109 protein-coding genes (2 of these 109 only partly in view) are annotated in these 113,299 nt (G+C 65.4%); 49 read left to right on the top strand and 60 right to left on the bottom strand.

Going from position 1 to position 113,299, the window contains the following annotated elements; translation table 11 throughout:
* The 3 genes from CTB96_RS10460 to CTB96_RS10450 all read left to right on the top strand — a co-directional run.
* Window positions 1-1,288 carry the 3' portion of an L-aspartate oxidase gene (locus tag CTB96_RS10460; protein WP_110126858.1) on the top strand. The gene continues 446 nt to the left of window position 1, outside the view, so the window shows 1,288 of its 1,734 coding nt (coding positions 447-1,734); its start codon lies beyond the left edge, outside the window; its stop codon occupies window positions 1,286-1,288.
* 127 nt (window positions 1,289-1,415) lie between these two features.
* Window positions 1,416-2,885 carry a cardiolipin synthase gene (gene cls / locus CTB96_RS10455; RefSeq protein WP_110126857.1) on the top strand — a complete coding sequence of 490 codons (1,470 nt, stop codon included), beginning with the start codon at window positions 1,416-1,418 and terminating at the stop codon, window positions 2,883-2,885.
* Window positions 2,886-2,929: 44 nt separating this feature from the next.
* A complete protein-coding gene (locus CTB96_RS10450; protein ID WP_110126856.1) occupies window positions 2,930-3,868 on the top strand; it encodes a methyltransferase family protein in 939 nt (312 codons plus the stop codon).
* Here the strand turns inward: CTB96_RS10450 and ctaF are convergent.
* Both ctaF and CTB96_RS10440 read right to left on the bottom strand, forming a co-directional pair.
* Window positions 3,844-4,299: an aa3-type cytochrome oxidase subunit IV gene (gene ctaF, locus CTB96_RS10445; protein ID WP_110126855.1), complete on the bottom strand. Its 456-nt coding sequence runs from the start codon at window positions 4,297-4,299 to the stop codon at window positions 3,844-3,846. The genes CTB96_RS10450 and ctaF overlap by 25 nt on opposite strands.
* 124 nt (window positions 4,300-4,423) lie before the next feature.
* Window positions 4,424-4,825 (bottom strand): VOC family protein, encoded by a 402-nt coding sequence (locus CTB96_RS10440; RefSeq protein ID WP_110126854.1) that lies wholly within the window; start codon window positions 4,823-4,825, stop codon window positions 4,424-4,426.
* Between the two features lie 120 nt (window positions 4,826-4,945).
* Here CTB96_RS10440 and CTB96_RS10435 point away from each other — a divergent pair, with 120 nt between their 5' ends.
* The 3 genes from CTB96_RS10435 to CTB96_RS10425 all read left to right on the top strand — a co-directional run bounded on the left by CTB96_RS10435 (window position 4,946) and on the right by CTB96_RS10425 (window position 7,552).
* Window positions 4,946-6,259, top strand: a complete 1,314-nt coding sequence (locus CTB96_RS10435) for a hypothetical protein (RefSeq protein WP_110126853.1) — start codon at window positions 4,946-4,948, stop codon at window positions 6,257-6,259.
* A gap of 152 nt (window positions 6,260-6,411) precedes the next feature.
* Entirely contained in the window at window positions 6,412-7,305 is an 894-nt protein-coding gene (locus tag CTB96_RS10430) for a DUF808 domain-containing protein (RefSeq protein ID WP_110126852.1), read from the top strand.
* A 22-nt stretch (window positions 7,306-7,327) separates the two neighbouring features.
* Window positions 7,328-7,552 carry a hypervirulence associated TUDOR domain-containing protein gene (locus CTB96_RS10425; RefSeq protein ID WP_110126851.1) on the top strand — a complete coding sequence of 75 codons (225 nt, stop codon included), beginning with the start codon at window positions 7,328-7,330 and terminating at the stop codon, window positions 7,550-7,552.
* 4 nt (window positions 7,553-7,556) lie between these two features.
* Here the strand turns inward: CTB96_RS10425 and CTB96_RS10420 are convergent, their stop codons facing one another.
* From CTB96_RS10420 to CTB96_RS10410, 3 genes are all read right to left on the bottom strand, one after another.
* Window positions 7,557-7,937: a bleomycin resistance protein gene (locus CTB96_RS10420; RefSeq protein ID WP_110126850.1), complete on the bottom strand. Its 381-nt coding sequence runs from the start codon at window positions 7,935-7,937 to the stop codon at window positions 7,557-7,559.
* A 261-nt stretch (window positions 7,938-8,198) separates the two neighbouring features.
* Window positions 8,199-9,023 (bottom strand): MBL fold metallo-hydrolase, encoded by an 825-nt coding sequence (locus tag CTB96_RS10415; protein ID WP_110126849.1) that lies wholly within the window; start codon window positions 9,021-9,023, stop codon window positions 8,199-8,201.
* A 71-nt stretch (window positions 9,024-9,094) separates the two neighbouring features.
* Window positions 9,095-10,312 carry a low temperature requirement protein A gene (locus tag CTB96_RS10410; RefSeq protein WP_110126848.1) on the bottom strand — a complete coding sequence of 406 codons (1,218 nt, stop codon included), beginning with the start codon at window positions 10,310-10,312 and terminating at the stop codon, window positions 9,095-9,097.
* A gap of 198 nt (window positions 10,313-10,510) precedes the next feature.
* Here CTB96_RS10410 and CTB96_RS10405 point away from each other — a divergent pair, with 198 nt between their 5' ends.
* The 6 genes from CTB96_RS10405 (at window position 10,511) to CTB96_RS10380 (ending at window position 21,985) form a co-directional block, all read left to right on the top strand.
* Window positions 10,511-11,926 (top strand): MFS transporter, encoded by a 1,416-nt coding sequence (locus CTB96_RS10405; RefSeq protein ID WP_110126847.1) that lies wholly within the window; start codon window positions 10,511-10,513, stop codon window positions 11,924-11,926.
* Window positions 11,927-12,130: 204 nt separating this feature from the next.
* Entirely contained in the window at window positions 12,131-15,208 is a 3,078-nt protein-coding gene (locus tag CTB96_RS10400; protein ID WP_110126846.1) for a hypothetical protein, read from the top strand.
* A gap of 80 nt (window positions 15,209-15,288) precedes the next feature.
* Window positions 15,289-17,934, top strand: a complete 2,646-nt coding sequence (locus tag CTB96_RS10395; protein ID WP_110126845.1) for an FtsX-like permease family protein — start codon at window positions 15,289-15,291, stop codon at window positions 17,932-17,934.
* Complete coding sequence (locus CTB96_RS10390) at window positions 17,931-18,872, top strand: ABC transporter ATP-binding protein (RefSeq protein WP_110126844.1); 942 nt, start codon at window positions 17,931-17,933, stop codon at window positions 18,870-18,872. Before CTB96_RS10395 ends, CTB96_RS10390 begins: the two co-directional genes overlap by 4 nt.
* Window positions 18,869-19,579, top strand: coding sequence for an ABC transporter ATP-binding protein (locus tag CTB96_RS10385; RefSeq protein ID WP_110126843.1), 711 nt, complete (start codon window positions 18,869-18,871; stop codon window positions 19,577-19,579). The genes CTB96_RS10390 and CTB96_RS10385 overlap by 4 nt, the downstream gene beginning before the upstream one ends.
* A gap of 162 nt (window positions 19,580-19,741) precedes the next feature.
* Window positions 19,742-21,985: a winged helix-turn-helix domain-containing protein gene (locus tag CTB96_RS10380; RefSeq protein ID WP_110126842.1), complete on the top strand. Its 2,244-nt coding sequence runs from the start codon at window positions 19,742-19,744 to the stop codon at window positions 21,983-21,985.
* 67 nt (window positions 21,986-22,052) lie between these two features.
* On the opposite strand, the gene CTB96_RS10375 is transcribed toward CTB96_RS10380, so the two are convergent.
* The 4 genes from CTB96_RS10375 to CTB96_RS10360 all read right to left on the bottom strand — a co-directional run bounded on the left by CTB96_RS10375 (window position 22,053) and on the right by CTB96_RS10360 (window position 26,189).
* Window positions 22,053-22,436 (bottom strand): SHOCT domain-containing protein, encoded by a 384-nt coding sequence (locus tag CTB96_RS10375; protein ID WP_110126841.1) that lies wholly within the window; start codon window positions 22,434-22,436, stop codon window positions 22,053-22,055.
* A gap of 126 nt (window positions 22,437-22,562) precedes the next feature.
* A complete protein-coding gene (locus CTB96_RS10370) occupies window positions 22,563-24,137 on the bottom strand; it encodes a DUF1254 domain-containing protein (RefSeq protein WP_110126840.1) in 1,575 nt (524 codons plus the stop codon).
* A gap of 116 nt (window positions 24,138-24,253) precedes the next feature.
* The gene (locus tag CTB96_RS10365) at window positions 24,254-24,580 is read right to left on the bottom strand and encodes a carboxymuconolactone decarboxylase family protein (protein WP_248283332.1); all 327 of its coding nucleotides are present in this window, start codon (window positions 24,578-24,580) and stop codon (window positions 24,254-24,256) included.
* 46 nt (window positions 24,581-24,626) lie between these two features.
* The gene (locus CTB96_RS10360; RefSeq protein ID WP_110126838.1) at window positions 24,627-26,189 is read right to left on the bottom strand and encodes a DUF1254 domain-containing protein; all 1,563 of its coding nucleotides are present in this window, start codon (window positions 26,187-26,189) and stop codon (window positions 24,627-24,629) included.
* 382 nt (window positions 26,190-26,571) lie between these two features.
* Here CTB96_RS10360 and CTB96_RS10355 point away from each other — a divergent pair, with 382 nt between their 5' ends.
* The 3 genes from CTB96_RS10355 (at window position 26,572) to CTB96_RS10345 (ending at window position 29,501) form a co-directional block, all read left to right on the top strand.
* A complete protein-coding gene (locus CTB96_RS10355) occupies window positions 26,572-27,843 on the top strand; it encodes an AI-2E family transporter (RefSeq protein WP_110126837.1) in 1,272 nt (423 codons plus the stop codon).
* Window positions 27,840-28,409 (top strand): potassium channel family protein, encoded by a 570-nt coding sequence (locus tag CTB96_RS10350; protein ID WP_110126836.1) that lies wholly within the window; start codon window positions 27,840-27,842, stop codon window positions 28,407-28,409. Before CTB96_RS10355 ends, CTB96_RS10350 begins: the two co-directional genes overlap by 4 nt.
* A 303-nt stretch (window positions 28,410-28,712) precedes the next feature.
* Complete coding sequence (locus CTB96_RS10345) at window positions 28,713-29,501, top strand: YhjD/YihY/BrkB family envelope integrity protein (protein ID WP_146215791.1); 789 nt, start codon at window positions 28,713-28,715, stop codon at window positions 29,499-29,501.
* Window positions 29,502-29,531: 30 nt separating this feature from the next.
* Here CTB96_RS10345 and CTB96_RS10340 read toward each other — a convergent pair whose 3' ends face one another.
* The 5 genes from CTB96_RS10340 to CTB96_RS10320 form a co-directional block, all read right to left on the bottom strand.
* Entirely contained in the window at window positions 29,532-30,512 is a 981-nt protein-coding gene (locus CTB96_RS10340) for an SRPBCC family protein (RefSeq protein WP_110126834.1), read from the bottom strand.
* Between the two features lie 14 nt (window positions 30,513-30,526).
* Complete coding sequence (locus tag CTB96_RS10335) at window positions 30,527-30,880, bottom strand: ArsR/SmtB family transcription factor (RefSeq protein ID WP_110126833.1); 354 nt, start codon at window positions 30,878-30,880, stop codon at window positions 30,527-30,529.
* A 64-nt stretch (window positions 30,881-30,944) separates the two neighbouring features.
* The gene (locus CTB96_RS10330) at window positions 30,945-32,159 is read right to left on the bottom strand and encodes a thiolase family protein (protein ID WP_248283331.1); all 1,215 of its coding nucleotides are present in this window, start codon (window positions 32,157-32,159) and stop codon (window positions 30,945-30,947) included.
* A complete protein-coding gene (locus CTB96_RS10325; protein WP_110126831.1) occupies window positions 32,140-33,549 on the bottom strand; it encodes a class I adenylate-forming enzyme family protein in 1,410 nt (469 codons plus the stop codon). Before CTB96_RS10325 ends, CTB96_RS10330 begins: the two co-directional genes overlap by 20 nt.
* A gap of 27 nt (window positions 33,550-33,576) precedes the next feature.
* On the bottom strand, window positions 33,577-34,347 hold the full coding sequence (locus tag CTB96_RS10320) for a MerR family transcriptional regulator (RefSeq protein WP_110126830.1): 771 nt from the start codon (window positions 34,345-34,347) through the stop codon (window positions 33,577-33,579).
* A 161-nt stretch (window positions 34,348-34,508) separates the two neighbouring features.
* Between CTB96_RS10320 and CTB96_RS10315 the strand changes: the two genes are divergently transcribed.
* Window positions 34,509-34,976: a VOC family protein gene (locus CTB96_RS10315; RefSeq protein ID WP_110126829.1), complete on the top strand. Its 468-nt coding sequence runs from the start codon at window positions 34,509-34,511 to the stop codon at window positions 34,974-34,976.
* A gap of 13 nt (window positions 34,977-34,989) precedes the next feature.
* Here the strand turns inward: CTB96_RS10315 and CTB96_RS10310 are convergent, their stop codons facing one another.
* The gene (locus tag CTB96_RS10310; RefSeq protein WP_181397230.1) at window positions 34,990-35,361 is read right to left on the bottom strand and encodes a nuclear transport factor 2 family protein; all 372 of its coding nucleotides are present in this window, start codon (window positions 35,359-35,361) and stop codon (window positions 34,990-34,992) included.
* Window positions 35,362-35,527: 166 nt separating this feature from the next.
* Here CTB96_RS10310 and ligD point away from each other — a divergent pair, with 166 nt between their 5' ends.
* Window positions 35,528-36,751, top strand: coding sequence for a non-homologous end-joining DNA ligase (gene ligD / locus CTB96_RS10305; RefSeq protein ID WP_110126827.1), 1,224 nt, complete (start codon window positions 35,528-35,530; stop codon window positions 36,749-36,751).
* Between the two features lie 176 nt (window positions 36,752-36,927).
* Here the strand turns inward: ligD and CTB96_RS10300 are convergent, their stop codons facing one another.
* The 4 genes from CTB96_RS10300 to CTB96_RS10285 all read right to left on the bottom strand — a co-directional run bounded on the left by CTB96_RS10300 (window position 36,928) and on the right by CTB96_RS10285 (window position 41,994).
* The gene (locus tag CTB96_RS10300) at window positions 36,928-37,932 is read right to left on the bottom strand and encodes a Gfo/Idh/MocA family protein (protein WP_248283330.1); all 1,005 of its coding nucleotides are present in this window, start codon (window positions 37,930-37,932) and stop codon (window positions 36,928-36,930) included.
* Window positions 37,929-38,987 carry a Gfo/Idh/MocA family oxidoreductase gene (locus CTB96_RS10295; protein ID WP_110126826.1) on the bottom strand — a complete coding sequence of 353 codons (1,059 nt, stop codon included), beginning with the start codon at window positions 38,985-38,987 and terminating at the stop codon, window positions 37,929-37,931. Before CTB96_RS10295 ends, CTB96_RS10300 begins: the two co-directional genes overlap by 4 nt.
* Window positions 38,988-39,070: 83 nt before the next feature.
* Window positions 39,071-40,978, bottom strand: coding sequence for a beta-glucoside-specific PTS transporter subunit IIABC (locus tag CTB96_RS10290; protein ID WP_248283329.1), 1,908 nt, complete (start codon window positions 40,976-40,978; stop codon window positions 39,071-39,073).
* 137 nt (window positions 40,979-41,115) lie between these two features.
* Window positions 41,116-41,994, bottom strand: coding sequence for a PRD domain-containing protein (locus CTB96_RS10285; protein ID WP_110126824.1), 879 nt, complete (start codon window positions 41,992-41,994; stop codon window positions 41,116-41,118).
* Window positions 41,995-42,415: 421 nt separating this feature from the next.
* Here CTB96_RS10285 and CTB96_RS10280 point away from each other — a divergent pair, with 421 nt between their 5' ends.
* Entirely contained in the window at window positions 42,416-42,709 is a 294-nt protein-coding gene (locus tag CTB96_RS10280) for a putative antibiotic biosynthesis monooxygenase (RefSeq protein WP_181397229.1), read from the top strand.
* 156 nt (window positions 42,710-42,865) lie between these two features.
* On the opposite strand, the gene CTB96_RS20515 is transcribed toward CTB96_RS10280, so the two are convergent.
* The 3 genes from CTB96_RS20515 to CTB96_RS10270 all read right to left on the bottom strand — a co-directional run bounded on the left by CTB96_RS20515 (window position 42,866) and on the right by CTB96_RS10270 (window position 45,446).
* Window positions 42,866-43,015, bottom strand: a complete 150-nt coding sequence (locus CTB96_RS20515; RefSeq protein WP_181397228.1) for a hypothetical protein — start codon at window positions 43,013-43,015, stop codon at window positions 42,866-42,868.
* A 104-nt stretch (window positions 43,016-43,119) separates the two neighbouring features.
* A complete protein-coding gene (locus tag CTB96_RS10275) occupies window positions 43,120-43,776 on the bottom strand; it encodes a response regulator (RefSeq protein ID WP_110126823.1) in 657 nt (218 codons plus the stop codon).
* Complete coding sequence (locus tag CTB96_RS10270; RefSeq protein WP_345788779.1) at window positions 43,773-45,446, bottom strand: sensor histidine kinase; 1,674 nt, start codon at window positions 45,444-45,446, stop codon at window positions 43,773-43,775. The genes CTB96_RS10275 and CTB96_RS10270 overlap by 4 nt, the downstream gene beginning before the upstream one ends.
* Before the next feature lie 255 nt (window positions 45,447-45,701).
* On the opposite strand from CTB96_RS10270, the gene CTB96_RS10265 reads away from it, so the two are divergent.
* Window positions 45,702-47,177 (top strand): CitMHS family transporter, encoded by a 1,476-nt coding sequence (locus CTB96_RS10265; protein ID WP_248283468.1) that lies wholly within the window; start codon window positions 45,702-45,704, stop codon window positions 47,175-47,177.
* A gap of 231 nt (window positions 47,178-47,408) precedes the next feature.
* Here the strand turns inward: CTB96_RS10265 and CTB96_RS10260 are convergent, their stop codons facing one another.
* Together CTB96_RS10260 and CTB96_RS10255 are read right to left on the bottom strand one after the other, a co-directional pair.
* Window positions 47,409-48,071: a response regulator gene (locus tag CTB96_RS10260; RefSeq protein ID WP_110126821.1), complete on the bottom strand. Its 663-nt coding sequence runs from the start codon at window positions 48,069-48,071 to the stop codon at window positions 47,409-47,411.
* A complete protein-coding gene (locus tag CTB96_RS10255; protein ID WP_248283327.1) occupies window positions 48,062-49,387 on the bottom strand; it encodes a sensor histidine kinase in 1,326 nt (441 codons plus the stop codon). The genes CTB96_RS10260 and CTB96_RS10255 overlap by 10 nt, the downstream gene beginning before the upstream one ends.
* 129 nt (window positions 49,388-49,516) lie before the next feature.
* Between CTB96_RS10255 and CTB96_RS10250 the strand changes: the two genes are divergently transcribed.
* Together CTB96_RS10250 and CTB96_RS10245 are read left to right on the top strand one after the other, a co-directional pair.
* Window positions 49,517-50,413, top strand: a complete 897-nt coding sequence (locus CTB96_RS10250) for an ABC transporter ATP-binding protein (protein ID WP_181397227.1) — start codon at window positions 49,517-49,519, stop codon at window positions 50,411-50,413.
* Window positions 50,410-51,234, top strand: a complete 825-nt coding sequence (locus CTB96_RS10245; RefSeq protein ID WP_110126819.1) for an ABC transporter permease — start codon at window positions 50,410-50,412, stop codon at window positions 51,232-51,234. The genes CTB96_RS10250 and CTB96_RS10245 overlap by 4 nt, the downstream gene beginning before the upstream one ends.
* Window positions 51,235-51,278: 44 nt before the next feature.
* Here the strand turns inward: CTB96_RS10245 and CTB96_RS10240 are convergent, their stop codons facing one another.
* Genes CTB96_RS10240 through CTB96_RS10225 form a run of 4 tightly spaced genes read right to left on the bottom strand, consistent with a single transcriptional unit; the run spans window position 51,279 to window position 54,369 of the window.
* The gene (locus CTB96_RS10240; RefSeq protein WP_110126818.1) at window positions 51,279-51,848 is read right to left on the bottom strand and encodes a hypothetical protein; all 570 of its coding nucleotides are present in this window, start codon (window positions 51,846-51,848) and stop codon (window positions 51,279-51,281) included.
* Window positions 51,849-51,876: 28 nt separating this feature from the next.
* Window positions 51,877-52,635, bottom strand: a complete 759-nt coding sequence (locus CTB96_RS10235) for a hypothetical protein (protein WP_110126817.1) — start codon at window positions 52,633-52,635, stop codon at window positions 51,877-51,879.
* Window positions 52,636-52,661: 26 nt separating this feature from the next.
* On the bottom strand, window positions 52,662-53,396 hold the full coding sequence (locus tag CTB96_RS10230) for an SDR family NAD(P)-dependent oxidoreductase (protein ID WP_110126816.1): 735 nt from the start codon (window positions 53,394-53,396) through the stop codon (window positions 52,662-52,664).
* Window positions 53,397-53,445: 49 nt separating this feature from the next.
* Window positions 53,446-54,369, bottom strand: coding sequence for a ketopantoate reductase family protein (locus CTB96_RS10225; protein ID WP_110128420.1), 924 nt, complete (start codon window positions 54,367-54,369; stop codon window positions 53,446-53,448).
* A gap of 69 nt (window positions 54,370-54,438) precedes the next feature.
* Between CTB96_RS10225 and CTB96_RS10220 the strand changes: the two genes are divergently transcribed.
* Entirely contained in the window at window positions 54,439-55,002 is a 564-nt protein-coding gene (locus tag CTB96_RS10220) for a TetR/AcrR family transcriptional regulator (RefSeq protein WP_248283467.1), read from the top strand.
* Here the strand turns inward: CTB96_RS10220 and CTB96_RS10215 are convergent.
* Together CTB96_RS10215 and CTB96_RS10210 are read right to left on the bottom strand one after the other, a co-directional pair.
* Window positions 54,973-55,326 (bottom strand): hypothetical protein, encoded by a 354-nt coding sequence (locus CTB96_RS10215; protein WP_110126814.1) that lies wholly within the window; start codon window positions 55,324-55,326, stop codon window positions 54,973-54,975. The two genes, CTB96_RS10220 and CTB96_RS10215, sit on opposite strands and share 30 nt — an antisense overlap.
* 21 nt (window positions 55,327-55,347) lie before the next feature.
* Window positions 55,348-56,004 carry a histidine phosphatase family protein gene (locus CTB96_RS10210; RefSeq protein WP_110126813.1) on the bottom strand — a complete coding sequence of 219 codons (657 nt, stop codon included), beginning with the start codon at window positions 56,002-56,004 and terminating at the stop codon, window positions 55,348-55,350.
* Window positions 56,005-56,536: 532 nt separating this feature from the next.
* Here CTB96_RS10210 and CTB96_RS10205 point away from each other — a divergent pair.
* On the top strand, window positions 56,537-57,373 hold the full coding sequence (locus CTB96_RS10205) for an alpha/beta fold hydrolase (protein ID WP_110126812.1): 837 nt from the start codon (window positions 56,537-56,539) through the stop codon (window positions 57,371-57,373).
* 28 nt (window positions 57,374-57,401) lie between these two features.
* Here the strand turns inward: CTB96_RS10205 and CTB96_RS10200 are convergent, their stop codons facing one another.
* Window positions 57,402-58,394: a helix-turn-helix transcriptional regulator gene (locus CTB96_RS10200; protein ID WP_110126811.1), complete on the bottom strand. Its 993-nt coding sequence runs from the start codon at window positions 58,392-58,394 to the stop codon at window positions 57,402-57,404.
* A gap of 101 nt (window positions 58,395-58,495) precedes the next feature.
* On the opposite strand from CTB96_RS10200, the gene CTB96_RS10195 reads away from it, so the two are divergent.
* On the top strand, window positions 58,496-58,963 hold the full coding sequence (locus CTB96_RS10195; RefSeq protein WP_110126810.1) for a VOC family protein: 468 nt from the start codon (window positions 58,496-58,498) through the stop codon (window positions 58,961-58,963).
* A 92-nt stretch (window positions 58,964-59,055) separates the two neighbouring features.
* On the opposite strand, the gene CTB96_RS10190 is transcribed toward CTB96_RS10195, so the two are convergent.
* Window positions 59,056-59,646 carry a TetR/AcrR family transcriptional regulator gene (locus CTB96_RS10190; protein WP_110126809.1) on the bottom strand — a complete coding sequence of 197 codons (591 nt, stop codon included), beginning with the start codon at window positions 59,644-59,646 and terminating at the stop codon, window positions 59,056-59,058.
* Window positions 59,647-59,734: 88 nt separating this feature from the next.
* Here CTB96_RS10190 and CTB96_RS10185 point away from each other — a divergent pair, with 88 nt between their 5' ends.
* Both CTB96_RS10185 and CTB96_RS10180 read left to right on the top strand, forming a co-directional pair.
* Window positions 59,735-60,127 (top strand): MmcQ/YjbR family DNA-binding protein, encoded by a 393-nt coding sequence (locus CTB96_RS10185; protein WP_110126808.1) that lies wholly within the window; start codon window positions 59,735-59,737, stop codon window positions 60,125-60,127.
* Complete coding sequence (locus tag CTB96_RS10180) at window positions 60,124-61,437, top strand: replication-associated recombination protein A (protein ID WP_110126807.1); 1,314 nt, start codon at window positions 60,124-60,126, stop codon at window positions 61,435-61,437. The genes CTB96_RS10185 and CTB96_RS10180 overlap by 4 nt, the downstream gene beginning before the upstream one ends.
* Window positions 61,438-61,450: 13 nt before the next feature.
* Here CTB96_RS10180 and CTB96_RS20510 read toward each other — a convergent pair whose 3' ends face one another.
* From CTB96_RS20510 to CTB96_RS10155, 4 genes are all read right to left on the bottom strand, one after another.
* Window positions 61,451-61,801, bottom strand: a complete 351-nt coding sequence (locus CTB96_RS20510; RefSeq protein ID WP_181397226.1) for a three-helix bundle dimerization domain-containing protein — start codon at window positions 61,799-61,801, stop codon at window positions 61,451-61,453.
* Window positions 61,802-62,316: 515 nt separating this feature from the next.
* Entirely contained in the window at window positions 62,317-63,099 is a 783-nt protein-coding gene (locus CTB96_RS10165) for an SDR family oxidoreductase (RefSeq protein WP_110126805.1), read from the bottom strand.
* Between the two features lies 1 nt (window position 63,100).
* Window positions 63,101-63,634 (bottom strand): MarR family winged helix-turn-helix transcriptional regulator, encoded by a 534-nt coding sequence (locus CTB96_RS10160; protein WP_110126804.1) that lies wholly within the window; start codon window positions 63,632-63,634, stop codon window positions 63,101-63,103.
* A gap of 101 nt (window positions 63,635-63,735) precedes the next feature.
* On the bottom strand, window positions 63,736-64,524 hold the full coding sequence (locus tag CTB96_RS10155) for a GntR family transcriptional regulator (RefSeq protein WP_110126803.1): 789 nt from the start codon (window positions 64,522-64,524) through the stop codon (window positions 63,736-63,738).
* A 37-nt stretch (window positions 64,525-64,561) separates the two neighbouring features.
* Between CTB96_RS10155 and CTB96_RS10150 the strand changes: the two genes are divergently transcribed.
* Entirely contained in the window at window positions 64,562-65,770 is a 1,209-nt protein-coding gene (locus CTB96_RS10150; protein ID WP_181397225.1) for an MFS transporter, read from the top strand.
* Between the two features lie 100 nt (window positions 65,771-65,870).
* Here CTB96_RS10150 and CTB96_RS10145 read toward each other — a convergent pair whose 3' ends face one another.
* Together CTB96_RS10145 and CTB96_RS10140 are read right to left on the bottom strand one after the other, a co-directional pair.
* A complete protein-coding gene (locus CTB96_RS10145; RefSeq protein ID WP_110126801.1) occupies window positions 65,871-67,442 on the bottom strand; it encodes a glucoamylase family protein in 1,572 nt (523 codons plus the stop codon).
* 419 nt (window positions 67,443-67,861) lie between these two features.
* Window positions 67,862-68,995, bottom strand: coding sequence for an MFS transporter (locus CTB96_RS10140; RefSeq protein WP_110128419.1), 1,134 nt, complete (start codon window positions 68,993-68,995; stop codon window positions 67,862-67,864).
* A gap of 81 nt (window positions 68,996-69,076) precedes the next feature.
* Here CTB96_RS10140 and CTB96_RS10135 point away from each other — a divergent pair, with 81 nt between their 5' ends.
* The 4 genes from CTB96_RS10135 to CTB96_RS10120 all read left to right on the top strand — a co-directional run bounded on the left by CTB96_RS10135 (window position 69,077) and on the right by CTB96_RS10120 (window position 73,162).
* Complete coding sequence (locus CTB96_RS10135; protein WP_110126800.1) at window positions 69,077-69,847, top strand: DeoR/GlpR family DNA-binding transcription regulator; 771 nt, start codon at window positions 69,077-69,079, stop codon at window positions 69,845-69,847.
* Window positions 69,848-69,962: 115 nt separating this feature from the next.
* Window positions 69,963-71,864 carry an ABC transporter ATP-binding protein gene (locus tag CTB96_RS10130; protein WP_110126799.1) on the top strand — a complete coding sequence of 634 codons (1,902 nt, stop codon included), beginning with the start codon at window positions 69,963-69,965 and terminating at the stop codon, window positions 71,862-71,864.
* A gap of 75 nt (window positions 71,865-71,939) precedes the next feature.
* Entirely contained in the window at window positions 71,940-72,464 is a 525-nt protein-coding gene (locus CTB96_RS10125; protein WP_110126798.1) for a DEAD/DEAH box helicase family protein, read from the top strand.
* Between the two features lie 128 nt (window positions 72,465-72,592).
* The gene (locus CTB96_RS10120) at window positions 72,593-73,162 is read left to right on the top strand and encodes a GNAT family N-acetyltransferase (protein ID WP_110126797.1); all 570 of its coding nucleotides are present in this window, start codon (window positions 72,593-72,595) and stop codon (window positions 73,160-73,162) included.
* On the opposite strand, the gene CTB96_RS10115 is transcribed toward CTB96_RS10120, so the two are convergent.
* The 3 genes from CTB96_RS10115 to CTB96_RS10105 all read right to left on the bottom strand — a co-directional run bounded on the left by CTB96_RS10115 (window position 73,153) and on the right by CTB96_RS10105 (window position 75,588).
* Window positions 73,153-74,373 (bottom strand): amidohydrolase, encoded by a 1,221-nt coding sequence (locus CTB96_RS10115; RefSeq protein ID WP_110126796.1) that lies wholly within the window; start codon window positions 74,371-74,373, stop codon window positions 73,153-73,155. The genes CTB96_RS10120 and CTB96_RS10115 overlap by 10 nt on opposite strands.
* A gap of 55 nt (window positions 74,374-74,428) precedes the next feature.
* Entirely contained in the window at window positions 74,429-74,794 is a 366-nt protein-coding gene (locus CTB96_RS10110; RefSeq protein ID WP_110126795.1) for an META domain-containing protein, read from the bottom strand.
* A 191-nt stretch (window positions 74,795-74,985) separates the two neighbouring features.
* Window positions 74,986-75,588: a MarR family winged helix-turn-helix transcriptional regulator gene (locus tag CTB96_RS10105; RefSeq protein ID WP_248283325.1), complete on the bottom strand. Its 603-nt coding sequence runs from the start codon at window positions 75,586-75,588 to the stop codon at window positions 74,986-74,988.
* On the opposite strand from CTB96_RS10105, the gene CTB96_RS10100 reads away from it, so the two are divergent.
* The 3 genes from CTB96_RS10100 to CTB96_RS10090 all read left to right on the top strand — a co-directional run bounded on the left by CTB96_RS10100 (window position 75,587) and on the right by CTB96_RS10090 (window position 80,514).
* A complete protein-coding gene (locus tag CTB96_RS10100) occupies window positions 75,587-76,525 on the top strand; it encodes an NADP-dependent oxidoreductase (protein ID WP_181397224.1) in 939 nt (312 codons plus the stop codon). The two genes, CTB96_RS10105 and CTB96_RS10100, sit on opposite strands and share 2 nt — an antisense overlap.
* Window positions 76,526-76,746: 221 nt before the next feature.
* Window positions 76,747-78,501, top strand: coding sequence for a putative bifunctional diguanylate cyclase/phosphodiesterase (locus tag CTB96_RS20915; protein ID WP_110126793.1), 1,755 nt, complete (start codon window positions 76,747-76,749; stop codon window positions 78,499-78,501).
* Window positions 78,502-78,915: 414 nt separating this feature from the next.
* Complete coding sequence (locus CTB96_RS10090) at window positions 78,916-80,514, top strand: MFS transporter (protein ID WP_219993253.1); 1,599 nt, start codon at window positions 78,916-78,918, stop codon at window positions 80,512-80,514.
* A 150-nt stretch (window positions 80,515-80,664) separates the two neighbouring features.
* On the opposite strand, the gene CTB96_RS10085 is transcribed toward CTB96_RS10090, so the two are convergent.
* The gene (locus CTB96_RS10085) at window positions 80,665-81,159 is read right to left on the bottom strand and encodes a DUF1801 domain-containing protein (protein ID WP_110126792.1); all 495 of its coding nucleotides are present in this window, start codon (window positions 81,157-81,159) and stop codon (window positions 80,665-80,667) included.
* A 534-nt stretch (window positions 81,160-81,693) separates the two neighbouring features.
* A complete protein-coding gene (locus CTB96_RS10080; protein WP_181397223.1) occupies window positions 81,694-82,737 on the bottom strand; it encodes a zinc-binding dehydrogenase in 1,044 nt (347 codons plus the stop codon).
* 270 nt (window positions 82,738-83,007) lie between these two features.
* On the opposite strand from CTB96_RS10080, the gene CTB96_RS10075 reads away from it, so the two are divergent.
* Window positions 83,008-83,406 carry an ACT domain-containing protein gene (locus CTB96_RS10075; RefSeq protein ID WP_110126791.1) on the top strand — a complete coding sequence of 133 codons (399 nt, stop codon included), beginning with the start codon at window positions 83,008-83,010 and terminating at the stop codon, window positions 83,404-83,406.
* Between the two features lie 44 nt (window positions 83,407-83,450).
* On the opposite strand, the gene CTB96_RS10070 is transcribed toward CTB96_RS10075, so the two are convergent.
* Window positions 83,451-84,332: a helix-turn-helix transcriptional regulator gene (locus CTB96_RS10070; RefSeq protein ID WP_110128415.1), complete on the bottom strand. Its 882-nt coding sequence runs from the start codon at window positions 84,330-84,332 to the stop codon at window positions 83,451-83,453.
* Between the two features lie 167 nt (window positions 84,333-84,499).
* Between CTB96_RS10070 and CTB96_RS10065 the strand changes: the two genes are divergently transcribed.
* From CTB96_RS10065 to CTB96_RS10055, 3 genes are all read left to right on the top strand, one after another.
* Window positions 84,500-85,447, top strand: coding sequence for an NADP-dependent oxidoreductase (locus CTB96_RS10065; protein WP_181397222.1), 948 nt, complete (start codon window positions 84,500-84,502; stop codon window positions 85,445-85,447).
* Between the two features lie 29 nt (window positions 85,448-85,476).
* Complete coding sequence (locus tag CTB96_RS10060) at window positions 85,477-85,815, top strand: MoaF-related domain-containing protein (protein ID WP_110126789.1); 339 nt, start codon at window positions 85,477-85,479, stop codon at window positions 85,813-85,815.
* Between the two features lie 615 nt (window positions 85,816-86,430).
* Window positions 86,431-86,787, top strand: coding sequence for a YciI family protein (locus CTB96_RS10055; RefSeq protein WP_110126788.1), 357 nt, complete (start codon window positions 86,431-86,433; stop codon window positions 86,785-86,787).
* A gap of 162 nt (window positions 86,788-86,949) precedes the next feature.
* On the opposite strand, the gene CTB96_RS10050 is transcribed toward CTB96_RS10055, so the two are convergent.
* From CTB96_RS10050 to CTB96_RS09990, 13 genes are all read right to left on the bottom strand, one after another.
* Window positions 86,950-88,236 carry an RNA polymerase sigma factor gene (locus CTB96_RS10050; RefSeq protein WP_248283324.1) on the bottom strand — a complete coding sequence of 429 codons (1,287 nt, stop codon included), beginning with the start codon at window positions 88,234-88,236 and terminating at the stop codon, window positions 86,950-86,952.
* Window positions 88,233-88,601: a YciI family protein gene (locus CTB96_RS10045; RefSeq protein ID WP_110128414.1), complete on the bottom strand. Its 369-nt coding sequence runs from the start codon at window positions 88,599-88,601 to the stop codon at window positions 88,233-88,235. Before CTB96_RS10045 ends, CTB96_RS10050 begins: the two co-directional genes overlap by 4 nt.
* Before the next feature lie 245 nt (window positions 88,602-88,846).
* Window positions 88,847-89,713, bottom strand: coding sequence for an NmrA family NAD(P)-binding protein (locus tag CTB96_RS10035; RefSeq protein WP_110126785.1), 867 nt, complete (start codon window positions 89,711-89,713; stop codon window positions 88,847-88,849).
* Window positions 89,710-90,150: a MarR family winged helix-turn-helix transcriptional regulator gene (locus tag CTB96_RS10030; protein ID WP_110126784.1), complete on the bottom strand. Its 441-nt coding sequence runs from the start codon at window positions 90,148-90,150 to the stop codon at window positions 89,710-89,712. The genes CTB96_RS10035 and CTB96_RS10030 overlap by 4 nt, the downstream gene beginning before the upstream one ends.
* The gene (locus tag CTB96_RS10025; RefSeq protein ID WP_110126783.1) at window positions 90,150-90,581 is read right to left on the bottom strand and encodes an NAD(P)-dependent oxidoreductase; all 432 of its coding nucleotides are present in this window, start codon (window positions 90,579-90,581) and stop codon (window positions 90,150-90,152) included. The genes CTB96_RS10030 and CTB96_RS10025 overlap by 1 nt, the downstream gene beginning before the upstream one ends.
* A gap of 290 nt (window positions 90,582-90,871) precedes the next feature.
* Complete coding sequence (locus tag CTB96_RS20785) at window positions 90,872-91,309, bottom strand: hypothetical protein (protein ID WP_248283323.1); 438 nt, start codon at window positions 91,307-91,309, stop codon at window positions 90,872-90,874.
* A gap of 1 nt (window position 91,310) precedes the next feature.
* On the bottom strand, window positions 91,311-92,012 hold the full coding sequence (locus CTB96_RS10015; protein WP_146215790.1) for a DNA-3-methyladenine glycosylase family protein: 702 nt from the start codon (window positions 92,010-92,012) through the stop codon (window positions 91,311-91,313).
* Window positions 92,009-93,652, bottom strand: coding sequence for an FAD-dependent oxidoreductase (locus CTB96_RS10010; protein ID WP_110126781.1), 1,644 nt, complete (start codon window positions 93,650-93,652; stop codon window positions 92,009-92,011). The genes CTB96_RS10015 and CTB96_RS10010 overlap by 4 nt, the downstream gene beginning before the upstream one ends.
* 19 nt (window positions 93,653-93,671) lie before the next feature.
* On the bottom strand, window positions 93,672-94,739 hold the full coding sequence (locus CTB96_RS10005; RefSeq protein WP_219993252.1) for an SLAC1 family transporter: 1,068 nt from the start codon (window positions 94,737-94,739) through the stop codon (window positions 93,672-93,674).
* Entirely contained in the window at window positions 94,736-95,662 is a 927-nt protein-coding gene (locus CTB96_RS10000; protein ID WP_110126780.1) for an alpha/beta fold hydrolase, read from the bottom strand. The genes CTB96_RS10005 and CTB96_RS10000 overlap by 4 nt, the downstream gene beginning before the upstream one ends.
* Window positions 95,659-96,033, bottom strand: a complete 375-nt coding sequence (locus tag CTB96_RS09995; protein ID WP_110126779.1) for a cupin domain-containing protein — start codon at window positions 96,031-96,033, stop codon at window positions 95,659-95,661. The genes CTB96_RS10000 and CTB96_RS09995 overlap by 4 nt, the downstream gene beginning before the upstream one ends.
* Before the next feature lie 59 nt (window positions 96,034-96,092).
* Window positions 96,093-96,215, bottom strand: coding sequence for an alpha/beta fold hydrolase (locus tag CTB96_RS21025; RefSeq protein WP_282433131.1), 123 nt, complete (start codon window positions 96,213-96,215; stop codon window positions 96,093-96,095).
* Window positions 96,212-96,664, bottom strand: a complete 453-nt coding sequence (locus CTB96_RS09990) for an alpha/beta fold hydrolase (RefSeq protein ID WP_219993251.1) — start codon at window positions 96,662-96,664, stop codon at window positions 96,212-96,214. Before CTB96_RS09990 ends, CTB96_RS21025 begins: the two co-directional genes overlap by 4 nt.
* A 175-nt stretch (window positions 96,665-96,839) precedes the next feature.
* Between CTB96_RS09990 and CTB96_RS09985 the strand changes: the two genes are divergently transcribed.
* The 5 genes from CTB96_RS09985 (at window position 96,840) to CTB96_RS09960 (ending at window position 100,442) form a co-directional block, all read left to right on the top strand.
* Window positions 96,840-97,679: an alpha/beta fold hydrolase gene (locus tag CTB96_RS09985; RefSeq protein ID WP_110126778.1), complete on the top strand. Its 840-nt coding sequence runs from the start codon at window positions 96,840-96,842 to the stop codon at window positions 97,677-97,679.
* A gap of 70 nt (window positions 97,680-97,749) precedes the next feature.
* On the top strand, window positions 97,750-98,454 hold the full coding sequence (locus CTB96_RS09980; RefSeq protein WP_219993250.1) for an alpha/beta fold hydrolase: 705 nt from the start codon (window positions 97,750-97,752) through the stop codon (window positions 98,452-98,454).
* A 109-nt stretch (window positions 98,455-98,563) separates the two neighbouring features.
* Window positions 98,564-99,112 (top strand): pyridoxamine 5'-phosphate oxidase family protein, encoded by a 549-nt coding sequence (locus CTB96_RS09975; RefSeq protein ID WP_110126776.1) that lies wholly within the window; start codon window positions 98,564-98,566, stop codon window positions 99,110-99,112.
* Window positions 99,113-99,246: 134 nt separating this feature from the next.
* A complete protein-coding gene (locus CTB96_RS09970; protein ID WP_110126775.1) occupies window positions 99,247-99,435 on the top strand; it encodes a hypothetical protein in 189 nt (62 codons plus the stop codon).
* A gap of 329 nt (window positions 99,436-99,764) precedes the next feature.
* Window positions 99,765-100,442 carry a response regulator transcription factor gene (locus CTB96_RS09960; protein WP_110126773.1) on the top strand — a complete coding sequence of 226 codons (678 nt, stop codon included), beginning with the start codon at window positions 99,765-99,767 and terminating at the stop codon, window positions 100,440-100,442.
* Window positions 100,443-100,459: 17 nt separating this feature from the next.
* Here CTB96_RS09960 and CTB96_RS09955 read toward each other — a convergent pair whose 3' ends face one another.
* From CTB96_RS09955 to CTB96_RS09945, 3 genes are all read right to left on the bottom strand, one after another.
* Window positions 100,460-102,874, bottom strand: coding sequence for a GAF domain-containing protein (locus tag CTB96_RS09955; RefSeq protein WP_146215789.1), 2,415 nt, complete (start codon window positions 102,872-102,874; stop codon window positions 100,460-100,462).
* Window positions 102,875-102,881: 7 nt separating this feature from the next.
* Window positions 102,882-103,250, bottom strand: coding sequence for a response regulator (locus CTB96_RS09950; RefSeq protein ID WP_110126771.1), 369 nt, complete (start codon window positions 103,248-103,250; stop codon window positions 102,882-102,884).
* Window positions 103,251-103,331: 81 nt separating this feature from the next.
* The gene (locus CTB96_RS09945) at window positions 103,332-104,180 is read right to left on the bottom strand and encodes a helix-turn-helix domain-containing protein (RefSeq protein ID WP_110126770.1); all 849 of its coding nucleotides are present in this window, start codon (window positions 104,178-104,180) and stop codon (window positions 103,332-103,334) included.
* 139 nt (window positions 104,181-104,319) lie between these two features.
* Here CTB96_RS09945 and CTB96_RS09940 point away from each other — a divergent pair, with 139 nt between their 5' ends.
* From CTB96_RS09940 to CTB96_RS09915, 6 genes are all read left to right on the top strand, one after another.
* Window positions 104,320-105,252 carry an SDR family NAD(P)-dependent oxidoreductase gene (locus CTB96_RS09940; protein WP_110126769.1) on the top strand — a complete coding sequence of 311 codons (933 nt, stop codon included), beginning with the start codon at window positions 104,320-104,322 and terminating at the stop codon, window positions 105,250-105,252.
* 18 nt (window positions 105,253-105,270) lie between these two features.
* Window positions 105,271-106,128, top strand: a complete 858-nt coding sequence (locus tag CTB96_RS09935) for an NAD(P)-dependent oxidoreductase (RefSeq protein WP_110126768.1) — start codon at window positions 105,271-105,273, stop codon at window positions 106,126-106,128.
* Window positions 106,129-106,616: 488 nt separating this feature from the next.
* Window positions 106,617-107,186: a dihydrofolate reductase family protein gene (locus CTB96_RS09930; protein WP_110126767.1), complete on the top strand. Its 570-nt coding sequence runs from the start codon at window positions 106,617-106,619 to the stop codon at window positions 107,184-107,186.
* A 568-nt stretch (window positions 107,187-107,754) separates the two neighbouring features.
* Window positions 107,755-108,090, top strand: coding sequence for a hypothetical protein (locus CTB96_RS09925; RefSeq protein WP_146215788.1), 336 nt, complete (start codon window positions 107,755-107,757; stop codon window positions 108,088-108,090).
* Window positions 108,091-108,135: 45 nt separating this feature from the next.
* Window positions 108,136-110,808: a DUF7800 domain-containing protein gene (locus CTB96_RS09920; protein ID WP_110126765.1), complete on the top strand. Its 2,673-nt coding sequence runs from the start codon at window positions 108,136-108,138 to the stop codon at window positions 110,806-110,808.
* Window positions 110,801-113,299, top strand: partial view of a DUF6603 domain-containing protein gene (locus tag CTB96_RS09915; RefSeq protein ID WP_110126764.1) — the 5' portion only. It continues 960 nt past the right edge of the window; 2,499 of the gene's 3,459 nt are visible here — the first part of the coding sequence; its start codon is at window positions 110,801-110,803; the stop codon falls past the right edge of the window. The genes CTB96_RS09920 and CTB96_RS09915 overlap by 8 nt, the downstream gene beginning before the upstream one ends.

Here is a 113,299-nt window from a genome sequence, read left to right as displayed (position 1 = left end):
CGCGCAACTCCAGGTGCCCATCCTCGACACGGTCTACGTCACCCGCATTCTGGTCAACGACGACGGAGCGGTCTTCGGCGCCTACGGCTTCGACATCGAAGACGGCACCCGGTACCTCATCCACGCCGACGCGGTGATCCTCGCCGCCGGCGGCCACAATCGCATCTGGCGGCGCACCTCGTCCCGCCGCGACGAGAACACCGGCGACTCGTTCCGGCTGGCCGTCGAGGCCGGAGGCCGGCTGCGCGACCCCGAGCTCGTGCAATTCCACCCGTCGGGCATCATCGAGCCCGAGAACGCGGCCGGCACCCTGATCTCCGAAGCGGCCCGCGGCGAGGGCGGCATCCTCCGCAACGGCCTCGGTGAGCGGTTCATGCACAACTACGACCCTGAGCGGCTGGAGCTCTCGACCCGAGACCGAGTGGCGCTGGCCTGCTACACCGAGATCAAGGAGGGCCGCGGCACCCCGAACGGCGGCGTGTGGCTGGATGTCTCCCACCTGCCCCGGGAGACGATCATGACCCGACTCCCCCGCGTCTACCAGACGATGCTCGAGCTGCAGATGCTCGACATCACCACCGACCCGATCGAGATCGCGCCGACCGCGCACTACTCGATGGGCGGGGTGTGGGTGCGACCGGAGGACCACGGCACCGACGTTCCGGGTCTGTACGCCATCGGGGAGGCCTCGTCGGGGCTGCACGGCGCCAACCGGCTGGGTGGCAACTCGCTGATCGAACTGCTGGTGTTCGGGCGGATCGTGGGCCAGGCGGCGGCCGTGTACTCGGCGGCCCTGCCCGGGCAGCTGCGATCGGCCGCAGCCGTGAACGTCGCGCGCGACGAGATCAGTGCGCTGCTCGCGGCGGACGGTGCCGAGAATGTGCGCACCCTGCAGCGCGCCATCCGCAACACCATGACCGAGCACGCCGGCGTGGTGCGCGACGAGCCCGGTCTCCGCGCCGGTCTGGCCGAGCTCGACGCGATCGAGGCCCGCATGGGCGACATCGGCGTGCACCCCGACATCGCCGGCTACCAGGACCTCGCGCACGCCTTCGACCTGAAGTCAGCCGCCCTTGCGGCGCGGGCCACTCTCGAGGCGGCGTTGGAACGGCGGGAGACCCGCGGCTGCCACAACCGCTCCGACTACCCGGAGCTCGATCCGGCCTTGCAGGTGAATCTGGTCTGGTCGCCGCAGGGCGGGGTGGTGCGCGAGTCGATCCCACCCATTCCGGCCGAGATCGAGACTCTCATGCGGGAGGTGTCGGTGGCCGGCAAGCTCGTCGAGTAGAGCGGAGCAGCATCACCCGATTCGAATGATGCGGAAGTGCGGGATCCTGGCCTCAATTGGGCGAGAGCCAGCGCGCTGACCGGCGGATGCCCGTCGCTCGACAGCGCACGACGAAGGGATCCCCTGTATGAGCGCAGAAATAGCCACCCTGACCGGCCTCATCCTGCTGCTCATCGACCTGGCCATCCGGATCACCGCGCTCATCATCGTGCCCCGGAACCGTAAACCGACGGCCGCCATGGCGTGGCTGTTGGCGATCTTCCTGATCCCGTTCGTCGGCATCATCCTGTTCCTGCTGATCGGCAATTCCCGGCTGCCGAAGTCCCGGCGGAACAAGCAGCGGGACCTGGACCGCATGATCACCGAACGGGCACAGACGCTGGCTCCGCCGCCCGAAGCGGTCGACTGGCCCGACTGGTTCGCCTCCCTGGTGCGGCAGAACCAGACCCTGGGCGCCTTGCCCGCGCTCGGCGGCAACTCGGCCGACCTCATCGCTGACTACCAGGCCTCCATCGATGCGATGACGCGAGAGATCGAGTCGGCGACCCGGTTCGTGCACGTGGAGTTCTACATCGTGTCGTTCGACACCACCACCACCGAGTTCTTCGCCGCTCTCGAGCGGGCGGTGCAACGCGGCGTGCCGGTGCGCCTCCTCGCCGACTACGTGGCGTCGCGGCGGGTCGCCAACCACGACCAGACCTTCGCGGAGCTCGACCGCATCGGCGTGCAGTGGAGCTACATGCTGCCGGTGCGCCCGTTCCAGGGCCAGTACCAGCGGCCCGATCTGCGTAACCATCGCAAGCTCGTCGTGGTCGATGGGCGGGTGGGTTTCATGGGATCGCAGAACCTGATCGACCGGAGCTACAACTCGGCCAAGAACCTCAAGCGCGGCCTGCAGTGGCAAGAACTGGTGACCGGGATCTCCGGGCCGGTGGTCGCCGCCGTGAACACCGTCTTCATCTCGGACTGGTACATCGAGACGGGCGAACTGCTGGTGGCCGAGAACGTGCCCGCCGTCGACCTGCCGGTCAACACGTCGGCGGACGCTCTGGTGTGCCAGGTGGTGCCCAGCGGTCCGGGCTACGACGACGAGAACAACCTGCGCCTCTTCCTCACCCTGGTCACGTCGGCGCAACACAAGGTGATCATCACCAGCCCGTATTTCGTGCCGGACGAAGCGATGATGTACGCGATCACGTCGGCTTGCCGGCGGGGCTTGGACGTGCAGCTGTTCGTCTCCGAGATCGGCGACCAGGGTTCGGTCTGGCACGCGCAACGGTCCTACTACGGCGACCTATTGCGGGCGGGGGTGGACATCTGGCTCTACCCGGCCCCGTACATCCTGCACGCCAAGCACCTCTCGATCGACGAGGATGTCGCCGTGATCGGGTCGAGCAATATGGACATCCGCTCCTTCGCTCTCAACGCCGAGAGCTCGCTGCTCGTGCGCGGCGCGTCGTTCGTCGCCGGGATGCGTCGGGTGGAACAGGACTACCGGGAGGCCGGCCGGCAGCTCACGCTCGAGGAATGGCGACGGGAACCGGCCTCGGCCACCTTCCTCGACGGCGTCGCCAGGCTCACCTCCGCCCTGCAGTGAACCGGCGAATCTGCGGACGCCGCCCGCACGGTTAGGGTGAGCACATGCGATGGGGGCAGAGATACTTCGCTGTGCAGGCGGCGGCAGGGGTCCTGTGGTGGATCGCCGTCTTCACGGTGCCCGTCGTGCGCACGACGACGCTGGGTGGACTCGACCCGGTCCTGGTCGCCGTCGCCGACGTTCCGCTGTTCGTCGGAGCATCCGTTCTCGCCGCGTTCGGCATTCGGAGCGCAGCAGTTCTCGCCACCGGCTGGACGGCGTTCGTCACCGCCCTGCTGGCGGTCTACGCCACGGTCAGCACGGCAGCGGGGTGGGGCGTGCTCGTGATGGCTGCGGCCACCGCGGGCTCCGTGGTCGCGCTCTGCCTCCTGGTGCTCGGCCGGGTACCGACGGCCTGGGTGGTCAGTGGTCCGTTCGCCTTCCGGCCGGCGGCCATCCGCTCCAGTACGGCGACTCACGTGGCCACCACGAGCGCCCAGATCGTGGTGTTCTGGGGGCTGTGCCTGGTCGTGATTCCGGTCTTGGTTGCCGCACTCGAACACCGCTGGGCGCTCGCGGTCGAGTTTCCGGCGTTCTTCGGGCCCATCGGTGTTGTCATTCTCGGCGCCGCCAGCGCGCTCGGCCTGTGGTCGGCCTACGTGATGTCGACGCTCGGCCGCGGCACACCGTTGCCGTCGGCGATGCCCAACAGCCTGGTCATTGCCGGCCCGTACCGCTGGGTGCGCAACCCGATGGCCATCGCCGGCATCGTGCAGGGCGTCGCGGTCGGCCTCATCCTGTCGTCCTGGCTGGTCGTGGCCTACGCCCTCGCGGGGTCCCTGGTCTGGAACTACGTCATCCGGCCGTACGAAGAAGCCGACCTCAGCACCAGATTCGGCGCCGAGTTCCGCCGGTACCGTGACACCGTGCGCTGCTGGGTTCCGCGGATACCGGCCGATCAGCGCGTGCCGGCGGCGGATCAGCGGGCGAAGAAGCCGCGGTAGTACTCGTACGTCCAGCCGACCAGGGTGATCACGCCGATGCCGACGCCGATGATGGAGATCCAGATGCCGACGGCAAGGCCCAGGAAGAGTAGCGCGGCCGATGCGGCCAGCAGGATGGGCCACCAGCTGAACGGGCTGTAGAAGCCCACTTCGGGGTCACCGTCATCGATGTTCGCATTGACGCTGTCCTCGGGCAAGACCCCGCCCTGCGCGGCCTGCACCCGACCGAGATAGAACGCGATGAACGCCGCCAGCACCGCGCAGAGGCCGAGGGCCACGGTGCCCACCCACTCGATCGGGGCGCCCGGCCCGGCGCTGGACTTGGTGGCCAGCTCCTGGGTGTTGAAGATCCAACTCCACACCGTGTAGACCACGGTGGAGAGCAGAAAGAATCCGGCCAGGATCCAAAAGAGAATGACGTTAGCGCGCATGTTCGGTAGTTCCCTTCGACCGAGACGGATGCTGCCGGGGCGGCACCGCACACAGTAAGCCGAAGCACCCCGGAGGAACAGGCCCTAGCCGCAGGTCTGTGGCGCCGCCGCGGGCGGGTGTTCTTCAGGCTCCGGGTTCGTAACCGATCAGCCAGAGGAGCCCGTGCCGGTCGATCACCTGGCCATCGGAGGCACCCCACGGCTTCGGCCCGAGGGGATCCACAACTGTGCCGCCGTCGGCGAGCTTGTCGAACCACCCGTGAAGAATCGCGGGCTCGGCTGCGCCCAACAGCGACAGCCGCATGCCCTCGAGCCGAAAACCTCTCTCACCGTCCGCCGCGTCCGAGCCCGACAGGTCGATAATTCCGGTGAGCACTCCGTGGGCGATGGAACCCGGCGGCCCGTCGGTTCGGGAGAAGTCCTCGAAGGTGTGCAGGGAGAGTTCTCCACCGAAAACATCCGCGTAGAAGCCGAGCGCTTCCCGCGCCGTTCCCGGAAAGGTCAGATAGATCTGCGGCGCTGCCATGCGCACAGTATACAAATGCCGATTCGCGGTGAGGTCGTACGCCGGGTAGTCCAACCGCAGTAGCCGAAGGCGGTGCGGCGAGACGATTCGCCGGTTGCCGCCGCTGTGGAGGATGGAGCTATGAACCTGCAGAAAGACAACACCATGAGAAAGATCCGTTCGGGTCAGGCCTATCTCTACCGGGACGGTGGCCTGCGCAGCACCGTGCTGGACGTGCGCATGAAAGACACGGTGCGCGGCGATCTGCTGCGGCGAGCGCTGGAGACGGCCCTGGAGCGGTACCCCTACCTGCGGAGCAAGCTCGTGGAGAAGAACGGGGACTTCTATCTCGCCGACAATCCGTTGTCGGTGGCGTTCGCCAAGACCACGAAGCTCCGCGCACTGGGCAGCATGAGTGTGAACTATCACCTCATCGATGTGACCTACACGGGTTCGAGCATCCGGGTGGCGTTTCACCACGCGCTCTGCGACGGTCGCGGAATCACCCCGTTCCTGGAGACCCTGATCCATTACTACTGCTCGCTGCGATACCACCGGGTCTTCGACTCCACCGGAATCCGGCTCGCTGGCGAACCGCTCCTCCCCGGTGAGACCGAAGAGCCCTTCGGAGCCTCCCGGTACGACGTCGGCGACACGCCCGCCGCGCAGGTGATCAAGGACGGCTTCGTGCTGCCGGAGCATGCCGACGAGGTCAGCGCCTACTACCGGCACGAGATCAGCATCGACCGTGCCCGGTTCTTGGCGGTGGCGAAGCAGAACAACGCGACCCCGGCGATCCTGGTGGCGCTGCTGGCCTCGACGGCGATCAAGAACCTGCATCCCGACGCCGACAAGCCCATCGTCTGCAGCCTCGCCAGCGACATGCGCGCGGAACTGGGGTTGACCAACACGCACAAGAACTGCGTCAGCAGCCTGTACCTGCCGTACACCGAGGAGCTTGCCGGGTTGCCGCTCACCGAGCAGGCGACCAGGTACCGCGAGGACATTGCCACACAGCGGCAGCCGGATGCGGTTCGACGTGCCGCGAACAGTCAGATCGGCCTGAGTGACAAACTCGACGAGCTGCCGACGCTCGCCGCCAAGAAGCAGATGCTGTCGTTCTTCGACGATCTCCGCATTGACACCTTCGTCATCAGCTACCTCGGCCAGCTCCAGTTCGGCGAGTGCGGCGAGCACGTCGACTCTGTGCACCTCTATAGCAGCGGCAGCACGGGGCTCATCCTCAACATGATCTCGGCGGCAGAGGTCATCTCCATCGACGTGCTGCAGAGCTTCGAGTCAGAGCAGTTCGTCTCCGAGCTGCTCCGGCTGGTGACCGAGCTCGGACTTGACGTCACAGCCTCAGAGCGGATCGCCTTCGCGACCACTCCCGACAAGGCGCATATCACGGCCGCGCGACAGGCCGAGAAGTACTACGCCGCCTTCACCGGCTAGGTCCGGCACCCGGGAAAGTCCGCACTCCCCGAGTATTATTCCGGTGCCTGGTCGCCGGCAGGTCACAGCGATTTCCCGCCGGGGCCGCGCTGTACTGTATACAACACTGCCGTCGCCGAGCCCGAGGACGACGCATCACCCGAGGAGTACACATGTCGGTCGGCTTGCTCGCCGTTGTCGATGACATTCTGACCGCGGCCCTCAAGGCGAGCGCGAAAACCGCCGGCGTTGTCATCGACGACGCGGCCGTCACCCCGCAGTACGTGCAGGGGCTCTCGCCGGCGCGCGAGCTCTACGTCGTCTGGCGGATCGCCCTGGGCAGCCTGTTCAACAAGTTCATCATCATCATCCCGCTCGCCCTGCTGCTCTCCGCATTCGCGCCCTGGGTGCTGCCGTTCCTGCTGATCCTCGGTGGCACCTACCTCTGCTTCGAGGGCGCGGAAAAGGTGACCGAATGGTTCGGTCTGCATCACGCCGCCGAGGAGACCGAGGCCCGCGACGAGGGCAAGCTGATCTTCGGCGCCATCCGTACCGACCTCATCCTGAGCACGGAAATCATGCTCATCGCCCTGGCGAGCCTCGATCCCGACTTCGGCATCTGGATGACGCTCGGTGCGCTGGTCGTGATCGGCCTCGGCATGACGGCGCTCGTCTATGGCGCCGTCGCCCTGCTGGTCAAGATCGACGACATGGGGCTGGCGCTGATGAAGAACCCGGTGCGCCGGGTGCGCCGCACCGGCGCGCGGATTGTGCGTGCGATGCCCGCCGTCTTCCGGCTGATCGGCATCATCGGTACGGTCGCGATGCTGTGGGTCGGCGGTCACCTGGTGATCGCGAACCTCGCCGAAACGTTCTGGCACGGCCCGTACGACCTGCTGCACGTGGTGACGCACGCCATTGAAGCGGCCGGTCCCGTCGTCGTCTGGATCGCCGACACCGCGATGTCGGCCGTGTTCGGCCTCGTTCTCGGCCTGATCGTCGTGCTCATCGTCACGGGGATCTCGCGCCTTCGTACGCGCGGCCGGGCAGAGTCCGTCGCGCACTGACAATCGTGCGTATCCTGCAGGCATGACAAACCTCAGTGTGGGCGACCGGGTGAGCTGGGCCACTTCTCAGGGACGAACGCAGGGTGTCGTGATCGAGAAGAAGACCAGCGACTTCGAGTTCGCCGGCCAGCGGTTTCGGGCCTCGACGGCCGAGCCGGCGTTCATCGTGAGAAGCGAGAAGACGGGCGCCGAGGCCGCGCACAAGGCCAGCGCACTTCGCAAACTCACACCGCGCGCGTCCGGCTGAGCGCTCAGAACCGCTGTTCGATGAGCGCGATTTGCGTCCCGTCCAGGTCGACCAGGTACCCGGCCCTCAGGCCCCACTCCTGCATTCGCACCGGGTGCAGGCGCGGCATCCCGACGGTGCCTTCGGTCACCCCGGCCCGGCGGATCGCGGCGTAGAGCGCATCGACGTCGGCGACGCGCAGCGAACACATGAAACTGCTCGAATACGGGTCGAGGTCGGGCGCGGGAAAGAACTCCAGCTGAAGGCCGCCCCGGGTGAGAATCATCCAGCCCGCATCGCGGAACACTCGCTCGAATCCAACGGCGGTGTAGAAAGCTTCCGTCGCGTCGAAGTCTCGGGAGGGCAGGTTCGGTACGGCGCGATCGTTTCCCGGGGTGGAGACCATGGCCCCATAATCGCAGACGGCAAGCCTTCCCGCGCGCTCCCCGCGACCGATCGGACTAGCCTGACCCGCATGACGCAGCCAACGTCGTCGGTGCGCGCGTGGATCGGCACCGCGAGCAGTACCTCGACTACCGGCGCAACGTGGCGGGCTGGTGGCCGCGCCTCACCCCGTAGAGGTCCTGACCAGCGCAGCTTGCATCCTGTGCTGACACGTGGCGCCGAACGCCCGGGTCGTTTGCCTGCCTGGGTGCGCTTCTCCGGGCTAGCCGGATGCCTCGTCGTGCCCGCGGGTGCCGGCGAGCCGCTGCACTTGCCACTGGTGCACATCGGGCAGCCAATCCAACGGCGCCGAGGGGCCGACCCGGGGGTCGTCGGGCTCGCGACCGTCACGCAGGACCTGAACGTACGCGCGATCCTGATCGATCCGGACTCGCAGCTGGCCGGCGTCGCCGACGGAGCCGTGGCCGGGAATGACTACCTCCACTCTGGCCGCCACCCCGTCGAAGAGTCGCAGGGCTTCGAGGTAGTCGTCCACCGGGTGGGCGGCCTGCAGGTCGAGGAAGGGCATCAGGATGTCCGAGAGCATGTCGCCGGCCACGAGCACACCGCGCTCCTCGATCAGCAGCGCCGCATGGCCCTGCGCATGCGCCTGGTGCTCGATGAGTCGAACCTCGGGCCCGTCCCACGGGAGCCGCGCCGCGCCGTCGGGCAGCGCGGTGATCAAGCCGAGCAACTCCATCGGGATGTCATCGGCGTGCTCCGGCGGCAGCCCCTCGGCGACCTGCTCCTTCCAGTCCGGCTGGGCGAGCACTTGCTGGATGGAGGCCGCGCAGCGGGCGGTACCGTACCGGGGCGCGTCACCGAAGTCGGGGTGCCAGAGCAGGTGGTCCCAATCGGGATGGGTGGAAAATCCGGCCACGACGGGCTGGCCCAGCTCGCGCAGGTCATTCGCGAGGTGCACCATCTCGGCCACAGTGATGCCGGGGTCGATCAGCAGCACCCCGTGCCGGCCCTGCACCACCACGGAATTGCTCTGGATGAACTCGCTCTCGTGCACCAGCACGCCCTCTGCGACTTGCCTCAGCATGGAAGTCCTTTCGTTCGTGGGCTCGTAAGTACATGTCGAGACGGTACTACCGGATGGTGGGGGCGGCGAGTTCAGGAGGCGCCGTCATTCAGGATGCGGCCCATAGCGTCGGCTTGGTGGCGACGCCCGAGGATCTCGTATCCCACCACCACAACGGCGGGTGAGAAGGTGACGACGAGGAGGCAGACGCCTAGTGAAACACCCGCCAGCGCCAACAGGATCGCCGCGATGAGAAGCAGGGCGGTGCCGGCAAACAGCGCGATATGGAAGGGGTCGAAGGTGCGCAGCAGAAGTGTGTAGAGGGTGAACATGGTGAAGGAGAACAGTAGTGCGGGGACCGCGACAGCCAGGATCGCCCCGACGACTCCGATACTGGAGTTGCCCTCGATGACGTAAGCAGAGACGTGCAGACCGGCACCGACGGCGACGATCGAACCATAGATCGCAATGTGGCCGTAGCCCCAGGCGAACAACCGCGACCGGAACCGGGCGAGGATTCGGCCCGAGGGCATGGTGAAGTAGGTCCACCACAGCCCGAATGTCAGGCCGACGCCGGCAATGACCACGATGACAGCCTCACCGCTCCAACCCTGCTCCTGCACCAGAACCGACACCGCCGCGACGGTACCGAAGATGCCCTCACCGAGGGTGATGATGGCCAGCAGCCCGTACCGCTCTGCGAGATGGTGGGGATGCCAGGGGCTCCCGGACGAGTGGCGCTCAGCCAGAATTGGGCCCAAGAGCTCGACAGCGAACAACACAACAGCGCAGAGGAAGAACGGTACGACATCGAGGCTGAGCATCGCCACAGCGACCCACCCCGCCTGAGCGACGCCCACAAACAGCGCATACCTCAGCGCGGTCCCGCGATGTTCCGGGTCCTGGGCCGCGGCGCGCAACCATTGGCCGATCAGCGCGACGCGCATGACGACGTAGCCACTGACGAGCACGCCGTTGTCGACGTGGCCGCCGTGTTCGAGTGACGTAAAGAACACCGGGATTCCGAGGGCGAACACGACGACGCCGATCATCTGCACCATGGTCGAGAGCCGGTAGAACCAGTCGTCGGTGTCATACGCCGATGCGAACCAGGAGAAGTTGATCCAGGCCCAACACGTCGCCGCCACCGCGAAGACGAAAGCGAGGATTCCCGACGCGGTATGGGCTTCGGCGAGGGCATGGGCGAGCTGGTCGCCGGCCTGGCCGAAAGCGACGACGAAGGTGAGGTCGAAAAGCAGTTCGAGTGGCGTCGCCGCGCGATGCGACTGTTGGGGGTCCCGTCCCGTCATCCGTGGAAGCGGAGGGGAAAGACGGGGCCGATTGGTGCCAGTCATCGAGTCCATCCTCTCGTTGCGACGAGCATAGGGCGACATGTTGACGTTGTCTCAATACAATAAATGTCAGTGGTCTCCGCTTGGCTCAGGCTGTCGCTCCGAGCGGTTCGAGAGCTCGACGGCGACTCTGGCACCACGAGGGGACGATCACACATGAGCAGAGCAGACGAGGCGCCCGACGCATCCGCGCCTCCCACCGCACCACCGCCCGGTGGCGCACGCACCTTCGCGCAGGTGCTGGTGAACACGGCTGTCGCCAACGTCACGACGAGTTTTCTCTGGTTCGCGCTCACATTCTGGGTCTACCTGGAGACACGCTCCGTGCTCGCCACCGGCATCATCGGCGGCGCATATATGCTGCTCGTCGCGGTGTTCTCGATGGCGTTCGGCACCATCGTGGACCGGCATCGTAAGCATCTGGTGATGGTGTTCGCGGGCGCGGTCACCCTGGTCGCCTTCTGCATCGGCGGTGGGTTGTTCCTGGTGTTCCCGGAGTCCACGCTGCTCGACCTGGGTGGGCCGTGGTTCTGGCTGTTCAGCGGCATCATCCTCTTCGGCGCGGTGATCGAGAACATGCGCAACATCGCCCTGTCCACGGTTGTGACGCTGCTGATCCCAGTCGACCGGCACGCGAACGCCAACGGGCTCGTCGGCACCGTGCAGGGGCTCGCCTTCATGGTCACCAGCGTCTTCAGCGGGCTGGCGATCGGGTTGCTGGGCATGGGGTGGACCCTCGTGATCGCGATCACGCTCTCGGCGGCGGCTCTGCTGCACCTGTTGTTCCTGCGCATCCCCGAGGAACAACCGCACCAGGATGGTGAGCGGCGCCCGCTCGTGGACCTGCGCGGCAGTATCACGGCGGTGCGGGCGGCCACCGGGCTCTTCGCGCTGATCATCTTCTCCACCTTCAACAATCTGATCGGCGGCGTCTACATGGCGCTGATGGACCCCTACGGCCTGGAGCTCTTCCCGGTCGAGGTGTGGGGAATCGTGCTCGGAGTCACGTCGACCGGGTTCATCATCGGTGGCCTGCTGATCGCGAAATTCGGGCTCGGCCACAACCCGATCCGCACCATGCTGGTGCTTGTCATCCTCATGGGCGTGCTCGGGGCGCTGTTCACGATCCGCGAGTGGTGGTGGCTCTACGCCGCGGGCATCTGGCTCTACATGACCCTCATCCCGGCCGTCGAAGCGTCGGAGCAGACGGTGATCCAGAAGGTGGTGCCATTCCGCGAACAGGGCCGCGTGTTCGGGTTCGCCGCCGCGTTCGAGTCCGCCGCGGCCCCCGTCACCGCGTTCCTCATCGCACCGATCGCCGAGTTCATCATCATCCCGTTCATGAACTCGGATGCCGGCCGCGAGAGCCTCGGCTGGCTGCTGGGCGACGGCCAGGCGCGGGGCATCGCGCTCGTCTTCCTCGTCGCAGGCATCCTGATGGTGCTCGCGGCCGTGGCCGCGTTCTTCACCAAGTCGTACCGCCGCATCTCGGCGCAGTACCTCGACCAGGCCGAGACGGTGCCGGTCGAGGGCGACCCGGACACGACCACAGAGGCGCAGCTGCGGCACTGAGCGAGCTCGGGATGGGCGGGCACCCGGCGAGGCGTTGGCCGGTCCGGCCGATAGAGTCATCTTGCAGCGCTGCCGCCTGCGTTTCACTGATGGAGGTGAAGGGCAATTTCCCGTTCCGGGTCGCTGCACGCGTGGCTCATTGCCCTCTCACTCCGGCGATGGCGAGCCGAATCCAAACTCTTCGCCCTTGTCCTGGCCGTTTCCGTGATCGCGGGAACCGTCCTGACCGGCTCGCTGCTCCTGGTGCAGTCCGCTGAGGAAGCCGGTGTTCGAGCCGGTCTCGCGTCGATGCCCGCGGATCGTGTTGATGTCACCGTGCGCGTCGTCAACCCCTCTAGTCCGGTCACCGAAGCCCGGACCGACATAGACCGGGCAACCGAGCAGGCCTTCGGAACGGGCGTCGACTGGTCGAGTAGCGGCTGGGTGACCAGTGGGTGGGTGACGACGACCGATGGGGTGTACGCCTATCTCGCGGAGCTCGACGATCCTGCCGTCGCTGCCACTCTCACCGACGGCCAATGGCCGACATCCCCCACGAGTGTGGCCCTGCCTCAGGCCGCGGCCCGCTCGCTCGGGCTCGGCGTCGGCGACATATTCGCTGCCGGCAATGACGATAGCCCTGTCGCGCTGCGCGTCGATGGACTGTACCTGGCACACCCCGAGTCCGGCGTGTTCTGGGAGAACGACCCGCTCGCCGCGTCAGGCGACGACCCCGATTTTCCGGAGCCCGACAGACAAATATTCAATCCGGTTCATGCCGTCGGCCCCCTTTTGGTGGCCCGAGGCGGGGTGGATGCGTCCAAGATCTCACCGGCACAACTGGAGGCCACTGAGCACCCGACCTTCACCGGGATCGACGTCGCCGGTTTGGGACCATTGCAGAACCGGGTCGACGACGCCGAGACGGGCATCGCGCAAGGCATTTCCTTCCCCAACGGCACTCTGATCATCGACACGGAGATCAGAGCGGCCCTGGCCGATGTGAGTGCAGGCCTCACCGCGACCAGAGAGGTGGCCCTGATCATCGCGCTCATCCTGCTCGTCGTGGCCGCCGCGGCGGCCTCCGCGGTCGCGCGCCTGCTCATCGTCGCGCGGGCGGGCGAACTCGAACTCCTCACCGCGCGCGGGGCATCGTCGCTGCAAACCGCGGCCGCTGTCACGCTCGACGCCCTTGTCGTCGCGGTGATCATCACCGCGGTCAGTCCGTGGGGCGGGGTCCTGCTGCACGCGATCGTGGTGCGAGTCCCGCCGCTTTCCGCGGTGGGTCTTGAGCCATGGGTCGCACCCACACCGTGGACCTGGTGTGTCGCCGCCGTGGTCGGCGTCACCGTGGCGGGACTGCTGTGCCTTCCAGCGTCCCTCCCGCGTCGCCTGCTCGGCAGTATGCCGGCCGGAACGGTCGCCGTCGCGGGCGGTTCCACCGTCGTCGTCTTGTCCGGCCTGTTGGTCTGGCGGGCAACGGCGGCTGACCCCGTACCGGGAGACATCCTCCTCGCCGTGACCCCGGCCGTGCTGCTCATCGCTACCGCTCTGATCGGAAGCCGCCTGGCCGCAACGGCAGCGCATCCGATCGCCGCCCTGGCCGGGCGCAGTCGTGGCGCCATTGCACCGCTGGCCGGCTGGTTCGCCTCCCGCGGTCCCGGCCGATCCGCTGGGATCACACTCATCGCGCTCGCGGTGGGAGCGTCGGTTGTGGTCCTGGGAACGGCAGCGACCTGGCAGCAGGCGGTGCGCGATACCAGCGCGGTCGCGGTCGGCGTGCCAGCCCGGATCGCGCCGGACTCCGGCGCCGCAACCCGCGACGACGCGGCGCCGGTCCTCCGGCGGGATACCCTGCTGCGCAAGGTCTATGGCGATGCACCGGCTGACTCACCCGCACTGGCGGTTCAGGTGCTCGGTCCAGACGCACGGGCCCGGTCACTGCTGGATCGTGGGCCCGTCGCGGCAGCCGGAGGTTCGGCGATAACGACGGAGCTGGCCGGCACCGACCCGGACGACACCGGGCCGTCGCTGCCGACCGGCACTGCCGGGATGCGGGCTGAGGTCACGCTCTCCGCGCCCGACAGCGTTGAGGCAGAGATCGTTATGGTTCTGGCCGACCGTGCCGGTGGATTGACTGTTGTGCCGCTCGGAACCGTACGCGCCGGCACTACCGCTGTGGCTTCTGCCGACGGTTTTCCCCTGATCGGAGACGACGACGCCACACGGCTGGTGGCCGTCACGATGCAGGTGCGGGACGCCGCGACGTTCCCCGACCCGGTGTCCATTGCCCTGGCGGTGACCGGATTGACCGCCGTGCACCAGGACGGCTCACTCGGTGAGCCGGTGTCGGTACGAGACGCCGGAGGGTGGCTCGGGTCGGTGGATGACGCGCTCCTGGAGCAACCGATCGTTACGGTGACCGACTCCACGATTCGTCTCTCCACAGAAGCCCAGCTGGGCACGGCGCCCATCACCTTCGGTGCCGTCGGGTGGAACCCGCGGGCGCCCGTCGGCGCCGTGATACCGGATGCGTTGGCCGACGACCTCGACGTGGGGGCGGGTGCCAGACTGACCGGCTTCTTCGGCGGGGCAACGGTGACCTTCACCATGCTCGGTGGCGCGGCTGCTGTGCCGGCGGCCGCGACGGCTGACGATCTTCGGGCCCTCGAGGCCGGACTGCCCTCGCTCCCCCGGAGCGCGACGACAATCGTCGTGAACGGCCGCGATTTTGCCCACCAGCTTGTGCAGGGTTCGGCCACCGGCCCCCTGGTCGATGAGCTCTGGCTGACGGACGCGCGAGCAGGCGAATCAGCGTCGGGAGATGCGTCGGTCATCGCCACCGCAGACGTCGCCCAGCGGATGCTCGAGGCGCCCCTGCGTGCGGAAATCCTCGCGGCCACCTTTGTCACGGCGGCGGCCAGCGTTCTACTCGCCCTCACGGGATTCGGTGCGCGTGCCGCGGCCGTCAGCCGGTCCCGGCGACTGGAGGCCGCCCAACTGCGAGCGGTCGGTCTCTCCCGCCGCGGAATGGTCGGCATCTCCGCAGTCGACAATCTCGCGATCGCCGCAGCCGGCATCGTCGTCGGAATTGCCGGCGGCGTGGCCACTCTCGCGATCGTCGGCCCCCGGATCGCGTCCGGCGGAGGCGCGACGGCCAGCGCCCTCGTCGTCCCCTGGCATGCGGTGACGCTGCTTCCGGTCGGGCTGCTGGTGGTTCTGGCGGTCATCTCTCTCGGCATCGCCGTGGGGCAGCGGCGGCTGCCGCTCTCCGACCTGTTGCGCACCGGAGCAGACGGATGACCCGGCAACGGGGCCGCTCCCCCGTAGGCACACGCGCGGGCCGGCTCAGACACGAAGTCGACGCTGTCGGGGCGTCCGCGGTGCTCGTGCTCCGGCGGGTCCGCACCGATCTGGTTGCCGTTGCCGGTATCACCACCCTGATCGCCATCACGGCCATGCTCGCTGTGGCGGTGCCGGCGCACATCGATACCACCCTCGACAGCGCCGTCCGGGAGGCCGTCGCCGCCGCCGGAACTGACGCGGACCTGCGTCTCCTCGCCACGACGGGAAACGCGGCGGGAGACAATCCAACCACCTCTGAGCGACTGCTCGATTACTCGACCGAGGTCCACGACCGCTTGCCGACGATTCTGTCCGAGGTGGTGTCGCGGGTGAGCGTCGGCATCCTCGCACCCGAAGTGGATGGTCGGAGCACGTTCGGCACCGCGCGAGTGCGGGTCGGCGTTCTCGATCCGGCCAGCACGTCTCAGTTCCAGGTGGTCAGCGGCGCATTGCCGGCGGCGAGCACCGGCCCTGTGCAGAGCGTGGATACGTTGCCGATCGTCGTGTCGTCGGCTGCGGCCGACGACACGGCCCTCGCCGTCGGCGACAGTTTCACCGTCGGCGAGGCGTCATCAGACGAAGACATTCTGCTCACGGTCGTGGCGGTGGTCGCCCCCATCGACCCCGCCGCGCAGGCTTGGACCGACCTGCCCGGGCTCTGGGATCCGCAGACTTTGACCTCCCGCGGGGCGCACACCGGCGAGAGATTCACGGTTCTCACGGATGCCGCCGCATTCGACCGCGTTTCGGCGCGTTTCCCCTCGACCGCCGTCGGCACGCTGCGCGTGTCATTCGATCCCTCCCGATTCGATCTGCATCGATTCACGGACGTGCAAGACAGCATTGATGCTCTGGAAACGTCGGCGGCGAGCCTGACGGAAGCCTCTCCCGTCAGCGTGGCCGTGTCGAGCGACTATGAGCGGGCGCTGGAGTGGTTCCCGGCCGCCGCCGCGGCGGCGCGGGCCCAACTGTCGACGCTGGCGGCCGGGTTGCTCGGTGTCGCGGTTCTGGTCACGGTGCTTGCCAGCACTGCGTTGACGCGCCGACGGCAATTCGAGACTCAACTCCTGCGCTCGCGCGGAGCATCGCTCCCGCTCATCGTGATCCACGCGGCCGCGGAATCGATCCCGGTGACGCTGCTCGGCACGGCGCTGGGCATCGCCGTCGCGGCGCTGCTCGGTTTCCACGCCGGCTCCGCACTGCTGCTGGCGGTCGCGGCCGGAATCTTCGCCATCACCCCGGTGGCGGGCTCTCTGGGCCACGCCCTCGGCGCGCGGTCGATGCGACGCGCGGGTGCCCTCCGAGTGGCCGGCGTGTCGGCGCTGGTCGTCACTGCGGTCACCGCCGTCGTGGCATTGCGGTCGGGCGCAGTCAGGGTGGCTGGCGACATCGACCCCCTGTCCCTCGTCGCTCCGGTGCTGTGCGCGGCCGTGGTGGCGCTGGCGCTGGCACCGCTGCCCGCAGTGGTGCTTCGCTTCACTTCGGCCTTCACGGCTCGTACGCGCGGACCGGCCACACTTCTGGCAGGCGCGAGCGCACGTGACGGTCGCGCACTGGTGACGCTCGTTGCCCTGACCCTCGCCGTGAGCGTTGCGGTCACCTCGCAGGTGCTCCTGACCACCGTCGCCGCCGGTCAGGAGTCGGCGTCGTGGCGAACCGTCGGCGCGGACGTTCGCATCGAGGGGGCACCCGATCCGGCCGGGCTCGTGCGTGAGTTCACGGACGCCGGAGCGACAGCAGCGGCGGTCCTCTACCGCCGTGGCGTCGAGCTGGAAGGCCGCTCCGCCACGAATAGCGTGACCCTGCTCGCCGTCGACGACTCCTATGCCCATCTGCTCTCCGCGCTGCCCGGTGCGCAGCCGAGCCCGGACGCCCTCGCCGTGCGGCAGCTGTTGGCGCAGGGCGCGGCCACCGCAGCCCAGGACCCCGTGCCCATGCTCGCCGACCAGCGCGTGGCCGCGCTGGCGGGCGGTGACGGTGCGACCTTCGACATCGACGGTGTGCTCGTGCCGGTGACCGTGATCGGATCGGTCACCGCGACCGAGCCGACGGCCGTTCTCGATCGAGCGCGTCTCGACGCGTACCTCGATGCGAATGCCAGCCCGGCGGCGGCCGCTGAGTCTGACGGGCAGGCTGCCACCGTGGAGACGGTGCTGGCGATCGGCCGTGGCGCCAACCAGGTGGCGAGACCGGTGGAGGAGGCAGAGCAGATCGTTCTGCGCAGCGACGTCCTCGCGCAGCTCCGTGACGGCGTGCTCGTCGCCGGCGTCACCTCGGCCACCTCGCTGTCGCTCCTCGGTACCGCGCTGCTCGCGTTGCTCGCCCTCATCACCACCACGGTCATCGGCGTCCGGCGACGGGGCCGGGTCTTGGCCCTGCTCGGCGCGCTCGGAGTGCCCAAGCGCGCGGGCATCGCTCTCGCCGTCGGAGAGCTCGCGCCGTTGGTGATCAGCGGCGTGGTGGGCGGGAGCCTCGCATCCGCTGTGGTGCTGACCCTGGCGGGCGGTGCCTTCGGCTCTGACATTCTGGCCGGCGGGGACGCTCCGCTGGTGGTTTCAGCGTGGCTACCGCTGGCGGTGGTCGCCGCCGCGACGGTTGCCCTCGGACTGGCCGTCGCCATCGATACTCCGCTCTCCCGTCGGGTCAGATCGGCCGACATCCTGCGAACAGGGGAAGACACATGACGCTCACCAGCGCACTCTCTCACGGCACAGCGGCCGAGTTCGGAGCGGGAGCCCTCATCGCCTGCGACTCCGTGATGCGGGTCTTCCGCGGCGGCGGTGTCGAGGTGCAGGCCTTACAGGGCCTGGATCTTCTCGTTCAGGAGGGTGACATGCTCGCCATTGTGGGCGCGTCGGGGTCTGGCAAGTCCACGCTGCTCGGCATCCTGTCGGGGCTCGACGTTCCGACGGCCGGGAGTGCTCGCGTGGCGGGACACGACCTCACCACGATGCGGGGCCAGGAACTCGTGCGGTATCGGCGGTCAACCGTGGGCTTCGTGCGGCAACAGTCGTCGCGAAATCTACTGCCGAACCTCACCGCCGCAGAAAACGTCACCCTTCCTCTCGCCCTGGCCGGTGCGGGCAGACGCGAGCGGGCGGCGAAGACTGCCGAGCTGTTGGGAGTCATGGGCCTCGCCGACCGCGCCGACCGCCGGCCCGCGCACCTGTCCGGGGGCGAGCAGCAGCGAGTGTCGATCGCCGTCGCACTGGCGGGCTCGCCGCGAGTGTTGCTGGCAGATGAGCCGACCGGCCAGCTCGACGCCCGCACCGGGGAAGAGGTGTTCGCAGCCCTGCGCGCCGTCAACGAATCCTTCGGCTGCACGGTGGTGATCGTCACCCACGACGCCACCGTGGCCGGTCAGGTGAGCCGGGCTGTGGCCATCCGCGACGGCAGAATCTCTTCCGAAACCCTGCGCCGGGAGGAGTCCGATGCAGAGGGCGTCTCCACCTCGTCGGCGGAAGAATTCGCGGTGCTCGACCGTGTCGGCCGGCTGCAGCTGCCGGGCGACTTCCGCCAAGCCCTGCGGCTGGGCGACCGGGTGCGTCTCACGCTCGAGGACGACCATGTCGGGGTGTGGCCGCAGCACGGCGTCACCCCGGATGCGGAGGAGGACCGATGAATGACGTGCTCTTGGTGGAGAACCTCACCCGCACCTTCCGAACGTCGGCTGGAGATGTGACCGCACTGCGGGACGTGTCCTTCCGCATTCCACGAGGGCAGATCGTCGCGCTGTCCGGGAGGAGCGGGTCGGGAAAGACGACACTGCTCAACTGCGTCAGCGGACTCGATGTGCCCACGTCCGGCTCCGTGCTTCTCGACGGGCAACCCGTGACCGGCCGCGATGAGGTGACGCGCACGACGATTCGCCGTGACTCAATGGCGTTCGTCTTCCAGACCTTCGGGCTGCTCCCCCACCTCTCGATCGCCGAAAACGTGGGCCTCCCGCTGCGGTTGCGGCGCGAAGACCCCGACCGTCGGGAGGCGCGCGTCGCACATCTGCTCGACCTGGTGGGGCTGGGTGGTCGCGGTCGGTCCAGGCCCGACCAGCTCTCCGGCGGACAGCAGCAGCGCGTGGCCATTGCCCGAGCACTCGCCAATTCGCCGCGGCTGCTCATCGCCGACGAACCCACCGGCCAGCTCGATGCGCAAACCGGGGTCGCGATCATGGACTTGATTCGGGACGTGGTGCACGCCGAGTCGGCGACGGCGCTGATCGCCACCCACGACCAGGCCGTTCAGGGATCAGCGGACCATATCCTGCACATCGTCGATGGCGCGCTCACCCGCACAGGCCGCCACGCGGCGCCCGTTACCGAGCGGGAGTAGTCACCTTCCTGCCGGGCCCAGTTCAGATCTCATCGCAGCCGCAGGCTCCGGTCCCTGGGGCGTGACCGGCGCCCGGCCGGATATCGGTGCGCACCTCCTGCGACGCGTCCCCCGGCCACCGGTAGCGTTGCGGTCCCCAGTGTCGGGTTCTATGCTGCGACAGTGCCCGGGACAACTCGTGCCGCAGCCCTCAAACCGGTAAACCTCGATCAGCTGCTGCTGGAAACGAAACTGGCGAGTCCGCCACCTCGAAGCGGCTTCGTCAGCCGCAGTGCGCTCATCAGCAAAGGACGCCGGAGTGGACGCCGTGTGGTCGCGATCAGCGCGCCATCCGGCTACGGCAAGTCGATACTGCTGTCGCAATGGGCGGCAGCCGAGAACCGACCCGTCGCCTGGGTGTCACTGGATCGTTTCGACGACGACCCGGCAACGCTGCTGTCCCTGCTCTCGTCGGCTTTCGTGCGGGCAACCGGCGCTGACAGGTCGCTCATAGACGACATGGGCGGGCACGCCATCTCAGTGCTCGGCCGCGCGGCGCCGCGGCTCGCCACAGCGCTGAATGCCAGCCGCGAGCCGTTCGTGCTCATGCTCGACGACCTGCACGAGCTCAGCTCACCGGCGTGCCACGATGTGCTGGGAGTTGTCATCGCCGGAATTCCCCACCACTCGCAGCTGGTGGCGGCCAGCCGGATCGAACAGCCGCACATTCCGCGGCTGCGTGCGGCCGGCGAGACGATCGAGTTCGGCGTCGACGACCTGGCCCTGGATGCCGAGGGCGCGCAACACATTTTCGCTGAGGCCGACATCCATCTGAACCGAGACGCCGCGGAGGCTCTTGTGCAGAGCACTGAAGGGTGGCCGGTCGGTCTTGTCCTGGCGGCCGTCATCGCGAGCGAGAGCACCGACGGCACGGTAGGCGTCACTGGTGACGACAGGTACGTGGCCGACTACCTCTACCGGGAGTCCCTGACGGGACTGTCGGCCGACATACAGAGCTTTCTTCGGCGTACCGCGGTGCTCGAGCAATTCTGTGCAGAGCTTTGCGACGCCGTGATCGGAGCTGACGGGTCTCAGATCCTGTTGCGCGAGCTCGAAACATCCAATGTCTTCCTGATTCCCCTCGATCGCCATCGCGGCTGGTACCGCTATCACTCGTTGTTCGGCGAGTTTCTCCGGGCCGAATTGCGGCGCGTGGAACCGGGCATGATCGAGCATCTCCACCTTCGAGCGGCAGACTGGTACGAAGCCCACCTGGCGCCCGCGTTGGCGGTTGAGCATCTTCTCGCCGTTTCGGAACGTGACCGCTGCGTGCGTCTGGTCACCCAGATCGCCCTGCCGACCTACCAGGCCGGCCAACTCGAAACAGTGCGGCGTTGGATCGCGGCGCTCGGCCAGGACGCCGTGGCCGGCTACCCGCCATTGTCCGTGCTCGCCGGCTGGCTGGCGGTAATGTCGGGCCAGTCGGGCGAGGCCGACCAGCGGATGCATCAGATCGAGACGGCATCGTTCGACCTCCCGCCGGCAGACGGCACGGCATCGTTTGATTCTGCCCGGGCCATGCTGCGGTCGATGATGTGCGCGCACGGACCGGACCGGGCGTTGGCCGACGCGGCGTTGAGTGTGTCGCAGGAGCCACCCTGGAGTGTCTGGCGCGACCAGGCGGTGTGCCTGAGCGGGGAAGCGCACTTGTTGATCGGGGACGTGGAATGCGCTGCCGCGCTTTTCGACGAGGCATCCGGCCTGTCAGCCACGACGGGTAATCACGACGTACAGGTACTCTCCGACGCCGAACGGGCGGCGATCGCGATGGACAAGGGCAACTGGGTGGAGGCGACGCGACTCTCCGAGGACGCACTCGTGGTGCTCGAGCGGCACCGGCTGATGGATTACGCCATTTCCGTGTTGGCGTTCGCCGGTTCGGCGAGGCTGGCCTTGCACCGGGGTGACCTGACCGGGGCGAAGCGCGAACTCACGCGAGCTATGCGCTCCCGCCAGTTCTGCGGCTACGCCAGCCCAGCACTGGCCGTGCGCGCGCGTTTGAGTCTCGCCAAGACTCACTTCGCGATGGGTGATCAGGCTTCGGCTCAACATCTGCTGCGCGAAATCGGCGACATCGTGATCCATCGACCGGCACTTGGAAGCCTGGTCGCCGAGGTTTCTCTGTTCAGGGCGATCATCGACGCAGTCGGTGCACAGGGCCAGGGAACCGCACCCTTGACCCCTGCCGAGTTACGCCTGCTGCCCTATTTGCAGACCCACCTCACGGTTCCGGAGATAGGGGCGCGACTGTTCGTATCACGCAACACCGTGAGCACGGAGGTCGGGTCCATATACCGCAAACTCGGGGTGTCTTCCCGAACCGGCGCGGTAGACCGTGCGCTGGCCCTCGGCCTGCTCGGCGTCTGAGGTCCGAGCAGGCCGACTACGGTTCGCCTTGGCTGCCCCCGTTGTGCCCGAACCGGCGGTACCGGTTTCACGCGGTGCGTAACGCCTTCGCCTTGAGCGCTTCGTATTCGCTCGCGGTGACGGCACCGGAATCAAGCAGTCGCTTAGCCGATTCGATTTGAGCCGTGGGAGAGTCCGTAGCCGCGACCGAGCGAATATAGTCGTCGGTTTGGGCGGTCGCCGCGCGCGAGGCGGCAGCGTTGCGCTCGGCCATGCTGCGCCCGCGAGCGATCAGGTAGACGAACACAGCAAGGAACGGGAGGAAGACGAGAAAGAGAGTCCACAGCGCCTTCGCCCATCCGTTCAACGTCGGGTCCCGGAAGACGTCGATGATGACCGTGATGAAGATCCACAGGCACGAGACGGCGATGTAGAACCAGAAGAACCAGACGAAGAAATCCCAAATGCTCATGACCGTCCCATTTCCCTAGCGGGCGTGCCATTCACGCTCGGCTGCGCACAGGCTAGGAGTGCCGTGGTGTCGGCACATCACGCGAACTGCATGATTCCCCCCTGACGGCAGAACTCAGCGCCTCAGTCAAGGCACCGGCTCGAACTCGCTCGGCCGCCAGGTCATGTCGAAGAACGGTTGTAACGGGCTGTAGAGCCGGAGGATCACGAACCAGCCCCGGTTCGGATCGGTCTGGATCCAGTTGGATCGCGGGATGCCGTCGGGTTGCGTCGGCGACAAGTAGACCACCGTCGAACCGTCCGGCTCGGCCTCCGTTGCCGGTGACGGGAACGCCTGGCTCCCGGCGCGCGGGTAGATCTGGTCGGTTTGCAGGAGTGAGCGGGTCTGGTTGTCGTAGGCATTCAGCGACCAGAACCGAGCGGCCGGGATGTCTTTCGGCAGCGTCACCCGGTACGTTCTGGCGCCGTCGAACGCGGCACCGTGCCGGTCGACATTGGCCAGGAGGTATTGCGAACCGACGTTGGTCAATCGCATGCACATGGCCGGTGTGACGCAGGTCGCGGTGTAAAAGAACGACGTGCGCGAATGCAACCGGCGCGCGCCTTTGTTGGGGAAGGGCTTGATCCCCTCGGAGGTGACGAGGGGCGGTGGGTTCAGAAACTCGAAACCGCCGTCGAAGAGCATGTTCCACCACGCCGATTGAGCATCGTCGTAGTACCGAAAGTCGTCGATCGGGTGGGCGCCCATGCCGACAGTCCGGGATGCCGCGTTGGCAAAAGCGGCTGCGGCGTCCAGAATCGATCGGCGTCGGGCATCCGGGGCGAATGTCTCGTCCTTCACAATCCCGATCGCAGCGAGGGATCCAGCGAGTTCGGCGTCCAGGGCTGTGGCGGGTTCCCGTTGCACCAATTGGTCGACCATCTCGAAATGTCCGAAATCGACGGGTGGGATGGTGTTCATGGCCAGCCCTGTGCCCTCCACGAAACGCGGACTCCGCGGATCGTTCACCTGCCCGAGCGGTCCCTCCCCGGTCAGGTACGACCCCACACTGCTGCCGATGCCGCCGGCAGCGTAGGGGTAGATCTTCAGTTGCTCCTTGATACGCGAGGCGGCGGGGGCCGGGTCGTTGCCCGGGTACTCATTGATGAATGCGCGCCCGACCACGAATGCGAGATTGGTTCGGGACTCATGCACGTAAAACCCGCCCTCGGGTAGTGGGCCGTCGTAGCCGGGTGGAACCAGCAGATAGCTGCCGCCGCGACCGCGGTCCGCACCGGGGAGGCCGAAGTCGGCGATCCAGCGGAACCACATATCGTCGATGACCCCCAAGGTGTCCGATGGGGTCTTCAGGACCATCGGTCCATCCGCAAGATCGACGAACACCCAGAAGTAGACCGTGTCAGCATTACCGGTGAGGAACAATGACCTCGAATCCATCAATGCCGAGAAGATCAGCACCTCGCCGTCTTGGACCCCGGCCTCCAGGAAACCCTTCCGGATGGCGAACGTCGACACCCCCTGGACCGTGTTCATGAACGTGTCCACGCCATGCAGGTAGTCCAAGTGGTCGCGGACTTTTGCCGCGGTGTCTCCGGCCGGAAAGCCGTCGGTGAACTCCAGCGCCCCGATCCCGGTTTCGACCTGTGACGCGGTGGTGACCTCCGGTGGGACCGGTGTCTTCGTGGCAAGCTGCGTGGGCATGACTGTCTCCTTCGTCTCTGCAGGTGTGTACCGAGCACGCTAAATCGACCGCCAGCCCCGGTCATCACCCGATCTGCATGATGGGCCCGATCGGTCATGGACGCGCCGCAGACTGGTCAGTCCACCCCATCGAGGTCGTAGCCCAGCGCCAATGCGACCTTCGGTGCGGCGGCGACAATCCGAGGCGCGCCGACCACGACCCTGAGGCCGACCAGAACGTCGACGATTTCGTCCGGCGACGCTCCGGCGCCTACTGCGGCGTCCGCCAGGTCACCGAAGGAAGGCTCCGACGCCCCGATTGCCACGAGCGCGGCCAATCGAGCGAGGGCCAGCGTTTTCGGTGACAAACTAGAGGATGCCCAGCCTGCTTCGGCGGCCTGGTCCGCGGCCTGCGAGTCGCTGATGGCCAATCGGCGCAACCGTCCCACATAGTCCAGTGCCACGACGACTCCTTTCATGCATGCCGCCGCAGCCCGGCAGCGAAGGCCGTCAAACAGGTTCGATCTCGCTGGGCCGCCAGGTCTTGTCGAAGAACGGCTGCAACGGGCTGTACAGCCGGAGGATGACGAAGTAGCCCTTCGACGGGTCGGTCTGCAGCCAGTTGCTGAATCTGCCCTCGGGCGCGGTCGGGCCGAAGAAGACGTCGGTCGAGCCGTCTGCATTGGCTTCCACAGTGCCGGATTGACTGCCGATGTCGGGCATGGACTGATCGGTCTGCAGCATCGAGCGAGTCTGGCGGTCATAGACCATCACTGACCAGAACCGGCTCTGCGGGATGCCGGGTGGCAGCACCAACCGGTAGTTCCGACGACCGTCGAGGTAAGCGCCCTCGGCATCGCGCATGGTGAAGATGTACTGAGACCCGATCCCCGTCAGCCGCATGCACATCGCGGGGGTGATTCCCGTGTATGCGTAGAAGAAAGCGGTGCGAGCGTTGAGCTTGCGGGCTCCCTCGTGCGGGCTGGGAACGATACCATCGCCGCTGATCTGAGGTGGCGGGTCGAGGAACTCGAATCCTCCTGCCCAGAGCGGGTTGAACCATTGGGATCCGGGGTAGAACGCCCACCCCTCCTCGGGTCGCGGCGACACCGCCACGGTGCGAGCGGTCGCGTTCCCGACCACCACAGCTTCTTCGAGCGCCGTGCGCATCCGCTCGTCCGGCTCGAATGGCTGGCCCTTCACGATTCCCACCCGAGCGAGAAGGCCAAGCACGTCCGGTTCGCCCGCATCGGCCGGCTCGGTCTGCACGAGCTCGTTGATGACGTCCCAGTAACTGGAGTCGCTCGGCGGGATGGTGTTGAACGACCGTCCCGACCCTTCGACGAAAAGGGTCTCCCCCGGCGGCGAAACCCGACCGAGGGGTGCCTCGCCGGCCAGGAACGTGGCGATCGCAGTGCCGGCACCGCCAGGCGCGTAGGGGTGCACCCGCAGGCCATCGCGAAGGACCTGCGATGGCACCGTCGGGTCGTTGTCGATCATGAATGCGCGGAGGAAGAAGAGAACCCCGTTCGTGCGGGAATGCGAGACATGGAAGCCACTGTCGGGAAGGGGCCCGGTGTAATCCGGCCCGGCGAAGAGGTACCTGCCGCCGCTGGCACGGTCGGGGCCGGGCAGACCGATGTCTGTGATCCAGCGGAACCACATGTCATCTGCGGCGCCGAGAAGCCCCGATGGCGCGTCAAGGGCAGGCACGTCGATCACCATCGGCCCATCGCTCAGGTCGAGGAACCCGATGGCGTAGACGGTGTCGCAGTTCGCGGTCAAGAACAACGACGACGAATCCATGAGTTCGGAGAAGATGAGCACACCTGTGTTGTCCTCCACCCCGATCGACCGCAGGCCGCGGTGCATCGCCGTCGTCGACGCACCCGGATAGGAATCGATGAAGGCTTCGACGCCGTGGAGAAAGTCGAGGTGCTCATAGAGCAGCTCGGCTGTGGCCTCCGATGGGGCGCCGTCGTCGAACTCGAGCGTGCCTAGGCGACTCTCGATGCGGTCGGGCATCGCCAACGATGCCGGCGTCTTCGTTGGCACCCGTGTTTGTGAACTCATAACGTTCTCCTTTGTCACGTGAGAGTGTCGCTTGAGCGGTTCCGATGTGTCCGGTTCCGAGATGTGTCCGTGGGCCGAGAGTCCGTTGATGGGCTCGGGCGTTACTCACGATAGGTCTGGGAGCGCCGACTCCTCATCACGCTATGTGGGTGATGCCCTCGCTTCGTTCGGCTCGCCGTGCACCATTCGAGGGCGTCGCGGGGTCACGAGCGCGGCGCCGAACCACCGGCCAGTACTCCCCGCCCACGCGACGGGATCTTGGAGCATCATGCGATCTGGATGATGCCCCCTGGGCGGCACGCTGCTTGCCTGAGACCGGCGTGGATGCCGGCATCGAGGAAACCGGGGCGGCTAGCCGGCGAGCCCGGGATCGGAGTGGCTTGTGTGGTGGAACAAGAAGTCGGTTCAAGCCGGTGCAGTAGCCGAGGTCGGTGGAGAGACCGGGCAGGCTCAGGTGAACATCGATCAGGCGCGGGTGAACGAGACCCAGGCACGGGTGAACGCGGATCAGACCCGAGTGAGGGCACTGCTGGGAAACCACCGCAACGCGTTCATCCTGATCGGCCTGGGCGGAGCCGTGCTCGTGGGAATCGGCATCGCGGGACTCGCTCCGATCATCGCTCCGGTCTTCCTCGCCGTCATCCTGACGATTTGCATGCATCCGCTCAGGATCTGGCTGGAGGGCCATCACATCCCGCGCGGGATCGCGACTGCCGCAGTGGTCTTGGCGGCCGTTCTGCTGTTGGTCGCCTTCGGCTATGCAGTGCTCGTCGCGTTCGGGGAGTTCAGCGCACTGCTGCCGCGATTCGCGGACCAGATCACGGGCTTCGGTCAGGACGTGGTTGCGTGGCTGAACTCGATCGGCATCTCCTCCAGGGAACTCGACGCCGTCGCCTCGGACTTCGACCCGGCCAGACTGGCCGACGTCGTGAGCGGCCTGATCGGCGGGCTCGCCGGGATCAGCTCCGCCCTGATCATCCTCTTGACGATTGCGCTGCTGATGGGGATGGACGCCGGTTATATCCCTGTGGTGCTGGCTCAGACCGGCACGACGCATCCGGTCTTGGTCGCCGGCCTCTCCGGCTATGCCACCAATGTGCGCCGGTACATGGTGTGGACGACCCTGCTCGGTCTGCTGCAGGGTGCCATCGATTTTGTCGCACTGATCCTGCTTGGCGTTCCCGGCGCGTTCACTTGGGGTCTGTTGGCGTTCTTGTGCAGCTTCATTCCGAACGTGGGCTACTTCCTCGCTCTCGTGCCGCCAATTGTTTTCGGGGCGCTCGTCGGCGGCTGGCCCACGGTTGTCGCGGTGATCGTCGTTTACGGAATCATCAACGCGATCGTGCAATCGGTGATCCAACCACGCGTGATCGGCAACGCCGTTTCGCTCAGCCAGACCATCACCTTCTTCTCCGTGCTCTTCTGGGCCGCCATTCTCGGCCCGATTGGCGCGATCCTGGCGATCCCGCTCACACTTCTGGTGCGGCTGATGCTCGTCGACACCTACCCGCCTGCCGGCTGGGTGCGCCCGATGCTTGGCGACCTCTCCGGCAGCAAGAGCCTGATTGCGCAGGAAGACGCCGAAATCGAGGCCGCCCGGCACGATCCTCCAGGGGATGAACCAGCACCACCAACCACAGCGGTGCAACCGTGACCGGACCCGGCCCGCAGGCGCTTGCCCCCGGCCAACGCCGCCGCCTCATCGCCCGGGGGGTCCTGCGGGCATTGGCGTCAACGACAGTTCTGGTCGCGCTCTACTTCTTGGTGCCCTTCGCCCTCATCAGTGCGTTGCCCCTCGTCGTCTGGCTCGTGGTCGCCTTCCTTGTGCTGGTGGCTGTCTCAGCCTGGCAATTGCGGGCGATTGCCCGGTCAACGCATCCGACAGTGCAAGCGATCGTGGCGCTCGCGATCACCGCACCCCTATACCTATTGCTCTTCGCGGTCACGTATTTCCTGCTGTCGGTCTCTGGCTCCGAGCATTTCAGCACCGGTGTGCTCACCCGGCTCGACGCCTTGTACTTCACGGTCACCATCTTCGCCACGGTCGGTTTCGGCGACATCTCCCCCGCAACGCAGGGCGCGCGACTGATCGTCATGATTCAGATGATTCTGAACCTTCTCGTGTTGGGCGCGGGGATCAAGGTGTTCGTCGGCGCCGTCCAACGGCGCCGCAAGGACCAGGAGTCGGATGCGAACGCCGTCGCAGATGGGACCCCCTAACCCGAGCACACCCTCGGGCTACAGCCGAGACCCGCCATGCGACCTGCATGAGCGACATAGCCACCTGCCCCGGTTGATTCACCTGATCTACGTGACGCGGTGCCGTCGCCGCCATCGTGCAATGGGGAATGACGATGCGGAGGATGACATGGCCTCACACCCCACGGCGGCCTTTTTGATGCCGCGCGGCTGCGCCGTCGGGGAGCCGGCGAATCGAGTCGGGCAGTGGCAACCCAGCCGCCCGTGAACCGATTGGTCCGGGCTAGCGTACGGTCGCCGGCCGGGCGGTTCATACTGCGAGCAGTGCGTGATCTTCGGAATCTCGAATTGTTCGATCGGGCGATGACCCTCGCCGCCCAGGCGTTCACCTCGATCCTGCCGGTCCTCATCGTGGCCGGCTCGGTGCGGGGCACCCTGAACCCCGAAGCAAACGCGATGTTCGCTGACAATCTCAGCCTGGATGATCACACCGCGCAGCTGCTCCAGCAATCGCTACCCGAACACATTGAAGGGATCACGCTCACGCAGGCGGTGGCCGCAGTGTTGCTGGTCATCGCGGCTACCGCGTTCGCCCGAGCGCTCGAGCGTTGCTATCGCCGGGTGTGGAACACGCCTAGGGCGAGCATCCGCTTCGCCTGGCGCTGGGTCGCCGCCATCGTTGCGATCGTGGTCGGGTTCGTTCTCGTCGTCACGACCCGCTACGTCGTGCGCGGCACGGGTGCGGTGCCGGTGTTGGAATTCATCATCGAAGCGACGATCTGGTGCGTATTGTGGTGGATCGCGTCGTGGGTCGTGATCAACCGCACCGTCAGCCTGCGGGCACTCCTGCCGGGTTCAGCGCTCGCCGGGCTGGGGTTCGCCCTGGCCGCGACGCTGGGTCGGGTGTATCTCCCGCGAGTTCTCGCCTCTTCCGCCGATCAGTTCGGTGTACTCGGACTCGCCTTCTCGTACGTCGGCTGGCTGTTCGTGCTGATGTCAGTGCTTCTCGCCGCAATCACGATCGGCCGCGTCGTTCACCTGACCCTGGTCGGGCACGAGTGGAGCCGCTCCGGGACGGCCGCCGCGCACCGGGCGAGTGGTGGTTCTCGCTGATCCGCCGGTGCAGCCGTCCCTGAGGCGTACCTAGGCCAGTGTCGGTTGCAACAGGCCCTCGAGGCGCTGGTAGCTCGTCTCCATGCCGTCGGTCATGCCGGTTGCCAGCACGGCGTCGCGCTGCTCGGCGTTCGCGTAGGTGATGACGAGTGAGAGCAGGGTGCCGCCCTCGACCTCTGTGAGGGTCATCTCGTTGAGCGTTGCCGGGAAGTCCATTCCGATCATCGCCTCGGTCGTGACCGCGCGGTACGGTGCCTCCGACTCGAGCAATTCGCCGGTGAAGCCGAACCTCTCCTCGCCGCCGTCCCGCTGCCATTCGTAGCGGTAGCTGTCGCCCACGGCGGTGGCGACCTCACAGACGGGCATCGACCAGCCGTCAGGCCCCAGCAGCCACCGCTTCATCAGCGCGGCGTCGTTGTGGGCCCGCCACACCTGGTCGACGGTGCCGCGGATGACGCGCGCCACCCGCACCTGGGTGTCGCTGAGGATCTGCGCCTCTGCCCGGCGTTCGGTGGCGAATGCTGCCAGATCGGCCAGCACCTGGTCGATCTGCGCCATCGCCTGCCGGGTGCCCTCGAGCATGCCCATCTCGATGAGCTGCTGCATCTGCTCGAGCGAGTCGAAGTGCGAGGTTGTCGTCACGCGGCTGCCGCCGTTCGTCTCCGCGAAGGCGAAGCCCATCCGGCTGGCCGGAAGGTCGGTGTTCGGCACGCCCGCTTCGTCGGCGAACCTGTCGATCACTTCGAAGGAATGGGGCGCATCGGCCTGTGTCCAGTCCCAGCATCCGTAGTGCACGTCTCCCTCGGGCCCAGTCATCGAGTACAGGCTGCGGCCGCCGGCATGGGCGTCGTGCCGGAAGAACGTGGCCGGGTAGGTCGGCGGCCCCCAGAACCGTTCGATCTGACGCGGGTCGGTGTAGGCATCCCAGAGCCTGCGCACGGGCGCGGTGAAGTCCGCCACGATCGTGAGGGTGAGCTGGTCGAGGTCTTTCTCGACAGAGGTGACAGGCATGATCTTCCTTTCGGTTAGGTGTCTGGTGGAGCGGGGTTGTCCTCAGCGAGCAGGATGTCGAGGCGATCGATACGCGAACGCCAGAGTTCTTCGAAGTGGTCGAGCAGGCGCTGGGCCTGGCGGATGCGGTCGAGGTTCGCGCGCACCATCCGCTCGCGGCCGCGTGAGTTCTTGGTCACGAGCATCGCCTCCTCCAGCACGGCAACGTGTTTTTGCACGGCCGCGAACGACATCTCGTACGCGCCCGCCAACTGTGAGACGGAGACATCCTCGACCAGAGTGCGGCGCACGATATCGCGCCGTGTCGCGTCTGCGAGGGCACGGAAGAGACGGTTCACGTCCTGATCGGAAAGCTCTGATACAACCATTTGATTGTACGATATCCGACGACAATGGATCGCGCAAGCATCCGACCCCGATTGCCTGAGCCAGTCAGCGGGTCGGGGTCTCCCACCGCCAGAGGGCAGCCAGGCCGAGACCGCCGGCGATGCTGAGCGCCGACAGTGACAGCTCCCCCTCCGCTGCAGCGGCGCGTGCCTGCTGCAGGAGGCGCAGCACGAGCATGGCCCCGGAGGCTCCGTAGGGATGCCCGAGGGCAAGCGCGCCGCCCTGCCGGTTGGCGCTTTCGGCAGGCAGTCCCATCAGGTCGAGCGACGCCAGCACCTGGGCGGCGAAGGCTTCGGTGAACTCGACTCGGCCGAGGTCACCGGCCCTGATGCCGGCGCGGGCGAAGAGCGCCAGACCGGCCGCCGCTCCCCCGATACCGAGCAAGGTGGGGTCAACGCCCGCCGGTACTGCATCGACAAAAGCCAGGTAGCCGGGTGCGCCCCAGGCGTCGGCCTGGGCGCGGCTCGTCACCGCCACCACCACGGCGCCGTCCGCGTCCGCGCAGGAATTCCCGGCGGTCACCGAGCCATCCGGCGTGAACGCCGCCGGAAACCGCGCTAGCAGGTTCTCGCCCAGCCCCGACCGCGGACCGGAGTCGCCGGCGACCGGCCCGGTCGGTGTCGACACGGCCACGATCTCGTCGTCGAAGGCGCCCGCCGCGATCGCCGCCGTGGCGAGACGATGGCTGCGCAGCGCGAACGCATCCTGCCGCTCGCGGCCGACGCCGTACGTCACGGCCACCGTGTCGGCGGCGACGCCCATGTCGGGGTCACCCAGGGTGGTCGGGGAAAAGCTCACCCGGTCGTAGAAGTCGGGCGCGACTGCAGTGGAGCTGAGCCGATGGGCGCGGAGAGGCGCCGTGCTCGTGCTCTCGACCCCGCCCGCCAGGTAGAGAGTGCCGGCGCCGGCCTGCACGAGCCGGCAGGCCAGCACGATGGCCTCGAGCCCGGATCCGCACTGGCGGTCGACGGTCTGCCCCGGCACCGTGACCGGCAGGCCCGCCGTCAGCAGCGCCAAGCGGGCCACGTTGCCGCCACCGCCGACGGCGTTGCCGATGATCACGTCATCCACCGCCGCTGCCGGCAGTGCCCCATCGGCCAGCACCGCCGCCAGCACCGGTGCGAGCAGCTGGTCGTGGGTGATGGTACGCAGCGCGCCGTTGCGGCGGGCGAAAGCCGTGCGGCGGCCGAGCAGGATCACCGGCTGCCGGTCGGCCACAGATGTTCCCCGGTGGGCAGGGTCAGTGAAGTCGGATGGCACGGGCGTCTCCCTCGTCGATCCAGCGGCGGAGCAGGCTGCGGCTGACCTTGCCTGCAGCGGTGAGGGGCAGTTCGAGCAGTCGGTAGTACTCCTGCGGTCGCTTCGGGGCGGCCAGCGCGGCGCTGCTCGCGGCCCGCAGGCCGGCGGCATCCCGGTCGGTTCCGGCCAGGACCGCGGCGACCACTCGGAGGCCACGAACCGGATCGGGCAGGCCGGTCACCACGGCGGCCCGAACCCCGGGCAGTGCCTGCAGTGCCGCTTCCACCTCCTGCGGGTAGATGTTGCTGCCCGCGCTCACGATCATGTCGAGACCGCGGCCGAGATGGTGCAGTACCCCCGCTGGGTCGAGAAAGCCCTCGTCGCCCACCGTGCACCAGTCACCCTGACGCTGGAAGGCGACGCCGTCGTCTCCCCAGAGGTAGCCGTCGCAGACCAAGTCACTGGCGACCTGGATAGTTCCGGCCACGCCCGTGGCGACAGGCGTGCCGTCGTTGTCGACGATGCGAACGCGTGCCCCCGGGAACGGTCGGCCCACGGCGGTTTCGCTCGGCTCCGGCGCCTGGCCCGGTGCCAGCGTCGTCGAGGAGACGAACCCGAGTTCGGCCGCCCCGTAGTAGGCGACCAAAGTCGCCTCAGGCGCCCAACGTTGCAGCAGGCGGGTGGTATCGAGGTCGAGCTTCGCCCCACCGCTGACGATGCTGGTGAGTCCTCTGCTGATCTCGTTCGCCGCGAGCGCCCGCTGAGCCAGCATCCGCAGTACGGCCGGAACGGCGACCAGCCGGGTGATGTCGTGGGTGTCAATGCTCGCCAAAGCCGCCGCCACGTTGAACCTCGCCAAGGTGTGGAATGTCGCCCCGACGTGCAGGGATTCGGCCAGTGCATAGAGGTTGAGGCTGGCGCTGAGCGGGCCGGGCGCAAGCGTGCGGTCGTGCCGGGTGAGGCCGAGCACCTCGGCACTCTGGGGGAAGGACTGCTGCCAGGAGCGGCGGGTGCGGCTGAACGCCTTGGGCAGCGCCGTCGTGCCCGAGGTGAAGCCGTAGAGGAAGGTGGATTCGGGTGGACCATCCGTCAGGGCGCCGCGAGGTGTGCACGTGACCGACGCGGTCTCCAGCCGGCCGAGCCTGGCCGCCACCTCGACCTGCTGCTGCCGCGGCCAGCCCGGGTCGAGAACGGCGACGCGCCCGGTGCCGGCAACACCGGCCAGGAACTGCAGCACGAACTCGAGTCCGTTGGGCTGGCTGATGAGAGTGAGCCCGGTCTCGGTGCTGCCGAGCCGGTCGAGTACGGCGCCACGCAGCTGGGCGTACGTGAGCCCGTCATCGCCGACCTGCACGGCGACCTGCAACGGGCGCGACTCGGCTCCGTTCTGGAGTGCGGTGAGAATCGGCATTGCTCCTAGTTCTACCGCATGGCGAGGCTAGAGGTTACGGTCGGCGTACACTGCAATCGCCTCATTCACCAGAGCGGCGCCCGCGGTCCCGCCATAGATCTGTGCAAGCCGTTCGTCCGCGAGAGACATCTCACCCATCCAGCGGAAGTACTCCTTGGTCGGGTTCCCCTCGGGCGTGCGCGGGGTGCCGGGGATGCTCTGCAGCCAGGCGTAGTGTCGCTGCGCGAGCGCCTGGGCGTCGTCAGAGTCGGCCGCGACCTCGTTCTGAGCCGCGGCGGCCCACTCTGCGCCGAGTTCGGCTGCCGCGAGAAGAAAGTCGTCCTTCTCGTCCTGGGTCAGCGACTGGTACCAGGCGTCGCTCTCCGCGTAGGACTCCGTGCCCCAGAGCCGCTCGACCTCATCCTTATAAGCGGTGTGGTCGAAGCCGTCGAACATCTTCTCAGCCATCGGTTTCTCGCCTTTCTCCAGTTCGGTGATGGTGCGCTCGACGCTGGCCATTTGCCGGCCGAGACGCTGCTGCTCGTGAGCCAGCCAGTCGAGGTGAGCACGCAGCGCAGCGACGTCGTCGCGCTGCCCGGCGATCACATCGCCTATCGCGGGCAGGCCGAGTCCGAGTTGGCGCAGCAACAGCACCCGTTGCAGTCGCACCAGCGCCTCCGCGTCGTAGTAGCGGTAGCCGTTGTCGCCGATCCGGCTCGGCGACACCAGGCCCATGTCCTGGTAGTGGCGCAGCGTGCGCCGCGTCGTGCCCGCCAGTCGGGCGATCTCCTGAATGCTCCACTCGTGTGCTGGGCTCATCCTCGTTCCCTTCCACGAACGACGGTAGGGGGTGACGCTACGTCCAGGTCAAGCGGATGCCCTTCCATATGCAGCGGTAGGCCTTCGCTCAGACGGTGTCGCCGAGGGGGCTGATCCGCGTATGTTGGACGCACCGAAACAGTGCGAACGAGGAGGTTCCCATGGCCGAGCTCCCACCGATTCAGCCGTGTCTGTGGTTCGACAACCAGGCCCGCGCGGCGATGGAGTACTACGTCGACGTGTTCCCGAACTCCCGCATCCTCTCGATCGAGGAGTATCCCGACGAGTCGCTCGACGAGCATTTCGCCGGCATGTCCGGCAAGGTGCTGAACGGCCAGTTCCGTTTGAACGGGGTGGACTTTGTCTGCCTCGACGGCGGCCCGGCCTTCACCTTCAATGAGTCGATCTCCTTCGTCGTGTCCTGCGAAGACCAGGAGGAAATAGACCGCTACTGGTCGAGGCTCTCGCACGTGCCCGAGTCCGAGCAGTGCGGCTGGTGCAAGGACCAGTTCGGCATCAGCTGGCAGATCATCCCCGCGAACATGGGCGAGTTGACCCGACGCCCGGAGCAGATGCAGGTGATGATGCAGCAGAAGAAGATCGTGATCGCGGAGCTCGAGAACGCGTGATCGGCGCGATTCGTCAGGCGTCGATCTCGATCGTGTAGGAGACGATTTCGGTGATGCGACCGTCGACGAAGTCGTAGATGTCGCAGGACGCCACCACCGACACGTCTCCGCCCGCCTCGGTGTACCGAGCGAGGCTGTCGACCACGACACTGTCACCGCCAACGACCGTGCGAAAACGTTGGAACTCGGTGGTCACGTCCGCGAGATACCCGGCGCTCTCTCGGCAGACTTTCTCGACGGTCTCGCGGCCGAGCACAGGCTCGTCGCCGACGAGGCTCCAGACGATGTCATCGGCGATATACGGCAAAGCCTCCTCGAAGCGGTGACTGGAGAACGCTTGCGCGATCTCCACGGGGGTGGCGGTTTTTGTGGGATTGAGGCTCATATTCTCGTCCTTTCGATCTGGTTCTCGGTCCGGGATCGGTGCCGGTTTCATTTCTCAACTCCGTTCGGGCAGCACGGTAGTCGCCTCGGCGTGCGTGAGCCAGCCCCGGCGAAACAGTTCCGGGTGTCCCTCACTTGTCGCCGGCACCGCGCGTAGCATCGCCTCCATGAACGCGGCTAAGGACGACGCGACCACCCTCGACATCGATGGCCGGGAGGTGCGCGTGAGCCATCCCGGCAAGCTTGTCTTCCCCAAGCCGGGGATCACCAAGCTCGACCTCGTGAACTACTACCTCGCGGTGGCCGACGGCGCGCTGCGCGGTGCCGCAGACCGGCCCCTGGTGCTCAAGCGCTTCGTGAAGGGCATCGACCGGGAAGCGTTCTTCCAGAAGCGGGCGCCGGAGTCTCGGCCGACGTGGATCGAGACGACCACTCTGCACTACGCATCCGGCAGCTCGGCAGAGGAGGTTGTGGTGACGGATGCGGCCGCGCTCGCCTGGGTGATCAACCTCGGTTGCATCGACCTCAACCCGCATCCCGTGCGGGCGTGGGACCTCGATCATCCCGACGAGTTGCGCGTGGACCTGGACCCTATGCCCGGCGTCGACTGGGCGCAGATCGTCGACGTCGCATCCGTCGTGCGCGACGTGCTCACCGACCACGGCCTGGTCGGCTGGCCGAAGACCAGCGGCTCCCGCGGCCTGCACATCAACGTGCGGATCGAACCTCGCTGGGACTACCGGGCGGTGCGGCTCGCCGCGGAGTCCCTCGCCCGCGAGGTCGAGAATCGGGCTCCGGGCCTGGCGACCGCGCACTGGTGGAAGGAGGAGCGCGGCGAAAGTGTGTTCGTCGACTTCAACCAGAACGCCAAGGACCGCACCGTCGCATCCGCCTACTCGGTGCGCGCCGTGCCGGACGCCCGCGTGTCGACACCGCTCGATTGGGACGAGGTGCGCACCCGCCACCCAAAGGAGTTCACGGTCGCGACCGTGCTGCAGCGATTCAATGAGCGGGGCGATGTCGCCGCCGGCATCGACGCCGCCGCCGGCAGCCTCGACGCTCTGCTGGCTCTGGCCGAGCGGCTCGGGCCCACCGAGAAGGCGCCGTCGACGCCGGATGGGTCCGGTCGCCGCCGTTCGAGCATGCCGTTGGTCGAGATCGCCCGGGCTAAGACCAAGGAGGAGGCCATCGTCGGCCTCGACGCCTGGAGATCACGGCATCCGGACGTCGTCGGATCCCTCGAGCCCGCAGACGTGCTGGTCGACGGCATGCGCGGCGCGAGCTCCCTCTGGTATCGGGTGCGCGTCAACCTGCAGCACGTACCCGAGGCGGTCCGCCCTGCCCAAGGGCCCTTGGAAGTCGACTACGACCCGTGGGCCGGCCGCGGTTGACGACGGGGTCGGCGGTGTGCTGCGGCAGCGATGGTGCGCCGATGGCCCATACCTTCGAGCGCAGGATTAACCTGTGGAAGTCCGCGTCTGACGCTGCCCGTCAGACGTGCGGCTGACCACGTGACCGGCAGATTCCGGTCACGTGGCGGCGCTGCCGACGTCGTTCAGGGGCGGCGTCAGACGCCTAGGCGAATGCCAGCCGAGTCGAGCGCCCGGGCAGCGACCTCCAGCACAGCCTCGCTATGACTGAGCCGCTCATCCCGCCCAGCGGTGTCAGACGTGCGGACCATGAGGGCAAAAGCACGAAATTCCTCGACCATACGGTGCGGGTGCACCTTTTCGTCCACTCGAAGCGGATCTTCACCGGTGCGCATCACGGTAAAACTGTCACAGAGGTTCGGCGGCCCATCCAACACGATAGTGCCGCCGTCCCCCTGGACCAGGCTTTGCACCGGGCCGCCACAGTCCTTCGCACCCACGCACACAACCCGGCAGGTCGGATACTCCAGCACCAGGACTCCCGACGTGTCGACGCCGCGCTCGATATTGGCCGAATACGTCACCGACACCGGCTTGCCCAGGAGCCCGACGACAAAGTGGATGTTGTAGATACCGATGTCCATCAGGGCACCGCCTCCGAGGGCCGGGTCGAACGCTGGGAGCACTTCTCCCCGCCGAAACGCCGGGTACCGCGATGAGTACTGGGAGTAGTTGCACTGAATCAATTTCAGCGCGCCCAGGGTGGGCAGTGCCTCCTTGATCAGCCGGTAATTCGTCAAGTACTGCGTCGTGATGGCCTCGATGAGCATGAGTCCACGCTCACTCGCGATGACCCGCAGCTCTCTGAGCTCTTCCAGATTCAGGGTGAACGGCTTTTCGCAGATAACGTGTTTTCCTGCCAGCAACGCCCGCCGGGCGAACCCGAAATGCAGGCTGTTCGGCAAGCCGACATACACAGCCTCAACTGCAGGATCCGCCAGACACTCCTCGTAGTCCGTGTAGACGGCGCGGATTCCGTACGTCTCCGACAGTCCCTCCAACACGTCCCGCTGGTTCCCGAAGATGGCGGCCAGGTCGAACTCGGGCAGATCGCTGGCGATCGACAAGAAGTCCTGCACGATCATTCCCGAGCCGAGGACGGCGAGTCCGATCGTGCTCTGAGCAGCACCGGTGTCGCTCACTCCCCCGCCTCCTGGCCCCGAGCGTTGGCGTCCGTTGCGGGCACCCACGACTTGATGCCTTCTTCCAGGATGCCCATGAGCTCGATCGTCTGCACATCCGTCACGACCTTCGGCGCCCCGTTGACGATCGACGCGTACACCCCGTCATAGAACCGGGCATAGTCACCGATCTCAGAAACCACCTTCTCCTCGTGGAAGCCGCCCTCATCGTCGATATAGGAGACCGTGCCGTAGTGCTCCGGCAGATCGATCCCGAACCCTGGATTGCCGGGCATATAGAACACCTTCAGGTGCTCCTCCTGACGATCCTTCGTGTGCTTCATGAACACGCCCTTCTTCCCATACACCGCGAAGCCGGGGCGGCCGACGAGACGGAAGAAGCTGGACTTCACCGACACCTTCAGCACGCCGTAATAAAGGTCGATGTCGAAGTAGTCGTTCATCCGGCCCGGGCCGAGAAGCTGACGCACGTCGTAGTGGATACGGTCCGGGCTTCCGAAGACGCTCAGCACCTGGTCGACGGTGTGCACCGCGTGTCCGAAGAGATACGAGGTCGTCACCCCTTCCGTGGGGTGCGCGTTCATGGGGGTCTCTGGCCGGTAGTAGTCGTAGTGCATTTCGACTTCGAGCAGTTCGCCCAGCACTCCGCTTTCGATCACCTTCTGCACGGTCAGGAGATCGGAATCGAAGCGACGGTTCTGATAGGTCTGCAGGAACAGTCCGCGTTCGTCCGCGAGCGCGAACAGCTCGCGGGCCTCCTCGGCTGTCTCAGTGAACGGCTTCTCCACCAGCACGTTCTTTCCGCGCTCCAAGGCCGTCCGCGCGAACGATGCGTGCGACTCGAACGCGGTCGTCACGACTACGAGATCTACCTCCGGGTCCGACCACACCTGCTCGATGTCGCTCACGTACTCGACATCGGGCAGGGTCGGCCACACCGGCTTGCTTCGACCGTAGATTGTCTTCACCCGGAACGACTCCGGACGGGTGAGCACGAAGGGCAGATGATAGCGATTCGTGCTCTTACCGTTTCCGATGAATGCAATGGTCAACACGGATGAAACTCCCTAAAACGTGCCGGCCGGGGCCGACGTTTGGAACGCCCGGGCGGGCGCAAAGCGTGGAACGAACCAGGAGGCTATTTGACCTCGACAGGTTCCGCGGCGACGGCGAGATACAACGCGTCACCGTGCCGGATGGCGCCTGAGGCACCCGAAGCCACAACTGGATACTTACCGGCATTCAGAATGATCACCGGAGAGATGAGGTCGTACCCGGCAGCATCGATCGCGGCACGGTCGAACTCCAGAAGAACCTCGCCAGCCTTCACCGACTGACCCTTGGTGAGGTCCGAGACGAAGTGTTCACCCGCGAGTTTGACGGTGTCGATTCCGACATGGATCAAGAGCTCCGCACCATTCGCGTGGCGCAGACCGATCGCGTGCTTCGACGGGAAGACCGCCGCGACCACGCCGTCAAACGGTGCGTAGACAACACCGGAGGTCGGCCGAATCGCAACACCCTGGCCGAGCCCTCCTTCCGCGAAGGCGATATCCGGCACCTCGGACAGCGGCACGACTACGCCATCCATCGGGCTGTTGACCGCGACATCGGCGCTTGGTTCTCCCATGGAAGCCGCTGCAGTCACGGGCTCCTTGAATCCGAACACCATCACCAGAACGAAGGGAATGATGATCGAGGCGGCCAGCCCGAGGACGAGCATGAGGGTGCTGCCCGACCCGAATAGAGCCGGCAACGACAATCCTGAAGCCACGACGAACGCGCTGGAGGACACTCCACCGGCCGAGATCAACGCACCGCCGACGGCGCCACCGATCAGGCCGAACGCGAACGGTCGCTTCAACGGCAGGTTCACGCCATAGATCGCTGGCTCGGTGATTCCCGCCAGGAACCCGGACAACGTCGCCGGACCCGCGAGCGAACGACGGTCGGCATCCCGGGTGCGGATCCAGACGCCCAGCGCAGCAGCGCACTGCGCGAAGCCCGACGCGAAGACCGGCGCGAGCACCAGGATCAGGCCGGTTCGCTGGTACTCGAGTGCGAACAGCGGGATGAATCCCCAGTGCAGTCCCACAGTCGTCAAAGCCTGCCAGGATCCGCCGATGAGCGCGCCACCCAACCACGGTGCGACCGCGAACACCCAACCAATTCCGTCAGCCAGCATCGAGCTCACGAAGTTGGAGATCGGCCCGATCACGACGAACGTCAACGGGACCAGAACGAGCACCATGATCATCGGCGTCATGAACCGGCGAATCGCCGCCGGGAGCTTGGCGTAGAAGAACCGCTCCCCGTAGCTCTGCAGCCACACGATGATGATGATGGGGATGACACTGGAGGCGTAGCTCACCATCACGAACGGAATACCGAAGAAGTTCAGGTCCGGCACGCCTTGTGCGCCGGCGATCGCCGGGTATACGAGTGCCGCGGCAATTGCGAGCGAGGTGAACTCACTCGCCTTGAAGTACCGGGCTGCCGTGATCGCCAGTGCGAGCGGCAGGAAGGTGATGAAGGCATCGGAGAGGGCGTTCAAGACCAGGTGAGTCGGGCTGGCCGAATCGATCCATGACAGGGCGACGGCTAGGCTCAGGAAGGCTTTGAGCAGCCCGGTGCCGGCAAGCGGCCACAGCAGCGGGGTGAAGATGGCGGAGATCATCGAGATGAAACGGCTCAGCAGACTGCCTTCGGTGCGCTTCGGCCGACTGTCACCCGTGTTCTGCAGGATCGACGAGATCTTGCCGATTTCGGCGTAGACCTCGGGGACGTCGTTGCCGATCACGACCTGGTACTGACCACCGGAGCGCGCGACGGCGATGACCCCGGGAGTAGCGCGTACCCGATCTGTGTCGGCTTTCGTCTCATCCGTGAGTACGAACCTCAGTCTCGTTGCGCAGTGCACCAGCGACTGAACGTTCTTCTCCCCGCCGATTCCGTCCAAAATCTCTGCGGCTGTCTTCGAATAATCCATCGAAGTGTCACCTTTCCGCCGCGCCGTCGCGGCCTGTTTGTGGGTGCGGTAGGTCACCGCCGGCTGTTTCCGGGCAAAAAAAAGACCTGAACCTCACCACCGAATATTCGGTGAGAGTTCAGGTCTTGCCTGTTTGCACAGTGACAATCCGTAACTTGGATCTCAGCATACGGGTGCGCCGTCGGCAGCACAAATCAGGCCGCAGACGGGCCCACCCCTCGCGACGTCAGCCGCTCGACGTGCACGGTCACATACAGCACTTCTTCGTCAGTGAGAGCCTGGTTCGTGGCAGCCGCGATGTACTCCTGCACGGCTAGTGCGACCGCGAAGGACCGCGGGTACGAATGCTTGGCGAATTGGTAGAAGGAGGAGTCAGACCCACGCAGCATCGAACCTGAGGTCAGCCGTTGGAGGAGGAACTGGATGTGCAGGATGAAGCGGGCGTAGTCTGCGCTCCCGGCGTCGAGGGTCATGCCCAGCCCGTTCTCGACGGTCACCACAATGTGCTGCAACCGGCGAAGGAGGATTGCTGCTGTGCCGTCGGGCTGATTTCGAGTGGTGTTGAGCAGGTGCATCGTGAGGAACACGCATTCCTCCGGGGGCAATTTCACGCCGAGCGATGCGCCGATCGATTCGACCATCGAGGTGGCAGCAGCGAACTCGTCAGGATACAGAATCGCCAGTTCCGGCATCGGCGCCACCGCCATCTGCAATCCGGTCCGTACCCGTTCGATCACGTAGTTCATGTGGTCGAGTACGGCGAGTGGCAGCCTGCGACCGAGGTCTTTCTTCAGCTGCCGCTCGGCAACTTCGATGGCGGACATGACGGCTTCGACCGCCTCGTACGGCATATCGACCAGAAGGGTCCGTGCTCGATCCCCGTCGGATTTCGATTCGAGCACGAACGACTTCTCAACGAGTTCCAGGTCGAGGACGCTGTCGGTCTTGAGCCGGAAGCCCAGACCCGCACCCATCAACACACGCTCGTTGCCGCCGTCGTCGACCACGATCACAACGTTGTTATTGAGAATGCGCTGCGTGCCGGGAGCGTCGCTCTTGGGTGCACGAGCCATTACCTTGCCACCTCGGCGGTGACGCTGACAACAGTGTCCAAAGTTCTCTCGCTGTCTAGATCGGCGGATGTGGTCGCCCGGCACGGGCACAGGAGCGCGTGAGCACGTTCACCGCGTTGCTTGGCCCGACGCGTTCCGGGCCTGGGGAAGGTGAGTGTCGCTGATACGTACCTGCAGAGATCGAACACGACTCTATCTCCTCCAGCTACGTGAGGATGGTCAGTCGATTTCGCCGGCGGAAATTTCAATGTGACACGGCAGTAGACAAAGATTCTGAATGGGTCTTCGACTTCTTGGGCTCTCATGTACATGCTCCCAAAAGTCATAGCCGTCACCGATTATGATCGGGTGTCGCCTTGGGCTACCGCCACCTAATCAGGCGACCGTCTCACGGCAGCACTTCCAAACCGTAAGGAGACCTGTGGAGCACGAGGGAAAACCGCTCGCCGCCGATGAAACAGACGCCCAACATCACCGCAATCCCGCCGTCGCGTCGGTCCACGTCCGCGTGGTCGCGACCTGGCTGGTTATTTTCCCACTCGTTGCTCTCGGCATGACAGGCCTGAGCTACCTGGCGCCGGCCTGGCCACCCGTCCTGAAAGCCCTCGTTTTGACCATCCTTGTGGTTCCTACAGCGGTCTACCTCGGAGTTCCGCGCCTCTTGTTGGCGTACAACAAATTCCGGGCGAGGAGACTCGATCGAACGGCTGACTAGACGTCACGCCCGGGCCTCTCGCGCGCCGGAGCGACCTGCTCGCTGCCCCGTTCGTGCCGCTGGAGCGCGACGCCACCGATGGTGTCGTGCATCCTGCCGCCGTTCGGGGCGCGCTCGACTGCCTGGTAGGGCTGGCGGGTGGGTTCCGACAGCTCGTCAGTCAGCGTCGGGTTGCGCCCGCAGCGCGTCAGCGATCTCTTCCTCGGGGCGCGGCGCGATCGTCTGATCGTCTTCGAGCTCTGGGATAGACGGCTCGTCCGGGTTGGGGACGTGGCTCGGAGTTGACTCTGCATGGTTGTCTGACACGGCGAATCCTTTGGTTGGTAACGAATCCAGCGTAGGTGGGGCTGGCACAGAAGGCATCATCTGGGAGCGGAGCCAGCCTGTGTCATCTCGCTCAGCGCAATCGGTCAGCGGCGCACGCTGTAGCGGTGCTCGGGCCGACCGGTCGAGCCGTAGCGCAGGGTCACGTCCACGTCACCGCGGGTGGCCAGGGCGGCCAGGTGCCGCTGCGCCGTCGCGCGCGACAGCCCGGCCCGATCCGCGATCAGGCTCGCGGATGTTTCACCGTCTTGCAGCAGGTCGATGAGCAGCTTCTCGGTGGTGGACCGCGACCCGGATGCGAGGCCACCGTCGCGCCCGTGCAGCACCCGTTGGGCCTTCTCGATGGCATCCTGGTCGAGCTGGCGGTCTTCTGCGGCCAGGGTGCGGAACCGGCGATACGCCTCCAACCGTTCGCTCAGCTGCGCAGGTTCGAACGGCTTGATGAGGTAGTCCAGCGCGCCGGCGCGGAGTGCACGGCGCACGGTGGCGCCATCCGACGCCGCGCTGATCATGAACGCGTCAATCTCGATCTCGGCGACGAAGGCGATCCCGTCACCGTCGGGCAGGTAGACGTCGCAGATCACGAGGTCGGGCTGCAGATCGCGCACCGCCGCGCGGGCAGCGCGCACTCCTCGAACCGGCTCGAGGGCGGTGTAGCCGGGGCACGCATCCACGATGCCCTGATGCAGGCCGCCGACGCGGAAGTCATCGTCGACGACGAGCACGGAAATGGTTTCGGTCATCGTTCTTCTCCTTGAGTTGGATGCGCCGGCGCCTGCATGACCCCCGGCAGTCGAGCGCAGAACACGGCCCCGTTTCCGCCCGGGCCGCCGGCGTCGGCCAGCCACACCTCTCCGCCGAGCCGCGCGGCGATGTCGCGCACCAGTGGCAGTCCGATCCCGCGCCCGTGCACCGCATCCGGGTCGACGTCTGGTCGCGGCACGTTGCTGAACACCCGCGCCACGTCGGCCACGCCCGGCCCCGAATCGGACACCGTCATGACCAGGGTGTCGCCGTCGTCGAGCAGTTCCACGTCCACCCACCGGGGCTCGGTGCCGTACACGGCCGCGGTCACCGCGTTGTCAACGAGGTTGGCCAGCACGGTGGCCACGTCCGCGGGCGCCGAGACCACGCCACGCACCAGCGAATCCGCGCCCACGGTCAAGCGCACACCCCGTTCCCCGGCCTGCGCGGCCTTGGCTTCCACCAGCGACAGCAGGAACGGCTCGGTCAGATGCTCACCGGCGAACGGTCCGCCGGGCGCCCGGGATTCGTCCAGCACCTCGTCGAGGTAGTCGCGGGCATCGGGCACCCGGCCGGCGTCCATCAGACCGGCCGTCACGTGCAGTCGGTTGGCGAACTCGTGGCGCTGCACCCGCAGCGCCTCGGTCATCGACGCCACGGTTTCCAGTCGATCGGTGAGGGTCACGATGTCGGTGCGGTCGCGGATCACCGCGATCAGGCCCAGGTCCTGGTTCGCGTGCGACACCGGGTGGGTGTCGATGTAGACCACGTGCTCGCCGAGTACGACCGGGTCGGCCGCCTCCGCTGCCCGCGCACCGGTGGTCAGCGGCTTCGGTTCACCGGCGAGGGCCGCGATCACCGGCCCGGGCAACTCGAGGTCGTGGATGCGGCGCCCGACCAGGTCGGGGATGCCGAGCAGCCGCGCGGCCGTGGTGTTGGCGACGGTGACGACGTCGTCAGGTCCGTAGGCGAGCACCCCATCCCCCACGCCGTCGAGCACCGCCGCCTGGTTCTGCACCAGCGCCGACAACTCCTCGGGCTGCAGCCCGAGGGTGAGACGCTCGAGGCGGCGCCGGAGCACGAACGACACGATCGCGCCCAGCGCGAGGGCAACGCTGGCGGCCAGCGCCACACCGCCCAGCAGGAGCGGAAGCTCCTGGAACACACTGCTCGGGGCGAACCCCACACTCACCTCCCCCACCGGAACCTCGGTGTCGGGGTCGCGCACGGGCACTTTGGCGCGAGCGGACTCGCCGAGGGTGCCGGATTCCCACGACACCGTCTCCCGCCCGGCCAGAGCCTCGGCGAACTCGGTACTGACCACCGCTCCGAGCAGCTCCGGGTCGGGGTGGGCCAGCCGTATGCCGTGGTCGTCGGTGATCACGATGAACAGCGCACCGGTGTTGGCCTCCGCCGCGGCCGCGGAAACGAAGAGCGGCCCGCCGCGGAGGCTCGCGTTCGTCGGCGTGCCCGCGTCGGCCGACGCGCGGGCGACACCGGCGCGCACATCGGAGTCGGCGGCGACTGTGCGCGCGATCGACAGCGCGGAGGTCTCGGCCTCGGCGCGCAGCTGCTGCACCCCGATCCCCACGAACACGCCGGTGCAGATCGCGACGACCACGGCCACGCATCCGAGCTGCAGCAGCAGCATCTGCGTCGAGAACCGCACGTCCGCCTCCTTGCGGCGCATCGAGCACAATGCGCACAACTAACGATATGCGCAATACGTGCAGCAAAGCGAGATACCGGATGCCGCGTCTGCCGCCTGTCTAGGCTTCACACTCATCGTCATCCGCTTCGGCGGTGACCGCCGGGCGGGTCCACCTGACTCGGCCGCAGCATCCAGACACACGCATTACCCAGACACACGCACCACCCAGACAGAGACAAAGGAGTCGATGTGCTCGTCATTCTCGGATTCACCATGATCCTCACCTTCATGGTGCTCATCATGACCAGGCGGCTCACGCCAATGGTCGCCCTCATCCTCGTTCCCACCATCTTCGGCCTCTTCGCCGGTGCCGGCCTGGGCCTCGGCGACATGATCATCGAGTCGATCGGGGATCTCGCCCCAACGGCGGCGCTGCTCATGTTCGCGATCATGTTCTTCGGCATCATGATCGACGTCGGGCTGTTCGATCCCCTCATCCGGCTGATCACCCGGTTCCTCGGCAACGACCCGGCCAAGGTGGTGCTGGGCACGGCGATCCTCGCCGGGGCGGTGTCGCTCGACGGCGACGGTTCGACGACCTTCATCATCACGACCTCGGCGATGCTGCCGATCTACCTGCGGATGGGCATGAGCCCGGTGGTGCTCACCTGCGTGGCCGGCCTGATGAACGGCACCCTCAACATCGTGCCGTGGGGCGGCCCCACCGTGCGGGCCGCGTCGGCGCTCGGCGTCTCACCCACCGATATCTTCGTGCCGATGCTGCCCTCGCTCGCAACCGGCCTCATCATCGCCCTGGCCTTCGCCTGGTTCCTCGGCCTGGCCGAGCGCAAGCGCATCGGCTCGCTCGAGTACTCCCCCGCCGCGCTGGCGGATGCTGCACCGTCGGCGCCGGGTTTCTGGCGCGGGATCTTCGGCGGCAACCGCGTCGTGCGCGGCACCGATGTGCGGCCGGGAGCCGCCGCAACGCTCGACACCACCGGTATTCTCACGGTGCGCCCGGGCCAGCGGATGCCGGCGGGCCAGGCAACGCTCGCCCAGCAGCTGACGTTGGAAGACGAACGCGACACGATGATGGCCGACACCATGCTGAGCGCGGATCGGCCGACCCTGCGACCCAAGCTGATCTGGGTGAACCTCGCGCTGACGCTCACCGTCATGGTGCTGCTCGTGCTGGACATCATGCCGCTGCCTTACATCTTCATGGTCGGCACGGCAGTGGCCCTCGCGATCAACTTTCCGAAGCTCCGCAGCCAGGCCGACGAGATCGTGGCGCACGCCCCCAGCATCGTCGGCGTCGTCTCGATGGTGCTCGCCGCCGGCGTGCTCGTCGGCGTGCTGAACGGCACCGGCATGGTCACGGCCATGGCCGACTGGGTGGTGCAGGTCGTGCCGTCATCGATGGGTGAATACCTCGCGGTCATCACCGGAGTGCTCTCCATTCCGATGACCTTCTTCATGTCCAACGACGCGTTCTACTTCGGCATCCTCCCCGTGCTCGCCGAGAGCGCGGCGACCTACGGCATCGACCCGGTGGAGATGGCCCGCGCCTCGATCATCGGTCAGCCCGTGCACCTGCAGAGCCCGCTGGTACCCGCGATTCTGTTGCTGGTCTCACTTGCCAACGTGAACCTGGGCGACCACCACAAGAAGGTGCTCTGGCGGGCCTGCGTGGTCTCGCTGGTGATGCTGCTCGTCGGCGTGCTGGTCGGCGCCGTGCCGTTCGGCTAGGCGCAGCTGTCAATCCGCATACCCACACCCACCAACAGAGAGTCGCTCCTGAGGTTCTTCAGGAGCGACTCTCTTGGCGAAATCAATGACCAGTCTCTCGGCAGCCGGTGCGATGCTTTCTGCACTGACGAACACGCCCGAGTCGAGGCCGTCGTGGATCGTGCCTGATCGGCTGGCCGGCCGCGGCTGACGAGAGCTGGCCGGGTCTGACGGGCCCCGCCGTGCAGGACCCTACTCCCCCGTCAATCCCGCGTCGTGCACAGTGCGCGCGACCTGCACCCGGTTCGTCACTTCGAGCTTGGCGAAGACGTGACCGACGTGCGTCTTGACCGTCGCGACGCCCATGAACAGTTGAGCCGCGATTTCAGCGTTCGACAGGCCGTGCCCGACCGAGACGGCCACCTCGCGCTCCCGCTCGGTCAGCCGACCCAGCAACACACTTGCGCGCCGCCGTCGCCCGCCGTCGCCGCTGGTCACGGTGGCGATCAGTTGCGCCGTCACACTGGGTGACAGAGTCGACTCACCAGCTGCGACCCGGCGCACCGCGTCGACGATGTCGGCCGGCGGGGTGTCCTTCAGCAGAAATCCCACGGCGCCGTGCCGCAGGGCTGTGAGCACAAGCTCGTCGGTGTCAAAGGTCGTCAGCACGATCACCCGAGCTCCGTCGCCGCGCGCGGTGAGTGTCTGGGTGGTCTCGAGTCCGTCCAGTCGAGGCATCCGGATGTCCATAAGCACCACATGCGGGCTGACCCGCGCGATAAGGTCCAGGGCCTCCCGGCCGTCGGCAGCCTCCCCGACTATTTCAATCGACGGGTCCCCCCCGAGAATCATGCGGAGGCCAGCCCGCACCAGGGCGTCGTCGTCGACGATCGCAACACGGATGCTCACTGCCACGGCAATCTCGCGGTCACGATGAATCCACCGTCACGGTCGGCACCGTGAGCGAGGCTTCCGCCAGCGAGCTCGGCCCGTTCCCGCAGACCGGTCAGCCCCATGCCGCTGCTCATGCTCGACACAGCCGGGGATCCGCGCAGCGGATTCCGCACCGCGACGAGCAGCTCGCCGCCGCGCCGGTCGATCTCCAGAGTGACGGGGGCGCCGGCCGCGTGCTTGCGTGCGTTCGTGAGGGCCTCCTGGATGATGCGATAGGCAGCGCGGGAAACCGACTCGGACAGCCCCTCGAATTCCGCCCGGCCGCCCTCCGGCGCGGAGACCGCGCGGTCAGCGCCGGCAATCGTCATCGCCTCGTCACCGAGCCCGCTCGCGTCAAGGGACACACGCATTCCGCCCTCCCGAGAATCAGCGAGTAGGGCGGGCAGCTCGGCGAGCGTGGGCTGAGGCGGCTCGGCGAGGCCGGAGCCGTCGCCGGCCCCCTCGCCGTCTCGGCTGCGCAGCACCCCGAGAATCTGCCGCAGCTCGGTCAGCGCGAGTTGGGCGTTGCTCTGAATGATCGTGGCCGCATCCACCGTTTCTTGCCGGGTCAGATCGGTGCGGTAGGTGAGCACGCCGGCGTGCAGGGAGAGCAGCGAGATGTGGTGCGCCAGCACGTCGTGCATCTCCCGGGCGATGCGGGTGCGCTCGGATTCCCGCGCCGACTCTTCGCGCAGCGCCTGCTCGCGTTCGGCGGTCTCGGCCCGATCGCGCAGCGAGGCCAGGAGGTCGCGGCGCGCTCCGATGTAGAACCCGGTGGTGGCGCAGATCGCATAGATCGCGATGGCCAGCCCGCCGGATGCCCAGCTGAGCGCGGAATCGACCATCATGCCGGGAATGCTTGGCCGAAGGACCAGCTCGTAGAACGCGGTTGCGGCGACCCAGACGAAGCCGACCGCCACCACCGGCTTCCAGCGTCGGCGGGTGCTCATCGACACGATGGCCAAGGCCGCCGATCCCACCGCGAACACCGAGATGGCCGACAGGCAGGCGGTGAGCACCGCGGTCAGCACGGGAAACCGGCGGCGAAGCGACAGCAGGCACACGGCGACCACGCCGAGCAGCAGGTCGAGCAGCACGAAGCCGCCGATGACGACGTTCGCTTCCTCCGAGAGCGCGGCGGGGTCCTGGCCGAGGAGTTCCGTCAGGTTGCCGAACAGCACCACCAGTCCGAGGCCCACGGCCACGAGGTAGCGCCAGAGGCGCGACCAGGGCCGCAACCGGGGTGCCGGCGTCGGCACGACACGGTCGGGTGGGGCGGTACTCAGCCTGGCGGTCACCTGTCCAGCGTATGCGGCGCGCCCTCAGCATCCATTCACCCTTCGGTCCTTTCGTCTCCGACTAAAGGTGGAGACGGCCGAGACGGGAGCGCGATTCGCTCGAAACGGCCCGCCGCAACCATGGAACACATGATCACCGCAGAACACCTCACCAAGCGATACCGCTCCCGGGTCGCCGTCGACGACGTGTCGTTCACCGCCTCGCCCGGACGCATCACCGGGTTCCTCGGCCCCAACGGGGCCGGCAAGTCCACCACCATGCGCATGCTGTGCGGCCTAGCCTCGCCCACCTCCGGCAACAGCACCGTGCTCGGCGTGCCGTTCCGCGCCCTGGAGAATCCCGGCCGGCACGTGGGCGTGCTGCTCGACGCCGCCGCCCAGCACAACGGGCGCACGGGTCGGGAATCGCTCTCGATCTCCGCACAGGTGATGAAGCTGCCCGCTCGCCGGGTGGAGGAGGTGCTCGAGCTCGTCGGCCTCACTCCGAGCGAGGGCGGCAGCCGCATCCGCGGCTATTCCCTGGGCATGCGGCAACGGTTAGGGCTAGCCGCCGCGCTGCTCGGCGACCCGCAGGTGCTGATCCTCGACGAACCCGCAAACGGCCTCGACCCGGCCGGCATCCGCTGGATGCGTGGCCTGCTCACGTCGTTTGCCGCCGCGGGCGGCACCGTACTGCTGTCCTCTCACCTGCTGCTCGAGGTGGAGGCGGTGGCCGACGACTTGGTCATCATCGGCCAGGGACGGGTGCTCGCCCACGGCAGCGCCGCCGAGCTGCTCGCCGTGCCGGGAACCCAGGTGCAGAGCCTCGACGACGACCGCCTCGGCGCGGCCCTGATCGCGGCCGGGTTCGATGTAGCCGCCACGGGCGCCGGGCTCACCACATCCGCCACGGTCGATGACGTCGGGCGGATCGCCCTCGGCGCGGCGATTGTCGTGACCGATCTCCGTCCGGCCGCGAACGCCGGCCTGGAAGAACTGTTCTTCACCATGACCGCCCAGCACGGGCGAGAGGATGTCTCCGCATGAGCGCGTATCGCAGTACCCACCAGGCCGTTGGTACGGTCATCGACGCGCCGCCCGCAGGGCAGTCGGCCGGCCCTCGCACCGCTGCGGGCGGCATCCCGTTTCTGCGGCTCTGCCGGGTCGAGTTGCGCAAGCAGCTCGACACCCGGGCCGGCGTGTGGCTTCTCGTGGCGATCGCCCTGGTGAATTGCGGGTTCATCGCACTCACTCTGTTCACCGCGGATGCGGCGGCCCTCACCTGGACGACGCTCAGCCAGTCGGCGTCGCTCGGGCAGTTGTTGCTGCTGCCGTTGATCGGCGTGATGGCCGCCACGAGCGAGTGGTCGGCGCGCACGGCGCTGACGACGTTCACCCTGGAACCCCGCCGCACCCGGGTGAATCTCGCGAAGCTGGCCTCGGCGGGCGCGCTGGGGCTCATCGTGATGGCGGTGACCTTTATGGTCAGTGCCCTGCTCAATCTCGTGGGAATCGTGTGGCTGGGCGGCGACGGATCATGGGCGCTCGACTGGGGCATCGTGGGCGGCAGCGCGCTGGCGCTCGTGCTGCTCGTCTGGCAGGGTGTCGCGTCCGGGCTCGCGTTCCTGAGCACGCCCGTGGCGATCGTGGCCTATCTCGCGCTGCCCACCGTGTGGACGGTGCTGACCCTCACCATCGAGTCGTTGCGCGGTCCAGCGGAGTGGCTCGACGTGAACCAGACCCTCAACGTGCTGATGATGGGGGCGATGACCGCCGCCGACTGGCCGCGCCTGGCCGTGTCCCTCGTGGTCTGGCTCGCGGTGCCGCTCGCATTCGGGCTGTGGCGCACCGCCCGGCGGGAGCCGTGACGACTGTCGGCGCCCGGCAGCCCAGCCAAGTCGCGGCGTCGCACTCACCCGACGGGTGTGCGGCGTCGCAGGCGCGACCGGACTCCCTGAAGGATGAGCGTCACGGTCAACGCGACGCCGAATAGGGGGCCCATGACGGCGCCGAGCGCCAGAAGCGTACCGACGGGATAGTCGATGTTTCCCCCGCGACCGAGACCGACCGCGCTGCCCCCGCCGGAGACGTCGTCGGCCACGAGAAAGTCTCCCTCGTAGTCGGCCAGCCGCGACGCACAGGTGATCGAGGCGGCAACGCCGTCGGAGTCTTCGACGCTGAACAGCGGTGTATACGACTCGCGCGGCGTCATCCACCACAGCGTGTCGTCCCAGCCCGGTGAGGGCACGGCTCGAGTTGCCAATGTGCGCCCGTCGACAGTCTCCGCTCGGCACTGCACCAGGCCGAGGAGCGCTGCAGATCCCGTCGCCCATACGCCAGAGCCGTCGGTGCCTGACAGATCGATGCTTTCACCGAGCGCAGTCGGGCGAGCCTCGGCCACCGACGCCGATACGGGCACGACCCACAGCGCCCAGATCACCGAGCTCCCCGCCAGGCAGGCTCCGGCGAGCCACCACAGCAACCGCCGTTTCTCTGTGATCGGGCTGAAGCTACTCCTCGAAGCCATCCGTGTATCCCAAGAAGAGCGTGGCCTGGCGGGTCAGAACGGCACCGAGGCTCTCCCAGCCTGGGGCCTCCGGAGCACCATAGATTTCCGTCAGGTCGGCGACGAGCCGCTTGGCGTCCGGAGCTGCCAAGGGCGCCTCCCGCACGAACCCGATCCAGGAGGCGCCGATCCCGAGCGGGCGATATCCGTATCCGTTCGCCAGATGCTGTGCGACGGCGTGGTTCTCAAAGATGTTCCAGTCGTCACTGAAGTACCCGTTGGGTACGGCGGCGATCGCCGCCGTCTCATCGTCGGCCGGCACATGCATCACGAGGATCACGTCGTCGAGGACCTCGACAGGGTTGTCGTTCATGGCGACCAGCGCGTCGACGGTCTCCGCCGTGCCCTCTCGGGTGCCGCGCAGATCTGCCCACGTGCGTCGAAGTCCGGGTGCGGCCAGCTGCGCCGAGGTGTGCGCGAATTGCCGCAGCTCGCGCGCTTCCTCGGCCCGCGTATCGCCCAGGAAGTCGAGGTCATCGGTGACGATCTCCAACTCGTCGCTCTCTGTGGCATGCATGCTTGTGTAAAGGGCCTGGCCGAGGTCATCGAGAGTGATGAAGACCGATATGTCCGGATGTGTAGCCTGTTCGTTGCGGATGAGATCCAGGAGGTTCTCAAACGTCGCAACGTGATGCACGGTCAATCGGGTAAAAACGCTCCGGTAACGCGGGTTGATCGACTCGATTGAACGCATGATCTGCATGAAAAGAACATTAGACGATGGCTTGGTTACCGGGAGGGCAAGGCGACGCCGGTGGCATCGGCCAGGGCGGAAAGAAGTCGCTCCTGAAAGTCGGGGTCGTCCACGCTCCGGGAGGGCTGCTGCCGCACTCCGTGGTGCCAATAGCCGCCACTGATCTCTAGGCGTGTGTCTGTCGCCAGGCGCTCCTGGGTCTGGTGCCCCAGGTCGAAGTCGTCTGGGGCCCCGGCGCCGCCCATCTTGGTCGGCACCCACCCGGGGTCGACGGCATTGGCCAGAATGCTCGGGGCCCAGCGGTGGGCAATCGCGGCCGAGAGCGCAGTCACGAAGAGTTTGCTGTCGGAGTAGCCGGCCGTCGCCCGGCCTCCCTCCCAGTCGAGCCCACGGAGGTTCGTCGACCCTCCCCGGTGCATACCGCTGCTGAGATAGACGTGCCGGGTGGGGGTGCGCAGCAGGGCGGTGAAGAGATATGGCGCCACCACGTTCACTGGCAGAACTGACGCGCCCGAGATGACGCCGGCGTTGTGGATGACGGCGTCGATCGGCGGCCCGGCATTGAGCTCATCCGCAGCATCGAGCACGGCCTGCCGGTCGGCCTGGTCGGCGATGACCAGATCCGCTCCCCGGGAGCTCAGGACGGTGATGGCAGCGGCGCGGTGTGGGTTGCGGGCGTGCAGGATGACCTCGTGGCCGTCGTCGAGGAGTGCCGCGGCCGTTGCTCGGCCCAGCCCGTCGGTGGAACCGGTGATGAGAATGCGTGCCATGGAACAATTCTCGCGCCATGCGGCGAAGGACTGCCCAGACCCGCAGAATTCACCGCTCGAGACGCGGGGTAGGAATACCGAGCCGGCGTGCTTCGTCCAGCGTGTCCTCGAGCACGGCGCGGGCCTCCGGAGCGTGTGGATCCGTATGCGCCGCGAGGCTTCTCTGAGCGATCGGGATCAATGAAGTCGCCCATCCGGACGCCGTGGCGACCAGGAAGGGCAGCCGGTACGGCAACAGGGCGCCGCGGTGCCGTCGCAGGTCGACACCCCGAGCCTCGAGAACGGGCAGCAGCTCCCGAGTCGCCAAGAACGCCTCGCGGAACGCTCGACGGTCGCCGATCATGTTCGCCAGCGACCCGCTCCGCATCGCCTGGGCGAACATACCGGCGTCAGCGATGAAGTGGAGCCATAGCCACCCGCGCATGTCTGTCTCCTTCCTCACGGCGATGCCGGCCTGCCGGAAGGCCGTCAACACCTGCTGTTCCCGCCGCGCCGGTGAGGCGCCCATTGTGCCGATGATGACGGCTGGCAGCATCGCGCCCCACAGCACGCCGTCGACCCCAAAACCGCCGCCCGCCTGCGGGAATCCGAACACGAGTCGATCGGCCGGAAGCGGCGCGACCGCGGCCAACGGCTCCTTCCAGAGATTGCCGAACACCAACACCGTCGCCGTGCCCAGCCGGGGAGCGAGGAACGCGGCCGCCTCTGCGAGACGATGGTGCCCGACGCTAAGCACGATCAGATCGAAGCCGTCGCCCGGGTCGATGGATTCTCGCAACGTCGGGTGGAACGACTCACGTGTCCGCCGGCCGAACGGCTTACGGCGCCCATCGATCCAATCCAGCTGCACCTCGTCCCCATACTCCGCAGCCCGACCCGGGCGCACGTAGAACTCGACGTCGTGCCCCGCGGCGTCAAGAACCCGACCGTAGATCGTCGCGATTACTCCACGACCAAACATCAGAATGCGCATGACGGTCTCCCTCGGTAACATGGAGCCTGTCTCCAGTTACGAGAATATGGAGACAGTCTCCACTTGTCAATGAGAGGTCTCACCATGGCCCAGGTACGAGCACTGCGAGCGGATGCGCGCCGCAACCGGGACGCGATCGTGGCCGCCGCTCGGGACGTATTCGATCGGGACGAACAGGTGCGCTTCGACGACTTCGCGGCGCGTGCCGGCGTGGGAGTGGGGACGCTCTATCGGCACTTCCCCACGCGAGAGGCATTGACCGCTGCAGTGTACGAGGGAGAGGTGGCCGCGCTCTGCGATCAGGCCCGCGACCCGACACGGTCCGCCGGGGAAAACCTCGACGCTCTCCTGCGCGGCTTCGTTGAGTACGTGGTGGCGCACGCCGGCCTCGCGCGCCGCCTCGCAGCCGTCGTGGACCCGGCGGTGCAGGCCGACGGCGGGATGGAACTCGAGTCGACGGTCGCCGACCTCCTGAGTCGCGCGGCCGCCGACGGCGCCATCCGCAATAACGTGACCGTCGGGGCGGTCATGATCGTGCTGCACGGCATCGGATCCGCAACCGACCGGCCGCTCTGGGCATCCGAAGCGCGTGCAGCCGTAGAGTTACTGCTCGCCGGGCTCAGAACCACCTGAGGCCGTCGCGGCCTCGATGCCGGCCAGGAAGATGTCGACGCCGGCTAGAAACTGCTCGCGGTCATCGTGCTCGACCAGAGCCGCGGCGGTCTCCTGGGCGATCACGTCCGAGTCCATCCGCGTCAGCTCTGCTGCGAAGAGTTCGAGATAGGCCTTTCTATCGCCTCCTGAAGGCACATTCTGCACTGTGGCGGCATACTGTGCTGCCGCTCCGAGCAGGTAGGGGGCGGCATGCTCACGAGCCTCGCCGTGGTCGGCGCCCTGGTTCTGCTGTGCTGTTTCCTCGTTCGGCTCCTGCCCTTGGTAGCGCAACCACAGGAGCACTGATGAGGGCGCCTGTTGGCTCTAGGACTCCGACGGCTCCATGGGCAGTTCGGCGCCGTAGTTCCACGACAGGATGGCCGGTTGCTCGCGGTAGTAGCTGAGCACGGAGACCGATCCAGCATCCAGGGTGATTTGAGCCCCGAATCGCGGGGCCAGTCTCAGGTACACGGCGGTCAGAATGCGCAGGAAATGGCCGTGCGCGATCAGGGCGACATCTCCGTCCACCAGCGCCGGCAGCACCCGTGTGAGCACCCGTGACGCGCGGGCGGCAACCTCTTCGACCGTCTCACCGGGCGTCTCACCGCGAATCACGCCGTGGGTGAATGCGCTCCAGTTGTAGCCGAGCTCGCGGCGGATGTCGCGGGTCGTGCGCCCTTCGTACCCGCCGTAGTCCCACTCCACGAGAAACGGGTCGACCTCGGCCTGAAGACCCGCAAGCTCAGCCGTCCGCCGCGCACGCTCCAACGGCGAGGTCAGCACGAGCGAGAAATCGTAACCGGCCACCAACCGCCCCGCGCCGCGGGCCAAGTCCTCACCCCGGGGCGTGAGCGGAATGTCTGTGAGCCCCGTGTGCTTGCCATCTTTCGACCACGCCGTCTCCCCGTGGCGCAGGAGAATCAGCTTTCCGGACGGGTTGTCCGGGGCGGGGTGGTTGGGCAGCGGATCGTTTGTGAGCATACGGCAACAGTAGTATCGCGCCCTCGTCGAGTGGACAACACCGCTCCATCGCCGCCTGCGCCGCCGATGAAGGTAGCTCTCGGATGGCCACGCGCGCGACCGGCCACCTGATTTAGCTTGGGCGGTACGGAACGTCAAAAACGACCGCAGCTTCGTACTCCTCGACCTGCACAGTCGTCACCGCGAACGGCGACGGCACGCGCTTCGCACAGCGCGTTCGCGACACTGGATCGATTCCTACGTCGACGTGCTGGTTCGAGCGCTCATCGTCGATGTCACCGAGAGCGGATGTCACACAATTGCTCAGATCTCGCGTCGGGTCTCGCCTACGACGTCGTCGGCCTGCATGTGCTCACGTTAACGGGCCGGTGACCCCGCTAGAAGGTAAGGCGGGAAGATCTCGATGATCGTCTTACTACCGCCAGAGAGCACTGCGATATTACGGTTGATGCACGCGCCGCGTCACCGCGGAGCAGGAAAATCGATAGTTGGCCCGAGCGCGGCTTGGTTCGACGAGAAAGGGAGACTAATCATGGCTTTTGTCACCATCGAAGACGGCACAGAAATCTTCTACAAGGACTGGGGAAACAAAGACGCCCAGCCCATCGTGTTCCACCACGGCTGGCCGCTGTCCAGCGACGACTGGGACGCGCAGATGCTCTTCTTCCACTCCAAGGGGTACCGGGTCATCGCCAGCGACCGCCGTGGCCACGGCAGGTCGACTGACATCGGCTCCGGCCACGACATGGACCACTACGCCAGCGATGTGTCCGCCGTGGTCGAACACCTCGACCTGAAGAACGCGATCCACATCGGCCACTCCACCGGAGGCGGCCAGGTCGCGCGGTACGTCGCCCAGTACGGCGAGCCCCAAGGGCGCGTGGCGAAGGCTGTTCTCGTTGCAGCTGTTCCCCCGCTGATGGTGCAGACCGACGCCAACCCTGACGGAACGCCCCTGTCGGTCTTCGACGGTTTCCGCGACGCACTGGCCGCCAATCGGGCTGAGTTCTATGTTGCTGTGGCATCCGGGCCCTTCTACGGCTTCAACCGTGAAGGTGCCGAGGTGTCCCAGGCCGTCGTCGACAACTGGTGGCGCCAAGGCATGACGGGCAGCGCCCTGGCGCACTACGTAGGAATCAAGGCGTTCTCTGAGACGGACCAGACAGAAGACCTCAGGTCGATCAGTGTTCCGGTTCTCGTGATGCAGGGCGACGACGACCAGATCGTTCCCTACAAGGATGCGTCGCTCAAGCAGCACGAGCTTCTGAGCAACTCGACCCTCAAGATCTATGAGGGCTTTCCGCACGGCATGTTGACGACGCACGCCGATGTCCTCAATCCCGACCTTATCGAGTTCATCCAGCGGTAGACGCGTCCATGCGCACGGGGAGGCGCAGCTAGGTGGGTGGCGCGAGCGTCCCTTCGGCAGTGGCTGCGTTCCGTTCGGCGAGTTGGGCGAACGCCTGGCTGAGCTCCGGCGGGCCGATGACCTCGATGTCGGTGTCGAAGCGGTTGAATGCGGCGGCGAGGGCGACCCAGGACCAGGAGCCGGCTTCGAGGCTGCACCGGCCGGAGCCGAGGTCTTCGACAATTCCGTCACCCGCGAATGGCAGGACGTAGCCGGCCGGCCGTCCGAGGATGACCTTCCCGGTGCATGGCCACTGGTTGGTGCGCTCGGAGCCCTTGAAACGAGCCGACACATACTCGGTCACGTTCCCGCCGGGTATTTGGCGGGGGGCGAATCTTGGCCCGGTCGGGGTGCGTGGGTTGATGCGGTCGGCACGAAAGACGCGCCAGTCGTCGCGCTCGAGGTCCCACGCAACGAGGTACCAGCGGCCGTGTGAGGTGAGCAAGTGGTGCGGTTCCACCCGGCGCGGAGGCGCCGGGTCGGAACCCGCATCGGGGCCGGCATAGTCGAACCGCAGCACCTCCGAGGCGCGGGCCGCGCTCGAGAGCGCGATGAGCACTTCCGGTGACACTGACGCGGGCGCTGCGTCGCCGGGGCGGGTGGGAATCGTGGTGAACTCGAGCGCGTTCAGGCGATGCCGCAGGCGCGACGGCATGACCTGCCGCACGGTGGTCAGGGCGCGCAGGGCGCCTTCCTCGATCCCGACGCCGGTCACCGTGGCCGCCTGCAGAGAGACCGCGAGGGCGATCGCCTGGTCGTCGTCGAACAGCAGCGGAGGCAGCTCGCTGCCGGCGTCGAGCCGGTACCCGCCATCGACTCCCATGGTCGCCTGGATGCTGTATCCCATCTCCCGGAGGCGGTCGACGTCGCGGCGCACCGTGCGGTGGCTGATGTTCAGCCGTTCGGCGAGCACCGAGCCGGGCCAATCGCGTCGGGTCTGCAGGAGCGACAGCAGATTCAGCAGCCGCGAGGTCGTCGTCATACCTCAAGATTAGTCGGCAACTAGGACAGAAACCGCCCTACATGCCTGTGAGGCTTGATAGTGCAGGGAAACCCCCGCCGCCGTTCTCACTAGGAGTAGACATGACCATCCAGACCACCACCCACCTGAACTTCCGTGGCGACGCCCGAGCAGCACTGGAGTTCTACCAGTCAGTGTTCGGCGGTCACACCGTCATCAACACCTACGCGGACTTCGGCATGCCTGCCGAGCTGCCCGGCGCCGACAAGGTCGTCTTCGGTCTCGTGGCTGCAGAGAACGGCTTCCGGGTGATGGGCTACGACATCCCCGGCCAGAGCGAGGGCTCGATCGCCGGCGGCGGCTCCACCCGCCGCGAGAACAACACCACCATCACCGACCAGGCCCTGTTCGTCTCGATCGGGTGCGACAGCCTCGACGAGTTGCAGGGCTACTGGGATGCGCTGTCGATCGGCGCCATCGTCGTCGAGCCATTGGCCGCGTCGGCATGGAGCGCCGGTTTCGGCATGCTCACCGACCGCTTCGGTGTCACCTGGAGCGTCAGCGTCACAGCCGCCAATACCGCGGAGTAGCGCCCCCATCCGATGCGGCGCGGGCCTTGAGAACGTCTGCGCCGCATTCGGCCGCCCTTCCTCGACCCGCAACCTCTTCCGGTCCATAGGCGTCAATTACGAGAACGCACCTCGCGTGCTGCACTATCCACAGTGGAGAATTCGACCAGAGCGCAGTAGGCATCCCGTACCATCCCCTCATCGAGCGGTTTGTCCGCGTGGAGGGCGCGGTAGCTCCACCACCCCCACATAAGCGCGTCGACAGCTCGGGCTGCGCCGTCCGAGAGGGAACGACGGAGAATCACGAGAGACTCCTCTTGGAGGTCGCGAAGAAGGTCCGCAACCCGCGGACTGCGCGCCCCGTAAAGATGCATCTCCTCGTATAGACGGATGTCCGCGGGCCTTGGAGCCGTTGAGCCGCACGTAGCGGCCACGAGCGCGTCAACGACGTCAGCGTCGGTGCGGGCTCCGCGCAGTGGTGCCGCGTATCGCGGTTCGAGCCCGTAACGTAGGGTCTCGAACGCGCTTACGATCAGCGTCTCCAGGTCGGCGAAGTAGTAGGTCGTCGACCCCAGCGGCACGTCGGCCTGCGCGGCGATGCGTCGATACGACGCCGCGTGCACCCCGTCCGACGCGATGACCTCCAGCGCGGCACGAAGAATCCGGCTTCGGCGCTCCGGGTCATTCGGCTTGCCCTTCCTCACGCGCTCTCCTCAATGTCAGGCGAAGTATGTACCATTGTACGCAGTTGCACATGGCCATACGAGTGCCAGTCACCCTCAGGAGGGACCCATGAAGGGCGAGAAACTACAGCAGCACGCCCGAGACCGCGTCGAGGAGCTTCCCGGCGCAGAGCTCGAGCACCCCTTCGGGCCCGAGTGGGAGGTGTTCAAGGTGCGCGGTAAGGTCTTCATGCTGATGACCGCAGTCACCGGTGAGCCGATCGTGACCGTCAAGGTAAACCCGGAAGACGGCAAGGCCCTCCGTGAGCAGCACGAGGACATCACGCCGGGTTACCACATGAACAAGCAGCACTGGATCACCTTGAACCCGGGCGGGCACCTGCAAAAGCCCCTCGTCCGCGACCTGGTCACCGAGTCCTACCTGCTTGTGGTCGAGAACCTGCCCCGTGCAAAACGGCCGGTCGATCCCGACAAGTTCGGCAAGCTGCGGGGGCAGTCATGAGCGAGACGCCATCGCTCTTCGACGTCGACGATGACTCGCGGCCGCTGGCTGATCGGCTCCGGCCGCGTACCCTGCAGGACGTCGTCGGGCAAGACCATGTTCTCGGGGCGGATGCGCCGGTCGGGCGCATGGTGGGCGCTCAAAGACTTGTATCGATGGTGTTGTGGGGGCCGCCCGGGTGCGGAAAGACCACCATCGCGCGGCTTCTCGCCGAGCAGACCGACCTGGCCTTTGAACCACTTTCAGCCACCTTCGCCGGCGTCGCGGACCTTCGAAAAGTCTTTCAATCAGCCCAGCGCCGGCGCGAGGTCGGCCAGGGCACGCTGCTCTTCGTCGACGAGATCCACCGCTTCAACCGCGCCCAGCAGGACTCATTCCTCCCCTACGTCGAAGACGGAACGGTAATCCTCGTCGGCGCGACCACAGAGAATCCCAGCTTCGAACTCAACGGCGCCTTGCTGTCCCGCACCCAGGTCTTCGTTCTGAAACGCCTCGACGAGGTCGCGCTCAGTACCCTCATTACCCGTGCCGAAGCGCTCATCGGCCATCCGCTACCGCTGACCGAAGACGCACGCCAGGCGCTGATCGCCATGGCAGACGGTGACGGACGGTACCTGCTGAACATGATCGAGCAGGTGCACGCCCTGCCCGCACTCCTCGACCCGGCCGCCCTCGCCGCCGCCGTGCAGAAACGGGCGCCGCTGTACGACAAAGCGCAGGAAGGCCACTACAACCTCATCTCCGCGCTCCACAAGTCGATGCGCGGCTCCGACCCGGACGCGGCCCTGTACTGGTTGGCACGGATGCTCGAGGGCGGCGAAGACCCACTGTTCATCGCCCGACGCATCACCCGCTTCGCCACGGAGGATATCGGCATGGCCGACCCGAACGCCGTTCAACAGGCCCTCGCCGCCTGGGACGTCTACGAGCGCCTCGGCTCGCCCGAAGGAGAACTCGCCATCGCGCAAGCAGTCATCTACCTCGCGACCGCGCCGAAGTCGATCGGGGTGTACCGCGGGTTCAACAAGGCGCGCGCCGCCGCGAAACGCACCGGATCGCTGATGCCACCTGCACACATCCTCAATGCCCCGACCCGTCTGATGAAAGACCTCGGCTACGGCGACGGCTACCAGTACGATCCCGACACCGAGACGGGTTTTTCCGGCGCGAACTATTTCCCCGATGGCATGCCCCGACAGACCTTCTACGAGCCGACCACCGGTGGGTACGAGCGAGCCATCACCGAACGGTTGCGACACTGGGCGCAGCTCCGACAGGGTGATGCACCCCTCAAGTCCGACGCGGACTGACTCTTGGAACTGCTTAGCGTTCGTTCTCGCCGGAACTGCCGAGAAGACCACTGAACAAGTGGCTACCTTGGCCTTCGCGGCGTGCCTGCTCGACTTCCATCGGGTCCAGGTCGCCGTCGGGTAGCGGAGCCAGCGCTTCCGGCTGTCCGACCGGCGCGAGAGATTCTTTGGCCTCTTTCTTCAGCCGTCGCTTGGCTGCCTTTTCGACCAGAACGGGCACGAAGTCACGGACCCGACCCTCATCCAATTTCCCGTGCTCATCTTCGACAACGGCCGCGATGTGTTCGCGCTCCAAGCTCGGGAACCGTTGCGCCAGCCTGTCGATCACCTGGTCGATGGCCTGAGTTTCGTCGAGATCTCCCATAAGGACATTCTTCAGCGCGAGCGCTCCCCCGGCAACCGCCTGAAGGTGAACTCTCGCTGTGTGTCGGGATCAAGTGGTGGAATCCTCTCGCCCGACACGACTGCGTCACGCCACCGCGTACAGACCCTCGAGTGCGCTCGTGATCGAGTCGAAGCTCCCAATCGGCTCCGTCTCGTCATTTCTCACTAAGTAGCCTCGAGGGGTGCGTTGGATGACGCCGGCCAGTTCATTGGTGACTTCATGTCGCACCTCCCACCGTGCGGGACCGACCACGACAACTGAGAACAGCTCTGCGTAGTTCATCGAAGTCCCTCACTTGTCCGGCTTCCCGCGGATGTCTTCCACACCACAAGCTTGATACCGCCCCGGGGCGCACATGATCGTCTATTGGAAGAACATCACATGACGAGTGTCTGACTCGCAGACGCAAGTCACTCTCGGGGCGCACATCGGAAACAGCACCTCCGAACCTGACGCCCGAATTGGGACACAGGTCCTCCGTCAGAGTTGGCCGTCTACCAGGTGCTGTCGCCCCGCAGCACCGCGTCGTAGCCGCCGTCGACGAAGATGACCTGCCCACAGAGGTGCGAATTCTCTCCGTCGGCGAGCCAGACGAGCAACCGTGCGGCGACGATCGGGTCAAACGGGCCGTTGAGCGGCATGGGCACCTGCTCGTTCAGCTTTGCCCGACCCTCGGACGTGGCAACGAGTTCCTTTGTCATCGGCGTCAAAACAACGCCCGGTGCGATGGCGTTCAGCGGAATGCCCGCTCCAGCCCACTCTGGCGTGGTCGCGGTGGTACGCAGCCAGCGGGCCAGCGCGCGTTTGCTGGACGAATAGATCTGGTGGCCGGTTGCCGGAGATTCTACGAGTTCAGCGCAGCGCGCCACCGCTTGCGCTTCGGTACCCGTCAGGAAGAGCTGCACAAGTTCCTCGTCGTAGGACTGCAGCGACGCCATCGAGTCAACCACCACGGCCCGCGGGGCAGCGGACCGTGTGAGCAACGGGCGCAGGCCTTCCAGAGTCGCGATCGCGCCGTAGTAGTTCACCGAGGCGGTGACTGGGATTGGGTGGCTGAGTCCCGCGACGGCGATGACGGCGTCGAGCACGCCTCCCGACAACTCGGTGGCCTGCTTGACCAGCGTCTCCCGACCGACAACGGTGGACAGATCGGCGTTGATATCAGTGCCCGTGAGGTCGGCGCCGATGACGCGGTGTCCACGCGAATTGAGGAGCTCGGCGGTGGCCTTGCCGATGCCGCTGGCGGCGCCGGTGACGAGGTAGGTTCTGGCGTTCATGTCACTTCTTTCTGGGAGTTGCGGGAGGCAGTGTCGCTGCCTCAATGCGGATGGCGTGCGTGATCGCGTCGTCACGGAACTGGCGGAGCAGGCGGTCGAACTGCACGCGGTCGTCGTCGGGCCACATCAGCATCAGCTCGTTGACCATGTCATCGCCGGCTCGCACCAGCGCGTTGGCGGCCGCGGCTCCGGCCGGGGTCAGACGCAGCAGAGTGGCACGAGAGTCGTCGGGGTCCGGTCGCTTCTCGACCAACCCCAGTGCGCCCATCCGGTTGCTCAATTTGGAGATCGCCGACGCACCGACGCGCAGCCGCGTCGCTAGCGCAGAGGCGCGCTGCTCCCCGTCGCGGGCCAGTAGCGTGATCGCCACGATGGACGTAGCGTCAAGGTCCACGCCAGCACCGACAGCGAGACCCCGGATGAAGGTCCCGGAGGACCAGACGGAGAGGACTTCGAGCAGTGCTGCGAGCTGCTCGGACGCGTAGGGCAACGAAGACGCGCCATTCCGGGCGTCGTCCGCGGGAGAATTTGCCATTGCCCACTCCGTCCTGAATTTTACTGTCTTCAAGACACTATCACGCTCTACCGAGAGCGCCCGTCTCCCTCGGTACGGCCAGCGGACCTCAGGAACTCACCTCACGCTGACAGGTGCCCTCGTCCCGCGGAGTGGCTGATCTCGAGCGGTCCCGCCTCTGGGCGGAGAACGACCTTGGCCAGGTAGAACGGCCGGGAGCCCAGGCGAACCGTCTGCGTCACGATCAGAACGGGCGAGGTGGGCCGGATCTTCAGCAGCTTCGCACGAACCACTCCCGGCGTGCCTGCAGCCAGTTCCGAGCGGCCGATGCCGAAGGTCGGCCCGAGCTCTGCCGCCAGAGAGCCAAGGCAGGTGCGCTCTCGATCGATGTTCTCGACGAGGCGCTGCACCCGCGTACCGAAAGCGTGGAGGTTCTCCCCCGCCGGCAGGTGTTCCTGAACCAGAGCGACGGGGTCGCCGTTGCTGGTCAGCACGGACTCGATGAACAGACTCGATGCCGTCGATGGGATGCCGAGGCCCTCGGCGATGAATGACGCCGATTCCCGCTGCAGCGTCACCTCGGTGCGGCTCACAGAGAGATCATGAAATCGGTTTGAGAGAATCTGCTCCATCGGGCGCAGGCGCTCAAAGCCCGCGGCCGGCTGAGCGACGGAGACGACCCGACCGATTCCTCGGCGTGATCGGAGGAGGCCGTCCTCCTCGAGCAGGAGCAGCGCTTCTCGCACGACGGTGCGGCTGACCTCCATCGCCTCGCCCAGTTCGCTCTCGCTGGGGAGCAAGGATTCCGGTGGCAAAGCACCGGCACGGATCGCCCCGGCGATCCGGTCGTAGACCTCGACCCGAAGCGGAATTCCCGGCCGTGAAGTGATGCGCCCCTGCAGAACTGTCATGGAACCATCAAATCATGTCTATGTCAGACTGGCTTGTATGACAAGCTCGTCCTACCCAATGGTTTCCGTGCTCCGCACCCGGCACACGGGGTATCTGCTGTTCACCTCCCTCCTCGGGCGGCTCCCCGGCGCGATGGCGGCTCTCGCGATCGTGCAGCTCGTCCATTCGACAAGCGGGGATTTCGCTTTCGCCGGGCTCATCACGGCCGTCTACGTCGTAGCCGGAGCCGTGGGACAGCCGCTTCTCAGCAGGCTCATCGACCGGATCGGCCAGGTCGCCGTTCTCGCCGTCAGCGGCATCCTCAGCTTTCTGGCGTTCACCGGCATGGCGTTGACGCTCGACCCGGCACCGGGTGCGGCGGTTGCACTTGCGGCAGCCGCGGGAATCTTCACGCCGCCGCTCGAGCCGGCGCTTCGCGCGCTGTGGCCGCGGCTGGTGAGCCCCGGCCCCCAGTTGAAAGCAGCCTTCAGTTTGGATGCTGGCGCCCAGGAGATCATTTTCATCCTCGGTCCCCTGCTCACCGTCGCCGGCATCGCCGTCTTCGGCCCGGTCGGCAACCTGCTGTTCGCCGGCGGGCTCGGCCTCATCGGCGCGCTCGCCTTCATCCTCAACCCCGCCCCTCAAGCTGCCTCGAGACAGCGGCGCGGCGACGTCGCCGCTCACAACGGCATCCGGTCGCCCATTCTTAACCCCGCCGTAGCGCGGGTCGCCGCATTCACGTTCGGCATCGGCGTTCCCGTCGGAGCGCTCACCATCGTTGCGACCGCCTCCGAGGCAGCTCGAGCCGACGCCGGGCTGGCCGGGTGGATTCTCGCCGTGAACGCCGTCGGAGCCCTGATCGGCGCAACCGTCGTCGGCATCCGGCCACTCGGCTCCACGCCAGAGCGTCTGCTCACCCTGTGCGGCATCCTGCTCGCTGTCGGGTATCTCCCGCTCGCCGTCACCGCGCTTCCCACCTGGGCCTACGTCGTCGCCGCGGGAATCTCCGGGCTGATGCTCCCACCCACGCTCGGCCAGGTCTTCGAACGCATCTCGCAGCTCAGCCCGCCTGCTGCGCTCACCGAAGCGAATGGCTGGGTCGTCAGCGCCATGACACTCGGAGTCGGCGCCGGCACTCTCGTGGCCGGCGTGATCGTTGGCGCATCCGGCACCTCGGCGGTGATGTGGATCGTTCTCCTCGCATTCGCTCTCACGGCGCTGCTGTCACTGATCGCTCTGCCGAGCAGATCGTTCCCTGCTCGCTGACATCGACGGCACGGTGAACTCTGCAGGTCGTTGGATTCGAGCGCTCACGCTTCCGTTGAACGGCGGCCGCGCCCCGCGGTGGCGGGGCGCGGCGGCGCGGTTACTCCAGCCTGGAACCGAAGACCTGGGCTCCGACGAGCGGACGCACGGCCGCCTCGAAGGCGTCGTCGACGAAGTAGTCCTTGAGCCGGTCGTCGAGCAGTTCGTTGGCGATCGCGGCCATGATCATCGACTGGTCGAGGGAGAGATACCGGTCGGCGATGGTTCCGCTCTGCGTCGCGACGGCGTCGTAGAAGCCGCCGGGGCCGTAGGCGCCCAGGTCGTTCTTGATGCCCGCGAGGTTGCTCAGGACGGCCGGTTTGTCATAGGGAAGGGCGAGGAATGATGCGTGCGGCGTCACGACGCCATCGCCGAACTCGGGGTTCGGCTTGCTGGCCTCGCGGCATCCCTCGTAGCCGGCATCAACGTTGGTTCGCTCCCGGTCGGAGGCGTAGCCGTCGGCGCTCATGCCCACTCCCTCGACTCCGTACTCGGCGTACTCGTCGAACGGGTCACTCGCCGGGGAGAAACCCCAGTAGCCGTAGCCGGCCTCGTCGAGACCGTGCTCGATCTGGGCGCGCACGCTCGCCGGGTGGTTCACGGCCCAGGATTGCGGCCCCCAGTCGGCTTCGGGCACGAGCAGGTCGGGCATCAGCGCCTCGAACATGCTGCCACCCCAGGCCGGTACGAGTTTCATTCCCCGGTACTCGTAGACGCCCTCGTAAACCGGCACCCCGAGGTACTCCCGCGTTTCGCCGGTGGGCTTTTGTTCCTGCCAGGCGAAGTCGCAGCCCTGATCGGGCATGGTGCGCAGGGTGCCGTAGTAGGCCTCAGCGGGAATCTGCCCGTTGGCGATGCCGAGGTAGTTCACGATGCGCGCTTCGCTCACACTCGTGTCGTAGTGGTGGCAGGTGTAGTAGAGCTCAGAGCCGTCGTCGCCGTAGTTGCCGGGAACGTTACAGCCGGGAGGGGGTGTCACCCAGAAACCGCCCCGATTGAGCCCGGCGCCGTTGACGGCGTTCGCTCCGCCCGCCAGATCGTGGAAGTAGCCGAAGTCCATACTGGCGTACAGCGCATCGGCCGATCGGGCGAGACGGGGTTCAGCCTCGGCGACGATGCGGAAGGACGCGGCGAGCCAGCCGTTGTCGACCGAGCTCAGGAACGGGTCGACGGGGTCGCCACTGCCCGGCCAGGTCGTGAGCTTGTGACCGTCGCGCGGCGAGTACCAGTTGTAGAACATGCCACTGGGCTCGTGCCGCTCGATTCGCTCGAGGGTCTTGAGGGTCGTCTTCATGCGATGGAAGGCATCCTGCTTGCTGATGATCCCCAGGTCACGCGCCGAGATGACCGACCACAGGTAGCCGCCGATATTGGTCGGGCTAGTGTTGTCGCTCGGCTCCGACAGGTCGCCCTGCAGCTTGTCCGCGGGCAGCCCGGTCTTCTTCTCGGTCATGGCGTCGAGCGAGGCCCAGGTGTCGACGGCATACCCCTGTAGGACCGAGATGTCTCCGGAGGGACCTTTCTCGTTGGGCCCCGTCGGTGCGCCGGGGGCGGCGGTGGCGCTCGGCGCGATGATGAGCGTTCCCGCCACCAGTGCGGCGCACAGCACGGCAAACTTCGGTGTTCGTTTCACAGCGTGTTCCTTCGTGTCGTCTTTGACCGCGTCGGCGCCGGGCGACCGATCACCGGATGACCGGACCCATCTGAGGCGCGCTAGGCACGTTCAGAGTGTAAGCGCATACATGGCCAAGATGCAAGGAATTCTCAAGGCCGGGCGGGCGCTGACCTACCGAGGATCCTCGTAGCGGGAGTCATTGGACTGAGCTGCAAACCAAGCAACAGAAGCCGTCTCAGCTGCTGCCGACCAGATAACAGCAATGGTGGTGGCTGCACTATTGATCGCGACACCAGCGCGTGCGAGGCATTGAGAGAGCGGCGTTCGTCGTGCCAGTCGGAGCGTGCGGGGCGCAAGTTCTCGTTTCATATCTTCGTACTCCTCAAGCGTGGGCGAGTCGATCTTTTTGACGGTGTGCGGTGTGGAACAGTGCGCGTCTAGGGCATCGTCTTCCTTGACCGCGAGACAGTTGGTGCGAGAAGAATGACCACCACTCCGACCACCATCAGCACGCAGAGGCCCCATCTGAGATCGGTGGCTTCTGTTAGGCCGCCAATGAGGGGGCTGGTGACGAGGAATCCGATCCGCATGAGCCAACTGACCAGAGTGACCCCGGCGCCCGCGCTGATTCCAGGGAGTGCGGCGGCAGCGGTCAGTGCGCTGGGCACGAGCGTGGCGGAGCCGTAGCCGGCCATCGCGAGGCCGAGCAGCAGCGTCACGACCTGGTCGTGCGTGCTGACGACAAGCAGCGCTCCCGCCGCGATAAGGAACCCGCCCGCGCGTGCGACTGCAGCCCGTCCGAAACGGTTGATGAGCAGATCGCCTGAGAATCGACCTACGCACTGGCTGCCGATGGTGACGGTGAACGCGAGGCCGGCGAGGGCGACCGGCATTCCTCCGATCTGCACCGCTGACATAGCCGCCCAGTTGTTAGCGACGTCTTCCAGCATCGTCCCGCAGATCGCGATTGCAATAAGCGGCAATGCGGCCACGAAGGCGAGTCTCAGTCCCCCACGCGGGCGAGCGGCATCCGCGGTCGTCGCCACTGGCGTCTGCGCAGCGGGCCCGACCAACCAACCGCCCGCGATGACGAGCAGGAAACACATTGCTCCAGCCACCGCGAGGAAGACTCGCACGTCGACCCCTCCGGCTGCGGCCAGGGTGGCGATGGCGCCACTGGCGACTCCGCCAAGGCTCCACAGCGCGTGCATCGACGAAAGGATGGAGCGCCCGGCCAGATCTTGGACTCTGATGCCGGCAATGTTCTGGGCTACGTCCACGATGGCGTCGAAGAAGCCGATGAGAAAAATGGTCACCGCGAGCATCCAGCTCGAGCTAGCCCACGCGGCTGCGGCGACCGTGACGCCCACGAGGGCCGTGCCGAACACGGCTACCGGTATCGCCCCGAATCGAGCTATGAGCGGTGTTGGCAGAGCCGATGAAGCAATCGCGCCGACAGCGAAAGCTGCCACGATCAAGCCGAACTCTGCTGCGCCAAGGTCCAGCCGTTGGGAGAGCAGGGGGTACCACGGGAGCAGCGCTGCGAAGACGGCCCCGTTGCTCGCGAACATGATTCCCACACCCGCTGGAGCCGCTCTGGATGCTGTGCCTGTCGTTGTCATAGCGAGCACTGTACGATCTAGAATGATCACATGCAACGATCAGAACGCCAGCGATTGATCATTCGCTCCGTCGACTCCGGCGCTCGCTCCGTCGACGATCTGGTCACCCTCACGGGTGCCTCTGCCGTCAGCATCCGGCGCGATTTAGTGGAACTGTCCGAGCAAGGCGCCCTGAGACGCGTTCGGGGTGGTGCCGCACCCGTGCCTCAACGCGGGGCAGAGTATCCGTTCGAGATTCGCCGCAGCGCTGACGCTGCGGACAAATTGATGCTCGCTCGAACGGCCGCCGGCCTCATCTCGCTTGGTGATTCCGTGCTCATCGACAACGGCACGACGGCGCTGGCCGTTGCGGAAGAACTCTCCGGCCTTGGCATCACTGCCATGGCGCTATCGCTACATGCTGCCGCTGCGTTGGCCCGAAAGCCGGGAAACGAAGTGATCGTGCCGGGAGGCGTAGTCGGGCACGGCGACCTGGCATTCACGGGACCGGGTGCAGCGGAAGCGGTTCGGGCGATGAGGTTTGACCTCGCTATCCTCGGCGCGTGCGCAGCCGACCCGGAAACCGGTCTCACTGTAGCCGGATGGGGAGATGCTCAAGTCAAGCGGGCCGCCATCGAATGCGCGCGGCGCGTTGTGCTGGTCGCCACCCCCGACAAGTTCGAACGCACGGCCGCTCACCGATTTGGCAAGCTGACAGACCTGGACACGATCGTCACCACCCGCGGTGTGCCCGCTGCAGTCATGTTCGACGCAAGGGAAGCAGGGATCACGGTAATCGTGGCATCCGAAGAACCGGCCTAACGCGAGTAGGTTGCCACGCGGGCGTCTCAGACTGACTGACGGACGACAGGCGTGAGGGAACCGAGCTCGGGCAACCGGCATCTAAGCTGGACTGTTGCCCACGGAAGGAACCTCAATGAGCATGGAAGGCGCGGCCTGGAGCTCGCTCTACAAGATCTCGAGTGCCAGAGACGGCAAGCACGGCTTCTCCCGCGAGTCGGTGCGGCGCATCCTGACGTTCGCGGTGCCCTACCGGTCCAAGCTGCTGATCTTCATCACCCTCTCCACCGTGGGAGCCTTCCTCGCGGTCGCGACGCCGGTACTCGCCGGCCAGGTGGTCGACGTCATCGTCGCCCAAGGCGCGGTCAGCACGATCGTTCGGCTCGCCGTCGTCATCGCCCTCGTCGCCGTGGCCGACGCCGGCGTGTCACTCGTGACGCGCTGGTACTCGGCGAGGATCGGCGAAGGCGTCATCCTGGACCTCCGCACCGCCGTCTTCAACCACGTGCAGAAGATGCCGATCGCGTTCTTCACCCGCACCCGCACGGGCGCCCTCGTCAGCCGCCTCAACAACGATGTGATCGGCGCTCAGCAGGCCTTCAGCGGCACGCTGTCCGGCGTGGTCACGAACCTCGTGGCGCTGATCCTCACCCTGATCGTCATGCTCAGCACGTCGTGGCTCGTGACGGTTCTCGCCGTGATCATGCTCCCCATCTTCCTGGTCCCCGCGCGCCGCATGGGCAGCCGCCTCGCCGCGCTGCGCCGCGAGGCCGCCGATCACAACTCCGCCATGAGCACGCAGATGACCGAGCGCTTCTCGGCACCGGGCGCCACCCTCGTCAAGCTGTTCGGCCGGCCCGACGAGGAGGCCGAGGAGTTCCGCGTGCGCGCCGCCCGCGTGCGCGACATCGGGGTCCGGTCCGCGATGCTGCAGTTCGTCTTCTTCACCGCACTCATGCTCGTGTCCGCTCTCGCCCTCGCGCTCGTCTATGGCCTCGGCGGCACCCTCGCACTCGCCGGCCAGCTGAACACCGGTGACGTGGTCACCCTGGCGCTGCTCCTCACCCGCCTCTACGCGCCGCTCACCGGCCTCGCGAACGCACGGGTGGAGATCATGAGCGCGGTGGTCAGCTTCGAGCGCGTCTTCGAGGTGCTGGACCTCGACCCGCTCATCAAGGAGAAGCCCGACGCCGTCGCCGTCCCCGAAGGCCCGGTGTCCGTCGAGTTCGACAACGTGCGCTTCGCCTACCCATCCGCCGACAAGGTGTCCCTCGCCTCTCTCGAGGAAGTGTCCACGCTGGACACCCGCGGCGGCGAGGAGGTGCTGCACGGCGTGTCCTTCAGGATCGAGCCGGGGCAGACCGTTGCCCTCGTTGGCACGTCGGGCGCCGGCAAGTCCACGATTGCGCAACTCCTCTCGCGCCTGTATGACGTCGACAGCGGTGCCGTGCGCCTCGCAGGCACGGATGTCCGCGATGTCACGTTCGCCTCCATGCGGCACACCCTGGGCATGGTGACGCAAGACGGCCACCTGTTCCACGAGACCATCCTCTCCAATCTGCGCCTCGCGAGGCCGGAGGCGTCCGACGACGAGGTGTGGGACGCCGTGCGCCGTGCGCGGCTCGAGCCGCTCATCCGGTCCCTGCCGGACCAGCTGGACACCATGGTGGGCGAGCGTGGCTACCGGCTGTCCGGCGGCGAGCGCCAGCGGATGACCATCGCGAGGCTTCTGCTCGCCCAGCCGCGCGTCGTCATCCTCGACGAGGCGACCGCGGCGCTGGACTCGACGTCTGAGGCCGCCGTGCAGGCGGCGCTCAGCGAGGCGCTCGAGGGACGCACCGCGATGGTCATCGCGCACCGTCTCTCCACCATCCGCAGCGCAGATCTGATCCTCGTGGTCGAGGACGGCTCGATCGTGGAACGCGGTACGCACGAGGAACTGCTGGCTATGGGCGGGCGGTACGAAGAATTGCACCGGACCCAGTTCGCCGTGCAGAAGAATGTTGCGGCCGATGAGGAAGCGATGAGCCGGACGTAGTCACTGACCTCGGTGCCTCCGCGCGATATGGGCCGGCTTTCGGGCGCGTGGAAGCGGTATCGCTAGCATGGGCCGATGATCATATGGCTCAACGGCACGCATGGCGTCGGGAAGACGACGACCGCTGCTCTCGTGCAGCAGCTCATCGCCGACTCCCGTGTGTTTGATGCCGAGAAGGTCGGCGAAACACTCATGGACGTTTACCCGGGGCTACCTAAGACGGATAACTTCCAGCACTGGCCTCCGTGGCGGCCCCTCGTAGTCGAGACGGCTCGCCGCATCCTCGACTACACCGGTGGCACTCTGGTGATGCCGATGACTGTGTTGGTCGAGCCCTACTGGCGGGAAATCAGCCAGGGCTTGGCCTCCTACGACATTCCAGTGCATCACTTCGTGCTCCACGCCGATCAAGGCACCCTCCGGAAACGAATTCAGGACGACTCCGTGATGGGCCCCTCCTCGTTTCGATTCAGCTACCTCTCCCCCTACGCCGAGGCCTTCCAGTCCTGGTTGGGCAAAGAGGCCCACGTCATCGATACCACGGAGTTCACGCCTGCTCAGGCCGCGTCGGAGGTCGCCAAGACAGTCAACATCTCGTGACTACTGGACGGTCCGAAAACAGTGCCAGTTTGTAAAAGGTTTGTGAACGACTGACTCGCGAAGTGCCCGCGGGAGTCCAGACAGGATAGCTTCTAGTTGGCCACGTTCGCTGACCACTCTGCCAAAATATGCGAGTGCTTACCTCTCCTTGGCCTGCCTCTAGTGGAGCGCTGCTCCTCCGAGACGTTCGATCAGACGACCTCGCGCAGATACTTGCGCTGCGAAACAACCCGGTCGTAAACCGTTTCATGCTGCGCACCCGCGTCGAGCCTGAAACATTTCGACAGGAGTGGCTCAGCATTCCGACCAGCGACACAGATTTTTCGTGCGTCGCCCAGTGTGATGGCGAGATTGTCGGGATGGGTTTCCTCGACCTCGTTGACGGCATGGGGCAGCCAGGCATGCCCCAACGCACCCAAGGCGTCATGGGCTACATGCTTGAGCCCGACTGCGCGGGGAGGGGATTCGGCACCGACTTGGCCCGAGGCCTTCTGTGCGCAGCATTCGACAGGCTCGGCCTTCGGCGGGTCATGGCTAGCTGCAACGCCGACAACATGGCCTCGGTGCGAGTGCTCGAAAAGGCGGGAATGCGCCGAGAGCAACATGGAATTCAAGACTCCTGGCACGCCGAACTTGGGTGGGTCGACGGGTATCAATACGCGCTCCTAGACCACGAGTGGCGCAACAATCATCCCTGAATCGATCGTTCACGGTCACGTGAGAGCCAGGTCCGCGCCGCTGTGACAAGCGCCTCGATGCCTCGTGTGAGTGTCGGTTCGATAACGGGCGCGAAGTGTGGCGAGTGGTTGGATGGCACATCGCGGTCCAGGGTGCCTGCGGCAGCGGCAGCCAGATATGACGGGGTGTCGGCTCCGCCGAGGATCCAGTAGACGAGCGGCGCACCCGCTGCGATTGCGAGCAGTCCGACGTCCTCGCTGCCGCTGACTTCTCCAGGATCGAGCACGCTGGCGCCGCCGAAGGCAGCGCGGAATGCATCGTTGGTGCGCTCCGCACCGCGGACGTCGTTGACCAGCACGGGAAACGACTCCGCGTAGTGGATTCGTGGCTCCGGCGCACCGGAGGCCGCGGCTTCGGCACTCACGATGCGCTCGATCGCGTCGATAATCCGGACACGCACATCCTCGGTGAACGCGCGAACACTGAGACCGAGGGTCGCCGTGTCAGGGATGATGTTGTTCTTCGTTCCGGCGACGATGCGGCCAACCGTGACGACTGCTGTCTCTTGCGGCGCTACCTCTCGAGCGACGATGGTCTGCAACCGAAGAACGATTGCGGCTGCCAATACGATCGGATCGATGGTCGTCTCCGGGCGGGAGCCGTGCCCGCCGCGTCCATAAACCGTGATGTCGATACTGTTGGCGCCTGCGAACGCTGGACCAGGATGCGCGCCGACTGCGCCCGCTGGCGCAGGACCGACGTGCTGACCCAACACCACATCCGGGACCGGCACCTTCTCGTAAAGGCCGTCCTCCAACATCGCCTGTGCGCCACCACCGCTCTCTTCGGCTGGCTGGAAGAGCGCGATCAACGTGCCTGCCCACTCATTGCGGGTCTGCGCAAGTCGATCGGCGGCCCCGATCAAACTCGCCACATGCACGTCGTGGCCACAGGCGTGCATGAGCCCGTCAACCGTGCTGGCATAATCCAGTCCGGTGTCTTCCTCCACCGGAAGGGCATCCATGTCGGCGCGCAGGAGCACGGTCTTGCCATCGCCGTTTCGGAGCACGCCAACGACACCGGTGCGGCCGATTCCCTCCAGAACGTCGTAGCCCGCGGCCCGCAAACGGTCCGCCGCAATGCCGGCGGTGCGGGTCTCCTGGAAAGCTAGTTCCGGGTGGCGGTGCAGATCGCGGTACAGCTCTGCGATGGGCTGGGGAACCTCAGTCATATTCTCATCCTGCCGCAATCGAAAACGAGACCCGCCGCGCGGGTCGGGATGCTGATCAGTCATTGTCCAGGGTGCCGATCTCTGTGCCATCCGACCGATAAACGGTAAGCGCGTTGCCATCGACCTTCGCCGTATCAGCCAGGTTGAGCCATGGCGTCACCCCCTCGCACGCCTGGGTGATCGATGCGAATGGACCGAAGGTGAAGGTGTCGCCGGAGACAGTGCCCTTGCCCTCGAGCGGGTTGCAGCCGTCAGTGCCGGAAAACGACCCGTCCGCCTCGATAGTCAGAGACGGCTCACCCTCGCCGCCGTGCCCCCAGGTGCCGGCAAAAGCCGAGCCAGAGGACGAACATCCGGCCAGTGCGCTAACCGCCATTGCAGCAGTTATGACGAAAGCAACTCGCGCGAATCCGTTGGTCATGGCTAGAACCTAGTGGGTCCGGCCGGATCGCGAAATACCCAGTCGAAGAGAAACTCGCCTGCGACGGGTGCCTAACATCGAGGCGGCCCGTCGGCAGCGGGTGAAGCCACGTGCCGCCGGCCTGCATCGAGTCCCAGAAAACCACCGCTTTCCAGATGGACTGCACCCAAGCTACTCACAATTCCCGCGAATCAACGATCAGTCTTGCGGCGCCGTGGTGCTGCCGACCGGGGTGGTGTCGCGCGCAGGTGATCGCGCACCGCGGTCAGCGACTCGGCGAGGGCTCCTACGTCCTGGTGGCTGAGTGGGGCGAAGAACAGGGTCTTGAGGACCTCGATGTGTCCTGGGAAGACATCGGCCAACACCGAGCGCCCCGCATGGGTGATGGTGAGTGTGACACTTCGTTCGTCGTCAACCGAGGGTGCCCGGGTCACCAGGCCGGCTTTCTCGAGCAGTCCCGCCTGGTGGGTCAGCCCGCTGCGGCTATAGACGACCCCATCGGCCAGATCTGTCATCCGCTGGCTACCTCTCGGTGAGTCGCCGAGCCGAGCCAGGATCTGAAACTGCACGTAACTGAGCTGGCCCGCCTGCATCAATTGCTGTTCGACCGCATGGCGGATCAGACTGCTCACTTCCGTGAACGCGAAGTACGCGCTGAGCTCGACGGGGTCCAATGACGGCTTTGTTTCTGGCATTTCCCCAGCATACTTGCTTCGACGTCGAAGCAATGTTATGTTTCTCTCAGTTGCTTCGACGTCGAAGCAAAAACCTCTGAAGAAAGCGACAATCATCATGAAGGCAGTGCGTTTCCACGAGTTCGGCTCCCCTGAAGTCCTCCGCTTCGAGGACGCCGACCAGCCCTCCGCCGCGGAGGGCCAAGTCCTCGTCCGGGTGTCCGGCTCTGCGTTCAACCCCGCCGACTCCGGCATCCGCAGCGGTACGCTGCCGTTCCCCGTCTCCCTGCCGCACGTGCCCGGCTACGACGTTTCGGGCACCATCGCTGCGCTCGGTGAGGGTGTCAGCGCGTTCCAGGTCGGCGACGCCGTCGTTGGTTTCTTGCCGATGGGCGCGGATGGTTCGGCCGCGGAGTACGTCGTCGCACCTGCAGACGTCCTGGTCTCAGCACCGTCGACTATCCCCTTGGCTGACGCGGCCGCGTTCCCATCGGTGGCGCTCACCGCCTGGCAGGGCCTCTTTGACCTTGGCGAGCTCACGAATGGCCAGCGAGTTCTGATCACCGGTGCCGGTGGAGCGGTAGGCGGATACGCCATCCAGCTCGCCAAGCGTGCCGGCGCCTACGTCATTGCCACCGCGAGCTCCCGCAGCCACGACGCCGTGGCGGCAGCCGGTGCTGACCAGGTCATCGACCACACCAGCGCCCGCGTCCTCGACTCGGTCTCCGAACCTGTCGACGTGTTGTTCAACCTGGCACCGCTCAGCGACGAGGAGTTCACAGCGCTTGTCGATATCGTCCGTGACGGCGGCATCGTCGTGTCCACAGCCGCGTGGATGACCACCCCCGGCGACGACACCCGAGGTGTGCGCACCGCAGGGGTCTTCGTCCGCCCCGACACGGACGAACTGGCCCAGCTGGTCGCCCTCGTCGACAGCGGCGAACTCACCGTCAGCATCACCCAACGAGTCACACTGAGCGAACTCCCTGGGATCCACGCCCTGGCCGCCGACGGAGGGCTTCACGGCAAAGTCATCGCCGTCCCCAACACCAACTGATCCGGTCACCCGGGTGCATTCACCGATCGGGAATGATGACCCGTTCCGGAGCCTTGTGCTCGTGGGGAACCTCCGTCAGTAGACGCTCAGGGGCTCGCTCGAATTGCCAGGTCAGCCGCCAGGATCGCGGTCGAACTGGGGGTGCCTACGTGAACTGAACAGTGTGGAAACAGCGGCAGGTCGGTTCGCTACGCCGTCCATCGATCAAGTACTGATTGAATATGAGCATTGCTTCTGACACCGATCTCGGCCGCGTCGAGCGCGTTCTGCGCCTAGCCGACTTGGCGACCAGCCCCAAACTGGTACCAGCCGCCACTCCGGTGACCGAGATAGACCGACTATTCCGTGCAGACCGGAACCTTCGATCTCTAGTGATTCACGAGAACGGCATCTACTCGCTCCTCACCCGCGAACAGGTGGAGCACGCCCTGACCGGGCGCCTCGGCTACGGACGAGGGCTGCACGCTAGATCGACTGCCGTACAAATGCTGCCCGCGAACTCCTTCACCCTGCCTGGATCTATGGCTCTCGCGAGCGCCGCCCAACATATCCTTGACTCGCCAGAGGGAAGCAGGCATCGAGATGTGCTCGTCGTCACCGACGATGGCCCACGAGTTGTGTCGGTGTCACAGATCTTCGAACGACTGTCAGCAGACTTCCGCCATGCAGCCTTGCATGATTCTCTGACCGGACTTCCAAACCGACGCCACTTGGGGGAGCGCGGCGAAGCACTCGCACGAGGAAACGCAAACCTGGCGGGAATCGCCGTCCTCTACATCGACCTCGACGGCTTCAAAGCGATCAACGACACCTTCGGCCACCGAGCAGGAGATGAGGTCCTGGCCGGGTTCGCCGAACGGCTAGGGCGCATCATCCGTCCAGCGGACGTTTTAGCCCGCCTCGGCGGGGACGAATTCGCGATTCTGCTCGTCGGCGTGAGTGAAATGCAGGCTCTCGCCGTCGCTGACCGTGTGGTGGCGGGGTCTTCGGTCCCGTTCGACTGTGACGGCAATATCTTGCACTTGTCGGCGTCGGTTGGCATTGCCATGCCCGGTGATGTGCCAGCGGAGCCGGAGTTAACCCGGCTGGAAGCCTTGCTCCGACATGCAGACGGAGCGATGCTCAAGGCGAAGCAGGCCGGAAAACGACAGGTCGCACGGCTGGATGGGCACGACGAGGCGGCGCCGATTGCGCGGAACGCGCTCATCCGCCGGCGTCTTCCGAGCGCCTTCGAAACCCGCCGCTTCACGCTGCACTATCAACCGCAACTGGACCTGGTGAGCGGTGACAATTCCACAGTGGAAGCGTTGCTGCGCTGGACGGACTCAGAGTTGGGCATGGTTTCGCCAGCCGAATTCATACCGATTATGGAACTTTCCGGCGACATTCACCGGATCGGTTTACGGGTAATCAATGAGGTTTGCATGCAAGCGAGGCGCTGGTTAGATGCCGGCGTGCCGCGCCGCGTTGGGATCAATGTGTCCCCCGTACAGCTCGCGACTCGCCGTGTTGTTTCCGAACTCCTGAGCGCCCTGGCCCGGCACGGCGTTCCCCCAGACCTAATTCAAGTAGAGATCACCGAGGGTGCCGCGATCACCAACTTGCCGCGAGCGATCGGGCAACTCCAGCAACTGCGGGACGCTGGAATAAGTATCGCCCTAGACGACTACGGCACGGGATTCTCCTCACTGGCCATGCTGCGCAATCTTCCTTTGAACATCGTGAAGATCGACAAGTCATTCATCGACAACATCGACACCTCTGCCGCCGACGCGCTCCTCGTGAGGGGTGTCATCGACACCGCTCATGCGCTCGGTCTCAAGGTCACGGCTGAGGGTGTCGAACGTCCGTGTCAACTTAGATTGTTGCGCGAGCTGGGGTGTGACATCGCGCAAGGCTTCCTAATATCGCGTCCAGTCGCTCCAGACGACCTCCCACCATTAACAGCGCGCACTCCACTACTCGAGTGGCACTAGAGCGCCCGTTACTTCATAAGTACGCGAGCAGCCACTCCCCCACGCGCGAGGCGCAGTCGAGCCGAGCGCAGGGCCGACAGTTCGCTTCCGATCCAGCACGGACGGTGATGGCGATCGGTCGTGCGCTCGGTCCGCGATCCGGTGCGCATCACGGGCTGCGCAATACCCTGGGCGGGATTTAGCAATGCGCGTGTGCTGGAGGAAATCGCGCTGGGCAAGTCACCGGTACTGAACAAGCGCGCACTGCCGAATCGTGTCCAACGCATGAGATCGCGCGTTGCGTCGTGGCGGCACAGGGAAAGGTCCGTAAATCGCTGTGCTCCTGCCTCGATCTTCAGCGCTTGTGTGGTTGTATGGTAGTGTGCAAGCGTCTTGGGAACGAACCTGGGGCCCTGAAGCAGAAGGCACAATGACGTGAGTCCCCTCATAGAAAAAACGACCAGGCGCGTGTACACGGCCCGCCCCATCACGCTCGCCCGGAGCATTGGCTTCGGTGTACTAGACCTCATGGGCGGCGGCTGGAACACCATCATCAGCGGCCTGATGCTGTACTTCTTCACGACCTACGGGGATGTCAGCGCCGTCCAAGCCGGCACGATCCTCTTCATCGCCCGCATCGTCGATGCGGTCGTCAGTCTGATCATCGGCCCGCTGACCGACAACTTCTATCGGACCCGCCTGGGCAAGAAGTTCGGCCGCCGCCACTTCTTCCTGCTGATCGGCGCACCCCTGCTCCTCGTGGTCTTCCCCCTTCTGTGGATCTCGCACCAGGGCTTCTGGTACTACCTGCTCGTTTACCTGGCCGTCGAGATGATCATGGCGATGATTCTCATCCCGTGGGAGACCCTGCCCACTGAGATGACGGACGACTACAAGCTGCGGACCAAGCTCAGCTCGACCCGTATGTTCCTCTCGGCCACGGGCACCTTCCTCGTCTTCTTCATCCCGGCCCAGATCAAGGAGACGAACAACCCGCACGCCTACCTCATCACCGGTCTCATCTTCTCCGTGCTGTTCGCCGGCGCCGTCATCACGACGTACTTCACCACCTGGGAGCGCAAGCTCACCCCGGAGTTCCTCGCGGAGCTCGACGCCCAGCCCAAGGTGCCCGTCGGCAAGCTTGTTGCCGACAACCTCAAGGACTTCGGCTCGACGTTCAAGAACTCGAGCTTCCGCAAGCACCTGGCGATCTATCTCTTCTCCTTCACGGGCAAGGACATCTTCGCTACAGCGCTGACGTTCTTCGTCGTGTACGCCGTGAACGGCAGCGAGTCTTTCGGCCTCACCCTCCAGTCGCTGTCCATCATCGGGCTGCCGACCACGGTGCTCGCCGCCTTCCTCATGATCCGGAAGGGCCCGCGCTACTTGTTTGCCATGTCCTACTCCGTGATCATCGCCTGCCTGCTCGCCCTCGGCGCGATCTACCTACTCCAGCCGTCCTCGACGATGGTGCTGCTCGTCATCGTCGGCCTCGCGTATCAGGCCGGACGATCCGTCCTCGAGTTCACGCCGTGGAACGTCTTCCCGTTCATCCCCGACGTCGACCGGATCATGACCCGCCAGGACCGCGCCGGAATCTATGCCGCGGTGATGACCTTCGGCCGCAAGTCGACAGGCGCGGTCGCGACCCTCATCGTCTCGTGGTTCCTGGACATGGGTGGCTTCCTCAAGCCCGGCAGCGAGGGCGGCGTGCAGCTCGACGCCTCGTGCATCGACTCCTGCCCCCTCGTGCAGAGCTCCGGCACCCAGCACGTCATCGCGCTCGTCGTCATCGTCGGGCCGCTGGTCCTCATCGCTATCGCGTTGGCCATCTCGCGGTTCATGTACCTCGACCCGCAGAGCCACGGAGTCCTGCGCGCCGAGATCGACCGCCTCGAGGCCGGCGGCTCCAAGGAGGAGGTCACCTCCGAGACCCGTGTGGTCGTCGAGAAGCTGACCGGCCACCCGTACGAGTCAGCCTGGCCCGGGGACGCCATCTCCCCCACCGCCACGCCCGTCTCCACCGGGAGCTGACCCGCCCGATCGCCGCTCGGATCACGTTCACCTCCGGGAGCGCGGCGGGGACGTGCGGCTCGCGTGCAGGCGGGAGACGTGGTCCAAGGGGTTGCGCGGCAGGACCTCCTGCCGCGCCGCCGGCTTCACCTCAATGCGCTGTGCCGGTGGTCAACGCCTCTTACCGCCGACACCCGGCGCGGATGCGATCTGCGTCATCCACGCCGATATCTGACGTTCGTCGATGTCGTCCACGGACTCGAGCTCCACTCCCCTCGTTGACCTGCCCATCCCGATTGGCGTCACCGGCGGTACCGGCTCGAGCGCCGTGCCGTTGACGAACATAAGCTTGACGTGGCCGGCGAACCCGCCGCAGCTGAAGCACCATCCGTCGCCGACGCCGTAGTACGCCATGCCCCACTTCACGGATCGCTGGAGGTCGGGCAGGGTCTTGACTGCGAGAGCATCGACTGCTTCCGCAATACCTCGTTGCGGCTGCGGGAGGCTTGCGATGTAGGCGAAGACCGGCTTGTCGCCGACGGCCGCTTTCGCGGGGCTCGCCCGTCCGGTCATGGCTTCTGGCAGAGTCCCGGCGGTGTCGCTCTGCGCATTAGCCTCCGTCGCAGGTACTTGGCGTTCGGTCTTGCCGATGTCCTTGCTGTCCATGGCGAGATCATATTCCTCGCCCAACAGGCGTGGGGGTCTTGCCGAAAATCGCGGCAGCGCACAATGCTACGACGGGACTTTGCAGGTGTGAACCGAAAAAGTCCCGGACACCACATGGCTTCGGGGGCTTCATGGTCAGGCTGACAGGATTTGAACCTGCGACCCCCTGAAGGTTCTGGCCTTAATTTAGACGTTACCGAATGTCTCCGAAAACCCTCGGATTCCCTTGTGTTTACAGGGAATCAGGCGATTCGCTGCCTCCAATTGTAACCCATCGTTTTGGGTCAAATAGAGATGAATTAGATGGCTAAATGATGGACTTGTGGACCCTCTTTGATTGGTCCCACGAGCCCTTCAATCTATCCCCCACATGTGCCGCGCAGGTGACCGATCGTCGCCAGTGATGGCAATCGGTCGTGCGCTCGGTCCACGGTCTGGTTCGCAGCACCGTCGGCGCATCCACATGTAACGCGCGAAGGAGGGCAGGGCTGCGCACGGTGTCATCCCGTGGCAGCACTCCCCTGTGACCTCGTACTAGACCGTGACGAGAACCTTCAGTGCCTCGCGGGCGTCCATCGCGGCGTATCCCGCCGGTACGTCGTCGATCGAGACGGTGCGGTCGAAGACCTTGCCGGGGTCGATGGTGCCGTCGAGTACCAGCGGGATGGCCTGTTCGATGTAGGCACGCACGGGCGCTGGTCCGCCGGTGAGGGTGATGTTCTTGCCGAACAGCGACATGAAGCCGATCGGGGCTTCCTCGTACTGGGGCACACCGACGCGAGAAATCACGCCGCCGGCCCGGACGACCTTGAACGACTGCTCGTAGGCGGGCATCAGGCCGACCGCCTCAAGGACCACGTGCGAGCCGGAGCCGTTGGTGAGGTCGAGCACCTTGTTGATGCCGTCTTCGCCGCGTTCGGCGACGACATCTGTGGCTCCCCACTGGCGGCCGAGGTCGGTGCGCGAGGTGTGCCGGCCCATCAGGATGATGCGTTCGGCGCCGAGCTGCTTGGCGGCGAGCACCGCGGAGAGGCCGACGGCGCCATCGCCGATCACGGTGACGGTCTGGCCTGCCTGAATGCGGGCCATGTGTGCGGCGTGGTAGCCGGTGAGGTAGACATCCGACAGCGTGAGGAGGCTCGGCAGGAGCGCGGAGTCGTTCTCGGTAATGCCGGGCACGACGACGAGGCTGCCATCGGCCAGCGGCACGCGCGCGAGCTCGGCCTGCAGGCCTGCGGTGTCGGGGGTTCCGTAGAACCCGCCGTGCGGGCAGGCGGTCTGGAAGCCGTCTGTGCAGATCTGGCAGGTGTTGTCTGAAAAGGCGAACGGGACGATGACGAGGTCGCCCTTCTTCACCGTGCTAACGGCGGAACCGATCTCTTCGACGACGCCGAGGAGCTCGTGGCCCATGCTCTGGCCGTGTTCGGTGGCGGGCATTGAGTGGTAAGGGTGCAGGTCGGATCCGCAGACGCAGCTCAGCACGGTGCGCACGATGGCGTCGGTGGGCTGCTGAATGGTGGGGTCGGCAACGGTCTCGACGCGAACGTCGCCGGCGCCGTACATGATGGTGGCTTTCATTGTGGGTCCTCTCGAAAGTGTGTATCCATGACACCTCGGTTTTCGGGCGAGTGGGAGTTTCTGTCGTGAGGCGTTCTGTCAGGGCACCCATCGGTCCTTACGTCGAACATCATTCCCACCGGTTGTGCGGATGCCGTATGGAGTTCAGTTCCGGGAGAGCGCGACAACTGGATTTTGACCACAGCCCGTCGTCGTGCATGATGGCTTCGGCGCGATGCTAGTGGCTTCCCGATTCGGGGCCTTCCGCGCAAGCAGAACCAGGACACTCCGATGCCGACTCCCTCTGTAGAACTCTTCCAGCTCGCAGGCGACTACGTCATTGCCCGCTTGCCTGCGACCGCCGAGATGCCGAAAAACCTCCTTAGCGCCTTGTCGGCGGGTGAATACGTCTCGATAACACGAACTCCCCAGGAGTTGTCTATCGTGTGTGTTTCAGAGCGGGCACCCGCCGATGCCCAAATCGATGGCACATGGCGAGCCCTCTACGCGAGTGGTCCGATCCCGTTCGGACTCACAGGAGTCGTCACGTCCCTCGTTGCGCCGCTGTCGGCGGCCGGGTGCGCTGTGTTCGTCATCTCAACGTTCGACGGGGACATCCTCATGGTGCAGGCGGCGGATAGCGAGAGGGCTCGAACGATCCTGACGGAGGCAGGCCATACGCTGGCCTGAATCGACTACCTGTGAACCCCAGCGAACGCAAATAAACCGAGGAATTATCCCTGCCTCTTGGCCGTGAGCTGTTCCGATTCGGTGGTTGCCACCCAGGTCGCGAGCAGGGCAAGGCGTTCAGCCGACGGCGAGCCGGGTTCGGCGGTGTAGGTAACGAGGTGAAGGCCCGGGTCGGTTCCGGCGTCAAAGGACTGAAACACTAGGTTGAGGTCTCCCACAACAGGGTGCCGGATCAGCTTCGGGGCGGTGGTGTGCACGCGCACGTCGTGCGCCGCCCACCTCCGGCGAAATTCTTCGCTGCGCACACTGAGCTCGCCGATGAGATCCTGCAGCGCCTTGTCGTGCGGGCTGCGGCCGGCCTCCGTCCGGAGCAAGCCCACGTTGAGGTCGGCTGCCGCTTTCCAGTCCATGTAGAACTGCTCAGCGGTCTCTCGCTGAAGAAACGCGAACCGCGCCAAGTTCACGGGGCGCTCACCGAGGGCGTATGCGTCGCGATAGAGGCCGCGCAGCAGAGCGTTCTCGGCGATGATGTCGAGCCGGTTGTTGCGCACGAAAGCTGCCCCGCCGGTGATGGCATTGAGCGTCCAGGTCATGACGGGCGGAAGGGTTCGCGCGGGTGTTCGCCGGGCACGACGGACCGGCGATGCGTTGGCCTGCCGGGACAGGTCGAACAGGTGCGCCCGCTCAGCGTCGTCGAGCCGGAGCGCTCCGGCTAGGGCATCCAGCACCGCATCAGAGACTCCGGCGAGGTTGCCGCGTTCGACCCGCGAGTAGTACTCCACGCTAACCCCTGCGAGGACCGCGACCTCATTGCGGCGGAGTCCCGGTACCCGGCGAGTCGTGTCGCCACGCAGCCCCACATCCTCCGGCGTCACATTCGCGCGACGCGACATCAAGAACGCGCGCACATCCTCGTTATTGCTCATGGTGATCACGCTAGATCCAACCGGAGCGCGCTGGGGTGCCCTGCTGGAACACCTCAGACCACAGCATCCCGCTCTGGGCGGTCTTGCGCTGTGATGGAAGAACGGGCGCGGCACCATCAGGTCAACCGATGTGCCGCACCGGCCACACTTCAAGAAACGAGGAAACAATGCAGGCCATCGGTCTTACTCAATACGGCGACCCGGGCACGCTGCATCCCGTCCAGCTCCCGGATCCGCACGCGGGCCCCGGCGAGGTACGCATAAGGGTGCGGGCGGCGGCGGTCAACCCGGTCGACGCGATCATCCGCTCTGGGGGTTTCGCCGGCAAAGACGGCGAGATTACCGATCCCATCGTTCCGGGCATGGATGTCGCCGGAACGATCGACGAGATCGGTCCAGACCAGCCCGATGGCTTCGCTCTCAGCCTGGGCGATCCCGTGATCGGCTTCGTCGTTCCCGAGGGCAGCCACGGCGGCTACAGCGAACTCATCGTGCTCCCCGCCGAGTCCGTCACGGGCATGCCGCCGAACATCGGCTACACCGAAGGCGCGTCGTTCTTGTCCAACGCTCTGACAGCCGAGATCACGCTGGAAGAACTCGCCCTGGAACCCGGTTCGACCCTCGCGGTCACCGGTGCCACGGGCGCCGTAGGAGGGTATCTCGTCGAGCTCGCCGCCCGCCGCGGACTGAGCGTCATCGCCGACGCACCGTTGAAGGATCAGGCTCTCGTCCGCAGCTTCGGCGCCGCCGTCATCCTCGACCGCGATGCCGACTTCGTGACCGGTGTGCTCGCTGCCACCGACGGGCGAGGCGCCGATGCTCTCGCTGACGCCGCGATCCTGACGAATGCCGTGCTGGGCGCCGTCAGAGACGGCGGGCAAATCGCCTTCTACCTCCCCACCTCGGTGACTCCAGGTCGGGACATTCGTGTGTTCAGTTCCTACGTGATGCGTTCGAACCGGCGTCACGACGCGATCCAACGACTCGCCCGGGCCGTCGAGCGAAACGAGCTCACAACCCGAATCGCCGCCACCTACCCGGCCGCCCACGCGGCATCCGCCCACAAACGACTCGAGCAGGGCGGCCTGCGCGGCCGCCTCATCCTCGAGTTCTAACCCCACCCCCAACAGAAAGAGCAATTCCCATGAACATCAACGCCACCCTTCCCAGCGTTGGCCAGACCTGGCTCGCTGACCTCGGACCGAACACCCCGCTCGGCCACTTCACCGTCGAGATCACCTTCAACACCGAGACCAGCGTCACCTTCAACGTCACCGGCGGCGCCATCGCAGGCCGCACCGAGACGATGGACTACACCACCGCCCAGGTACGCGACGGACTCTACGTCGTGCGCTGGACCGAACCCGACTCGGGCGACCACGTCACCCACATCGAGGACTACACCGAGGGCGCCTGCATGGCCAGCTCCGTCATCGGCGGCGAGTTCGTGCAACTCTCCGGCACCTGGACCCGCGTGCGCTGATCCCAACGCATGCGAAAGGGCGGTGGGCTCGACTACAATCGCGGCCACCGCCCCTACGCTGGCTTACCCGTCCGAGGCTCGTCGCGAAGCCGCAAGAAGCGAGCACCACAAACTAAGTCGCTGCGATTGCCCATGGTTACGACGGCAACCGCCGACTGCGGGAACCCCCACTCAATAGTCCAATTGCCATAACTGCAGGCCCCACCATCGCGGCTGAAGGAAGACAGACTAATGGCTAGCCTCCTACTCCCCCGCTTCGCCGCCCTCGGCGCCGTCGTCAATTACTCATGCGAGAAAGGTAGCGAACAAAACTCGCCAACGCTCTGACTGCGTCGTCGCTGGAGACCGACTGTCATAGGGCTCCCATCCGCTGCACATCTGGGCGTCGGCGGGCGGCATCCCGTCGCGCCGCTCCACCGCGAGGCGGAGGGCCGCTGGAGTGTACTCCAGCACGCAAAGCGGACTCCATCACGCACGGCGGCGGCGGCGGCGGCGGCGGCGGCGGGAAAATTTGAACAATCTTGGCCTGGCTGTCGATCCGGGGGCAGGTTATTCGCTGTATTGATGACGGGGCCGGACAGGCCGGGCCCGCGATCTAATGCAGGAGGCAGCTCCATGTCCCAGTACATAGTCCTCATCTACGAAGACCAGGCGCGCTACGCGACCATGTCGCCCGAGGCGTGGGGCGCGCTGGTCGACGCGCACAACACGTTCACCAAGCAGGTCTCCGAGCTCGGTGGGACCCTCACGGGCGGAGGGGCGCTCGCGTCCGTGACGACGGCCAAAACGATCAAGGGTGGCGGCACTGCGACGGACGGCCCGTTCGTTGAGTCCAAGGAGGCCTTCGGCGGCTACTACTCTTTCGAGGCCCGCGACCTCAACCACGCCGTCGAGATCGCTAAGCTCTGCCCGGCCCCCTTCGGCGGCGTCGAGGTTCGCCCGCTCGTGGACCCGTCGACGAACCCGTTCTGATCGCTCCCAGCGACGAGCCGACCGCGTCCGCCCTGCAGGCGGACGCGGTCGCTGCCGCGCTGGCGCAGGCCCTGGCGCGCCAGGCGAAGGCGGCGACCTCTCGCAACAGCCTGGTGTGCCGCGTGCGGCGCGAGACCGGCGTAAGGCCGCGCAACCGAACGGTCACCTAGCGGTGCGGGCAGCGAGGAGTCGACGCTCGGCGTCGTTCGCTGTCAGTTCCAGAGCGTGCAGATCCGCGGCGACTGCCTCGTCGTCGCGTCCGAGCCGACGCAGCAGGTGCGCGCGCACGGCATGCCAGAGGTGGGCCCGTGTGAGCTGGCCCTCAAGGGCGTCGACCTCGGTGAGCGCTGCCGTGGGGGCTCCCACCCGATCCAGCGCGACGGCGCGATTGAGCCGCACCACAGGCGATGGGTCGTAGCCAAGGAGCAGGTCATAGAGCACGAGCACCTGCAGCCAGTCGGTTTCCGCTGTGGTCTCGGCATCCGCGTGACACGCGGCGATCGCCGCGTGCAGCTGCCAACGGCCTGGGCGCCGTAACCGGGCGGCCTGGTCCAGCTCGGCGCGTGCGCGAACGATGAGAGTCTGGTTCCATCTTGACCGGTCCTGATCGGCCATCAGCACCAGTTCGCCGTCCACGGACCGCGCCGATTCCCGCGCCCGGTGGAACAGCATTAGCGCGAGGAGGCCGTGAGCCTCCGCCTCACGCGGAAGCGCCGCCGCAATCACGCCTGCCAGCCACAGCGCGTCATCGGCGAGGTCGCGGTCCGCGGCGGCGTCGCCACCGGCGACGAGATGAGCTTCGTTGTACATGACTGACACGATCGTGAGGACGATGTCGAGTCGTGCCGCCCGATCCGTCGCGTCCGGTATACGCAGCGGGATGCCGGTCGCGCCGATCTTCCGCTTGGCGCGCACGATTCGCTGCGCCGTCGCGGGCTCGGTGCTGAAGGTGGCACGCGCGATCTGCGCCGTGGTGAGGCCGCACACCGCTCGCAGCGTGAGCGCGAGTTGAGCCTCCGGCGCCAGTGCGGGGTGGCAGCAGCCGAACAGCAGCGAAAGCCGGTCGTCGAGCTCGGCGGACGAATCGGGCCAGGCGTTTTCCAGCACCGCGGACTCCGAGTCGATGCCGGGTACCATGCTGGCCAGCTTCTCGCGGTACCTCTTCTCGCGGCGCAGGCGATCGAGCGCGTTATGGCGCGCGGCTTGCGTGAGCCAAGCGCCCGGGTTCGGCGGGATCCCGCCCTTTCGCCACGCGCGGAGCGCCTCCTCGACGGCCTCGGCCACCGCCTCTTCAGCGATGTCCAGGCTGCCGAGAGACCGGGCCAGCGCCGCCACGATTCGTCCGGACTGCTCGCGCACGACTTGCGAGAGAAGGAGATCGGACGCCGCGACCTCGCCGCTCGGCGCGCTGGCGTCGTCCGGACGGGCCGCGGCATCCGAACCGCTCACTCCTCGGACTGGCTGGCGATGGTCAAGATCGGGCGGATCTCCACACCCCAGCCGGGCAGTTCGAGGAACGGCCATGTCCGAACCAGCGCGATCGCGGCGTCCATATCCGGGACGTCGATGACACTGAAGCCGCCGACGACCTCCTTAGCCTCGGAGAACGGCCCATCGACCACGACGCTGCCGCTCTCGCCGTACTTCACGGTGGTCGCCGTCTCGACGGGCTGCAGTTGGGCTCCACCATCGGCGATCTGCGCCGCGTTCTCTCCGTACCACTGGTTGGCGCGCCCGTAGAGGCCCTGCATCCGGTCCTCCGACACTTGCGCGTCGAGCTCGGGGTCGAAGGTAAACATGATGACGTACTTCATGGTTGTGTCCTTTCGTCAATGGAACCGTTTCATTCTTATAGCGAACGGACAAGCCCATTTTCGACAGCTCCCGAAAAAATTCTTGGAAGAGAGTTGCCGCTTCGCTGGCGGTGCCACCGACCAAAATGAGCTCGAAATGCTCTTCGTCATCCTCCTTCGGCCTACCGTTCGCCTGTACCACTGCGAGTAATCCCGCCAAGAGACGACGACGGCCATTTGCCGGCATGCGCATCATTGTCAGGCCGTCAGCGTTCCCACACCGCTTTCTCTCGTTCGGCGAATTCGAGAAAGGTTGTTGCCGGGCGGCCTGTGAGTTGGCGGATCTTTCGGTTCGGGAAGGCGGAGATGTTCCAGCGGACGATGCGATAGATCATTTTCTGCACATCGATGTAATCGCCGGGTCGATCCTCGGAGCGAAGGCGGTCGAGGTACTCTCGTTCCGATGGTCGGGCGTAGTGGATCGGTCGTTGAAGGACACGGCTAAGGGTACGAGCGATCCGCGCATAGCTAAGAGGCTGCTCGCCCGACAGGGTGTACGCCTTTCGTAGGTGGCCGCCGCTGGTAAAGACGGCGGCAGCGACACGACCAACGTCGCGCGCGTCGATAAACGCTGTGAACGAGCGCCCGGCCGGAACGAAGATCTCGCTGCTCTCACGAATCTCCGCCCCGTACATCGCGGTGAGATTTTGCATGAAGAAGTTCGGACGCAGCGACGTGTACGGCGCGTCGATTCGCTTCAAGTACTGCTCGACCGCGTGGTGCGGAGTTCTCTTGTTGCCCTGCACTCCTTGTAAGGAGAGGAACACGATCTGCCGGATTCCAACTCGCTGCGCCGCGTCAATGAGGGGAAAGAGGTAGGTCTGCACATCAGAGATCGCCGGAGGCCTCATCAAGAAGAGGCGATCGCATCCCGACAGTGCCGCCTCAAGCTCCATGCGTGTCATCGCTAAGTCGAAATGGCGTGACTCTGCCCCAGGCGCCAACCGGGTGGCATCCGCATTACTTCGCGTTGCTGCGACGACGGGGACGCCGAGCTCGAGCAGGTATTGAACGACGGATGAACCGACGGTGCCGCTGGCGCCGGTCACGAACACTGCATGATGAGTACTCATGGTTCCTTCGTTATGCGTGAAATGGTCTGCGAGAGCGCGGTCAGCCCAGCATCGTCAACCGCGGCGAAACGTGGCATCATGCGCTCCACGGTTGAGCGTTCAAATCGTCGGACCTCATCATCGGCGTTCGCGGTCAGGCGGATGACTCTGGAGCGTGCGTCGTTTGGATTCGGCACGGTTTCAACGAGTTTCTGGTCCTTTAATCCATCGATGAGCTGAGTGATTGCTCCGGCTGTGATTCCCAGTACCTTGGCGAGGCGCCCGGGGGTGACTGGCGATTCGTCATGCGCCAACACGAATAGCGCGCGCATCTGTGTCCGAGTGAGGTCACGCCCGTGGAACAGGACCCGAGGACCGGAAGCGATCATTTGGCTGAGTAGCGTTACGGACTCAAGCACTAAGGCGATGTGCGCCGCGCGGTCGTAGCGGTCTGCCATCAGTTGCTCACGAACGGCATCTGATGGATGAATGTGCGGTCGTCGATTTGGGTCAGGATGAAGTCGGCAAGGTCATCACGGCCGTCGGCCCGAAGGCCCCCGCCCGCCAGGGTCACGATGCGCCGCACGCCGTGTTGAGACATCGCAGCCACGAGGTTGTCGGTGCCGTCGGCCTGCAGAGTCTTCGTCGATCCCTTCACCTGGCCGAACAGTGCGAGGACCACGCGTGAGTCGCGGACTGTGCGGTCGACATCGGCGCTGTTCAGCACGTCACCGTGGACGATCGTCAACGACGGCTGAACGCGGGTTGCTCGTGGCAGCTTCTCGGGATCACGGACGAGAACGCGGACGTCATATTTTGCGGCGAGGACGCGGTCGAGTACGCGCCGACCAGTCTTGCCCGTCGCACCGAAAATGGCCAATGTGCTCATCTAAGTACTTTAGCGACTAAAGCAGAAGTGGTGTGAACAGCACTATCCCTGGACCTGCTCGAATTCTGCCCAGTGGGTTGACGGAGGTGTAGTGGCATCACCGATCACACCCCCGAGCCGACGCGGATGTGGCCGTGGCCGTGGCCACTTCGCGGGCGCCCTGGGGCCAAAACTCCTGTGCCCGCAGGTCCACCGGGATCATCGGGGACGAGGACCCCAACTCGAGGAAATGATCCGGGTCGAGGACGACTTCTCGAACGGATGCGCAGATCAGGGCCCGGCAAGGGAACTCAGGAATCGCCACCAACGGGAGGTTCGCCCACGTATTCGTGCGCTTCACGAGCGAGCTCCGACCAAAGCTGCCTATCCCGGATCCGCACCCAAGCCCGCCCGGGGTGGCCCGTCGCTTCGAATTCATACCCAACGGCGCGTTGTATAAGATCCCGCGCCCTGGCCTCGGGCAAGGCGACCACGAGGTCGTTGCCGTCCATAAACGCGAAGAGTCGACCGCGTGCGCGGAGCCCGTCGGAAGTGACAAGTACATCGTTGTCCTGATCCACGCTCATGGACAAAACAAGATCGTCGTACGCCCTCGTCGCGGCCGAGCTTTCCAAAATAACCCTCCTTGGTAATACGTTCTGTGCAACACAGATTGCCACCAAAAACGCCCGCGCAGGCTCATGGGCAATGGCCAAAGAGCGCCTGGCGTCGTCGATCCGGGTAGCCATTTCAAGCTTCCTCGCTCCGGTCGAGGGCGGCCGCCGCGGGCTCTGAGAGGGACCGCCACAGCAGCGCCGCGGCATACGTCCGGTAGGGCTTCCACGCTTCGCCGCGGGCGCGCACCTCGTCGATAGAGGGAACTTCCGGGAGCGAATCGAGATTCCGGATGGCAGCACGAATGCCGAGATCTCCGGCGGGCAGGATGTCGCTTCTGCGTAGTTGGTGGATGAGGAACATCTCGGCGCTCCACGGCCCGATTCCTTTCACCCGGGTCAGCGACTCCTCGGCGTCTTTGTCGCTGACGCTGTCCATCTGATCGATCACGAGCTGTCCAGAGCTCACGGCTTCCGCAAATGAACGCACGTACGTCGCCTTCGAATGGGAGGTGCCGATGGCTTTGAGCTGCTCGACGTCGAGCATCAGCACAGTCTCGGGTGTGGGCGTTCCGCCCGTCGCAGTGACGAGTCGGTCGTAGATCACGAGGGCGACTCGAGTCGCAATCTGTTGCGCGAGAATGTGCATGACCATACCCGCGAAATTGCTGTCGACAGTGCGGCCACCGTCTGGAAAATGGAACGGATCAGGTGTCCCGAGCCGCTCCCTCAGCTGCTCGAAACGCGGGTCGAGGTACCCGAGCTCCTTGTAGGCGCTGTCGATGTCTTGGTCTGAGATTGCATTCACTCTCCCGCTCCTTTCCGGCACACCAATCACATCCTGGCGTGAATGGCTTGATGGACCGAGGACACAGCGCTCGCGCCCTCACCGACTGCGGCCGCCACCCGCTTCATCGACCCGCGTCTTACATCGCCTGCCGCAAACACGCCGGCAGCAGAAGTCTCGAAAGGCAAGGGCATACGCCCTGGCGTGGTGGCGGTTTGAAATGTGTCAGCGTCGATGTTGACGTCGGTGAGGATGAATCCATGGCTGTCGACTGCGATACCGGTGAGCCATCGCGTTGCGGGCGCGGCGCCGATGAAGCAGAACAGTGCACCGTATTCCTTCTGCCGGTGTTGACCAGTGACATTGTCGGTCAACGTCACCTCCTGCAGCGTCTCTCCACCGTCGAGTGCGGTGACTTCGGTGGATGTGAGCACCCGGATCCTGTCGTGGGATAGGAGTCTCTCGACAAGGTAGTTGGACATGCCGGCACCCACATCTGGCCCTCGGATGACGACGTCGACTCGGCAATTGTGGCTAGCCAGGAACAACGCGGCTTGCCCCGCCGAATTCGCACCTCCGACGACCACAACAGGTCTGCCGGCGCAGGCCGTCGCTTCCAGCTTCGTGGCGCCGAAGAAGATCCCTGCCCGTTCGAACCGCGCCCACCCTGGGATGGGCAGGGTGCTGTACTGGGCGCCGGTAGCGACGATGACCGCTCCGGCCTGGAACTCTCTGCCATCTTCCATTCGAAGCGAGGGCATGGGCTGGTCGACGTCCAGTCCGACGACCTGGCAGGGGGCGTAGATGCGCGCGCCGAATTTGAGCGCTTGGACACACGCCCTGCTGGTGAGGTCGGTGCCGCTGATGCCGGCGGGGAAACCGAGGTAGTTCTCGATACGCGAACTCGCGGCAGCCTGCCCTCCTGGGCTGACAGTATCCAGCAGCACCGTCTTGAGCCCTTCAGAAGCGCCGTAGACGGCGGCCGCCATGCCGGCCGGGCCAGCGCCGACGACGACTAGGTCCACGGAGCCGTCGCTTGGCCGGTAGGACAGGCCGAGGCGCTCGGCGAGCCGGCCTGGGGTGGCCCGGTGGAGCACGCCGCCTGGTAGGAAGACGACAGGAAGCTGGTCGCGTCCGACACCGGTCGTTCGCATCAGTGCGAGGCCGGCGACAGAAGCGCTGTCGAACCAGACGTGGGGCAGGTCGAACCGTTCGGCGAACGCACGCAGGGCCAAGGAGGTGGAGGACGAGGGGCTGCCGAGAATCTCCATTGTGTGCGCGGCCACGCCCTTCACCAGCTCGCGGCGGGCCTGGAAGGCCTCAAGGAGGATCTCGGACAGTTCGCCGTCCTCGGCCATCAGCCTTCGGAATCCGGCAGGCGGAATCCGGTAGATGCTTCCGGCGACGGTGACACGGGCGATGAGGTAGGAGTACTGTCCCGTGAGCAGGCTCAGCTCACCGAGAAACCTGCCGTGCGTGTGCCGTGTGATGAACTTCTCGGGTGAGTCAGCAGTGCTCGCAGAGAAGATGTCGATGGCTCCGCGCTCCACGAGCACCAGGTCGGCGACAGGCTCCCCGACGTGATAAATGAGTTCTCCCACAGTGACGGACTGACGAACGCCGTACCGTCTCATCCGAATGAGTTGCTCTCGGCTGAGACGGGGGAAGGCACGAGAGTCCTCCAGGGTCATGGTGTCCTCGTCTCCCGCATCATGACTTACCGGAGCGTGATGGTCCGGCCTGGTGAACAGCGTCCGGGCGGGCGGGCCGTTGAGCTGCGTCGTCCGCGCGGCGGAGAGTTTGCTCAGCCCGCCGAAAACCCCGTTGGACTGAGCTGATGAGAAGCACGGAGCGGATGGCAATGGCGCCGATGAGCGCAGTAACGGCTGTAGCGACGACGAACGCGACCACCTCCCAGCCGAGGAACGCCGACATCGCCGCCCACTCGATCGCGTAGGCGGCGGCTGATGCGGCGGGAAACGTGAAAGACCACCAACCCAAAGAGAACGGCAGGCGGCGGTAAATGCGGATGAGGAAGAGTTGCAATACCGCCATGAGCGCCAACAGACCGAGCAGGCTCACGGAGACGAAGTCTTCGTGGGCGCCGTTCATCGCGAACCAGGCTGCACCTGCGACGCCGGGTGGCGCGAGGAGGATCGCGAACGTCGGCGTGAGTGGGTCGGGTAGTGGCGGGAAGAACGCCAGCCGCGACAGCAGAACGGTGACCAGCACGGCCCAGAAGAATATCCCAACGGCGAAGGCCCCCTCGGCGACCAAAGGGAAACCAAGGCGCGCCGCGACCGCAGATGCGACAAGGGGCGAGGCGACTGTCGGGAGCAGATACCCACCGTGGAAAGCCTCCGGGTTGAGGTGGCCGGTGTGCCAGAAGGCGAGGATCCACCCGGCAAACATCAAGGCGACGAGGAACGCGATGAGCGCAAGTACGAAACCGCCGGCCGGCCAGATCAGGTAGAGCTCCGCGCCCAACAGCATTCCGACCGTCGGAACGATGGCCGCTATCGGGCCCTGGGCGGGCTGCCTCAGCTGAGACAGCAGCGTGTCGGGGCTTCGGGACCCTCGCACAAGATGTGCTGCGATGAGCCAACCCCAGGTGACGCCCGCGACGGTCCACAGCACCGCCGGAATCATGGCGGACAGATCGAGAGTGGCTGTCATCGCCGACCAGAGAGCGGCCAAGCCAGTAACCCCGAAGCTGCTAGCGAGAGTATTCAGAGGGATGCGTGGCACGGCGCGTTTGGTGGATGCGTGCTCGGTCACGTTTGTTCTCGCTTTGCCAAGAACTCGGCCTCGAGAATCGCGTCGGCGAACGCTTCCGGTTTTTCCTGAGGAAGGTTATGGCCTGCGCCCTGCACGATACGATGCCGGTGGGTGCCGGTGAAGTGCTGAGCGTATCCGCTGCCATCGGTGGCCGGAAAGTTTCCGTCGGCGCCCCCGTCCAGGGTGACGGTCGGTGCGCTGATGGTGGGGGCGGTTGCGAGCCACCGTTCCAGGTCGACGTAGCGCCGATGGCCTGGGGCCAGACCGAGCCGGTGCCGGTATGAGTGGATGACGACATCGACGTAGGCGGGGTTGTCGAACGCAGCTACGGCAAGGTCGAGGTCTGCGTCGGTGAAAGCCCATTCGGGCGAGTTTCGCGTCCAGACGACGCGGGCGATCTCGCGTCTGTTCGCTTCGAGCCCGGCTCGGCCGCGGTCGGTTGCGAAGTAGAAGAAATACCACAGGCCCGCCTCGGTGGTCGGCGGCAGTGGCTTGACGCCCGCAGCGACATCCTGGATCAGGTAGCCGGTGACGGACACGAGTCCTGCGCAGCGCTCGGGCCAGAGCGCAGCGGCAACGCATGCCGCACGTCCGCCCCAGTCGAATCCCGCCAGAACCGCGCGGTCGATCGCCAGCGCGTCCATCAGCTCGATGACGTCGGCGCCGATGGCGGCTTGCTGTCCGGATCGTCCCGCGTCCTCGAGACTGACGGTTTCGCCGTGACCTCGGAGATAGGGAATGATGATTCGCCGGTGCTCCTCCGCGAGGAGTGACACGACGGGGCCGTAGCTGTGGATGTCGTACGGCCACCCGTGCAGGAGGATCACCGGGTCTCCATCTCTGGGACCGATATCGACGTAGGACACGTCGAGAGGTCCCGTCACCGCACGCTGCAGTGGGATGCCACCCAGCGGGCTGGTCATGGTGTGGTGGGGTCGTCGACGAAGGACGCGACGGGTGCGCCGACCTCCACGATGTAGCAGGAGAGCATGCGCCCGGTGTCCGGGCCTAGATCCAGCGCGTTGTGGGACGTCCCGGGAGGGATGAGGAACCCGTCTCCCGCATTCAGGACGAGGGACTGCTGTGCCTCGATGCGCATCTGCACACGGCCTGCGAGGAGGTAGCCGACCTCCTCCCCCGGATGTGTGTGCCAACCCGATTCGACTCCCGCTGGGATCTCGGTGAGAACCTGCACAATGTCCCGTCCCGGAATTGACGACGCGACGTGTTGTATCTCGGTCCGCTTGAGAGCCTTCGCGAGATCGTCGGCCGGGTGGGTGATGTTGTCAGCCATGGAGAACCGCCTTTGCTACTTGAGAGTGACTTCAGTGACGTGCGGGTTGGAAGCTTGTCTCAGCTCTTCAGGAACTCGAGCAGGTCGTTCATGAACTCCTGCTCATGCGGGCCCGTGAGACCATGCGGGGCGCCCGGGTAGACCTTCAACGTCGCGTTCGGAACGATCTTCGACGACTTCAAGGCTGACGCCTCAATCGCAACTGGTCGAACGGTTCAATGGGCAATCCCTCCGGGTTGGCATCAGTCCTCAGCATCAGGGGCGGGATCGCCCCGAGCAGCACCACCTTGGAGACGCGGCTCGTCCCGTGACGACCGATGTAGCGGGTGACTTCGCCGCCGCCGGTGGAGTGCCCGACAAGCACTGCGTCATGTAAGTCGAGAGATTCGATGACTGCCGCCAGATCGTCGGCGTAGTGGTCGAGATCGTTACCGGCCCAGGGCTGGCCGGATCGGCCGCCGCCGCGCCGGTCATGGGCGATGGCACGGAAGCCGTGGTCCGCAACGAACTTCGCCGAGCCATCCCACGCATCAGCGGTGAGCGGCCACCCGTGGCTAAAGACGACAGGCTTGCCCGCCCCCCAATCTTTGAAAAAAATGTCTACACCGTCGGATGTGGTGATTATTGGCATCGCAAGCTCCTCGTCTGGTTCGGTACCTGTCTCGGACTCGCTGCCCATTCTGAGACGGAAAGATTCGGCCAACTGTGGGGTTTCCCGGATTAATTCTCCGGACGGCCGGAGGACGGCGGTGCCTGCGGAAGGTGGAACCTCAATGGAAGATCACCTGTCGAGCAAAGGAGTTTCAATGGGCACCATCACCGTCGGTGAAGAGAACTCGACACCGATTAACTTGTACTTTGAGGATCACGGGAGCGGGCGGCCAGTCGTGCTGCTCGCCGGCTGGCCCTTCGACGCCCGGTCGTGGGAGCCGCAATTGCACCCACTGCTCGCCGCCGGCTACCGTGTCATCAGCGTCGACCGCCGAGGGTTCGGGCGCTCCAGTGCTCCGATTACCGGGTACGACTTCGACACGCTGAGCGCAGACGTCGATGTGCTCCTCCGGACCCTTGACGTCGAGGACGCAACCCTCGTAGGGTTCTCGCTCGGAACCGGAGAGGTCGCGAGGTACATCGGCCGATTCGGCACAGACCGGCTGCGGAGCGTCGTCCTCATCGAGAGCCTGACGCCGACCTTCGCGCAGGGTCCAGATAACCCCAAAGGTGTGGACGAGGCGGGCGTCAAGGGCGCGCAGCAGGCCATCGTCGAGGACCGATTCGCGTGGCTGACCGGCATGATGGGCAACTTTCTCAACCTCGACGACTACCAGGGCACCCGTGTCAGCGAAGACACTGTCAGGTTCATGTGGTCGACCGGAGCGGACGCATCCCCGTATGCCACGTGGGCGTGCCCGCAGACCTGGCTGGAGGACTTCCACACTGACCTTGAGCGATTCGACGTACCCACCCTGCTCGTGCACGGCACCGCCGACCGCATCCTGTCCATCGACGGACAAGGCCGCCGCGCCCACGAAGCGCTGCCGGAGGCCCGCTACGTCGAGATCGAGGGCGGACCCCATATCAACCCCGTCACCCACACCGCGGAAGTGAATCGGGAACTTCTCCGATTCCTCGAAGACCCTTCGTAGCAGACGGCTCACGACGAGCGTGCCCGACCCTATGAACCTCGACAAAACCCAACAAACGAAGGGAATTACCATGGTCACCGTCATCCTCATCCACGGGGCATTCGCCGACTCCGAGAGTTGGAACGGCATCATCAAGCCGCTTCGCGACGACGGCCACCGTGTCATCGCCTACGCCAATCCCCTGCGCGGCATCGCCGCCGACGCCGCGCCGCTGGTCGACCTCATCAGGACGCTGGACGGCCCCATCTTGCTCGTAGGACACTCCTACGGCGGCGCCGTGCTCACCGCGGTTGACCCGGCAGCGGGTGACATCATCGGCGCTGTCTATGTCGCCGGGTTCGCCCTGCAATCCGGTGAGAGTCCCGCGACCGCATCGGCTCTCGTGCCCGGATCCACCCTCGCAGAGACCCTGGTCGAGGTTCCGCTCTCCTCGGGAGGAACGGACCTGTACATCCAACAGGACAAGTACTGGCACCAGTTCTGTGCGGACCTCTCGGAAGACCAGGCCGCGACGATGTCCGTCACACAACGACCGGTGACGGCTGGCGGCCTGAACGACGCTCTGAGCGGCGACGCCCTGTGGCAGTCCGTTCCGAGCTACTTCATCTTCGGCGAATTGGATCGCAACATCCCCGCCGGGGCTCACCAAGCCATGGCTGGCCGGGCCGGCGCGAACAAAACCGTGCAGGTCCCGGGCGCGTCCCACGTCGTGGGGATCTCGCACCCGACGAAGGTCGTGGACTTGGTCCGGGAGGCCATAGCTTCGGTCGGCTGACCATAGAGGTGACCGTCTCGGCAGGTAAGACGGGTCCCCGCGCAAACCGGGCCAAAGTTGGACTCCGCCGTCGAGAAGCCCGACGGTTGCAACCATAAGGAGACGAGCCATGAGCCGTCAGTACGGATGCATCGCGTTCACCGACGATGTCCGCCGAGTGCAACAGGACTATGGCAGCGCCGAGTTCTACGCCCGAATGACTGAACACGGGCATCACACTGCAGCAGCAGATCCGCTCGGACCTCGAGAAGCGACCTTTCTGGACGAACGCGACGGGTTCTACCTGTCAACGGTGAGCCAGACCGGTTGGCCGTATGTACAGTTCCGAGGAGGGCCGCCAGGATTCATTTCGGTACTCGACGAGCACACCGTCGCGTGGCCCGAGTACAGGGGCAACCTGCAGCACGTCTCCACCGGCAACCTCGCCGGGGATCACCGCGTCGCGATCATCGCCATGGACTACCCGAAGCGCCGGCGCCTGAAGCTGTTCGGGATGGCGCGAGTCGTCCGGGCAGAGGATGACCCGACACTCCTGTCGACACTCAGCAGTGCGGGCTACGACGCAGTCATCGAAGCCGCTGTAGTCGTCTCAGTCACCGCCTACGACTGGAACTGCCCCCAACACATCCCACGACGATTCACGCTCGCTCAAATTTAGCAGCAACTCACTCCTCTCCGAGAACGAATCCGAGCATTAGAAGCACAAATCGAAGGGCAAGACGCCGCCGCGGATGCTTCATGAAATCGTCCTAAGCTGCCTGCAACCACCGACGCCGAACGAAAGGACACGCGATGAAAACCGAATCCACCGTCACTGACCTGACGGGATCACCCGACGAGAGAATGACGCAGCTGCAGAACCTCCCCCGCGACGCCCAGAGCTCCGAATGGCTCAGGCGACAACTGGATGCCGCCTTGCGCGCATGGGCCAATGAGGAAACCGAGCTTGTCATCATCAAGGAGTCCCGAACCGACTACTGACTGTTTCAGGCCGGACCGCGTACTTGAGCTACGGACCACCCGGATCCCTCGCGCCACGCTGTAGGAATCGGGTTAGCGAGAAGGTCGACGTCTGGATTCGTCTATCGCGTCGGGAGCGAGATGCGTAGAGTGTCGAATGCGCAGAACAGATGGCGCACCACAGGCCCGACGTCGTTCGCCGCGATGTGGGGTTGCCCGACGGACACGGACTCAAAATGAGTAGGCAACTCACGGCACTGTCATCGGCTATTCGCCCAATCCTCGTCTCGGCTGTCAGCGGTGCGACCTGCGCGTTGCTCCCGCTCTCACTCAACGCTGACTAAATCGATATGGATTCTTCAGCGGCCCGAGCGGTGCGAGTTTCCGTGGGAGAAGATGACCTCCTCCTTCGAAAGGGTGTCGTTCGTGTGCTCAGCGACGCCGGCCTCGATGTGGTTGCGGAAGCGGGAGATGCGGTAGAGCTGCTCAATGTGACGCTGGCCTACCGTCCGGACGTGGCTGTCGTGGACATCCGCATGCCTCCCCATCAGGGTGATGACGGGCTCAAGGCTGCGATAGAACTTCGACACCGCCTCCCAGGGATGGGCGTGGTGATACTGACGCAATACGACGACCCCGAGTACGCGCTCGCTTTGATCGACGACCGCGCCGAGGGTGTGGGGTTTCTCCTCAAGGAGCGCGTCGGCGACGTCCACGACTTCACCGACGCTGTCGTTCGCGTTGCGCACGGTGGCAGTGCTCTGGACCCCACCATCGTCGCTCGAATGGTTCGCCCCCACGGAGTTCCGCCGGAGCTCGCTCTACTCACGCACCGCGAACTGGCGGTCCTGGAGGCAATGGCCGAAGGCCAATCGAACTTCGGGATCGCACGAACCCTTCTGATCAGCAACGCGGCGGTCGAAAAGCATGTCACGTCGATCTTCCGAAAACTGGACCTCGCTCCCGAGTCATCCAGCCATCGCCGGGTCCAGGCCGTCGTGCGCTTCTTCACCACGCAGCGGTCCTGATCCACGGGGATCGGACATCACCGCTGGTCGGCTGGATTTATTGGAATGCGCGCGACGACTCGAGTGCCTTGGTGGGCGGGGCTTTCGATGCGAATCGTTCCGTAGCTGGCTTCGATGCGGTCGACAAGACCGGTGAGTCCTGTCCCGCGGCTTGGGTCGGCGCCGCCCACGCCGTCGTCTTCGACTGTGACAATGAGTTGGTCACCGCCCCGTGTGAGCGCGCAGGTGGCCGTGATCCGGGTGGCTCGGGCATGTTTGACGGCGTTGGTGATCGCTTCCGCAACGGTGAAGTACCCCGTTGTCTCGACGAATGTGGGCAGCCGGGGCACGTCAAGGGCGAAATCGACCGGAATCGGGCTATTGGCCGCTAGCGACCTGATGCCTGCCGAGAGTCCGGCGCGGGTGAGTGCTGCGGGCAAGATCCCTCGGACGACATCGCGGAGTGCCCGATTCGCTTCCTCCGCCTGTGACAATGCATCAGCGATCAGATCTGCGACGTCCCCACTCACGCCGGCGGAGTCGCGTGCAAGCTTGAGCATGATGATCGTGTGAACGAGCCGCTGCTGTGCGCCGTCGTGGACGTCGCGTTGGAGGCGTCGTCGCGCCTCGTCAGCTGCCGCGATCACACGCGCGCGGGACCTCGTCAGTCCGTCCCGGTGGTCGGCGTTCGTCACCGCTGCGGCCAACAGATCTGCGAATGGCTTGAGGCGATCCCTCCCATCTGTCTGGCTCAGCGAATCCGACGTCACGCCCAGAGTGCCCCAGTTCTCTCCATTGACAAGAATCGGCACCTCCGCAACGTGAGCCCCGGCAGCGGCCTGAGGTTTCACCTCGGCCACCACAACCCCCGCATCCGACCCACCGCCTGGACCGCGAATCACAGCCGCCGATGATGCGTCAAGGACCCGAGCTATCTCCTCCACGACCGCATTGAACACCGTGGTAAGCGTTGTTTCGCGCGCCACCAGTTCCGCGACGCGGCGAAGTGCAGTCTGTTCATCAGCAAGACGACGTAAAGTCTCGCGAGCTTCGGCGTTCGCGATGGCAGCCCACGTCAGCTTGGCGAAGCCTTCTAATCTGCCCTCGGTTTCGGGGGGTAGCCGACCGACCTGCGACGTAGCCACGAACGCTCCCCACAGACGGTTCTCAATGAATACAGGAACCCCAACGCCAGAGCGGATGCCATATCTCTGCACGATCTCAGCACTGGGTAACTCATCGAAATCGTCTACGCGGACGGTCTCCTGAGTGCGCGCGACTCGATCGGACAGTGACCCCGGAGGGTGTACTACTCGAAGCCCGGGTGGAACCGGTCCGCCGTAGGTAGCGACCGCGACGATCGTGTCGGCTGTCTCAAAATGCAGCAGCGTGATCTCTTGCCCGTTCAACTGGTCCGATGCTGCTCGACAGATCGCGGTCAGGATGTCGTCCACAGGTCCGGCGCTCAACACTCCACGTGCCGCGAATTCCGCGATGCGCCGGAGCGACGCCTGCTCGTCGACAAGAACACTGAGGAGACGGCGGTTTGCACTGGCCACGCATATTCTTCCGGTCACTTCGCTCAGGTCATTCAGGCATCGAGATGTCAGGCCTGGCAGCTCCGGCAGGGTTGTCCCAACGGTGAGCACACCGATGTCCTGTTGGTGTGCGGTCACAGGAAAGGCGAGAAGTCGCGTTTGACGGATGGAGGAGTTCGCGATCGACATGATCGGGTTGGCCGCAGATACCACCACCCCGCCATTCAGTGTCAAGGTGGCATTCTCTATCCCGTTCAGCTTCGCGGCGTAGGCAACGAGGCGCGAAGCGACTTCAGTGATCGACGATCCGGCGGCGTCTTGCTGGATCGAGCGCATCGTCTCGTCATGTTCCGACACCGTACGAAGCTGATCGCGAGCCTCAATACTGTCGAACAAGGCGGTCACCTGTTGCGCGAACGCAGTGATCTGGGCCTCGGTCTCGGGCGGCAATGGCCCGACCGCCGAGTTGATATTGAACATCCCCCACACCCGACCCTCGACGATGATGGGCACTGCGACTCCCGCGGCGATCCCAAACCTGACGGCCATCTCCGCATCAGGCTGGGTCCGATAGTCGTCGACTCGGAACGGCAAGCCGGTGCGAAGCACACGGTCGGGCAGTGTGCCAGCCTCGAAAACTATGCGCAAGCCTGGCTTGGCGGGCCCGCTGGGAGAAGCCATCACAAGCAATTCCCTCTCGCCCACGAAACGGGTGAGAGTCACCGGCAGGTCTCGGATCTGCCGTGATGCCTCGCGAACGATGGCGGCAACGATGTCAACGTCCGCCCCCGCGCCGGCAATCAGCTCGGCGACGTCACCCAACGCGCGTTCCTCGATACCCAACCGGGCAGCCGACTGTTCAGCGCCGCGACGGTCCACGGGATCTGCGCCATCGGACATATCGTTGCGTCTCACGCTGTGCTCATCGTGAATATCCGTCGCCGATGATGGAGTGCAGAAGCGCGCTGGACATTTCGGCTTTGGGAATAAACGCGACCGCCCCGGCTTCCATGGCCTCTTGCGATGAGATCGCGTCGCCGTCAGACGAAATCAGAATTACACGCATCCGCCACGGATCGCCGGCGAGCACCGTGCTCAATTCCAGGCCACTTCCGTCGGGGAGGCCGATGTCGACAAGAGCGACTTCAGGGAATGATCCTGCCATCTTCTGCAAAGCTTCGGTCACGCCTCCAGCCTCACCTTCGGGTTGGTACCCCCAGCTAGTAAGTATTCTCCGCGCCAAATCACGGAACTGTGCATCATCGTCCACGATGAAAACGGTTACGGCCATAGTGCAATGGTCCGACGAACCGGCGCTGTCGACGGTGGGGTTGTCCGGAAATCCTCGGGTTCGACGTGGCCTTGCCGCCCTCTATATGGGCCCGAGAGTCCGGCTGGTTTCCCGGGTCGCAGTCACACTACCGAGCAGTTGGAGCGCCTGCTCAGATGCACTGCCTGGTTCCGCGTGGTAGGCGACGAGAGTCTGCCCATCAGTCCCGGAAATGGCTAGTTTCTCATGGCGCAGTTCCATAGGTCCGACCTCAGGGTGCTCGAGCAGGCTCATACCGCCCGTCCGTCGGTGAACGTCATGGCGCGACCATAACCGCCTGAAGGATTCGCTCTTGATAGAGAGCTCACCAACAACCGCGTTCAGCTCTGCGTCGTCAAGCTTGGTTGCTGCAGCGGCGCGTATGCCGGCGACAGCTTCCGTGATAGCTCGATCCCAGTCGCGATGCAGGTCGCGCTCTGCCGGATCCAGGAATATCGCACGCAGCAGGTTTACACCTGGCCGATAGTTGCCTGAGAGAGCAGCGGCCAGGGTATTCGAGGCGAGAACCGTCAAGCGTTTGTCATGGATGAATGCGGGCATCGGGAGCGCATCGAGGAACTGCAGTGTACCGGCGGGGACCCGTTCGACGCGGCGCGTTGGGCGACGCGCGGGGCCTTGCGGGCTGACGAGGGCGTGTAAGTACGCCGTACTATCGGCGTCAAGACGAAGCACCGCGGCGATGGCGTCGAGCACCTGGGCCGACGGGGTCTGGTTGCGTCCCTGCTCAAGGCGAAGGTAATAATCCGCGCTGATGCCCGCGAGCATCGCCAACTCTTCTCGTCGGAGGCCAGGTACTCGTCGCCGCCCGCCCCCGATCAATCCGACGTCCTCGGGTTGGACTTGCTCGCGTCGAGCTCGCAAGTATTCGCCAAGCGCCTGGTGATTGTCCATCTCAACACCGTAGATCGCTGAGGCGCAACTTCACTAGCCCTGCGAACCCCAGGATAAGCCGGGCTCGGGATGAGAGCGCAGAACAGAAGATGCTGGCATAACGAGGTCGCAAACAGCGGCCCACCAGAAGGAGTGCGAAATGACAAATCGAATCATCACGCCGTTCGACGCGAAGGCCACCGCCGATGACGTCAGCGCCGGCATCGACCTTACCGGCCGCCGTGCCGTCGTCACCGGCGGCGCATCCGGCATCGGCATCGAGACCAGTAAGACCCTCGCCCGCCGCGGCGCATCCCTGACTCTGGCCGTACGCAACATCGAAGCTGGGAAGAGGGTCGCCGCTGAGATCACCGCCGAAACCGGCAACCCCGAGATCGACGTGCGACCGCTGGAACTGACGGATCTGGACTCCGTGCGCAGTTTCGTCGAGAACTGGAGCGGCCCTCTCGACCTGCTCATCAACAACGCCGGCGTCATGGCCATTCAGGACCGCACCGTGAATCATGCCGGGTGGGAAGCTCAGTTCGCCACCAACTTCCTCGGCCACTTCGCCCTCACCGTGGGGCTTCGGAAGTCTCTCGCGGAAGCCGACGGCGCGCGCGTCGTATCGGTGTCCTCCTCAGCGCACCTCTTCTCCCCCGTCGTCTTCGACGACATCAACTTCCGGTTCCGCCCGTACGACCCGACGCAGGCATACGGGCAGTCGAAAACTGCCGTCATCCTGTTCGGCGTCGCAGCATCGGACCGCTGGGCCGACGACGGCATCACGGTCAACACCTTGAACCCAGGCGCGATCTCGACTCCACTACAGCGACATGTCGACGGCAAGCTGGCCACACCACTCGATCTCCAGAAGTCGCCGGCCCAGGGCGCGTCCACCACCCTGCTTCTCGCCACGAGTCCGCAGCTGGACGGGATCGGCGGCCGGTACTTCAATGACAACCAGGAAGCCAAGATCGTTGACCAGCGCCCCAGCGACGTCACCGAACTCGTCAACTCCGTCGCCAACTACGCCCTCGACACCGACGCCGCCAACCGCATCTGGGATCTCGCGTCCCTCGCGGTGCGCTGAGCACTGAGAGCAATCAAGATGTTGGAATCAACAGAACTGCTACACGTCGGCTGGGTCGGCCTCGGAGACCAGGGCGCACCCATCGCCCGCGCTATCGCTGAAGCCGGCTACCCCCTTCACGTCTGGGCACGGCGGCCACAGTCACTCAGCGCCCTCGAGGGCGTTCCATACACTGTGCACGAAACGCCAGCAGAGATGGCTGCCCTGTCCGACATCGTCGGACTCTGCCTGAGCGAGGACAAAGACAATAAACAGATCATGGTTGAGGGTGGACTGCTCGCGGCCATGAGGCCGGGAAGCACTCTCGTCAACCACGGCACGGGCCTGCCTGCCTTCGCAGTGGAGATGACTGAACTCGCCGCCACTCGCGATATCCATGTCGTCGACGCGCCGGTCAGCGGAGGACGCGCCGGAGCGGTCGCCAAACGCCTGACAACCATCGTGGGCGGAGAAGCCACGACCGTCGAAAAGGTGAGGCCCATATTCGAGTCGTTTTCCGCGAAGGTCGCTCACATGGGAGCTGCGGGAGCCGGGCAAGTGGGCAAGCTCGTCAATAACGCGATGCTCATGGCCAACCAGAAGAATATCGATGACCTTCTCAGCATCGCCGCCGAGCTCGGCGTGGACATCCCTCAACTGGTCGACGTGATCCGTTCAGGAACCGGATCCAGCCGCGCACTCGAGGTAATCGGTACCGCGGTCACACCGGCGAACGCCGAGCACCTGAGTCGACTTCAGCTCATCGATATGGACCTGTTCGATGAGGCCGTCGCCGGCCTCGGCCGTAGCGCCCGCATCATCAGCCGACGCGCGGTCGAAGGTGCAGAAGCGCTGCCCTCACTCGCGGCAATCGTGACACCTCTTGACCCCGAGTAAATCAGCAGGCTGTCCTTTCATTGACCCTGAGAATCCCGAAACCCTTGAGTCTCCGGGACATTTGGTCGGGCTGACAGGATCTGAACCCGCGACCCCCTGAAGGTTCTGGCCTTAATTTAGTCGTTGCCGAATGTCTCCGAAAACCCTCGGATTCCCTTGTGTTTACAGGGAACCGGGCGGTTCACTGCCTCCGATTGTAGCCCATCGTTTTGGGTCAAATAGAGATGAATTAGATGGGTAAATGATGGATTTGGGAGGCCGCTTTGAGCGGTCCCATGGCCCATTTCAACCTCTCCCACATGTGCCGCCGAGCGGGACCGAAAATCGCCGGTGATGGCGATCGACCGCGCGCTTGGTCCGCGGTCTGGTTCGCATCACGACGGCGCTATACGCTGAGCGCTATTTAGTACATCGATCTGAAACGAGTCCGTCAACCAGTTAAGAACGGTCGGTCCAACGCGGGGCGCGGATCAAAGGAGAGCAACGAGATGAGACCACTCCGATACTCAATCAACGTCACGCTCGACGGCTGCTGCGATCACGAGGCAGGACTCCCCCCGGACGAGGAGTCGATGCGATACTGGACCGCTCAGCTGGAGCGAGCCGATGCCCTGCTCTTCGGCCGGGTGACCTACGAGATGATGGAGTCCGCCTGGCGGAAACCGGCCCCAGGCGCCTGGCCGGACTGGATGGAGGAATGGCAGAAGCCGTTCGCCGAGACCATCGACCGGGCGCAGAAATACGTCGTGTCGAGCACACTGAGCGAAGTCGATTGGAATGCCGAGCAGGTGCAAGGCGACGTGGGGCAAGCTGTTCAGAGGCTCAAGCAGGAGTCAGGCGAAGGCCTGTGGGTCGGCGGTGTGACGCTTCCCCGGGCGTTGGTTGATCTGGGCCTGATCGACGAGTACGAGTTCCTTGTGCAGCCGGTCCTAGCCGGACACGGGCCGACACTGCTTGCCGGTCTGCGTGAGCGCATCGAGCTCGAGCTTCTGGGCCGCCAGGAGTTCCGGTCGGGGGCGGTCGCCGTGCGGTACCGGCCAACGCGGGTTCGGACTTGACGTGATTTGACCTGCACCGGTGGCGCCGATGTCGGCGATGTGCACGGCGCGACAGAGGCGAGGGCGGGAGTGTTGACTTCCTGAGTCGCACCGGCATCCTGATTGGTCCGCGTTCCATGTGCTGGAGGCTCGGGCTCTGCTCGGATGAAAGGCCGGTGCCAGGCCTTCATCCGGGCTTGGACACGCGTTCCGAGCCCTCAGCGCTAGAGACGATGTTTGGACCACTTGCTGGAGACTGGCTAGATGATCACGCCTCGTCAGCTTTCAGGCTGGCAAATTGGTGCAAACCCAATCGGGAACTGGTGGCCAAAGGGCAATCCCGCCATTTGCTATCCCGAAGTGCTTTCAGCGGACCGAGGGATTTCCGTCTCACTGTGACGGCTCTACCCATCGGAAATAGTGCTTGCGCTATGGAAGGCGGCGACTATTTACGGGAGCGTCGATGGCCCAGAGAGGGCCCGCAACAGATCACGCTGTGGGATCGCGAAGGGAACACCTTGAACATGCGGCCGACGGGACGGACCCTGCTTTGAACTACACACATGTGGTCGTGACTACACATGTGGTCGTGGGCGCACGCGTTGATGACTTCGGCGGAGCTCGGTTCGGCATCGCCGCCACCCGCGGTCCGATCAAAGCCGTCGTCGGGCTCGAGCACACCATCCTGACTGCCTTATCGAACATGCTCCGAACCGGCGAACCCTGCCTAGACCTCGCCGTCGATAACTTCACAAATCTGCTCTACCGCAAGGCGGTCTCGCTCGTCGCTGTTCTCGACGAGCCGGGGCCGCGTTGCCGCGTGGAGGGCAGACCGTCGCGGTTTCGCTACCTAAAGGGCGGGGTTTTGCACCGCTGGCGGCTAGCTTACAAACCAGACCGGTGCTACTTTTCCACCATTACCTGATGCTCTAGATCGTGCGTGTCCGAAGCGAATGGTTCAGGAGTCCCGATGGCAGGGTTGCCCCTCTTACTGGCCGGCCCGGTAGTTCGCCGCGTCGACAGCACTTCGGCATCCGTCTGGGTCGCCCTCAGCGAACCGGCCGCCGTTGAACTGCGAATCTTCGACGGTCGGCAGAAATCATCGGGAGCCGGTACCGTAACCGCCGGTACTCACATCGCGGTGGGCATCGTCGCTAGTGCCCGGATGGGCCCCCACCTGCACATTGCACTGAGCCGGGCCGACGGCGTCTTTACTCCTGGCGCCATCTTTTCCTATGACGTGGTGATCACCACCGCGAATGGTGGACCGATCGGACTGAAGGGCCTCCACCTCCTCGAAGATGACCCCGCCGGCGACACCACCGTTCGAAAGGTCAGTGGGGTCTGGGATGGGGCGCCGAAGTCGTACGCCCTGGGGTACGAGACCGACTACCTGCCCAGCTTTGTTGTACCCGCGGCGATTCTCGGTGACATCCGGATTGCACACACCAGTTGTCGCAAATCCCACGCCCCGGGAAGTGATGCGCTCGCCTGGCTCGACGACCTGGTTGGCGACGAGATCGACCGCAGCGGCGAGCGCATCCAGCAGCTGTACCTGACGGGCGACCAAATCTACGGTGACGACGTTCCCACCTGCATCCTGCCCATGTATCACGGGCTCGCCACCGATCTAATGGGGGACACTGGCGGGGCGTCCGGCGAGGAAGAACTTCCTGCCCCCGGTAATCCAGGCCCTGGAATGGCCAATATCAACATGCAGACGGCTCCCCCAATGCGCCGCACGGTAATGGTGCGCACGGACGGCGGACTGACCTCGGTCGAATCCCAGAACCACCTGCTCACGGTCGGGGAGTACGCTGCCGCCTACCTCACCGCATGGAGTCCTTTTGTGTGGCGGCCGCTGGGCACCGAGGACGCCGTCTACAGCACCGCGCTCAGCCCGTCGCCTTTCACCCTGACCAATCTTCATGCCTTGTACGGGGAGAAAAGCGATCAGCCCAGCGACCTGGCTACCCTGACCTCGCGGCTGAAAAAGAAGGCGGGGGCGGAGTTCGCGCAGCACCGACAGCGGGTTCTCGTCTTCGCGGCCACCGTCGGAAAAGTCGCGCGGGTTCTCGCCAATACCCCGACCTATATGATCTTCGACGACCACGACGTCACCGACGACTGGAATCTCAACGAAAATTGGCATCGCCGCGTTTACAGCAGGCCTCTCGGCCGCAGCATCGTGCGCAATGCACTTGTCGTCTACACCTTTTTCCAGGCCTGGGGTTCGGACTGGCCAACCTTCAACGATCCCGCCCACCCGAACAGCTGGCTGCTCCAGGCTGCCGGTCGGTACCTGGCTACAACGCGCGGCCGCGATTTTGCTGCACGCGACGAACTCGATGAATTGCTCGATTTTTCAGGAACGGTGAGCGACGACAAACGCGCGACTTTCCACTATGAAGCTCCCGGGTCCCTCTACCGGGTGAAGGTGCTCGACAGCCGCACCCGGCGGTCATTCCCCGTGGGAAGCACGGCTCCCGCCTTCCTCCTTGGCGATAGTCTCGATCTCCAGATCCCGAAGGGCCCCGGCCAGGCCGGAGACCAGTTTCTGCTTGTCATCGCATCGACGCCTGCGTTGGGACCTGACCTGTTCGAGCGCATGGTGGTACCGCTGGCGATGGTGGCCTTTGACGCTTACCGTTTCTCGCACGCAGAGGAAGACAACGATCCCCAGAATCCCCGGCCGGGAGAAAATGACTCGGCGCTGAAACTTGCCTTGAAGCGGACGAATGGCGCCGCGTTTGTCGACACCGAGACCTGGCCCTCGAACCCGGCCGGACAACACCAGCTTCTCAGTCGTTTGGCTAGCTATGGACGCAGCGTTGTGCTCGGGGGTGACGTTCACTACGGGACATCGATGTTCGTCGACTGGTGGGAATGGGACAGCACTATCGGAGAGGCGTCCCGTAAGACCGGGCGGATCGTGCAGCTGACGGCCAGCGCCGCCCACAACGTTTTTGAACCAACCATCGAGGCGATCTACCGTGGATACCACTGGATGAACCAATGGGCGGCTGGCCCCGTCACCGAGGGTTTCGGTTTCACTCGTGACGCCTTCAGCCACATCAAGATTCCCGACGGCAAACGGCCAACCGTCGCCCGCCTGCACCGGATGCACGACGCCCCCGCCATCCTGCTCGCCGACGGCTGGCCGGAGGGCACAACCCTCAACGCGGAACCCGACTGGTGGTTTCGCCAGCAGCAGGCGCACGACGGACGGTCGGACCGGGACCGTGGCCTTGCCTTTTCCACCGCCCTGGACGGGTTACAGCCCTTTTTCGTCGAGGCGATGGCTGCGGGGGCGGGACTGGAAAGGGCGACAAGGGCTGCGGATGCTTATAGTCAGGCTCTCCGGTCGCAGTTCGCTCCGCTACGCGACATTGTGATGACCAACAACGTGGGACTTGTGAGCTTCGCTGGCGGAGGCAACGGCAAAGTTTCAGCGGTCCACAAACTGATATCAACGACGAAGCAGAATTACCCCGAAGACAAAATCGATTCGCTGCTGGAGTCGAAAAAGCCGATGGGGAAAACCGCCGCCATCTCTCCGGGGGCGAATAACACCGAGGTCACCGTTGCCCTCGACCCGTCGCCGACCAAACCACTGTTCAATGCGAGGCCCTCCCATGGTTGACAGAGTTCCGAGCCCGGTCCGGACACTTATTTCGTTTACGCAGTCCATCGTCAGCTTTCTTGGCAGAATAATCGAGGACGAAGCGACGTTCGCCGCGCTGCGAGCCGAACTCGGTCTTCCGCCTGCGCCCCACAACGAGGATTCGGTCGCCGACGTACAAGCGAAGTTGGGCGAGGTCAGCGGTCGGCTCACCGCAGCCGAAGCACAAAGTGATAAGGACCTGGCTCTCGATGACCAAATTATGGACCTTCTCGACAAGGGCAAACTCTTCACCGAGATAGCCACCGTCCTGGTCCAGGACCGCTACGCCTCGGATGCCCGCTCGGTGGCAGACTTCGCTTACGAAATGGTCGGCGTCCTAGCAACAGAGCAGATGCGTGTGCAGTCTCCACTTGCGTGGGCGATCCTGAGGGTGATTATGCTCGGCTACGAAAAAGTCGAGGAGGTGCCACGGTTCGACCCTCTCGCAATCTTTGATCGGCTCACCGGCAACAGAACGAGTACCGCCGCGACCAGCTCCGGCGCGGTGGAGGCCATCGGGGGCTTTGGAATTCCCGCGTTTGCCATCGGAACCAACCTGCTGGTGAACAAATTCGTTGAGAAGTCTGAAGTAGAGCTCGCAGCGCTCGAGGAGGGCACTCCGTATTTCAGCGGCGCCGTCGACTTCAAACTGGGGTGGGAGCCAGACCCCGATACGCCCGCAGAGCTCCAGTCGTTGTTCGCCAGATCTGCGATCATCCGGGTTAGAGGTGGGATCAAACGCAAAAGCACCAACGATGAAAGCGTTTTTATCCTCGACCTGGGCTTCGTCTATTTCGACGACCCTGCTGAGGGTCCTGGAATCCACCTCCGGCTCAGCGCGGGTTTCGAGAACACGCTGGACTTCGCTCCCCGCAATGACGTCAAATTTACCCTGAAGACCTCAGCCAGTGGTGCTGGGTTCCTTGACCTGTGGTGGATCCTCGGCAAAGAACTCCGCTACATCGGCGCCGCCGACAGCACGGTCACGATCGGTTCACAATTCACCGCAGCAGGCACCGAACTCTCTCCCGCGATCCGGGCCGGGCATCCCGAGCACACGCGCCTGGAGGTAGTGGAATACGGGCTCGGGTTCGAGGCATCCCGCCTTGAGCAGTTTGTGATCCTCCCCTTTCGCGGCGTCAAAGTCGTCCTGGATCTCGCAGAACTTCTGCCCGGCCTCAAGGACCTCTTCTCTGCCGTCGGGCTGGAGAAGTTTGAGGCCAAATTTGATGGCGCACTGAAATGGTCGCCCCCAGGGAATGTAGTTTTTGAGGGTGAGGCCGGTCTCACCACACGCCTCCTCTCGCATAAGAACTTTGGCACGGTGAAAGTCGACTACGTCGATGTGGGCCTGGCGGTTCGAAACCAGGCGCTACGGTTGACGGTGCAGGCTGCTGGCCGATTCTCTATCGGTCCGTTCGCAGCGTCGATGGGCGACTTCGGCATCGACATCGCCCTGGCTGGGGCGTCGGGCATCGATTTCATCCCGCCGACCAGCATCGGCGTCCGAGTCGCGGGCAAGGTAATTTCCGGCGGCGGATTCCTGATGCTCGATGCCGAGGCACGACAGTTCGCCGGCGCATTCGAGCTGGCGGTCGACCTCGCGAAACTTCGCTTCTCGGTGAACGCGATCGCCATCCTGTCGACGGGAGGCCCCGACAACCCCGTCAAATTCTCCCTGTTCATCCTTGTCTTCGCGCGTTTCCCCGGCGGCCTCGAGATGGGATTGCGATTTACCCTAAACGCGGTCGGCGGGATCCTGGGGATCAACCACGACTTCGATGAATCCGCGCTGATGAAGGCGCTGCCCAGCGGAGCCATGGATGACGTGCTGTTCCCCGCCAATCCCGTGGCCGACGCACCGCGAATCATCTCCTCTCTGAAGACCGTCTTCCCGGCCCGCCCCAACACCCAGGTGATCGGGCTGATGGCTGAAGCCAGCTGGGGATCCGATTATTTCTGTACGCTTCGGCTGGGCCTCATCCTTCCCGTCGGGGACAGCGCGGGACCGGCGGAGGGGTTCTCCTACCTCTATATTCTCGGGCGGCTGTCGGTTGTCTGTTTTGAGGATCTTCCCAAAGCCATCCGGCTGCAACTCATCTGTGATTTTGTGGGACACATCGGTATCGGTGACTCTGGGGTGGATATCGGCCTGTTCGCCCGGCTCCGCGACTCACGATTCGGCCCCACCAAGATCGAGGGCGCTATCGCCATCTCCATTCGAACCGGTCCGGAATCCCGTTTCCTGATTGCGGCCGGCGGATTTCATCCCTCATTCAAGGAGATCCCCGACGACCTGCCGCCCATTGACCGGATCGGCGCCACTTACGACATCGGTGTAATCAAAACGTGGATTCGAGGGTACTTCGCCATCGCCTCCGGGTCGCTGCAATTCGGGGTCGATGCGGGGGTCAGATACAAACTCGGCCCCATCTCCTTCGAAGCAAGTATCGGTTTCGATGCGCTCATC

Origin of the sequence: Cryobacterium arcticum, assembly GCF_003185895.1 — a bacterium.
Lineage (GTDB): Bacteria > Actinomycetota > Actinomycetes > Actinomycetales > Microbacteriaceae > Cryobacterium > Cryobacterium arcticum.
This window is presented reverse-complemented; position numbering and strand designations above follow the sequence as displayed.

Excerpts from the sequence above, each read along its gene's own strand:
- CTB96_RS09945 (WP_110126770.1), bottom strand. The coding sequence starts at position 104,180 with ATGGACAATCACCAGGCGCTTGGCGAATACTTGCGAGCTCGACGCGAG.
- CTB96_RS09980 (WP_219993250.1), top strand. The coding sequence starts at position 97,750 with ATGGTCACCGTCATCCTCATCCACGGGGCATTCGCCGACTCCGAGAGT.
- CTB96_RS10315 (WP_110126829.1), top strand. The coding sequence starts at position 34,509 with ATGGCCGAGCTCCCACCGATTCAGCCGTGTCTGTGGTTCGACAACCAG.
- CTB96_RS10115 (WP_110126796.1), bottom strand. The coding sequence starts at position 74,373 with ATGACTGAGGTTCCCCAGCCCATCGCAGAGCTGTACCGCGATCTGCAC.
- CTB96_RS10060 (WP_110126789.1), top strand. The coding sequence starts at position 85,477 with ATGAACATCAACGCCACCCTTCCCAGCGTTGGCCAGACCTGGCTCGCT.
- CTB96_RS10385 (WP_110126843.1), top strand. The coding sequence starts at position 18,869 with ATGAATGACGTGCTCTTGGTGGAGAACCTCACCCGCACCTTCCGAACG.
- CTB96_RS09985 (WP_110126778.1), top strand. The coding sequence starts at position 96,840 with ATGGGCACCATCACCGTCGGTGAAGAGAACTCGACACCGATTAACTTG.
- CTB96_RS10375 (WP_110126841.1), bottom strand. The coding sequence starts at position 22,436 with ATGAGCATTTGGGATTTCTTCGTCTGGTTCTTCTGGTTCTACATCGCC.
- CTB96_RS10100 (WP_181397224.1), top strand. The coding sequence starts at position 75,587 with ATGAAGGCAGTGCGTTTCCACGAGTTCGGCTCCCCTGAAGTCCTCCGC.
- CTB96_RS10220 (WP_248283467.1), top strand. The coding sequence starts at position 54,439 with ATGAGAGGTCTCACCATGGCCCAGGTACGAGCACTGCGAGCGGATGCG.
- CTB96_RS10360 (WP_110126838.1), bottom strand. The coding sequence starts at position 26,189 with ATGAGTTCACAAACACGGGTGCCAACGAAGACGCCGGCATCGTTGGCG.
- CTB96_RS10010 (WP_110126781.1), bottom strand. The coding sequence starts at position 93,652 with ATGACCCTGGAGGACTCTCGTGCCTTCCCCCGTCTCAGCCGAGAGCAA.
- CTB96_RS10310 (WP_181397230.1), bottom strand. The coding sequence starts at position 35,361 with ATGAGCCTCAATCCCACAAAAACCGCCACCCCCGTGGAGATCGCGCAA.
- CTB96_RS10450 (WP_110126856.1), top strand. The coding sequence starts at position 2,930 with ATGCGATGGGGGCAGAGATACTTCGCTGTGCAGGCGGCGGCAGGGGTC.
- CTB96_RS10325 (WP_110126831.1), bottom strand. The coding sequence starts at position 33,549 with ATGCCGATTCTCACCGCACTCCAGAACGGAGCCGAGTCGCGCCCGTTG.
- CTB96_RS09960 (WP_110126773.1), top strand. The coding sequence starts at position 99,765 with ATGGATTCTTCAGCGGCCCGAGCGGTGCGAGTTTCCGTGGGAGAAGAT.
- CTB96_RS10195 (WP_110126810.1), top strand. The coding sequence starts at position 58,496 with ATGACCATCCAGACCACCACCCACCTGAACTTCCGTGGCGACGCCCGA.
- CTB96_RS10250 (WP_181397227.1), top strand. The coding sequence starts at position 49,517 with ATGATCACCGCAGAACACCTCACCAAGCGATACCGCTCCCGGGTCGCC.
- CTB96_RS09935 (WP_110126768.1), top strand. The coding sequence starts at position 105,271 with ATGTTGGAATCAACAGAACTGCTACACGTCGGCTGGGTCGGCCTCGGA.
- CTB96_RS10285 (WP_110126824.1), bottom strand. The coding sequence starts at position 41,994 with ATGGCTCGTGCACCCAAGAGCGACGCTCCCGGCACGCAGCGCATTCTC.
- CTB96_RS10070 (WP_110128415.1), bottom strand. The coding sequence starts at position 84,332 with ATGAGCAATAACGAGGATGTGCGCGCGTTCTTGATGTCGCGTCGCGCG.
- CTB96_RS10180 (WP_110126807.1), top strand. The coding sequence starts at position 60,124 with ATGAGCGAGACGCCATCGCTCTTCGACGTCGACGATGACTCGCGGCCG.
- CTB96_RS10430 (WP_110126852.1), top strand. The coding sequence starts at position 6,412 with ATGTCGGTCGGCTTGCTCGCCGTTGTCGATGACATTCTGACCGCGGCC.
- CTB96_RS10160 (WP_110126804.1), bottom strand. The coding sequence starts at position 63,634 with ATGGCAAATTCTCCCGCGGACGACGCCCGGAATGGCGCGTCTTCGTTG.
- CTB96_RS09920 (WP_110126765.1), top strand. The coding sequence starts at position 108,136 with ATGGCAGGGTTGCCCCTCTTACTGGCCGGCCCGGTAGTTCGCCGCGTC.
- CTB96_RS10120 (WP_110126797.1), top strand. The coding sequence starts at position 72,593 with ATGCGAGTGCTTACCTCTCCTTGGCCTGCCTCTAGTGGAGCGCTGCTC.
- CTB96_RS10075 (WP_110126791.1), top strand. The coding sequence starts at position 83,008 with ATGCCGACTCCCTCTGTAGAACTCTTCCAGCTCGCAGGCGACTACGTC.
- CTB96_RS09990 (WP_219993251.1), bottom strand. The coding sequence starts at position 96,664 with ATGCCAATAATCACCACATCCGACGGTGTAGACATTTTTTTCAAAGAT.
- CTB96_RS10420 (WP_110126850.1), bottom strand. The coding sequence starts at position 7,937 with ATGGTCTCCACCCCGGGAAACGATCGCGCCGTACCGAACCTGCCCTCC.
- CTB96_RS10105 (WP_248283325.1), bottom strand. The coding sequence starts at position 75,588 with ATGATGATTGTCGCTTTCTTCAGAGGTTTTTGCTTCGACGTCGAAGCA.
- CTB96_RS10390 (WP_110126844.1), top strand. The coding sequence starts at position 17,931 with ATGACGCTCACCAGCGCACTCTCTCACGGCACAGCGGCCGAGTTCGGA.
- CTB96_RS10080 (WP_181397223.1), bottom strand. The coding sequence starts at position 82,737 with ATGAAAGCCACCATCATGTACGGCGCCGGCGACGTTCGCGTCGAGACC.
- CTB96_RS10235 (WP_110126817.1), bottom strand. The coding sequence starts at position 52,635 with ATGCAGATCATGCGTTCAATCGAGTCGATCAACCCGCGTTACCGGAGC.
- CTB96_RS10165 (WP_110126805.1), bottom strand. The coding sequence starts at position 63,099 with ATGAACGCCAGAACCTACCTCGTCACCGGCGCCGCCAGCGGCATCGGC.
- CTB96_RS10140 (WP_110128419.1), bottom strand. The coding sequence starts at position 68,995 with ATGTTCGCGAGCAACGGGGCCGTCTTCGCAGCGCTGCTCCCGTGGTAC.
- CTB96_RS10110 (WP_110126795.1), bottom strand. The coding sequence starts at position 74,794 with ATGACCAACGGATTCGCGCGAGTTGCTTTCGTCATAACTGCTGCAATG.
- CTB96_RS09970 (WP_110126775.1), top strand. The coding sequence starts at position 99,247 with ATGAAAACCGAATCCACCGTCACTGACCTGACGGGATCACCCGACGAG.
- CTB96_RS10085 (WP_110126792.1), bottom strand. The coding sequence starts at position 81,159 with ATGGACAGCAAGGACATCGGCAAGACCGAACGCCAAGTACCTGCGACG.
- ligD (WP_110126827.1), top strand. The coding sequence starts at position 35,528 with ATGAACGCGGCTAAGGACGACGCGACCACCCTCGACATCGATGGCCGG.
- CTB96_RS10065 (WP_181397222.1), top strand. The coding sequence starts at position 84,500 with ATGCAGGCCATCGGTCTTACTCAATACGGCGACCCGGGCACGCTGCAT.
- CTB96_RS09975 (WP_110126776.1), top strand. The coding sequence starts at position 98,564 with ATGAGCCGTCAGTACGGATGCATCGCGTTCACCGACGATGTCCGCCGA.
- CTB96_RS10135 (WP_110126800.1), top strand. The coding sequence starts at position 69,077 with ATGCAACGATCAGAACGCCAGCGATTGATCATTCGCTCCGTCGACTCC.
- CTB96_RS10340 (WP_110126834.1), bottom strand. The coding sequence starts at position 30,512 with ATGCCTGTCACCTCTGTCGAGAAAGACCTCGACCAGCTCACCCTCACG.
- CTB96_RS20510 (WP_181397226.1), bottom strand. The coding sequence starts at position 61,801 with ATGGGAGATCTCGACGAAACTCAGGCCATCGACCAGGTGATCGACAGG.
- CTB96_RS10210 (WP_110126813.1), bottom strand. The coding sequence starts at position 56,004 with ATGCTCACAAACGATCCGCTGCCCAACCACCCCGCCCCGGACAACCCG.
- CTB96_RS10130 (WP_110126799.1), top strand. The coding sequence starts at position 69,963 with ATGAGCATGGAAGGCGCGGCCTGGAGCTCGCTCTACAAGATCTCGAGT.
- CTB96_RS10150 (WP_181397225.1), top strand. The coding sequence starts at position 64,562 with ATGACAAGCTCGTCCTACCCAATGGTTTCCGTGCTCCGCACCCGGCAC.
- CTB96_RS10045 (WP_110128414.1), bottom strand. The coding sequence starts at position 88,601 with ATGAAGTACGTCATCATGTTTACCTTCGACCCCGAGCTCGACGCGCAA.
- CTB96_RS09940 (WP_110126769.1), top strand. The coding sequence starts at position 104,320 with ATGACAAATCGAATCATCACGCCGTTCGACGCGAAGGCCACCGCCGAT.
- CTB96_RS09930 (WP_110126767.1), top strand. The coding sequence starts at position 106,617 with ATGAGACCACTCCGATACTCAATCAACGTCACGCTCGACGGCTGCTGC.
- CTB96_RS10440 (WP_110126854.1), bottom strand. The coding sequence starts at position 4,825 with ATGGCAGCGCCGCAGATCTATCTGACCTTTCCGGGAACGGCGCGGGAA.
- CTB96_RS10185 (WP_110126808.1), top strand. The coding sequence starts at position 59,735 with ATGAAGGGCGAGAAACTACAGCAGCACGCCCGAGACCGCGTCGAGGAG.
- CTB96_RS09995 (WP_110126779.1), bottom strand. The coding sequence starts at position 96,033 with ATGGCTGACAACATCACCCACCCGGCCGACGATCTCGCGAAGGCTCTC.
- CTB96_RS10055 (WP_110126788.1), top strand. The coding sequence starts at position 86,431 with ATGTCCCAGTACATAGTCCTCATCTACGAAGACCAGGCGCGCTACGCG.
- CTB96_RS10025 (WP_110126783.1), bottom strand. The coding sequence starts at position 90,581 with ATGAGCACATTGGCCATTTTCGGTGCGACGGGCAAGACTGGTCGGCGC.
- CTB96_RS10405 (WP_110126847.1), top strand. The coding sequence starts at position 10,511 with ATGAGCAGAGCAGACGAGGCGCCCGACGCATCCGCGCCTCCCACCGCA.
- CTB96_RS10415 (WP_110126849.1), bottom strand. The coding sequence starts at position 9,023 with ATGCTGAGGCAAGTCGCAGAGGGCGTGCTGGTGCACGAGAGCGAGTTC.
- CTB96_RS10320 (WP_110126830.1), bottom strand. The coding sequence starts at position 34,347 with ATGAGCCCAGCACACGAGTGGAGCATTCAGGAGATCGCCCGACTGGCG.
- CTB96_RS10335 (WP_110126833.1), bottom strand. The coding sequence starts at position 30,880 with ATGGTTGTATCAGAGCTTTCCGATCAGGACGTGAACCGTCTCTTCCGT.
- CTB96_RS10225 (WP_110128420.1), bottom strand. The coding sequence starts at position 54,369 with ATGCGCATTCTGATGTTTGGTCGTGGAGTAATCGCGACGATCTACGGT.
- cls (WP_110126857.1), top strand. The coding sequence starts at position 1,416 with ATGAGCGCAGAAATAGCCACCCTGACCGGCCTCATCCTGCTGCTCATC.
- CTB96_RS10000 (WP_110126780.1), bottom strand. The coding sequence starts at position 95,662 with ATGACCAGCCCGCTGGGTGGCATCCCACTGCAGCGTGCGGTGACGGGA.
- CTB96_RS10125 (WP_110126798.1), top strand. The coding sequence starts at position 71,940 with ATGATCATATGGCTCAACGGCACGCATGGCGTCGGGAAGACGACGACC.
- CTB96_RS10245 (WP_110126819.1), top strand. The coding sequence starts at position 50,410 with ATGAGCGCGTATCGCAGTACCCACCAGGCCGTTGGTACGGTCATCGAC.
- CTB96_RS10275 (WP_110126823.1), bottom strand. The coding sequence starts at position 43,776 with ATGACCGAAACCATTTCCGTGCTCGTCGTCGACGATGACTTCCGCGTC.
- CTB96_RS10230 (WP_110126816.1), bottom strand. The coding sequence starts at position 53,396 with ATGGCACGCATTCTCATCACCGGTTCCACCGACGGGCTGGGCCGAGCA.
- CTB96_RS10030 (WP_110126784.1), bottom strand. The coding sequence starts at position 90,150 with ATGGCAGACCGCTACGACCGCGCGGCGCACATCGCCTTAGTGCTTGAG.
- ctaF (WP_110126855.1), bottom strand. The coding sequence starts at position 4,299 with ATGCGCGCTAACGTCATTCTCTTTTGGATCCTGGCCGGATTCTTTCTG.
- CTB96_RS10035 (WP_110126785.1), bottom strand. The coding sequence starts at position 89,713 with ATGAGTACTCATCATGCAGTGTTCGTGACCGGCGCCAGCGGCACCGTC.
- CTB96_RS10435 (WP_110126853.1), top strand. The coding sequence starts at position 4,946 with ATGAACCTGCAGAAAGACAACACCATGAGAAAGATCCGTTCGGGTCAG.
- CTB96_RS10155 (WP_110126803.1), bottom strand. The coding sequence starts at position 64,524 with ATGACAGTTCTGCAGGGGCGCATCACTTCACGGCCGGGAATTCCGCTT.
- CTB96_RS10200 (WP_110126811.1), bottom strand. The coding sequence starts at position 58,394 with ATGACGACGACCTCGCGGCTGCTGAATCTGCTGTCGCTCCTGCAGACC.
- CTB96_RS09950 (WP_110126771.1), bottom strand. The coding sequence starts at position 103,250 with ATGGCCGTAACCGTTTTCATCGTGGACGATGATGCACAGTTCCGTGAT.
- CTB96_RS20785 (WP_248283323.1), bottom strand. The coding sequence starts at position 91,309 with ATGGCTACCCGGATCGACGACGCCAGGCGCTCTTTGGCCATTGCCCAT.
- CTB96_RS10410 (WP_110126848.1), bottom strand. The coding sequence starts at position 10,312 with ATGACGGGACGGGACCCCCAACAGTCGCATCGCGCGGCGACGCCACTC.
- CTB96_RS20915 (WP_110126793.1), top strand. The coding sequence starts at position 76,747 with ATGAGCATTGCTTCTGACACCGATCTCGGCCGCGTCGAGCGCGTTCTG.
- CTB96_RS10265 (WP_248283468.1), top strand. The coding sequence starts at position 45,702 with ATGATCCTCACCTTCATGGTGCTCATCATGACCAGGCGGCTCACGCCA.
- CTB96_RS10205 (WP_110126812.1), top strand. The coding sequence starts at position 56,537 with ATGGCTTTTGTCACCATCGAAGACGGCACAGAAATCTTCTACAAGGAC.
- CTB96_RS10370 (WP_110126840.1), bottom strand. The coding sequence starts at position 24,137 with ATGCCCACGCAGCTTGCCACGAAGACACCGGTCCCACCGGAGGTCACC.
- CTB96_RS10425 (WP_110126851.1), top strand. The coding sequence starts at position 7,328 with ATGACAAACCTCAGTGTGGGCGACCGGGTGAGCTGGGCCACTTCTCAG.